Genomic DNA, 115,343 nt, shown 5'->3' on the forward strand with positions numbered 1-115,343 from the left:
TTTGAGATTTTCAGCATTATCCCCCTCCTTTTCCTTTTGACTCATGAGATAAATTGGCTGCAAGCCTTGCTGGGCAAGAGATTTAGCTTTTTCCTTATCCCGTACTGACGTTATTTTAGTCGGCAACAACTGAGAAATCGTGATTTTCGGGGTCCCGATTTCTTCTTGGTCAAACAGACCCAAAAATCTCCTCGCAATGCTTGGGTGGTGTGGGAAGAAGATGGCAAGTATCCCAATTTGATTATCGAGTTGCTATCAACTTCTACCGCCACGACAGACCGCAGTTTGAAGAAAGACTTGTATCAAGACCGCTTCCGCACGCCGGAGTATTTCTGGTTTTCCCCAGATACGCTGGAATTTCAAGGTTTTCGATTGATGGGAAATCAATATCAGGAAATTGCCCCAAATGAAAAGAGCTGGCGTTGGAGTGAGGAGCTAGGCTTGTATCTGGGCGTAGAACAGGGACAGCTACGCTACTTTACTCCAGAAGGCGATTGCGTACCGACCCCAGAAGAAGCCGCTCAACAGGCAGTAGAAGCCGCTCAACAGGCTCAAGTGCAAGCTCAGCAAGCTCAAGCGCAGGCTCAACAGGCTCAATCCCAACTAGAACAAGAACGACAACGCGCCGAACGATTGGCTGAACGACTGCGATCGCTCGGTATCGATCTAGAGTAAGCGATCGCTCTTACCCTATTTATCTACCTTTTGCTAGATGACGGCACAAAAACCGATAGAACTTGCGGAATCACCCGAAATCGGGCTGGCGTCTCCGTTGTTCTTTCCCCATCGGTATTAATTGGATAAGGTTTTCGAGTATATAACTCAATGTCTTTACCCTGGATGGTACGCACCCCCCTACCTATCGCAGATTTTCCCCGCAAAGCAGCAAATACCAACGGCAGGGTTTCCCACCAATGCTGAATTTCCAAACTATGCAGATCCAGCCTTTGGTCGTCAATGGTAGCATCATCCGCAATCACTAAGCCACTGCCGTAATAGCGGCCATTCCCCACCGTAATCTGCAAAGTTTTTACTTCGATAGACTGACCTTCCCAGTGGATATCAACCCAAAACGGTCGCACAGTCGAAATAACTTGCACTGCTGTAGCAATATAAGCAAAAACGCCCCAATGCCGCTTCAATCTTTTGGAGACTCTGCGGTTTACTTCTGCACTCAGTCCCAGACTGGCAATATTGAAAAAATACTGTCCGTTCACCCAGCCCAAGTCAATCCGTTGAATTTGACCATTGGCAATGATTTGACAAGCTTCTGGCAGCGACTGGGGAATATTTAGGGTTCTTGCCAGATTATTGGCGGTGCCTAAAGGCAAAATTGCCAAAGGTAAGTCAGTATCTAGCAATCCTTCGACTGCTGCATTGACACTGCCATCTCCACCCCCAATGATGACCAAATCAACCTGTTGGCAGTGTTTCCGAATAAGTTCAGAAAACTGCTTGGGATTTTCACTCTTTTCCTCTACTAGTTCAAAACCCAGTTGTTGCAATTGTTCAACTGCTTGCCGTCTGGCGTCTTGACCTCGTCGAGCATTCGGATTCACTAACAGCAGTGCCCGCTGACTCATTTGCATTGTTTTGAGGGAAATCGGTCATTGGTAGAAAGAAATTACCCCAATCCTCCCAGCCTCAAGTATATGCTTCCGATTGCAGCCTGCGATACTGTCTAGTTGTGTTGCAAAGGAGCTTCCAATCGCTCTTAGGGGATGCGACGGTAGTAATTTCCGTACAAAACTTGTCAAAACACTTGCCAGAATACCCTAATATACGCTACAAGGATAAAGGATTGCTTCCCTAGCGCATAGAATTCTACGCATTAAATCTCAGAAGCGGGAAGCTTTTTTACTTCGTAGTATTTACAAAACTGATTTCTAGACCCTATGACTCAGCAAGTAATTCACCCAATGGTGAAAATGCAGCGTCAAATGCATTCACTTGTAACATCGAATATTATCAAGCCCACAGATAAACTCTGGAAAATCGCTCTCCTCTATGGAGATGAGTGGTCTTACTGGAAAAAAGAACTGTTGGAATTTGGATTTACCATGCAAGATCCAGTCAGCGAACTGCTGGCGGTTGAAGCTTGGGAAGACGAGGATTAAAGGCAGGCGGTTAAAGCTTGGGAAAGTTCCCATGCTGATTGATAGCGATCGCTCGGTCGGGGTTCTGTCACTTTCTCTATCACTATCCGCAGTTGGGGTGTAATTGTCGGCATCCCTTCGACATTGAATCTGTAACCCATCCCCTTTCGTTTATAAAACTTTTGGGGGCTTTCACCACTTAATAGAAAAATTAGGGTCGGCCCGATTGCATATAAATCTGATTGTGTCACTGGCTGACCCCGATCTTGTTCTGGGGCGCTATAATCTGGGGCACCAATGCGTGTGCCTGGTGGCGTGCCAATTTCTTTGACTGCCCCGAAATCCAAAACAACCACCTGATTGTCCCGAAAGCGCACCATCAAATTTGCCGGTTTAATGTCCCGGTGAATGAGGGGCGGATCTTGACTGTGGATATAGCCCAAGATGTCGCAGGCTTGAATCATCCACTCAATCGCCTGTTTAAGATGTACTGGCCCCTTTAGATAGATGCGCTTTTCTAAATCCTCGCCTTGGATCAGCTCCATTGCCAGGTATTTCTTGCCAGCCTCTACAAAAAAGTCATAATACTGCGGAATCCCTGAATGATGCAGTGTCTTGAGGGTACGAGCTTCTCGTTCAAAGAGTTCTCTGGCTTTAGAATTTTGTGCCATATCGGCATTCATTTCCTTTAACACCACGAGAGCCTCCCCGCGCAAACGTTCAGGGTCCCAGGCAAGGTAAGTGGTGCCCATTCCTCCTTGTCCTAGCGTCCGCAACACCTGATACTGACGGATGTGGCGATGTATCTTTACTAGAGGTTGCCCGCAGTGGATGCAGAACAAATTCCCCGGCGGATTTCCGGCGTGAGAACAAGCTGCTTCAGAACTGACTGCTGGCTGTGGGATTGGAATACTGCGTGCCCTTTCTCCGGACTTCTGAGAGAGGGTTGCTGGCTCTTCTGTGCTACTGAGTTGAAATTTCAGTACCGGGCCTCCTCGCGCCAGTTGAATGAGGGAATCATCTGATACCATCCCCTGAGAAATCAGGATGCCATTGACAAAGGTGCCGTTCGTGCCTTGATTGACCAACAACCATTGGACGGATGGGGTGCCTCCGTTGCTACTAGATGAGTTGCCTACTCTCCGAAGTTCTAGATGGTGCCTGGAAACCATGCCATCATTCAGAACTACGTCATTATCAGGGGCGCGACCAATCCGAATCGTGGAGGCTCTTTGGAAGTTCCACTGCTGCGGAGAGGTAGACGATGGATCGAGAAGGGTCAGCGTAACCATAATAGTTTTGAGTTATTAGTTTTAAGTTTTGAGTTTTAAGTTTGAATTCAAAACTCAAAACTCAAAATTCAAAACTTTTAAAACATCTGATGTTGATCCAGGTTTGGTCGCACTTTCGCTCGGATAACCACCGCTGTGATGTTATCGTGACCGTTGTGCTGATTGGCGAGGTCAATGAGTTGCAAAAGACCCTGATCTAGGTTGGCTCTAGAACTTAAGAGAGGCAAAAGGTGAGTTTGCCAGTGAGTTTCTATGAGGTCGTTGTCTGATAAACCATCGGAACACAGAAGCAATAAAGTATCTTCATTGAGTTCCAAAAATTGGACATCAGGACGGACAAAATTTTCGTCTCGCGGTCCCAAAGCTTGGGTCAGCTGGTAAGCATCAGGTCGATCGTAGGCGATGGCAGGGTCTACCCCGCGCTGGATTTCCCGTTGACCCACTTCGTGGTCGATTGTAATTTGTTCTAAACCGCGTTTGCGGCTGAGACGATACAGGCGGCTATCCCCAACATGAGCGATCGCTACCTTCGTATCCTCAATCAAAACCATGACAAGGGTCGTCCCCATTCGTCCAGAGCCAGAGCGTTCTTGCTGTTGGTTAATATCAAAAATCGCTTTATTGGCTAAAAGCACTGCCTCTCGAATGCGGTCTTCTGTTGGTAAACGGTTTTGCCAATTGTCTTGGAAATAGCGCCTGACAGTGTCCACCGCCATCACACTTGCTACTTCGCCCCCAGCGTGTCCTCCCATTCCATCGCAGAGAATATACAGCCCCCGCGCTTGGACGGTTCGACCTAGTGGAGTTTCCTGCTTTTTAACTTCTGTGTTGATGCCGAAGTTGTCTTCATTGTGTTCGCGTTGCCGCCCGATATCCGTGGTACCCGCATCGTCGAGACTGAGCAACTGCATCGGTAGGATGATGGTAGGCATATCATCGCCCTCGCTGGTGTCAGGAACGCGATCTTCTGAGGTGAGGGGCGGCTGAATCCGAGTTTTTGAGGTTTGAGAATCTTCTTGTTCTTGAGCGATCGCTTGTAGCTGCGCTCTCAGCTCTAAGGGGGTTTGAATCTTACCGCTTTGTAGGTTAACCAATAGTTGATCCAGAGAATCTAATTGCGATCGCCCTGATAGTTCAAATAATTTTTGCCACACTTGCCCCAAATTTTCGAGTGACAGGGTTGCGTTGGCTGGCTCTTTATACAAGCGTTGCAGGCACAGTGTCTGATCTTCATCTACGCGCAGATTTGATAGCTCCAGCAGACTCTGACGCATTTGCCAGGGTTCTAGTGCTACCCACAATTTCGTCATTTCATCTAGCCAGTACAAAATCTGCAACAGCGGAATTTGAGCATCATTGTCCAAGTCATTAAGGAGAGGCCACTGGGAACGGTCTTCTAGCAGTACAACGGAAGTTCTGTCCTGCTGCCATGCATCGTGAATCGCTGGCAGGGTCGGGGACAACTTATTCTGTAAATCCAAATATGCTTGTGCAATATTGGGAATACTTTTGGCGGCTAAAGAATTTACATTCAGCGTCTGGTCAATAAAATTACGGTTTTTGACCGATTCCGCCGCAGAAGACATCGATTCTGAGTTACTTGCAGCATTCGCTGCTTCAGCACCTTGTAGCTGCTCCATAATGGCGGTCAGCGGAGCTTTTTGGAACGGCTGGCAATCCAAAACTCTCACCATCACCTCAGCGCTGTCCGAATTGGTCGGTAGGGAGTCTAGCAATTGATAACGCTGTTGAGGGTCTAAATATACAACCTGTGGCGTTAATTGAGTCTCCCCGCTACTGCTATTTTCAGGGGTTGTTTGTGTGGAAGTGTCCGCAGCCGAACTTGAGGCGGTTAATTCGTTCTCCGCCATTGGAGTCTGAGCATCTGTTGATGAAACAGATGCGGAGGGTGACATTGTAGAAGCTGAAGAATTTGCTGACAAAGTGTTTTCCTCTAGTGAAGAGGTTGCCTGCAACTCCCCGGCCCCTGAAGCGTTTGGCAAGGGTACAGTTGCCCCGTCCAGGTCAACTTCAACTGTAAGGTCTGCTGGCATTGTAGCTGCGTCTGAAGCCGCAGCCGGTGACGGCGGTGTTGTTTCAGCAGTCGGGGCGCTCTCTGCAACTTCCATATTTTCGCGAGAATCAGATGTTGCCGCTTCCTGCCCAGGCATGGGAGTGGCGGCTGCGGCGACTTGCGAGTTTAAATCTTTCGAGAGAATTGCCCACCACACCGTTCCCGTCGTGGCACCACATTTGGGACACTCTACGAGATTAAATGGCACTTGAGTTGTGCATTCAGGGCAAACTTTGTGGGTTAGGGAAGTTCCACATTTTTGACAAAACTTGTTGGTATTTGGATTTTCAAACTGACACTGGGGACAGACAAGCATGGCGGAACTTCCTCGATTCCCGTGTGGTGTTTTAACTTAAGGGAGACAAAGTAACTGCGATCTAGTTTGCCACGTCACAATCGAAGCTTCCAACTTCAACGGGTAGAAGTCTTAAGGTCAGCGTTAGCAGACGGGGATGCCATACGCACGTCTTGCACCCTCAATGATTCGTGCTACGTCTACATTACGCGATCGCTCAGTGGATAGCGATCGCAACTCATCACTACTGAATGCGGCTAGCATCAGTTTGACACAGGTTCTTTAATAGTTCTAACTCAATTGAAGTTAGATCGCGCCACTGTCCGGGTTCCAGTCCCACAAGAGACAAGTGAGCGATCGCAACTCGCACCAGCCGCAGCGTCGGAAACCCTACCGCCGCCGTCATCCGTCGTACTTGCCGGTTCCGTCCCTCCGTCAAAGTCATTTCCACCCATGCTGTCGGCACATTCTTGCGAAAGCGAATCGGTGGATCGCGAGGCGGTAGTTGTGGTTCATCGGGTAACAACTGCACCAATGCCTTTCGCGTCCGGTAATCTTGAATAACCACACCTTCGCGCAAATGTCTCAGCGCCTCTTCATCCGGAATACGTTCCACCTGCACCCAGTAAGTCCGGGGATGCCCAAATCGAGGATTGCTCAAGCGATGCTGCATTTGCCCGTCATTCGTCAACAGCAACAATCCTTCACTATCCCAATCCAAACGACCGACTGGATAAACCGAGGGAACGGGAATGTAATCTTTCAGCGTGCTGCGTTTCTGCTCAGTTGGAGTGTTGTCCGTAAACTGAGTTAAGACGCCATAAGGCTTGTAAAAAATCAGATATCGGTACACAAATCAAGGTGTTGGGAATTGGAAAATGGGTAATTGGTAATTGTTCATTCCGATGACCGATTACCCACAGCCCATTAATTGATTTTGACGCGGAAACGGACAAAACCAAAGTTACTACCAGCAACATTAGAAACATCACCCAAATTTACAACAACCGACCCGTCAGGATTAGTTTGGTTAGAGCAAGCGTTTCCCGTAGACAATGGAGCCAAAGGTGATAAGAATACCCCAGCATCTGTATCTGAGGCATTCGTTTGGTTAGTAACTGTTCCCGCGCGATTCAGCGAAATCCCGCTACCTGACCCAAAATTATTGCTAATAAACGTAGTCCCGGATGGAATCGCGTCGCAGAATCTAACGTTATTGACTGGGCTACCACCATCCGATAGGAAGTAGATGGTGTATTCAACTTCATCGCCGCTAGTCAAAGCATTCTCTGATGGTACTTTGACAACTCCTACTGGGGACAGTTGAGCAAAGCCCGGAACATCATCATTTTGGTCATTTGGATCATTTACAAAGCTGCTGAAATTAATTCCGCTAATCGGAACGCCATTTCTCGTTGCATTGGTAATTCGTTTCACCAAACGTAAATTTCCAGCACCGAGTGTAGCCTGCCGGAAGCCAAAATCGGCGTTAGTGACCGTCTGATTGGCGGTGACAGTAACGCGGAATGAGGCATTGTTAGTGGTTAGGGTCAAACCAGGGGGATTGCTGACTTCTACCGTATAAGTGCCTGCGGCAAGACCGCTGAAGACGTAGTTTCCATTGGCGTCCGTGATGGTGGTGGCAATGATGTTGCCGTTGGCATCTTTTAGCGTGAGAGTAACACCACCAATCCCGGTTTCACCAGCGTCTTGAGTGCCGTTGCCGTTAGTATCGTTAAAGACGCGATTGCCAAAAGAAGCACCCGGCTTGCGGAAGCCAAAGTCGATATTGGTGACGGCTTTACCAGGAGTGAAGGTTACAGGAACTGAGTCGTTGCTAGTCGTCAGCGTAAAGCCAGCCGGATCTGTGACATCGATAATGTAGTTGCCGACTGGTAGATTGGTGAAGCTGTAGTTGCCGTTAGCATCCGTGGTGGTGGTAGCAATGATGTTGCCGTTGGCATCTCTCAGCGTGACGGTAACGCCGCTGATTCCTGGTTCATCCGGGTCTTTAGTACCATTACCATCCAAGTCATTAAACACTAGGTCACCAATAGAACCATTGGCCTGGCGGAAGCCAAAGTCCACGTTATTGACAATTGGTGCTGCGGCTGTAAGGCTGACCGGGGAAGAGTCGTTGTTAGTCGTCAGCGTAAATCCAGCCGGATCGGCGACTTCGACGATGTAGTTGCCGAGTGGTAGACCGCTGAAATTGTAGTTGCCGTTAGCGTCCGTGGTGGTGGTGGCAATGACAGCACCGTTGGCATTTTTTAGTGTAACAGCGACACCGCTAATTCCTGGTTCACCCTCATCCTGAATGCCGTTGCCGTTAGTGTCGTTAAAGACGCGATCGCCAATCGTACCTCCCGCAAGGAAGCCAAAGTTGGCATTAGAGAAGTTTGGATTATTAGGTGAGATAGTAACGGAAAGTAAATCGTTGTTACTTGTTAGCTTAAAGCCGGTCGGGTCGGTGACATCGACAATGTAGGTGCCATTTGGCAGATTATTGAAGATGTAATTGCCGTTGGCATCTGTTGTAGTGGTGGCAATGACGTTACCGTTGGCATCTTTCAAAGTAACGGTGACACCACTAATGCCTTTCTCGCCAGCATCCTGAATGCCGTTGCCGTTCAAGTCGTTGTAGACAAGAGTACCGATAGAATTGTTCGGCTGGCGGAAGCCAAAGTCGGCGTTGTCAACATTTTGACCCGTTGCCAGAGTGATGGCAGAAGGAGTGGCAGTGGCAGTGAAGCCAGTCGGGGGGGTGTTGACGGCAACGGTATAGTTGCCTGCTGGCAGATTACTGAAATTGTAGTTACCATTGGCGTCCGTCGTCGTGGTGACGGTGCCATTTGGGCCTGTTAAAGTGACGGTAACGCCGCTGATGCCTGGTTCTCCAGCATCCTGAATGCCGTTACCGTTGGTGTCATTAAAGACGCGATCGCCAATCGTTCCCTGTGGTTGGCGGAAACCAAAATCGGCGTTGGTGACGTTTTGACCCGTTTCTAGATTGATGGCGGCAGGAGTGGCAGTTGGATTGAATCCAGGGGGAGGATTGTTGACGGCAACGGTATAGTTGCCTGCTGGCAGATTGCTGAAGATATAGTTCCCGTTAGGATCAGTCGTCGTGGTAACGGTGGTGCCGCCTGGGCCTGTTAAAGTAACGGTGACGCCGCCGATGCCTGGTTCGCCAGGGTCTTGAATGCCGTTATTGTTCAAGTCATTAAACACTGAGTTGCCGATGGAGGCGTTGGTCTGACGATAGCCGAAGTCCACGTTATTGACAGTTTGACCCGCTCCCAAGTTAACCGAGAATGGATCGTTGTTCGTGGTCAGGGTGAAGCCTGTCGGATCGGTCGCTTCCACCGTGTAGCTGCCTGCTGGCAGATTGGTAAACGTGTAGTTGCCATTAGCGTTCGTTGTTGTTGTGGCGATCGCCGTACCATTGGCATTTTTCAGGGTAACGGTAATATTTGCTAAACCGGGTTCGCCAGGGTCTTGAATGCCATTCCCGTTAGTATCATTGAAGACTAAGTCGCCAATTGAGCCTGTCTGGCGGAAGCCAAAATCCACGTTGCTGATGGTCTGACCTTGAGCGAGGTTAACGTTGAAGGGTTCGTTGCTAGTAGTCAGGGTGAAGCCAGTTGGATCGGTAACTGTGATGCTGTAGCTACCTGCTGGCAAATTGCTAAAGTTGTAGTTGCCATTGGCGTCCGTCGTCGTGGTTAAGGTGCCGCTTGGGCCTGTGAGAGTAACCGTGACACCGGCTAAACCGGGTTCTCCAGGGTCTTGAGTGCCATTCCCGTTAGTATCATTGAAGACTAAGTCACCAATCTTCCCCCCCGGCTGACGGTAGCCAAAGTCCACATTATTCACAGTTTGACCCGCTGCCAGATTAACAGAAAAGGGGTCGTTGCCCGTAGTCAGGGTAAATCCAGCCGGATCGGTCGCATCCACCGTGTAACTGCCAGCAGGGAGATTGGTAAAGCTGTAATTGCCGTTGGCGTCTGTTGTAGCGGTGGCAATGACGTTGCCGTTGGCATCTTTTAGTGTAACGGTGACGCCGCTAATTCCAGGTTCGTTAGCATCTTGAGTGCCATCGCCGTCTAGATCGTTGAAGACGCGATCGCCAATCGTACCCCCTGACGGCTGGCTATAGCCAAAATCCACATTGTTAACCGTCTGTCCCGCTGCCAGATTAACAGGGACTTGGTTGCTACCCGTAGTGATGTTCAAGCCTGCTGGGTTGGTGGCTGTAACCGTGTAGCTGCCTGCTGGCAGATTGGGAAAGCTGTAGTTGCCGTTGGCATCTGTTGTAGTAGTGCCAATGACGTTACCGTTGGCATCTCTTAGAGTAATAGTGACATTTGCTAAACCAGGTTCTCCAGAGTCTTGAGTTCCGTTTGCATTCAGGTCATTGAAAACTAAGTCGCCAATCGAGCCAGTGCTGCTTGGAGTAATGGTAGTAGTTTTATTAACAGATTGCGTAGTGTTATTAGCTGGATCGACCTTGTTATCCATAAAGGAAACAGCATTTATCTGCGTAGTGTCAGCAGTAGTTGCCCCAGCATTTGGAGTCACGCGCAAAATAAAGTTCCCAGTTTGCCCTGGAGTTAAAATTCCCGTGTCAAGAACTCCATTGCTATCAGTATCTAGTAAAGGATTACCCGAAGCATCCAGCAATTGCACCGTGTAATTCCCATTGGTTCCTGTAGTTGTCAGGTTGATAATGTCATTTGTAAAAAAGTTATTCTTGACAGTGAATGGATGATCGACAGGGGTACCAACTGTAGTCGAAAGCGTATCGCTTGGCGTAATCGTGAAGTTACCTGCTGTTGTAGGAGACTGGTCAAACAAAGGTAAGCGGCTGCCATCTGCGTTTGACTCAATAAGGCTTTGATTGTTAGGAGTGAAATTGTTGATTGTCAACTTCCATATTCCAGCATCACCACCTGTGGCTAACTTAGTATTCGTTGCAGTTACGTTGTCGCCTCCATTGTTGAGATTGTTGAGTCCACCGTTCCAAACATTATTATTTGATACTGTGCCTGGTATTGTAGTAGTGCTGTTGGGACGAATATAATCTATGGTTCCGCCATTATCTAAGTCAAAATTTCGCAAGAATAAATTACTCGTCCCATTACTCGTAGGACCGAGTAGAAAATAAAACGGGATTGTCAGGTTATCTCCAGTGTTTTGCTGAACAGTGCCTTGGAAGTTACCAACTAATCCATCACTCTGAGAAACAATTACTTTAAAACTATTGTCATCGTCATTGAGGTTAGTTGCATTATTACCAAAGATTGGCTCCGCTCCTGTCTCACTCGTGACTTGGTATGTACCGGGTTGCTTGACGGTAAAAACAACAGATGTATTATTGGTAGCATTTGTGCCCGTATTCGTCCCAATTACTTGACTCTGAAGAACGTTTGTTCCAGTTGCATCCCGTAATTGAAAGCGAGTCGGGTCGCAACTGGTAGCTCCAGTTGTTGGACAAGTAAAGGTTCCTATATTAGCACCATTAACCTCATCTAATGCTCCGTTACTCTCTGCATCCTCGACCGTAATAGTAACGCTTCCCCCTCCCGCAGCAATCATTGCTGGAGTAATGCTTACGCTGATGCGATGAATTTTATCGGTACTGGTGGTTGGAGTGATACTGGTAGGCGAACAGGGAGTTAAGCCATTTGTGGTATACCAGTCACCAACATTAGCGCAGCGTTGTCGCGCGCTTGTTTGGAAGTTTAGTCCCGGTACAGATGGAAAGGTAGTTTGAGCCGAAGTGACGCTGGGATTTCCAATTAAGGCTGCAATAGTTGCTGTGCCACCAACTAGCCAAAGCTTAAAATTCTGTAGAGGGCAATAAGAATTGGATGATAATTGCAAAGGCTGCCTGAATCGTAGTTGCATGAGTAATTTTTAAAGCTGTAACAAATAATGTTGTCGAAGGCAGCGGGCAATAAAATCTTGGTGTTGCAAAACCCTGGAATAATATAGCCCCTAAGAATTTTTAATTTTTAATTTTAGCTTTAAAGTCGATTTTTTTTGTTCCATGTACCCTCTCCAATCAGAAATATACACTTTGCTCAGTTTATTTTGGCGCGGAAGCGGACAAAACCATAGTTGCTACCTGTTGCATTAGAAATATTACCCAAATTCACAGTTACCGCTCCATCAGCATTATTTTGATTCGGACAACCATTCCCCGCAGGTAAAGGAGCAAGTGGCGAGAGAAATGTCCCTTCGTCTGCATCTAAAACATTAGTCCGGGGGGCAATTGTTCCAGCACGATTCACCGAAATTCCCGCACCCGAACCAAAACTATCGGCGATAAAGCTTGTCCCTGTTGGAATCGGATCGCAGAATCTGACATTGTTAGCTGGAGCCGTTCCATCAGAGAGAAAATAAATGGTGTATTCGACTTCGTCGCCGCTTCTCAAAGCTGTTTCAGCCGCTATGGTAGAAACTCCTACTGGCGACAATTGCGACCAGCCAGATGCATTGTCATTGTCGCTGTTTAGGTCATCTACAAAACTATTAAAGTTAATCCCACTCAGCGGCGCACCGTTTCTAGTCACAGATGTGATTCGTTTCACCAAACGCAGATTCGCGTTCCCAAATGAAGCGACCGTCAGCACAGTCGGGTCATCATCCCCAGTATTTGGAAGGTTTCCTTGATTAATTCCATCATCTACAATTTGAGGCAAGTCACCATTTCCTTGAATGGCATCTGTAACCGATGAGTTAACCGTGCCACCTGTTGATGTAGCAACAGCTTGGTTGCTAATCTGCACGCCAGCAGCCGCTGTAATAATTGCCTGAAACTTGATGACTACCCGACCACCATTTCCACTTAATGTGCCCAAAGCTGTCGGATTGGTAAGGTTCGGGTCAGTTGTACCGTTGTAGTTGGGATTTTGTGTCACTGTTGTCCCCGTACCGGAGGCTGTAAAGCTATAACTGCCAGCAACAAAACTCAACTTAGTGGCATCAAGGCTGTCGGTCGCTAGGAAGTTAGTGACAGGGGTCGCGGAGTTATTAACATAGGTAATCGTGAATTCAACCGTATCTCCAGTGGTGACCGAAGCGCTAGCATCTGCGTCTGTGACCAGACGAACTGATTTGATGCCAGTGGGCGTAACGGGGTTAGGTTGAATGGTAGTTGTAGAGCTTGATGTGTTGTTGTTGGGATTGGGGTCGGTCACATCTTTCGGTCGCGTGACCGTTGCCGTATTGCTCAATTGCTCAGATGGGGCGATCGGAGAGATGGCACCTGTGACGGTATAGGTAGCAACAGCTGCACTGTTGAGATTGACCGTGGTGTTGATAGCATTTCCCGTACCGCTAGCTTGTCCGCAACTACCAGTCCCAGTTGTAATGGCGCAAGTCCAAGTGACTCCAGTAATTTGAGCTGGGACGTTGTCTGTCACCGTTGCTCCAGTTACGTTAGAGGGGCCGTTGTTGGTAACGGTGAGGGTGTAGGTGACAGGGCTACCTGCAACCACTGGGTTGGTCACCAAGGTTTTTTGAATCTGCAAATCGGCTTGTGATATAGTGATGCCTTGCTTAAGATCGGTGATAGTAGACGGGTAGTATGTCCAGGTATCAATGCCTCTGTCATTACCAAAGAGGTTAGTAAACTCATGAGCGCCATTAATACTGGAAACCCCTCCCAGAGCGTTCACAGGAGTGGGCGCTCCTGCAACCTGTTGATTATTGGTTAAAGGAGCGTCGTTATAGTAGACCTCATAAGGATCGGGAGCCGGTAGTGTTGCCACCTTTGGCTCATTGAGCCGCTGGATAATCAGACCTTCTGGGTTGTTTTCTGGGTCTAGAAACGGAAAATGAATTTCACCTGCACTGAGTACGATTTGCGCTCCGTAAGGGATAGCGCTAGCAGAAACATTCACTCCATTGGCATCTAATCCATCCCAAGGTACTGTGTTGAACCCAGACTCTGCTATACCAACCAGTACGCGATCGTTAGCGTTGCCGAATTCCTTGTCTCCATTGAGATCGAGAACAATTCTGTAACTGCCCTGTGCGGGGGTGTCAAAGCTGAAAGTACCTCCTAAGGGGTCAGTAGTACCAGCTTGATTGTTAGTCCCCTCTGTGCCTGTAAATGTAAAATTCTCGGGCTGAGGGGGCTTAACGGCTTCTGTCAGTAGCCATGTCTTACCACCACTGGCTGGACTTATGGGTGCTTCCAGTGGCAGCTTAGAAAGGGGATTATCAGGTCGATTAAAGAAGATTTTATAGGTGACATCCGTCCCGACATCTGGCTGATCCGGGTTATATACGTTACTTCCTGCAAGTGGAACGGATTGGTAAATCGGACCGCCGTTTGGATTTGCTGTGAAACCTTTGTTATTCGCAAAAAAGATAAATCCAAAGGGGTCGATACCATTCAGGTCGATTCGGTACAGATAGCCTTCATCGGTGAGAATAATGGCTTCGGAACGCAACTCTGCTGGCTGATTGGCTCCCAAATTGAGAGACAAATAATTTGCATAAGCTCGACCGGTGATAGCGGTATTTCCATTGACGACGGTGACATCCCAAGCTGTCACCACACCCAGATTGGGCTGAGTCCAGTTAGCTTGGGCAAGAACCGGGGGCGGGTTGGTATTGATAGCAGCATTAGTAGGATTTGGGCTGACAAAATCAATTTCCCAAATTCCTGCTCCTGTTGCGGCAGTCTGAGCCGCTGTAATTGTACAGGGAGTGTAGCCTGCGGGATTGAGCGGCGCTGGACCTGCAACCTCTTGCGCTCGGTTGACGATCTTTCCGATACCTGCACCACAAGAAGTAAAAGTAGTGCTATTAGGCGGTCTATATCTGATCTCGCCAACTCCAACACCAACGGCACTGGAACCAAGATAGATCGTTTCCCCTGGATTAGCGAAAACTCTAATTCTGCTTCGACGCGGTATTGGAGTATCTAGAAATGTAGCCGTTTCATAATATTCCAAGTAAGGGCGGTAGCCTGAGTTCTCGGTCAGTTCCCGACTGCCTTCAGCAAATGCCGCTTGAGTCCAGCCGCTAATCGCGCAAATGGATAAGGCAAGGCTGCCGAAGCGACAACTCCAGCGGCTAACGGAGGCGCTAATTTTTTGCAAGTGTTGGGATTTTAACGGCGAACTCACTCTGCTTTCTCTCGCTAGGGGTGAAGACATCAAGATGGGAGGGAACAGATAACGGGTTAATGGCGGTTAGAAATCGATGGGTAACGATTCTTACTCCAACTGCAAATCTTCTTCTTGGACAAATAACTCGATGCCTCTGGCATCTTGGAAGATAAATTCGACCCGGCGATTCCGGGCATAATCTAGACGGTTTCTTCCGGTTACTCGTGGTTGAGATTCACCCAAGGCGCGAATTGTCATGCGTTCTGGGGCAATGCCTTGACGCAGTAAATAATTTCTCACTGCGATCGCTCGCCGATTTGACAAGTCAAGATTATAAGCATCGCTAGCACGAGGATCGGTGTGACCTCGAAGCTCAACCACAATCGGGGGATTTGCTTGTAAAACTTCGGCAATTCGATCCAGAACTCTGGCACTTTCTGGACTAATCGTCGCTTTGTCGAGGGCAAAGTGGACGTTGGTGGGTACCTGGATGCGGATGGGTTCTGGCGGTTGCGGTTCTTCCGGCGGCACTTGTACCACTGGTGGAGCGGGTGCGGTAGTACATTGAGGAATTGTCCGCAGTCTGCTTTGCAATATATTCCTGCTAGTGAAGTTGGTGGTGGAAGAGAGGTTTACCCGGTCGCCGACGGGTGAGACAATTTCAGCATTGGCAGCGGGTTCAGAGGTGCCGTATTTTGGGATGGTAGCGATCGCGCTGACTCTATCTCCTGGTTGCAAATTATCAACCGTGACACTAAATTTCCCCTCGTCATCTGCTGCTATCGTCGTCAACGGTTCGCTGAGAGGGGCATAGGGCGTCTCGGTATTCTCCTTCACTTGATAAACTGTCACCTGAGAACCCGGATCGGCAGTTCCAGACAGATTCGTTTTATTACCGAGTACAAAAAATTCGCGGCTAATGAACTGGGGAGCATTAATCGCTGAGTTAGCCGTATCCAAGCGACGATTGGGCGAATTCCGGAGTGGATTGGGGCCATCTCCCCGTTGATACTCTTGGACACCCGTGTTTTGTTGAGCAATTAAGTCGATGCTCAAACCGTCTAAATCGAAGTAACGATTGGATTGAATGAGATTGCGATCGCTCTTGGGATACGATGCAACCACTACACCTGGTCCGGTTTGATGACCGATTTGGTTTTCGATCACCTGATGATCGTTCCCCATTAAGTAAACGGCTGCCCGACGCAAGCGACGACCGTTATAAATAATTTGGTTATTGTTAATCTGCGCCGCACCTTGGGGTTTAAATAAAAAGACACCACTACCATCGTTGCCGCAAATCAAATTAGCGCTAACTTGCGTGTTATCAATCCTTCCTTCTAAGCGAATCGCATCGGGCATTCCCGCAATCCCGTTGCCAACAATAATGTTTTCTGTCACCTGCAAATTCTCAGCTTGGACAGAGGTAATAATCCCGCTACCATCGTGGTTGGCAATTCGGTTGCGTTGAATCGTTGTTCCTAAGCTGTTAAAGACAAATACCCCAAATGCCGAAGTTTGCTGCGGCACACTTTGATCGGGCAAAATCCCTAACCAGTTGTTTTCAATTACTACATTTTTGGGGGAATTGGAAATTGGTGATGGTTCGCCTTCCCGATTCTCCATTAACTTTTGACCGTTCGCAGCTCCTTTAATCGCAGCAGACTGAGGATTATCGATAAAAATATCTGCGGGTGGCAAGGTAGCCGTGGCGCGATGGCGAGAGGTGAAACCATAGAGGCTTAATCCTCGAATCGTCACCCCATCCGCAACAACTGTTAAGCCACGGAATACTTCTCGATTGGCAGCGGGAGCGATCGCGACTACCGGAATCGGAATTGCAATCTCGGCAGTTGCAGATCCTTCGGGGTCATACTCTGGTTGCGTTGTACCATCAACAATTAATCCCGGACGAGCTAATGGTGGCAACACCTCAACGAGGCGGATGGTGGTATCTGCTGACGGCAAATTAAAAGCAATCAGCGTCGTACCAACATTACTTGAAACCAGACTTTGTTCGGCACTACTAAGACGATCTAAAGGTAATGTCCCATTAACAATCTCAATCGCTTCCCTCAGCGTTAAGGCATCATCTGGATTAACGGCTCCATCCTGGTTGCTATTAACAACAACTTTTAAATTTTCTGTCTGAGCAGTTGCAGAAACAGGCAACAGTAAAAAAACAAAAGGTAAGAGAAACTTTTTAGCGTTCATTTGTAGTCATTCGTGATTAGCGATCAGCGATTGATAATTGGTTATTCTTTACCGATTACCCATTACCAATTACCCCTTTCTCATTCCCCATTACCTCTCTACCGCGACTGGTTGCACCTGGGACTCTTGCTGCTGTGGCGGTGATACTTTTTGTCGCCCGAAGCCGCCGAGTAATTCATTTACCTTCAGCGTTAAGCCAAAATAAACGCCACCCTCTGACCGATAGCCGCTAAAATCGCGGTCATCTACACTGCCAAAGCTATATCCCAGCGAAGCTCGCAAGTCTGGCGTCACATAATAACCCGCCTCTAAAGCGAAGCCAGTTTCATTAAAATTTGTGTCGGGTTGTCCAATCCAACGAGCTTCCCCCGCGACATCCCAGCGATATCCCAGCCGGTACATCGTCCGGAACTGTGCCAGAAACACAGTCGAAGAGTTGCTGAAGTTATTCGCTAAATCGGTAGTGCTGTTTCGCATGGCATATTTGCCATAAAATTCCCACCGCCAGGAAGGAGCATAAATCGCCTCAGCCGCGATGATGTGATCTCTGTAACCCGTGCCACTCCCGAGTAGCAACGTCTCTGGAATCGTGGAGGGGTTGCGGCGATATTCATAACTCAACAAACCATTCCACTTATCAGAATTGGGATTGCGGTAAGCCATGCCCAGCTTGACATTCATTGTGTCTCCCAAGGCATATAACAATTGGTTAGAAGCACTTGCCTGTTGATAGCGCACCAAAGCAGTCAAGGAGGGAGAGAGTTTACCGGCAGCAGCGCTAGAAATCACAGTGTTACTGCCGCCTGAGCCGGTACGATGCTCGAATCGGGCGGATGCTTGAAAGTTGGGATTGTCAGTATATTCCACCCCAACACTGTAAGCGTCGCCGCCGCTGAGTCCTAAGGAGGAAGCACTTTGTCCAGTAGCGTAGGGCTGTTCAAATCGCGGTCCGGCGGCGGTGCGGCTAAATAGGTCGCTGAAGATATGCTCGTAACCCAGATGGACTCGCAATCCGGGGGCAACAACCCAGCGATGGTTTAACCCGACCGCCCCCTGCCCGGTGATGGTGTTGAAGCCGCTAATAATCGAGTAGCGACCTGTAATCGAGGTGTTTTCGCCGAGTTTCTGTTCTACCAGTGTGTCCAGACTGGTGATGGAATTGCGACCAAAGACTCTAGTGTCTACAAATTGGTGGGCGAGTCGCAAAGCTACTCCTTCCATCACTGCCCAATCCAGCCCAAAGGTAGTACGGTCGGGATAAAGGGCATCGCTACCGTTTCCCAAGTTCAGTTCATTTTGTGCCCGAAAGGTGAGGGCATCATTTAAAGCAACGTTGAGGCGAGAGACAATTTGGCTGGCGTTGCTGTCGAAGGTGTCGCCGATACGGTCGTCGCGGGAGCGATTGACGTATTCTAGGCTGAGGTCTGAAGCCCCAAACTTTTGTAGAATTCCGGCGCGAATCGTGGTCAGAGAATTATCAACTTTTTCTCCGGGTGTGGGTTGGGGTTGAGGGTTAAAAATATCAAAAAATTCCACCCGTTCTAAGGGCGCAGTGCCAAAATTTACCTCGTGGTCGTAGCCAGCAGTAAGCGAAGTGGTTTGGCTAAGCTGGGCGGCAATATTTGTGCCGTATCTCGTTTGACCTGGGGTAAAACTGGTTGTTGCATTATTAGAGAAATTTTCCTCGACAGAACGGTAATAAGCGCGGGCGAGAATGCTTTTAGCGATCGCACCATACGCTTCTAGTCGATAAGCATTGCCGTTCACATCTCCGTTAAAGGGAGAATTATGGGCTGAGCGGGCATATTCCCCAACAATTTGACCGCTATTCCCTAAAGGGAACAGGAAATCCGCACCCAATAGCTCAAAATCCTGCAATCCCTCATCTTGCCGAAAATAGCTACCTCCCACCCAGGCTTGGCGATTCAAGTCCTGAGAGAAGTTATACTGCGCTCGTCCTGCATAAATATTTGTCTCTTCGCTATCAACCCCTTCATGCTGGTAAGTGACGACAATTCGCTGCACCTGAGTCACGCCAAACGGGTCAAATCGCGTGGCAAAGATGGGACGACGGAATAGCAGCGTCCCCCGGTCGTAGTCAATTTCGTAGTCAGGCCCACGAACCAGGGGTTTGCGCGATGTCACCGTTCCCGGACGATTAATTTCTTCGGTTTCTAGGAAAACACTTTCACTACCGGGGACAAGCAGACGACGGGACAGAAAGTAATAGCCGCTGGTACCATTGGGAGCAACAGTATCTCGCTGGAATCCTTCGACATCCGGGCTATAGAGGGCAGTGATTTGCAGATTGCCCAGGTTATAGTTGCCCTTGAACCCGTGTAGCTGGCGAGACGTAGCGCTAAATAGCTGGGAGGCGCGGGCGAATTCTGTGGTGTTGTAATCTCCCCACATTACATAGTCTGGTTCGGCACCAAAAACCGGGGAAGTACGTTCCAGACGGAAATACAGGCTATCTTTTGAAGGGGTTAGATAATCAACGGTGGAGCTATCGCCATAGACGGGATATTGTTGCTCGCAGAATTGCGGTCCCCGGAACAGGGTGGTGATGCCATCGCAAGTTTGGTTGAGCGGACGAGCGCTATTATATGCCCCCGTGAGCAGCCACTCCCCCACTTTACCCGTAGCGAAAACAGCAGCACTCAAATCGATATTGGTGCCCTCGTCGATCGTATCTGGATTCAGAAACTCCCGGCGCGGTCCCCAGAAGTTTGTTCCTTTAGGGCCAATTCGCAGATTCACCACGCCCGAAACCAAGGAAGGACGCAGATTGGTAATGAATTCTACCTGCGTATAAGTTTCTAGGGTGTTAGCGGAAAGGGTGTTAGCAGATATTTCATCTTGGGTATAAGCAACGGGGTTATCAGTCGGCGGTACTGGCGGGTATTGGGTATTCGAGGGGATGGGAGATTGCTGGAGATTGGGAGATAGGGGATTGGAGTTTGGGGATTGGTTAATTGGGGTAGGATGAGCGTCTTTCCCAACCCGAATCCCTTCTAACCGATTCCCCTCTGTAGCGGCTCGAATGCGGACTTTCTGCGCTTCCAAACCCGATTGCAGTTGGGCGGTAAATTGTCCTCCTCTGGCAATCACCTGAAATCCGGCTCGATCTTTATCCTCGTCAGCACCGACAAACTTACCGGCGCTAGTCGTTAAAGTTACAATTGTGTCTTCGCGGATTAATTCCCCATTCTCATTGGTGATTCTCCCTGCTAGGGGCAATAGCGATCGCCCATCAGCGGGAATCCGAGCATCGCTCACCGGAGCAATTTCTAAGGTTTGGGCAGTTGTCCTTTTTACAGTTAGCTTGACACTTGCCGAGGTGCCGTTATTCGCTTGCACTGTAATTGTGTTCTCTCCCTTCTCTAGAGGGACGTTGTACCAAACCTGAGTAATGATATTTTGGGCTTCGTCTCGCTCTATCTGGGTGGATGTTTTGGCATCCAGTGGTTTTCTATTGACGCTGACTTGTACCTGAGCTTGGGTGTGGTACTGGACGACGAGACTCGTAGAAGCCTCCCCCAATACTCCACTTCCAGGGGTCAAAATCCGAACTTCGGTAGGTGCCAAAATCCCATCGGAAGTTTGCTGAGAGGTTTGCTGGGCATTTGTTTGAGGGATCGACTGTTTCAGCTCGCTGGCGGTTGGTACGATCGTTGCCGAGTTCTCAGGCGCTGTCCCAACCTCTTCTCGAAGTTCGGGAAGGGGTGAAGCCGTCGGTGCGGTATTTTCAGGCGCTACGAGGCTGGGCGCTGCTGTTGCTGGTTTTGCCGATTCCTCTACCGTTACCGTCTCTACTGAAGGGAGGGGTGAATCCGTCGGTATAGTATTTTGAGCTAAATCTAGAATTTCTGCTGAATCTTGGACGGCGAATTCAGAATTTGTGCCCAAGACTTCTGAATTCTCTGGTGTCCTCTCTAGGGCAGCCGCCTGCTCGATTGCAGGGAGAGTGGTGGAATTTTTAATTGCAAACTCAGAATCTTCTGCGAGTCCACCTTGAGGTAGTGCAGACAGTTCATTTGCCTTCGCGGAGCGAGGAAGTAAGAAATAAAAAGTAAACAGTAAAAAGAACGAGAAATACGTCAAAATCCCATCTTTTGGCGGCTGCTTTTTGCCTTTTGCCTGGTTCATCACTGCTTGCCCTCCCGATAGGTGGGTGTCACCCCGAAATTCATCCGTACTAATCCTCCCGGTTCGAGTTGCACCAGGCGGGACTGACTATTGCGCTCAATAAATTTTTGGTTGGGAGCCAGAGTGTAGCCCGGTAGACTGGTTAAATCCAGCGTGCCGGTGCGGTAGCCAGAGATAACATTGGCAAGTGAGAATAAACCGTTGGCATCGGTCGTGATGCGATTGCCGTCATCCATAAAAATTACAGCATTAGGCACTCCTGGTTCTCCTGGCTGCTGTTCGCCATCAAAGTTTTTATCGACAAATACTCGCCCAATCAGGGTGCCACAGTCTGACAAAATGCCGGGTCGAATCCGCAACTGATGGCTGGCGATGTTGCTCCTCGTTTCTTGTGCCTGATTTCTCCCGTTACCGCGAATAGCGTCTGGCGTTACCACGGCGGCATAAACCACGTTCAGGGTTTGGTTCGGCTCAAGTTTAGGAAAATTAAAGGTAACTGTCCGGTTGGACGTAGTAGCGGGTTGTATAGTGATTTGGGCAGTACTGGAGCCAGTGGTCAGCGAGGCTTGCAAGGACTCCGGCACATACCGTAAGCCCACAGGTAGGGTGTCTGTAATGCTGATATTGCTGGCAGTGGCTGTGCCGGTATTTTTCAACGCCAAGCGATAAACAACCGTGTCGCCCGGTTCTGCTGCGGCGCGATCGCCTGTTTTGATCAGTTCTAGAGCCGCTTGACCTGCTGTGACTGAAGTTTCATTGGATTTCACGCCTTCTGGGGGGAGATTGTCACCCGCAGCAGAGGCGGTATTCAAGATGTCTATTGCGCTAACGGGCAACGACTGAAAAGCAAAAGCAAACGAACACGTTAGGATAGCTGTTAGACGCAGGTAGGTACGCCCCAACAGAGGTTGCAGGGATTTCATTCTTCAGAGATTAACTAAACAAAACACCCCATTGCTGGACTGTTAGAGAGATAAAGAAATTGTGGTGGTAGACTCCCTGATGCTCCCTGAGGGGTATAGACCCTGATTAGGTGAAACTTACACTACCAGGTTTCTACGATCTACGACAATACCTGTATCTGAGTCTCTTCCGCAAGAGAATTTTTGAAGGAATATTGCTATAGGAATATTTTCTATTTCTGCCTTAATAAAATTTTTATTGCTTTTGGCAGATGAAATTAACTAAAAATTATTAATATTTGTTTTTTGCCTTTGCATTAGCCGGTTCTTGAGCGCGAAATTGTCAATAAATCAGCCAATTTGACGCAAAATATTCAGCTTTCTAGATTTGGGGCAAATTTAATTGGCGTTGCCTCTCTAGACGCGATGTGATGTTGAAGAATCCGTCTGATTGATCGTAATAAAAGAACCCCACTCCTAACCCCTCCCCGCAAGCAGGGAGGGGTTAGGAGCTGTAGGGGATAGCGCAGGGCGGAGGGAAGGGCGTAGGCTCTTAGCCGAGGCGAAGCCATCGCTTTTTGTGAACTAAAATTTACCTTCTAAGGCGGGAATGCAACGTTCGCACAATAGGGGATGCTCGGCAGATTCGCCCACATGAATCGAGTAGTTCCAGCAGCGATCGCATTTTTCCCCGTCTGCTTTCACTACGCCAATCGATAAAGCTTCTGTCTGCGAACTGTATTTTAAGCCTTGCAATGCTTCCGAAGAATCTAGCAGCTCTACTTGGGAGGAGATAAACAAGTATCTCAGCTCATCTACTCGATTACCCAATCCTGAAGACGGAGAATGAGAATGGAAAGCTGAAGTCAAATTCAAGGCTTGCAGTAAAGAGCGGAACTCAGCATTTGGGACATAAAGTAATACCTTGGCTTCCAAAGAAGAGCCAATCATTTTTTCTGCCCTTGCTTGCTCCATCACCTTATTCACCTCAGTGCGGATTTGTCGCAATTGTTGCCAAAATCCTGCCAATTTTGGAGCTTTCCAATGCTCCTCTAACTTCACCCACCCCGATTCAAACACGGATTTGTAGGGTGTGGGATAGGGGAGATATTGCCAAATATCTTCTGCTGTATGAGAGAGAACTGGCGCGATCGCGCGCGCTAAATTTTCCAGAGCGATCGCCAAAACTGTCTGGCAACTACGGCGACGGAAGCTATCTGGAGCGCTAATATAAAGCCGATCTTTGGCAATATCTAGATAAAAATTGGACAAGTCAACAACGCAGAAATTCTGCACTGTTTGAAAAAAGCGGAAGAACTGGAAACTCTCAAATGCTTGCGTGACTTCCCCGAAGACTTCTGTCATCCGGTGCAACATATAGCGGTCGAGTTCTGGCAGTTGTTCGTAAGGTACTGCATCTTTAGTTGGGTCAAAATCGTGTAGATTTCCTAATAAGAACCGCGCCGTATTGCGAATCTTGTTTCTAACATCTCCCATCTGTTTGAGGATGTTCTTGCTGATGGGGACATCTGAAGAATAATCCACCGAAGAAACCCACAAGCGCAAAACGTCAGCACCGTAGGGTGGCTCTTCTTTTTGATTTTTGCCCCCATTGATGACAATCGAGGGGTCGATGACATTCCCCAGAGATTTACTCATCTTGCGTCCCTGCTCATCCAAGGTAAAGCCGTGGGTCAAGACAGTTTTGTAGGGCGCGATGTCGTTCGTTGCCACACTCGTGAGCAAACTCGATTGGAACCAACCCCGGTGCTGATCGGAGCCTTCTAAATAGATATCTGCTGGATATTCCAATTCTGGTCGCTGTTGCGCTACCGCCGCCCAAGAGGAGCCAGAGTCAAACCAGACATCCATCGTATCCGTGCCTTTGCGGTAGCTGCGACCGTTATGGCGATAACTTTCTGGCAAGAGTTCTTCTACCGACCTTTCCCACCAGACATCCGAACCCTTTTCAGCAATGATTGCCTGGACGTGGGCGATGGTTTCCTCGTTCAGTAGCGGTTCGTTGGTTTCTAGGTCGTAGAAAACGGGAATTGGCACGCCCCAGTTGCGTTGACGGGAGATACACCAATCGGAACGATCCGCGACCATTGCCGTGATCCGATTTTCACCTTGAGCGGGAATCCAGGTCACGGAAGCGATCGCTTTTAGCGCCTCTTCTCTAAATCCCTCCACCGATGCGAACCACTGTTCTGTGGCTCGATAAATGGTCGGCTTTTTCGTGCGCCAGTCGTAAGGATATTTGTGAACGTAGGGTTCCTCTTTCAGTAGCGATCGCGCTTGGCTGAGCGCATCAATCACTGCCTGATTTCCATCACCCAGGACGTTCAACCCCGCAAACTGCCCTGCTTCTTGCGTGAAGTTGCCATCGGCATCTACTGGCGACAGCAGCGGCAAACCGTAGCGTTGACCAACCTTGTAATCCTCATCCCCATGACCGGGAGCCGTGTGAACTAATCCGGTACCAGAATCGGTGGTGACATAATCGCCCCCAATCACAATCGGACTCTCGCGGTCGAAGAGTGGGTGCTGGTAAGTGCTGTGTTCCAAATCTTTACCCGGTACTGTCGCCTTTACCGTGAGATTCGTCGAGAGCGTCGTTGACAACCGTTCCACCAAATCCGCAGCCACTAACAGGTATTTGGTCGAAATCGGCAGAGAATCTGCCTCCACTTCCACCACTGCGTAAGTCAGTTCTGGATTCAGGCTTACCGCTAGGTTGGCGGGAATCGTCCAAGGCGTCGTCGTCCAAATTGCCACACCGAGATCGGGCAAGAATGGTTGCAATTGCGATCGCACGGCTGGCCCCAGATTCGTCATCTGGAAAGCTGCATAAAGGCTGCGCGAGGTATGAGCTGGGCGACCTTCAGAATCTTCGGGATACTCTAACTCTGCCTCAGCCAGCGCCGTTTTAGAACTTGGACTCCAGTGAACTGGCTTTAAACCGCGATAAATATATCCCTTCAGCACCATCTCACCGAAGACGCCAATTTGAGCGGCTTCGTACTCTGGTTTTAAAGTCAGATACGGATGCTCCCAGTCGCCCCAGACACCGTAACGTTGGAAGCTTTGGCGCTGCTCGTCTACTGTATGAAGCGCAAAATCTCTGGCTTTGTGGCGGAGATCCAGAGGTGTCAGATTTTGCCGCTCTGCTGGCTTCATTTGCTGAAGGACTTTCAACTCAATCGGCAAGCCGTGACAATCCCAACCCGGAACGTAGCGAACTTTGCGCTCTTGCAGGAGCTGGTAGCGGTTGATGATGTCTTTGAGGATTTTATTTAAAGCATGACCAATGTGGAGCGAACCATTGGCATAGGGCGGCCCATCATGCAAAACAAAAATTTCGCCGGGATTGTTCTGCGACAGTCGCTCGTAAATTTGCTGGTCTGCCCAAAATTTTTGCAGTTCCGGTTCCCGCTTAATAGCGTTCGCCCGCATATCAAATTGGGTTTTGGGCAGATTAACGGTGTCTTTGTAGTTCCCTGTTTCTGTCACAGTTTAATGCCGAGAAATGATTGAGTTGCTTTCAATCATTATCGGTTACAAATCGCAATCTCTTCAAGTTGCAGCGGAAAAATGAACCGCAAAGATGCACAGAACACAAAGCAAGAAAATGGAATAAGCAGCGATCGCAATCTAATTTTAGTTGAGAGATACCAGCCCTTGAGATCCCCAACTTCTGTCTGGAAGTCGGGGATCTCGCCTTCACAAAGCGTTAGGACTGCTATCCCTTCCGCTGCTTCCTTGGCACCATACAACGGCTTTGCGGCTCATTCTCCTCCTAACCTTTATTTTCAAGTTGGGTTGGGTGGATTTTCTAACGGCTGATTTGCCTGCTCTGTTCCACTCACCGAGTCACTTGTTTCTTCATGGGCTGGTTCTGGAGGTGAAGCTGGAATATGCTTTTCTTCAGCATCTTCTAGAGCAGCTTCCACCAGTTCGGGGTCGGGAGGGTTCGGACGAACGGGTTCGGGTACGTTTTCTGGGCTAGCCTCCAACTCTGAGGGTGATGATGGTGATGATGGGGAAGTCTCTGGGGCTGTTGTGGCTGTTTCCCCTGTCGTTGCTGCTTCTACAGATGCTGGGGGTTCCAAGTCATCCTCTGAGGGTGATGCTGGGGAAGTCTCTGGTGCAGTTATGGCTGTTTCCCCTGTCGTTGCTGCTTCTACAGATGCTGGGGGTTCCAAGTCATCCAAGTCTGTGTCTTGGACACTTTCTTCAAATGGGACGGATATTACTTCAATCTGAGATTCCGGCTGGGATTCCGGCTTTGAGGGTGCGGGTGGAACGGGTGGTTGATTGAGTAACACCGTTTCATCCTCATCTTCATCCGTCCGGTTATCCAGCACGGTAACACGAGGTTTTCCGGCGTCGGTGGAGGTAGGCGCAGGTGTCGTCTTGGATGCCCCTGTTTGGGTGGTTCCAGTGCCCGATTTGCCCTGAGTCACTTTACTTGCCGTCTGCTGAGCTTTGTCCTTAAAAGTTGCAAATAGACTGGTTATCCGCTGCGGTATGGATAAACTGGTCAGTTTTTCCTGCAATGCTTCGGGACTCGGAATCTCAGTTTGCTGCGCTGCGGGGGTGAGACTGCGTCGTAATGTCAGGGTTTCCCAACCTAACCAACCGACTAGCGCTACGCTAGCGATTTGACCTAGCAGCACACCGCCGGTGATGCGTCCAGCACACACCCATAAAACTAGGGCATAGAACAATCCCACCCCACTCCAGATAAAATCACTCTTTCGGTGTACTTCGGGGAAAAAGAAAGCCGCCATGTAAAGGGCGAAGCTACCGACTGCAACAGCGCTCGCTAGGATATATGCCAGCATTTCGTGGATGCTCCAAAACTTGTGTCTATGTTTCAATTCTGCTAGAGATTGTTGACTTAGATACAAATAAAAACTAAATCTGCTGTTTCAATTGTTGATTCTTCGCCGGAGGAGGCGGTACTACTTTTGCGACTCTTAATATCTTCTTTAGGGAAAACTCTCAGGATATCGGGCTACTCTGAAGGAAAAGCAACTGTTCAAAAGCATTGCAGAGTTGAACATTGAATCTTATGACACAGCAGAGCTTTGGTGTGATTGGTTTGGCGGTCATGGGCGAGAACTTGGCGCTGAATGTGGAGCGTAATGGGTTCCCCATTTCCGTCTATAATCGCACTCCAGAAAAAACGGATGCCTTTATGGCTGAGCGAGCGCAGGGCAAAAATGTCTATGCTGCTTATTCCATTGAAGATTTTGTCCAATCCTTAGAACGCCCTCGCAAAATCCTGATTATGGTGAAAGCGGGTGCGCCGGTAGATGCGGTGATTAACCAGCTCAAACCGTTACTGGATGAGGGTGACATCATTATTGATGGTGGCAACTCCTTATTTGACGATACCGCTCGTCGCACCCGCGAATTAGAGCCATCTGGGTTCAGATTTATCGGGATGGGCGTCAGTGGAGGTGAAGAAGGAGCGCTGAATGGCCCTAGTCTGATGCCGGGAGGTACGAAAAGCTCCTATGAGTATCTGGAACCAATTTTGACGAAAATTGCGGCTCAGGTGGATGATGGCCCCTGTGTCACCTACATCGGCCCTGCGGGTGCCGGTCACTACGTCAAAATGGTACACAATGGCATTGAGTACGGCGATATGCAGCTGATTGCAGAGGCATATGACTTGCTCAAGAATGCGTTGGGGCTAGACGCGAACCAACTACACGAAGTATTTGCCGAATGGAATACCACTGATGAACTCAATTCTTATTTGATTGAGATTACAGCTGATATTTTCAATTACCGAGACCCCGACACTCGTCAGCCTCAGGTCGATGTGATTCTCGATGCGGCTGGGCAGAAAGGGACGGGTCGCTGGACGGTGCAGAGTGCGCTGGAGCTGGGGATCGCTATTCCAACGATGACGGCGGCGGTGAATGCCCGGATCATGTCTGCCTTTAAGAAGGAACGGGTGGCTGCTTCGGAGATATTAACGGGTCCTAGTGGCAAGTATGAGGGAGACGCCAAAACCTTCATTAACCAAATCCGTGATGCTCTGTATTGCTCGAAGATTTGCTCTTACGCCCAAGGGATGGCGCTATTGAGTTCGGCGTCGAAGGCTTATTCCTATGACCTGAATTTGAGCGAAACTGCCCGGATTTGGAAGGGTGGTTGCATTATTCGAGCCGGATTCTTGAATAAGATTAAATCTGCTTTCAAGGACAATCCAGAGTTGCCTAATTTGCTCTTGGCTCCTGAGTTTAAGCAGACCATTTTGGATCGCCAGGATGCTTGGCGGGAGGTATTAGCGCAGTCGGCGAAGCTGGGGATTCCAGTTCCGGCATTCAGCGCGTCGCTAGATTACTTCGATAGTTACCGACGCGATCGCTTGCCGCAAAATCTTACCCAAGCTCAGCGCGACTACTTTGGTGCTCATACCTACGAGCGCATTGACAAAGCAGGCTTCTTCCATACCGAGTGGACTCAAGTCGATGAGGAAAGCGTTCAAACCTCTACGCCTGAGCCACTGCAAGCCCAAGACCCTGCGGAAGCTGTACGCACAACGATTACATAAATAGGAGTAGTCGGGCGGGCATTGCCCGCCCGACCGTCGTTGTCGCGATTTCAACAGCTTTTGGCTCCGGACGCCAAAAATTTAGGAAATTTCCAGATGGAGGGTCGTTATTCTTCTGGGTAGACGCTGCGCGATCGCGTCTTTCCCCATCGGTTTTGGGTGAAGATTTAAGGCAACTCCTCAGATCCTTTTTCTTTGCGATTCATGAGCCAGATTTTTCTAATAAAGAACTTTGCCTACACGAATTCATGCACAAACTGGATCTGGGGTATTTGCATCCAGCATCCAGGGAGCCGAGAAAAGGCGATCGCTATTCTGAGAAACAGTTAGGAATTTGAATTGATGCAAAATCCTTTACAAACGCCTCACAGTGGCTACCACTGGGACGGCACCAGTCAGCGTTTCTTTGAAGGTTGGTACTACCGCGTCACCTTACCAGATTGCGGACATACCTTTGCTTTCATGTACTCCCTCGAAGATCCCCTAGGCAATCAACCTCACAGCGGCGGTGCTGCCCAAATTCTGGGCCCAGAAGATAGTTACCTTTGCCGGACTTTCCCAGATGTCAACAAATTTTGGGCATCGCGGGACGTTTTAGCCTTGGGACACTGGGGCAAAACCGATTTATCCACCAAACCTGCCTCCCTCCCTCCAGAGGCTTTTGAGCGTCACGTTCAGGATGGCTATCAAGCCACCGCTACTTGGCATCAGGGAGCTTTACACGATCCGGGCACGGGTTCTCAAGCGCGTTGGCAGTATGAAATTAAACCTGTATATGGATGGGGAAATCTAAATCAGCCACAACAATCAACAGCCGGATGGTTGTCTTCTTTCCCGATTTTTGAACCGGGATGGCAAATTTTGATGGCTCACGGGCTGGCAACTGGCTGGATTGAGTGGAATGGAAAACGCTACGACTTCACCAACGCCCCTGCCTACGGTGAAAAAAACTGGGGGCGCTCTTTTCCTCAAAAATGGTTCTGGCTGAATTGCAATAGTTTTGATGAGTCTCCAGATATTGCCTTAACGGCTGGTGGAGGCAGACGCGGGGTGCTGTGGTGGATGGAATCGGTGGCGATGATTGGCTTGCACTATCAAGGCAAATTTTATGAATTTGTACCGTGGAACTCGAAAGTAAGTTGGAATATTGAGCCTTGGGGCAGCTGGCAAATGCAAGCCCATAACTCCGAATTTGAAGTTGAGTTAACCGCTACTACAAATCTACCGGGGACTCTCCTGCGTGCCCCCACGGAAAAGGGTTTAATCTTTTGTTGTCGCGACACGATGAACGGTCAAGTTGACCTGGAACTGCGCCAACGGGGTGACAAATCTAAAATCATCCTGAAAGCTGGCAGTTCTCTATGTGGATTGGAAACAGGCGGTGGCCCTTGGGAAGAAACCTGGCGGTCTACTTAAATTCAACTGGGTAATGCTGCCCTTAGGCTGCTATGATCGCCTTAGAATTGGGGCTGTAGCTCAGTTGGATAGAGCGAGCGCCTCCTAAGCGCTAGGTCGCCGGTTCGAGCCTGGCCAGTCCCGTTGTCTGCTACTCTCTAAAACAGTTAGTCGCCCAGTGGAGTGTATCTACGTGGACGCTAGCTAGGATAGGGAATTTTAACCAGTAAGCGATCGCGCTTCGTGCGTATCGCTTCCCATGTAAACACGGCTTTTTCAATTGATTGATGATCCTGAAAATTGGTGCTAGCCGACAAAAACACTTGTCTTCCAAGCCTTCGCGCTCTAAAAGTAGATATTCTCGGCTGCTAATGCTCGCTCTACCCGTGGCGCTGTGGTTTGGTTACAAGGAAGTTAAAAAAAGCCTGGTCAAACCCCAGGCAATGTTAGTTTTGGGTGGCTCTACCTCAGCCTTGGAGCGGGAGAAGCTGGCAGCAAGAATGGCTCGTCAGCATTCAGATTTGCCCATCTGGGTTTCTTCAGGTAGCACTAACAAAGCTTACGTTAAACGGGTTTTTGCCAAAGCTGGGGTTGCCCCTAGTCGCCTGCATTTGGACTATCAGGCGGTGGATACGGTTACGAACTTTACGACGCTGGTTGATGAGTTGCAGAGTCTTGGGATCACCAGCATCTATTTAATTACCTCGGACTATCATATGCGCCGCGCCAGAGTCATTGGAGAGATTGTTTTAGGCAGTCGGGGCATTACTCTAAAGCCCGTGATCGTGCCTTCGGACATACCGCAGGAGCCGATTGAGAAATCAATTCGGGATGGAGCCAGAGCCATTCTTTGGGTGACTACCGGCTATACGGGAGCCACCCTCGGTCAGTCATCAAATCAGATTAAGCAGGAATCGTTGCCGTTTCTTTCACCAAGACATAAGGCGACACAATCAGAGCGCTGAATCGCTTGTTTTTGTTGTCGTTCCAATCTTGTTTCTGAGCTTCGGAGGGCTTGTAAATCAATTGTTCGCTAATCCAGTGCTGCACAGAGGAAACATCATCATTAGCGATCGCTACCCCAACATCTAGCAAGTCCAGCTCTTGAGCTACGATAACCACAGCCTCCCGTTCCGCATGAGGCATCAGCCAGTTCCACTCAGCCTCATCTAGCAATTCTGCTAATTCTTCTCTTAAACCCTGCATTTTTAATTTTTTTGATTTCAGCAAATTTTATTTTAATCTATTTTATAGAAGCTGCTACTCCCCACGATATTTCTCTAAGATTCTGCTTTCATTTCGTCAATTTCAAATAAACTGACAATGACTCCAGTAATCGGAATTGCAATAAAAATTCCGAGTAATCCTGCTACTCTAGCACCTACTAGTAAGGCGAAAAATACGACGACTGGATTAATATTAAGCGAATTTTGCATAATCCGGGGCGTGATGAAATTGTCTTGTACTTGCTGGATTATGATACAAACAACAACTACTTGAACGGCTAACCAAACACTCTGAGACAATAAAATAAGAAAAACAATACCCACCCCTAAAGTAGCTCCAATCCCAGGGATTAAATCGAATAATCCAGCAATAATTGCCAAAAGTAAGGGAAATGGTACATTTAAAATTAAAAAAACCAAAAAAGTAGTCGTAGTCAGAAATAAACATAAAACCATCTGTCCTCGAAAAAATCCGAGAAACTTGCGTTGAATGACAATGGTAAATCTATTTTGTAAATGTGCGGGAACCAGCCTAAGAATAAGCTTCCAAAGCTTTTCTCCATCTAGCAACATAAAAAAAGAAATAACGGAAATTAATATCAAATTAAGAAAATTGGCAAAAAATACTTGTATAGTCGTTAAGCTATAACCGATTCCTAACCCCAGCGATGAGACGATTTGATTTTGAAATTGTTCTTGAATTATGCTCAAATTTACTTGAACATTGAATCTTAAAAGAAATTTTTCTATTTGATAAGCCAAAGGAATTAAAGAATTTAAAAAGGTTGTTAAGCTAGAAATTAATTGTTGCCCTTGCGATACAACTGTTAAACCAACTGTGACAGTAAGACTAGCAATCACGATCATGCCTAGAATAAAGACCACGGTAACAGCAACACCGTGAGGCACAAAACGAGTTAGCGATCGCACGGGATAACTCAGTAGAAAAGCGACAATAGCTGCAAATGTAAAAATGACAATAACTGTTTCAAAGTAAGCTAAAACTTTTACAAACGCCCAGCCAGAAGCAACGAAAAGCAAAAATCTAACCAATGCCAAATTGTTCAGTCGCTGCAAAAGATACTTGGCAGAAGGTTCGCTCATTTCTTTTTGGGATGGTGATTTAATCCAGAATCCCGGTGATTGACTCATTTCTTTATTGAATGAACCAATAGCCGGATATCCAGACAGATTTGGAATAACCTAATCCTACTGAAAGCGCAACTGTCAGGACATCATCCCAACGTTTTAATTTCGCCGAGAAAATCTTGTCTTTTGAAATTCTTTAACGGCCTAAATCGTGTAAAGCATGAATCGCTGTGGCGCATTTTTGCGTTACCGCCTGTAACTCATCCCGGTCTGTTGAATTAGGAGGCTCAATTACCTGACCAATCCGCACCGTTACTGGCACCGGACGCGGAACCAGCGAACCTTTCTTAAAAATCGCTTCCGTACCCCACAAACTAACGGGCAGCAACGGCACCTTCGCCTTGGCGGCAATCAGCGCAGCACCTAGCTTTGGGTCTGAAATTCTGGCGTCTGGCGTCCGCGTTCCTTGTAAAAAGACACCGACCGCCCACCCTTCCTCTAGGAGAGACAGCGCCGAACGAATCGCACTCCGGTCTGCGGAACCCCGCTTGACGGGGTAAGCACCATACAACTTAATTGCCTGCTTCAAAACAGGGACTCGAAACAGTTCTTCTTTTGCCATATACGCTACGGGTCGTCGCACGCAGCAGGACAAAATCGGCGGATCGAAATCACTGGCATGATTGCTAACCACTAGAAGTGGTCCAATCGGAGGAACGTGTTCGCACCCATAAATCCGACCTCGCAGGTAGGCATGAAGCACGGGGCTGACCACCGACCACTTAAACAGGTGGTATAGAACTAAACTCGAAACAGGCTCGCGGCTTCTGCCCAGATTAGATAATTCGCTATCCACCGTACTCTCGCTGTAAACCTTTAACCACCTTGTCTGATTTTTCTCGTTCCCTGGCTGATGAGGGAAGGAGGGAATTTTTCCATTCTCTCACTCGCACGCGCTGTTGCGGTCGCCGGACTTTATTCTGCATTCGGCAACTCTGCAACACTACCCACGTTTTCCAAAGTTAAATCGGGGCAAGTACGTTTAATTAAACCCGTAAGAACTTTCCCCGGGCCAATTTCCACAACCTGCGAAATTCCTTGTACAGGCAATTGTAGGGAAATTTCTCGCCACCGCACCGAGCCGGTCATCTGACGGATGAGGCGCTCTTTTAAGATATCAGCGTCCACAGATGGGACGGGTTCCACATTTGACAGCACTGGCACTTGAGCCGAATTAAATGGAACTGACTCCAAAACTACCTGGAACTCAGCGGCAGCTTCCGCCATTAAGGGAGAGTGAAAGGCTCCTGAAACATTCAAGCGGACAACACGCTTAACCTTTACTTGACTTAGCACTGCCTCCACCGCTTCTGGCGTTCCAGAGATGACGACTTGGGCGGAACTGTTGTCGTTGGCTAACACAACGTCGGGGGTCTGCTGAATTTGTTGTTCTAGCTGTTCGCGGTCGAAGCCAATCAGCGCTGCCATCATGCCATCGGACGCACTATCCATAAATTCTGCCCGACGTTTCACTAGGCGCAACCCCGCCTCAAAGTCAAAGACACCGGCGACGTAAAGAGCAACGTATTCTCCCAGACTGTGACCGGCAACGAGGTTAGGTTGATGTCTCCCAGCTTGCATTCGATCCGCTAAAATGCTTTCTACGACATACAGGCTGGGCTGGGTATAAAGAGTGCGGGATAATTTATCTTCCTGACTCTGACAGATTTCTGGTACAGACCAGCCTAAAATTTGCTCGGCTTGCTCAAATTTAGCCTTTGCCTCTGGCAAGTCTAATAAATCCACTCCCATTCCGATTGCCTGAGAACCTTGCCCAGGAAACACCCATGCGGTCTTTGTCATTGGTCATTGGTAATTGGTAATTCGTAATTGGCAATTAGCAATAGGTAATTGGAGAAAAGTTTTCAGTTTTAGAGGCGCAATTGATCGCGTCTGAGTTTTGGCTTAAAAAATTTCTTTCTTGCCTTAAAACTCAATCCTTAACACTCCTAACTTTCATTACCCCCTACCGATCCACCTATCGAAAATTATTGGAAGCGGAGATCCGACCTCCGCAAAATTAAAAATCTAAAATTGATTTATCTGCCCCATTGGAAAATCGCTGCGCCCCACGTTAAACCCGCGCCAAAGCCGGAAGTAGCAATCATATCTCCTGGTTTAATTTTGCCTTCTCGCACAGCTTCATCCAGCGCTAAGGGAATGGAAGCAGCAGAAGTATTGCCGTAGTTAGCAAGATTGCTAATGACTTTTTCGGCAGGAATCTTTAAGCGTTGGGCGACGGCATCAAGAATTCGCTGATTGGCTTGATGTAAAAGCAACCAGTCAATTTGTTCAATGCTGATATTTGCGCGAAACATTGCTTTTTCCAGCACTTCCGGCACTTTTTGCACGGCAAAGCGATAAACTTCCTTGCCGTTCATGGTGATGGGGTGGTAAGTGCCAGCTTGGACGTTGATCCCAGGAACCAGTTCTTTAGGCTGTGCCGTGTAGGCTAGGCTGAGGGATTTGTGCTGGGTTCCATCACTGCGGAGTTCAAATCCCAGCAGGCGATCGCGATCGCTCGCCTGCATGACAATGGCACCAGCACCATCCCCAAATAACACGCAGGTTCCCCGATCTGACCAATCTACCCAGCGCGACAGAATATCAGCCCCAATCAGCAAGACATTTTGATAAACGCCGGTGCGGATAAACTGCGATGCCGTAACTAAACCAAAGACAAATCCAGAGCAAGCGGCTGTTAAATCAAAAGCTACCGCCCTAGATGCTCCCAGTTGAAACTGAATTGCTGAGGCACTCCCGAACAAATCATCGGCAGTTGAGGTTGCCAGAATAATTAAATCCAGGTCTTCTGGGGCGATCCCAGCCATTGCGATCGCTCTTTGTGCCGCGAGTGTGGCGATCGAACTTAAGGACTCCTCACCCGCTAGCCGTCGCTGACAAATCCCGGTGCGGCTGGCGATCCAATCATCGGAAGTATCTACCAGCTGAGTGAGTCCATGATTATCCAGAGAACCTGAGGGGATCGCAGAGCCGCTTCCGGTAATGGCGACGCCGACGCCTGTTTGTTGCAACATTGCTCTCCATGCTTGCTGGGGTCTTTAGGTATCAGCTATCAGCATTTTAGCTTTTAGCTAAATCGATTAATTCTAAACGATCGACGCTGGAATGTCACATTTTACACTTCATCCTTCATACTTGTTGCTATTCGCCGATTGCCGATTGTTTAGCACTGATATCTTGAGACTGAATCCGCTCCAGTACCTGGTTATCAACAGCTTCTTTCGCGATGCGAATCGCGTTAAAAATTGACGGAGCCTGGGAGCTACCGTGGCTAATAATACAAATGCCTCCTACCCCTAACAACAAGCAACCGCCATGTTCCGCGTGGTCTACCCGCTGCTTTATTCGCCGCAGGTTTGGTTTCAACAGAGCCGTGCCGACTTGCCCGCGCAGTCCTTGAGGTAACTCTTCCTGGAGGATTTGCAATACTGCCTCGCCAACGGCTTCAGCAAATTTCAACAGAACATTCCCGGCAAAACCATCGCAAACGACCACATCAAAATTACCCGTCAGGACATCTCGCCCTTCGGCATTGCCAGTAAAGCAAATTTGCGAATTCTCTTGCAGCCTTTGGTAAGTGCGAACCGCTAGATCGTTCCCCTTACATTCTTCTTCACCAATGTTGAGTAAGCCGACTTTAGGAACGTCTACACCCAGCACATACTGGCTGTAAATCGATCCCATCAGTGCGAACTGCTCCAAAAATTTAGGACGACAATCGACATTTGCGCCGACATCGAGAATTAGCACTGATTTACTAGCTACCATCGTTGGCAAAACTGCTCCGATGGCGGGGCGGTCGATCCCCCGAAGGCGTCCCAGTCGCAGCAGAGCAGATGCCATAGCGGCTCCTGAATGACCCGCTGACACTACTGCTTGGGCTTGTTTTTGTTTTACCAAATCCATTGCTACGTTGATCGAAGCCTTGGGCTTGCGTTTTAAACCACTTAGAGGCTCCTCGTGCATTTCAATTGTGCCCTCAGAAGGCACAATTTGAGGAAGATGAGAACTGGTGTGTTGCCCTAGGGAAGCTTCAATCTGATGAGGATCGCCCACCAGCAAAACCTCTACGTCTAATTCTTCCTGTGCCCTAAGCGCTCCAGCAACGATTTCGGCGGGGGCGTGGTCGCCACCCATAGCGTCAATTGCGATCCGTGCGCGAGTCGATCCCATTGATCAAAGTGATATAAACCTTAAAAATTCTACCAGTACCCGATGACTCGTGGAGAAACCGGGGTCAATCCGGGAGGATGAAACAGGACGCAGGAAGGATAAATAAAAGAATGCTGAAAAAAATGGTACTCCTAAATAGGTAAAGATAGAGAACTAGTTGTCCCACGGGAGAGTTTATCCATTTTTGCTTGCTCACCGATTACTCATTCCTTGTCCCTGCTTGTGCTTTACCTATACGCGAACTCCCGAAAAAATATCTTCATTCTGGCGGAAGCAATTTCCGCCTTGGGCTTTTTTTATAGCTTGCACATCCGGCAGGCTCTTTGTTTAGTGAATAAAGGAAAGTGAGGAATGTTGCAATTATTTGGCTCTGGATTGGTAGCGCTGTGGATGAATATGGCTGGGGTAAAAACAACAGAGATAGATACTACCCAACTGGCTGCGTGGCGGGGAGTTCCTTTGTTTTCCCTATCGATGGCGACCGATCCGGTAGCTGAAAACACCATGCGGCAATATTTGAAGGGCTGGAGCGCTAAAGGCATGGGGGAGGCGGCTCAAGGGGTGTGGATTCAGTCGGGTTCTATGCCCTTGGCAACTCATCAGGGAAATATTCCCTTACCGGCAGCTTCTTTGACCAAGATTGCGACTTCTGCTGCTGCGTTGGAGACTTGGGGTCCAGGCCATCAGTTTGAAACCTCAATTGGCACGACCGGACCTGTGAGAAATGGAATTTTGCAGGGAGATTTGGTGATTAATGGCAGTGGCGATCCCTTTTTCGTGTGGGAAGAAGCGATCGCTCTGGGGAATGCTTTAAATAAACGGGGCATCCGCCGCATCAACGGCAATTTGGTGATTGTGGGCGATTTTTACATGAATTACCAATCCCACCCTTATATGGCGGGTCAGATGCTCAAACAAGCATTTAACCCCACCTCGTGGCCCAGAGATGCCCAATATCTATACAACTTAATGCCCCCAGGAACGCCAAAACCACAAATTGCGATCGCGGGTTCGGTCAAAGTTTCGTCAATTGCAATTCCCAAGCAGATTTTGTTGTTGCGTCATCGCTCAATGTCCTTGGCACAAATCCTCAAGGAAATGAACATTTACAGTAACAACGACATGGCAGAGATGCTGGCAAAAGCCCTTGGGGGGGCACCTGCCGTCGCTCAGTTGGGGGCTACGTCTGCCGGTGTCCCCCAACAAGAAGTTCAACTGGTAAATGGCTCTGGGTTAGGGGTAGAAAATCGCATCTCGCCCCGCGCTGTTTGCGGCATGCTAACGGCGATCGAAAGTTCTTTACAACCCCATCAGCTAACGGTAGCTGACCTCTTCCCGATATCGGGACGCGATCGCCGGGGAACGATGGTATCTCGCCACATCCCCACAGGCACGATTATCAAAACTGGCACCCTGCGCGATGTCAGCGCCCTTGCTGGGGTAATGCCGACACGCGATCGCGGTCTGGTTTGCTTTGCGATCATCAACCGGGGTGGTGATGTCGATGGTTTTAGAAAACAGCAAGACCAAATACTTCAAAAACTGGTGCAACGATGGGGCGTTCCCCCCACTCTACCAGCAGCGATTCTTCCTAGCACTGGGCGAGCTGATATTGCTGGATTTCTCGGTGACGCCAGTCGCAATGAAATTCTCTCAGATTTTCAAGCGCGACGATAATATCGCACAGCACTCCTAATGATTCGTGAAGGCAAGATCCCCGACTTTCCAAGAAGGCGGGGATCTCAACCACTGGCATCTCACAACTCAAATAGGATTGCTATACCATTTTGGTTATTATGACCCTCGCTTACCGATTCAAGGAATAATTTCCGTCACCACCCGGCTACTACCACCGCTAGCACCACCGCCACCCGTGACAACAACCGTTTGACCTTGAAACTTACCGACTGCTCTGGAACCCGTCAAGTGCAGCGGCGGGTCAACTTGTTGATGATAAATTACATTGCCTTGAGCATCAAATTCTTCAGTCGGAATATTCCAAGTCACCTGATTGGCGTAAAGTTGGGATTTATTCCGACTGCCAACGCCTTGGACGCCACCAACCAGACGAGCCACTTTTCCCTTCAGATCTACCTGACCCCGGTTCCCCGTCAGCGTCACTTGCTGCTGCTGATGCACCACTTTCACGGGTTGGTCTGACGTAACCATTTGTGTGTCTAAGTTCCAGGTGACAGAATTTCCAGCGATTTGCACCGGCGGCTCTAAAGAAGTCATCTGAACATTCTTTGTCAGCGTTGCCATCTTCGTTTTCAGGTTTACCTGACCAGAATCTCCTGCTGCTTGCTCTGTCACGCGATTGCCTGTGTAGCGGTCAATCTGGATGCGGCGATCGCCAACTACCATCTGCTGGGGAATTTGCCACACTAAATGCTCGGTTCTCATTTGTACCGCTGGGTCTTTCGATGTTGCGACAATTTGACCCAATAATTCCATATGCTGCGACCGACTAAAATATCGTCCTTCCTTCGCTGTTGCCACCATCTTTTGATGGGTGCCGACGAGATTTTGACGCACGATCACAACGTCTTCCTTTGGTCGCCACTCTAATTCATTCCCTTTTAAAACTGCCCCATTCCGAGGGTCTGTGGCAACAATCTGACCCTTCAGAAAGATTTTTTTACCATCCTCTTGAACTTCGCCACTATCTGCGGTGATTTGCATAATCATTTTTCCATCTTGGAACAAATCCCCGCTAGGATTTTGGATGCGAGCAGCTTTCTTATCTTTGGTATAAACTGCCTGCTTTGCCTTCACTTTCCACAAAGGTTGTCCCTTCTCATCTGCCTGATCCAGAGTCACATTTTGGAATACTAAACTCCCCTCAAAATCTGTCACGGAAGCAGTATCTTTCTGCAATTTTTTTTCCGTGCGTTTTTCAGTATTACAAGCACTAACTAAAAAAGTGAATAATAAAAAATAAATAGGCAAAAGAAATAATTTTTTGCGAGGAGCTACTTTTTTCATTTCTATTGCCTATTTATGTCTTTATTTCTTAGGTTGCGTTATCTATCTTCTTGGTCATCCATAAAGCCAATGCCCGACAGTGGACGGTAAGTATAATTTTGTCTGGGCGTCTTTTGGATATCTTCTTTGATGCTATCCAGGTCAATGTATCGATCTGATACATTGATTAAACTATCGCTGGTCATGGAGCGCAAACTGACCACTTCCACTCGGACACCCCGATAGCTAACGGCATCCACAGCGTAAGCTAAATCCCCATCCCCGCTGACGAGAACAGCGGTATCGTAAGACCCCACTAAAGCCATCATATCGACAGCAATTTCCACATCCAAGTTGGCTTTTTTCGAGCCATCCGGCAGCTGTACCAAGTCTTTGGCAATGACTCGGTATCCATTGCGACGCATCCACAACAGAAAACCCTGTTGTTTTTCATTCGTGCGATCGACGCCGGTGTAAAAGAAAGAGCGTAACAAGCGAGATCCAGCGGTTAAGCGGCACAGCAACTTGGTGTAATCAATTTCTATACCGAGCTGTAGTGCTGCATAAAATAGATTTGATCCATCGATAAAAATGGCTACACGACCGCGATTTTCTAAAACCTGTTCTGGAGTAAATACAGAGTCGTTACTGCTGAAATTATTCAACATGATTGTTATGCCTCGATTTTTTTATGAAAAAAGCAATTAGCGATTTTGATGAACTTTTAGCTTTTGAGAGAGCGGTCTGTACCAGAGTTTTTACTTTTGTATGTATCAGCACCCGATGGTCAATCCGCCAACAGCCAACAGCTATTAGCTACTAAGACGAAACTCTTCAGGGGAGTTCCAGCCTTGGAAAAACAGGTCTGGCTTCACCTAAAGCTTGTCTTGCAGTTAGTGTTCCCCAAGTGGCATGAGCGGAAAACGCAGCCGAAACATCTATTAACGTTTTGTTATTAAAGTCAATTGAAAAACCTAGCTGTTGGTAAATGTCACTACTGATGGTAGGAATAATCGGTGATAGCAGATAAGCTGCTAGTCTAACAGATTCTAGAACCGCATACAGGACTTGTTCGACGGCCTGTTGTTGCCCTTGCTTATATAAAGTCCAAGGAGCTTGATCGTCAATAAATTTGTTGCTGGCTCGAATTAGAGTGAAAATATCTGCGATCGCATCACTAAACGCCAGAGATTCATAAGCTTGAGCAACGCGATCGCCTAAACTAAGGCCAATTGCTTTAATTGTGTTATCTGCGGGGATGTTTTCAGCTGAGCAGTCAGGCACGATGCCATTGCAATATTTCTTTGCCATGTTCATCGTCCGATTGAGTAAATTGCCCAGATCGTTTGCTAAGTCAGCATTGAGGATATTGATAAACCGAGTTTCGTTGAAATCTCCGTCTTGCCCAAATTCAATCTCCTTGAGAAAATAGTAACGAATAGCCTCAGCTCCGTAACGTTCGACTAAAGCGATGGGATCGATCGTATTACCAACCGTTTTACTGATCTTTCGCCCGTCTTTTGTCAGGAAGCCATGTCCAAATATTCGAGCGGGTAGCGGCAGATCCGCTGACATTAACATGGCAGGCCAATAGACCGCGTGAAACCGCAGAATGTCTTTACCAATCAGGTGCATATTAATCGGCCACCACTTGGATAAAGCATTCTCTAGCGTCGGTTCGCTATCTGGTTCGAGCAACGCCGTGACATAGCCCAGCAAGGCATCAAACCAGACATAGATGGTGTGGCTGGGATCGACGGGTATAGGGAAGCCCCAGTCTAAATTCACTCGCGAAATGGAGAAATCTTGAAGCCCCTGACTGACAAAGCTCAAAACTTCATTGCGGCGAATTTCTGGCTGGATAAAATCTGGTTGCTGGCGATATAAGTCTTCCAGCTGGCTTTGGTACTTAGAGAGGCGAAAAAAGTAGTTTTGTTCATCCCGCCACTCGACTTCTTTGTTGGGGTGGAGGGGGCAGTGGTGTCCTTCTAGAAGGTCGCGTTCCTCTTTGAATTCCTCGCAGGAGACGCAATACCAGCCCTTTTGTTGCCCCAAATAAATGTCGTTTTTTTCCCAGACGCGCAGGAAAAACTCTTTAACAATAGCTTGATGGCGAGAGTTCGTCGTGCGGATAAACCGATCGTACTGGATATTGAGTTTTTGCCAAAGGACATCGAATCCAGCCGCAATTTCATCCGAGTGAGCTTGCGGTGAAAGCCCTTTGGTTTCTGCTGTGCGCTGAATTTTCTGCCCATGCTCATCCGTGCCGGTAATCAACAGCACAGACTTTCCCCGGAGCCGTTCAAACCGAGCCACCACATCCGCCGCCATTGTTGTATAAGCGCTGCCAATGTGGGGTACGTCGTTCACATAATACAGTGGTGTAGTAATTGCAAATGAATTTTTACTTGTATGATTAGCACTCATAAATATAAAAAACAACCCCTTTCTTGCTTTTGATCATATACTTCGGGCTGCAATTTTGTATCTTTTCGTTATCTTGTCTTGAGAGTTCCACTTAGCTCCGGGAAATATAAGTATAAAATGTTACTTTTTCTTGACAAAATTAAAATCGTAAAAAATCTTTACCAGCGATTTCTACCCTGAGAGATTCGTATAGGTGAGGAAGTTACGTTAATAATTGTATTAAGAAAAGTTAAGTTATGGGGCGATCGATCGCATCTGCTCAACGAATAAAGTCCAGGCTTGGTAAAAAGTGGAGAATGAACTCAAGAGTCAAGATTCAGTCTACCTCTAGACTCTAGCCATTTATAATCAAGCCGATTGCCTGTTGACTGTAGCGATCGCGCTTCCTGCAAGAAAGCCTATAGAAAGCATGTCTTCAGATAACCCATTACAGATTTCTCGCTTGCTGATGAAGGCATTGGGAACGCAGATGTATATATACCATCAGGATCGCGTTCCTCAAGAAGGTGGCGTTTTAGTGGTGAGCAATCATCGCAGCGTCATGGATGCGCCAATCCTGATGGCAGCTTTAAATCGTCCGATTCGCTTTGCCTGTCATCACTACATGGGACAAGTGCCCGTGATGCGGGAGATTGTCAATCAGCTGGGTTGTTTCCCTTTGGAGACGCCAGAACACCGTCAGCAAGATTTCTTTAACAAAGCAATTAGCCTGTTGCAGTCCCAGCAGGTGGTTGGGATATTTCCAGAAGGTGCCCAACCGATGGTAAGCCTAACCCAGCCGAATGAAATGAAAACCTTTCATCGGGGATTTGCTCATTTAGCTTTGCGAGCGCCGGTGCAAAATTTGGCAATTTTACCCGTGGCGATCGCATCCCAGGAAGAAACAAATAACTCGGCAATCCCTCTGCGATTATTAAGTTTATTTGACCCTTCCGAACCCCTATTTAAACAGGCAGGCTGGCATCCGATGGTCGTTTACCGTCGATCTAGCATCCTAATTGGGCGTCCCTGTTGGATTACGTCTCAAGTGCGGGAACAATATCAAGGAAAACAAGCCAAAACTGCTGTTGCCAGTCTTATCAATTACTGTCAGGAAGAAATTGCTGGTTTACTTCGTCAAGTTTGGTATTAGTTCGCAAGGATGGGAGTCTGCCATAGAATAAGAATTAATACCTACGTCTACAGGTAGATGGCTTAAGGGTAGGCAAATGGGCAAAGTCCGCTCTCAGTAACCTTCGCCTTCAAGAATTTAGACTTGCCTAGTTTTTCACCGAAGTGTCTTGAGTCCTCGAATCGTTCGCATCCGCCCCAAAGAAAGCAATAAATTTTTGACCTGTTGTTTTTAAATGGACATTACGAAATGCCAGACGTAAAAAGCCATCCTTGTTTTCTCACCCCCAGGCTGTTTAATCCAGACTGCCCGCTGTTCGTGTTCCTTCCAGGCATGGATGGCACGGGTCAATTGTTGCGAGCGCAGACCGAGGGGTTAGAAGCAGCCTTTGATATCCGTTGTTTGGTCATCCCAGCCGATGACTTAACCAGCTGGGACGATCTAACCGATCAAGTGGTAGCGCTGATTGAAGCAGAAGTAGAAAAACAACCTAATCGGTCAGTTTATCTGTGCGGCGAGTCATTTGGGGGCTGTTTGGCGATGAAAGTAGCGCTGCGATCGCCCGAACTATTTGACCGAATTATTTTGATCAACCCCGCTTCTTCCTTTAATCAGCGACCTCTGCTAGCTTGGGGATCGCTGGTGAGCGGCTGGATACCGGAAGTCCTCTACCGAGTGGGATCGGTGTGGTTATTGCCGTTTTTAGCTCATTTAGAACGGGTTGCACCGCGCGATCGCCGCGCCCTTCTAGACGCTATCCACTCCGTACCCCCAAAAACTGTCCTTTGGCGACTGTCCCTCATCAGAGATTTTGATGTTGATGCTTCTCAATTACGTCGCATCACCCAACCTACCCTGGTGATTGCCGGAGGTACAGACCGACTACTGCCCTCTGTAAGTGAAGCTCAGCGCTTAGCTTCTTGCCTACCCGACGCGGAAATGGTCATACTGCCGAAGAGCGGTCATGCTTGTCTTTTAGAAGCTGATGTCAACCTCTACGCAATTATGAAAGCTGAAAATTTTTTAGAAAGTCGGGATAAAGTTTCCCTATTGGCGGTTTCTTAGCGATCCGTCATTCAGCAGGAGATATGAATTGAATAAAAGCTTGTCATTTTGTACGCTGGGAACCGACCTCGTGTCTATTTGTTCTGCACATTAAGAGCCTGCTGTTTGAAGTCCAAAACTGAATACTCAAACGGGTTTGATGGGTAGAGCGGCAGGAAAACTTATCCTAAAAACAATTCAGTTCGTCTACTTTGTGATGAGTCATTTGCTTTTACCAAGGATTGCCAATTATTGTAAAAGCAGACCAGTAATAAGGATGGGAGAGGACTTGATTTCCGATTCCTAGCAATTGGGGTGGCAAAGAGATATCCCCATTGCGAGTCCGTAACTTTCCTCCTTCCAGTCGCACTTGCCCCCTGAGCATCGCTAACTGAGATTGACGTAGCGCCTCTGCCTTAATCGGAGCTGTTTTTAGTTCCTCGTAGAATTCTGCCATTAGTCCTAGAGTTCCCTCATCGCTGACGTACCACAAACTTGCCAACGCCGATTTCACCCCTGCTTGCACCGCTAATCCCGCAAAGCCCAACTCTGCCTGCTCATTCCCCACTGCTGTGCGACAAGCACTCAGCACTAATAGCTCTACTGGTGGGTTGTCCCAACCCAGTTCCCGCCACTGATCGAGTCGCAATTTGGTGTCCCATAACTGAATGTAGGAGTTGCTGGGAGAACCTGAATTAAACTCTCCGTGAGTTGCCAGGTGTACAATCTCAAACGGCTGTTGTTGACGCTGCGCCTTCAGATTCTTTAGCGTAAAATCCTCATTGAGAAAGGACTTGCCTTTCCACAGATAGGGGACGATTGCTGATAATTCCCTTGGTACTGCTGGTAAAGGATTTTTATCCGTAAATTTTGAGATGCCCATTGCCAAAACTTGAGCATTTTTCAAACTCTGGTAGTGAGTATCGGTGAGGCTAAGGCTGGGCATCAAACCAACGCTGTAGCGCTCAAGGATAAACCCTTTACCATCGTGGAGAGCAGCGATGGGGATCGTGCGTAGACCCTCGTCCATGAGGAAGACAAGATTTTGAATATCGAGTCTTTGCAGATCTTTCTCTAGCGGTGCTAGCAGCCATTGATACATCTGCTGAGAGGATGCTAGGTAGCCACGAGCGCTTTTAAGGTTGGTCACTTGCGTCTGGAATTGGTTAGCAAGTTTGAGAACTTTTTGGCGGGTTGCGCCTGTGACTCTTTTCCGAATCGGTTGTCCATCTGCCGTCACTAGTACGAGTTCCAGCTGATCTTGATAATTTTCCGTTTTTTGCGGTTCTAGGCTGTCAGGATTAATGGAATGATCAATTGAGGAAGATGGGCTTTTTGCCTCATTTGCTACCGCAGTTGTGGGAGTAAAAACAGCGTAAATGAGTGCCGCTTTGATACCGCTAGATGCTTCAATGCTTCGCAGGGTACTACGGGCATCGGAAAGGCTCCTTGTGGGGGTATCGCTTACGCCTAGATATTGTTCATATTCCTGGGTGAAGGGTTCGTCAATTTGAGCCAACGCAGAATCAACTTCAACCAAGGACTGACTGGTATTGGCTGGAGGGGAAAGCGAAGTAGTCTCCTGCGGTTGTGATGCTTCTTGCTGTGGGATTTCGACGGGCAGTGAGGGGGTTTGAGCAGGGATAAAATCGGGAGTAGGGCTGAAGGTGATGATTTTAATGTTGCCCTGGATGTAAGTGTCCGGCGGTACGGGTACTGAAAAGATTGTGGCAATCGTATTCGTTGCCCCACTGGTTATCGATCCAGCTGTCCCATTGATGGTGGCATCCCCAACGACGAAGGGAGTTGTCGTGCTGCCACTGTGACGGATGGTGATGTCACCGCCGTTGGTTCCACCAGCGGTCGAAATACTGGAATTTAGGCTATTGCGGTCTGTAAACGTGCCTGTAGCCCGAAAGAATTTACCAGCAGTAATATTAACAGTTCCGCCAGTGCCACTTCCCAGACTTTGGGCATTGATGGTACGGGTAGTAATGTTGCCGTTGTTAGCACTTAAGCCGATCGCTGCCCCATTCCCACTCTGCGAGTAAGAAGACAACTTTTCAGTATCGATCGATCCCGTAGTGCTGTTGAGCGCGATCGCTCCCCCATTCCCACTCTGCGAGTAAGATTCTAGATTGCCGGTGGTGATGTCCCCGGTGGCAGAAAAGGTTATGGCACCCCCCGTAAAGGTTGTCGAGGCGTTAATGACCGATCCAGTGCTGATGCCTCCCGTTCCTGATATCAGCGTGATGTCGCCGCCTTTGCCAAAACCACTATAAGATCTTGCATTCAAATTGCTGGTGGTAATGTCGCCCTTGGCAGAAAAGTTGAGCGCCCCTGCATCGCCATACTGAGAGTCAGAATACACCTCTAAAAGTGAAATTTTTCCAGTATTACTCGTGAGGGTGATGCCACCCCCCGTGCCGAAACCATAAGTGCCAGAATCTAAAGTGCCAGTCGTGATGTCACCGCTGGTAGAAACAGCGATCGCTCCTCCATCGTTATCAACTGACCAAGATTCCACGTTACCTGTCGTAATATTGCCATTGGCTTCGAGGGTGACAAATCCCCCGTAGGCTTCAGAGGAGGTTGTATCTAAAAACCCGGTATTAATGGCTCCCTGGTCACTGTAGATAGAGACATCACCCCCATCGTTATCAACTGACCAAGATTCCACGTTACCTGTCGTAATATTGCCACTGGCTTCAAGGGTGACAAATCCCCCGTAGCCTTCAGAGGAAGTTGTATCTAACAACCCGGTACTAATGGCTCCCTGGTTACTGTAGATAGAGATATCACCTCCATCGTTATCAACTGACCAAGATTCCACCTTACTGGTGGTAATGTTGCCATTGGCTTCAAGCTCGATCGCGCCCCCAAAACCTTCCAAGGAAGTTGCATCTAATGCCCCAGTTTGGATAGTTCCCTGGTCACTGTAAAGATAAATCTCACCAGCATCCCCACTGTTTGAGAAAGCGTTCAAGTCAGCGGTAGTAATGTTGCCTTTTGCATCAAATGCGATCGTGCCCCCATCACCACCCTTTGAATTTGATCGTACTTGTTGGGTGTCGATCGTTCCTGTATAGCTTGTCAGAGAAATTTTTCCCCCATTGCCATACCCATTTGAAAAAGCATGAATGTAGCTGGTGTTAATGTTGCTACCAGCGGTAAGGGTGATGTTTCCCGTAATGCCTGCACTCAGACCATAAGAGCCTGTGTTGAGGATACCAGTGGTAATGTTGCCCTGAGGGGCAAATAAGTTAATCGAACCCGCATCATTAGTCTGGGAGTAGGAGAATAAGTCTCCACTTGTGATGCTTCCCCCACTGCTAATAACGGTGATGTCACCCCCAATCCCAGAATCATAGGAGCGAGAATCTAGACTGCCCGTGGTAATGTTTCCATTGGCAAACAGGGCAATCTCTCCAGAAAAACCATAATCTGACCAAGATTGCAAGGTTTTTGTTGTAATTTCTCCAAAAGCCATCAGCGCGATCGCACCGCCATTGCCGTCAAAAGTGGTTGCGTCTAAGATGCCAGTATTAATGCTTCCTGCTTTGCTAGAGAGGACAATATCCCCGCCATCGTCTTCAACTGACCAAGATTTCAAATCACCAGTGGTAATATTGCCGAAAGCATTCAAGGCGATCGCGCCGCCGTTATCGCTATAAGCGCTAGTATCAAGCTTGCCTGAACTAGTATTGATACTGCCGAGGAAGCTGGTTAGCGTAATCTGACGACCGGAATTGATGATATTGCCAGTCGTGATATTTTGGTTGGCTAACAGGGTAAGCGTCGCGTTATCATCTCCGGCGAGAGTATAACCTGTCGTAGTTATAGAACCGGAACCTACAGGCGATCGCACGGTGACTGGATCGAAGATGGTGGTGTTGCCAGCCAAAGTAATTGCACCGCTGCTATCTGCCCGTCCGATGATGATTTGAGAAAACCCATTTTCTAAGAAATTGAGTTCGCTGGTGTTGAGATTTAAGCGGTTGTCGTTGACAGTCCCGCCAATGGTAATACCCAAACTGGAAGTCAGAGGCTGCAATTGAAGCGTACCGCTGCCCTTGATTTGTGGGGTGCCAGGATTCGTGGAGTCAATAAAATTAATTTCATTCGCGGAAAGAGCGATATTACCGCTACCCCCAATTCCAGTAGGATTAATGCCGCTGTCTTGTAAGAGAATCCCTGCTGCATCACTCGCACCAGTGCCATTTAGGGTAATCGCCCCTGTCCCAACAGATTCCACGACGCTTTCAGAGACAATAATAATCCCGTAGCTATCGCTACCCGTTCCCTTGACAGTGCCGGTCAGATTAATATTTCCAGCTTGCGATCGCACTCTGCCACTTGCATAAACAGCCATTCCATCCTGACTCCCCGCCCCAGTGCCGCTGGTGCCTGTCAGGGTAAGATTCCCGCTGTTGGATTGCACGATGCTGCCAATCGTGCCAATCGAAATACCGTCATTGTTGAAACCCGTTCCGTTACTGGTACCGATTAGGGTAACGTTCCCCGTCCCATTCGATGCTACATTGCTACCTGTGGATACCTGAATTCCATGATTGGCAGCGCCAGTTCCGTTACCAGTACCCTGCATATTAATATTTCCATTCGCCGAACTCACTTTAGAGTTTTGGATGATTTCTATGCCGTCATTTGCATTTGTTCCACTTCCCGCCGAACCCGTTAGGGTAATCGTTCCGGTTCCGGTTGATTGCACCACACTGTTGTTTTGAATTGAAATCCCGTTGCTGGTAGTACCAGTACCGCTGAAAAATCCTGTACCCGTCAGGTTAGTATTGCCGCCTTGGACATTAATAATGCTGTTGTTGAGCAGAATGCCATTCGTGTAGGTAGCATTTCCTCGCCCAACTCCTATAAGATTGCCGCCGTTTGTACTAATTGTGGCATTGGTGAGGGCGATCGCACCGCTACCGTTGGTGTCATTATCAGCAAATAGATTGACATTCAGCTTGCCGCTACTGGAAGCGATCGCTCCATTCAGAATAATGTTGTTGTTAGCTTGTAAAGTAAGCGCGGCATCTCCCCCAGATGTCTTGCTAATAAAAGCATTGCTATTTTGAGTAATATTCCCGGCACCTGGAGAACCAGAAGCAGTTGCCGTGTCGAGGATGACGCTAGTGCCTGTATTCAGGGCAGCATTAATATTGACAACATCCACCGTATTCGTGCCAATCGCACCACCGCCACTATTCACAATCGTGATATCGGTCGGGTCAATCAGCCAAGTACCACCGAGTCCCTGAGGCGCACTTGCATCCGGCGTACTGGTGAGATTGAGAAACTGTTTGCTAGAAGTTTCAATCAACCCACCATTTCCAGAATAAATGCCTCCCCTTGCCGTTAGTGTCCCGTAAATGCTAGCTGTATCATCTGCAAAAACAATGACTTTTCCACCATTCCCGTTGTGCAGTGCGTCGGCAGAAATCACCGAGTCGCTGCTAACCAATGTTTGTAAGGCATTTGGCACTTTGCCTTGACCCTGATAATCACCGCCAATCAGTACCGCACCGCCGCCATTGGTGCCCGAAGCGTTAATATTGCCACTAATGACACTCGCTTGGTTGCCCAAGACATAGACAGTGCCGCCGATTTGACCCGATACATTCAGGGTGCCAGAAGCAATCGCAGTACCCGGTTGTGTGCCAATTTCAGCACTAGAAGCAGTCAATCGTACCGTGCCATCGCTATTGACGGTTAATCCTGTGGCATTCGCGAGATTTCCGCCCGTTAGCAGCGAAGGCAGGGAAAGGGGAGTAAAGGGTAGCGCGGCTGTATTTGAGCTAGGTAGCGGTTGAATTTCTAAACTTAGAGGGCTGCCGGGTAGACTCAGCCGCACTAATTTCTCACCCGGTACACCGACTACAGCAATTTGCCCCCCAGTCGCCCTCATCTGCCCCGTAGTGACCGCCGTGCCACCTAACAGGGTTAAATTTCCCGATACTGCTAAATTCCCCGCATTGATAATGCTTCCTGGTTGAAGAGTGTTAAAAATAAACTGGCTGGGCGTTCCGACCAATGTAGCGTAGTCATTCGCACCAATTGCATTAAACCAATTACTGCCAAAACCGATACCTGTGGCAGTGGTGGCGGTAAATGAAGCCGGTACATTCAGGCTGGCATGGGAACCAAAGATAATTCCCGCTGGATTCATCAAGAACAGATTGGAGTTTCCTCCCGTGACTTGGATTAATCCATCGATATAAGAAGCATTCCCACCTGTAACACGCCCTAAGATATTTTGAATATTAGGGTTAGAAAGAAAGTTCGCAATTTCCCCAGAATTTAATCCTAGCTGCTCAAAGCTATGAAAAAGATTTGCTTGATCTTTTGAAAGCGTGCCGCCGCTAATGTTAAGACGATTCCCATCTGGAGTAACAATTGTGCCAGTGCCGTCAGCCGCTGGGGTAATCGGCTGTGCTTGTACTGGTTGAAGCGAGTTAGCGATCGCTGTTAGTGAAAACACTACCAGTAACAGCCTTATATTTCTAACGGCTGACATAGTTATGCACTTACCCTGTTGTCAATATCCCTAAAGTAACATTGACAGATTCAACGTGTTAGGAATGCTTTTATTTGTTTTAGCTCCTAAGAGCGATCGCCATCTATAAATAAATAAAATTGTCTGGCTTCCAGACGGCTCAATGTTGGGAAGCCAAACAATTTTGTATCTTCTCTATTCTATTGATTGTGCTGATTATGCGATCGCGGGTTTGAATCCCCGCTCGCCTATCAACAATTTTTAACGGAAGTTGCCTGGATTCAGTCGAGGATTGGCTCGATTCGAGCGCATAGGCACTCCGCCTTTCAACTGGGTGCCGGTGCCACCATCAGCTCGATCTAAGAAAGGTCGCAAGTTAACGCTTTGTGACCTACGGCTGGAGCGATTTGTGCTGCCGCCGAGGGAAGATAAGCCCAAGTTTAATAGATCGTTGAGCATTTGAGCATCCCGACCCCCAACAAAGGTATTGACGCCCTCTGTCACCTGTCCGCTGTCAGCAATGCTGATATTTTGGAAAACGCGATCGCGGATCAACTGCGGATTTTCACCGGGAGGTACAGTCAGGACAATCCGACAGTCTGGATTTTTCTGAGTCGTGATGCAAACAACGTTGTAGTTATTTTCCACCGATGCCCGCATTTCCTGAAGACCATCGGGTCGATAAGATTCTAATCTGCGACTAATTTCGTTACAGCGTCTCTCCGCAGTCCAACCACCGCCTAAAGGAGTGGGAGTTGCCCAAGCATAAGCTTGATCGGGTTGACTTTTCGGGTGATACATCACCATATACTGACTGTTCGTTAGCTGGCAGGTAAACCGTGGCTTGTTAGCAGTTGTACTATTCTCTGATTCCGTTCCTGAGCTAGTGGTGCTATCTGGACTCCCATCGGTGTCTACCACAACATCCCCGTCCGAGGTCTGAGTATTCTCATCTTCTACACCCGGCAGTTGCGCTTGCTGAACAGAACCGGCAAAGGCAATACCGCTATTCAGTAGAATTGCTACACCGGCAGATAAAGCCACACTTTTGACCACTAAGGACTTTGCTTCAAACGCGAACCTAGCCAGATGTGGTGACATATCAACAATCCTCCTGTATATTTTTTGACTATCGTTAGCATCATTTGAATTAAATGAGCTAATTTCATAAATCTTTATAAATCGGTCTTCGTAGCGTATACTACGAAAGCACGACTAGAATCCCCCGCTTCCCTGGTAGGAATAAGGGTAAGAAGGCAGGAAAATAGAGCGTGTTTTTTGAAAATTGTCAATCAGTGGGTACTGTTTATCGTGTATCCAATGTTGCACAACGTACCCCCCTAGATGCCATAGTGACGGGAAAACCGAAGCAAAGTTCCCGTAGAACCCTTAAATCATTCAAAAGGAGAAAACAATGTTGTTGGAGGCACAAAAGCCGCTGACAGTTCCCAGACATTTCCTGGAACCGCCTGCGTCCCTAAGCCCAACGCTACTCATGTTTCTAGCCGCCGTAGCGATGGTTGTGCTATCAAACTTTGGTTATTGGCTCTGGGAGTGGCCTCACTGGTGTTGCTTTATCACAAACACGATCGCCTTGCACATTTGTGGAACGGTGATTCATGATGCTTGTCATAATTCTGCCCATCGTAACCGAGTCATCAATGCCATCCTGGGACATGGCAGTGCGCTGATGTTAGTCTTTGCCTTCCCAGTATTTACTAGAGTTCATTTGCAGCATCATGCCCATGTAAATGACCCGGAAAACGATCCAGATCATTACGTTTCTACTGGCGGACCCCTGTGGTTAATTCCGGTGCGGTTTTTATACCACGAAGTATTTTTCTTTAAACGGCAGCTGTGGCGAAAATCTGAACTTTTAGAATGGTTCTTAAGCCGCTTGTTTGTCGGGACGATTTTCTATATCTCAATTCAATACCAATTCTTAGGCTACATTCTCAATTTTTGGTTTATCCCTTCTGCCCTGGTAGGATTGGCGCTGGGATTGTTTTTTGATTATTTGCCGCATCGCCCTCATCAAGAACGCGATCGCTGGAAAAATGCCAGAGTTTACCCCAACCCCATCCTCAATTTGCTGATCATGGGGCAAAATTACCACCTCATTCATCATTTGTGGCCTTCCATCCCCTGGTATCACTACCAAAATGCTTATTACGCCACCAAGCCCCTTTTAGATGAAAAAGGCTGTTATCAAACTCTGGGAATCTGGCAAGGAAAAAATTTCTGGAGCTTTTTATATGACGTTTTTTTAGGCATCCATTTTCACAACAAATCACCTAAAAACCTAGAAAATAGCTAATAAATGTCATTAGTGATTCGTCAATGACTGGGGACGAATCACTAATGACAAAAAACCTCAGCGATGAAACGACTGAATCGTTGACTGCGAGGATAAGCTAACCTGAGACAAACTCCAATCCGGTCTTAGGCTTTTAGCTCCCCGCAGATAAGGATGGTAAATCGGTGGATGGGAAGCTGGCAAATTGACGTGAATTAAGAAGCGGATGCAACGCTCCAGCCCTCCCTCCACATGCATTTGCTGGACATCGAGCAGAGGGACATTGTCCCAGTGGGGACGAGAGCGAGCGATCGCAGCGGGAAAGATCGCATCCAGATCCCGCGTTACCGAGAACGTGGCACTAATAATTAGATCGGGATGTAGTTGATTGTGTACTTCTAATTCATCGAGTAGTTCCGCTACCACTTCTCGAATTGCCTCAGCCGTGTTTTGTGAGGCAGTTGTTGCCCCGCGAATCGCTCGAACTCGCCACTCCACGCAAGCATCCTCCATTTTATAATTGAGATTTTGAATTTTAGATTTTGGATTTCAGAATCATCTAAATCATCTATAATCTAAAATCTAAACTTCAGACTAGGGTCGGTAAAGCCACAACGGCTGACCACTGGTAGAAAGTTCAAATTCTAACCAGTCTATCCCAGCTGATAGACTAGATGCCCCTTGAACTCTGCTCGATACCACACGATTCCAGAAAGGTTTGCGTTCTTCCAGGGTGTAACACTTCGTTTTTTCGGGATCGAGACCGACCAGTTCCGCAGCCCAACGGCGGGCATCTTCCTCAGTGCCAAGCCGGTCAACAATTCCCAGTTCTAACGCTTGTTGACCTGTGAAAATGCGACCATCGGCAAAACTTTTAACGGTTTCGGTTGTCAGCTTCCGAGCCTCAGCAACCGTTTGCACAAATTGCTGATAACTGACGTCAATCAGGTCTTGGAGAATATTCTTTTCCGGCTCGGTGAGTTCCCGGTCAAAAGCCAGAATATCTTTATAAGGACCCGATTTGATCACCTTGAAAGAAACGCCAATCTTTTCTAGCAAGCGCTCCAGGTTGTTTCCCCGGAGAATTACACCGATACTGCCGGTAATTGTGCCTGGGTTGGAAACAATGTGTTCGGCTCCCATCCCGATATAGACTCCTCCAGATGCGGAGATATTGCCAAAGCTGGCAACAATTTTCACCTTTTTTTGCAGGCGAGTCAGGGCTTCATAGATTTCTTGCGAATCCCCGACCGTACCACCAGGACTATCAATGCGTAGCAGTAATGCTGGAAACTTTCGTTCTTCAACCGTTTTCAGGCTTTCTAGAACTTGTTTTCGGGTAGTACTGCCAATCGCACCAGTCACTTCAATCCGAGCAATTTGTTTACGAAACTTAGGCTGAAAAGGCCAGATCATGAGCAGGCAAGCGATGAATCGTGAATGAATGAGCGAATTAGAGAAGGAAGCAAATCCTGCAAAACAGTAAATGTTTCCCTAGTAATGCTGGCTCTTTCTCTAGTTTGCACGATCTGCATCGGTTTCGTTGGCTTGCGGGTGAAGCCTGAAAGCTTATCAGAAAAAAGGTTTTCCCTAGCTCCCCGAATTTAACAGGTACTTACAAGTAAAAACTTACCCTTTTGTCGGCATCCCAACAATTTGCCAAAGCGCCTTAACAGAACTACATATTAAGTACAATTAAGTAAATAAACGCGCAACCAGCCAGAAAAAGAGCAAGAAACTGGAAAAATTTTTGATAAATCCGGTTGCGACTTCTGGAAGGACAGCTCGTGATGACCTGCTTCAAGAGTGCTGGCTTGGCTCTATCATGTACGCCCACAAAAAACTTTTATGCAGCTAAAACTCACAGAATCCAAAATTCCGTTGGCACCCTTGCTGCTGATTGCCCCCTTTTTCTTGTGGGGAACGGCGATGGTGGCAATGAAGGGTGTTATCCCAAACACGACACCCCTGTTTATGGCTGGTGTCCGGTTGGTGCCTGCTGGGGTATTGGTATTAGTTGCGGCCTTTTTGATGGGGAAACCTCAACCGAAAGGCATTCGGGCGTGGCTGTGGATTAGTTTGTTTGCTTTGATTGATGGCGCTTTGTTTCAAGGCTTTTTAGCCTTTGGATTAGTGCGAACGGGTGCCGGGTTGGGTTCGGTGATGATTGACTCTCAACCCCTGGCAGTGGCTTTGCTGTCCTGTTGGTTGTTTGGAGAAACCATCGGGCTGTGGGGCTGGCTGGGGTTGGCATTGGGAGTGCTGGGGATTAGTTTGATTGGCTTGCCGGATGATTGGATTATCAATCTTTTCCACGGCAACGCGATCGCTGGCTCGTTTAGCTTCACGCACTTGTTTGAGAGCGGGGAATGGCTGATGCTGCTGGCGGCGCTGTCGATGGCTGTCGGAACAGTGCTGATTCGTTTCGTTTGCCAGTATGCCGATCCGGTGGTGGCGACTGGCTGGCACATGATTTTGGGCGGATTGCCTTTGTTTGCACTCTCCCAAGTGTGGGAATCTGACCAGTGGGTGCATCTAAATACGTCTGGCTGGATAGCATTGAGCTACGCAGCCGTATTTGGGAGCGCGATCGCCTATGGTTTATTCTTCTACTTTGCCTCTAGCGGCAATCTTACCAGTCTTAGTTCCCTCACCTTTTTGACACCCGTGTTTGCTCTCGTGTTTGGCCATCTGCTTTTAGCTGAAGTTCTCAGCCCGCTTCAATGGCTGGGAGTAAGTCTAACCCTTGTCAGTATCTATCTAATTAATCAGCGCGACAAGATAGCCGAACAGGTACGATTGCAAAGCCTGCGTTTCGGGCGCTCCTCTACATCTGTTGAAACCAGGGTGACACAAGAAGAAAGCAAAACCGAGCAAATTTCTCTCTTAGAGCCATCCGAGCCATTACCCTATCAATCACTGCCAATACAAGCGAAAGAATCCGAAACCGAGATTTGGCAAAATCGGTAGAAATGAATAGGATGACAGACAAGTTAGCCGCTAAGATTTGAGAGCGAGTTGAAACTTTCTGTTATGATCAGCCCAATATTCACACTTGCTCCCAGAGCCGCTCGCCCAAAACATAGGGATGAATTGCTCGCTAACTATTTAGAACGAATAACTTCATGCTGGTACTAGAAGCTAAGCAGAAAATTATCAGCAAAGGATCTTGTCTGGTTGTATTCACTTAGACAGGTTTCCCAAAACTATGTTCTACCGCTCCACATGGCTTCTAGTTACCTGGATTATATGTCTGGGCTTTATCCCCAGGTCGGGTGAGAATTCCATAGGATTGCCGTCAGCGATCGCCACTTCTTCCCCCAGTTTACCCGTCTCCCTAGAACTGGCTCAGGCGAGTTCCCCAAACCCTAAAAACGATTTGCCTATCCTCCAAGTAGGCTCTCAAGGCTTTGAAGTTGCAGAACTGCAAAAGTCACTAAAGCGTTTGGGGCACTACAACGGGCCAGTAGATGGCGTTTATGGGCGAACGACAGCAGTTGCCGTCTCTAAATTTCAAACATCTGTCGGGTTAACGCCTGACGGAGTTGCTGGTTCCACGACTCAAGAGCGTCTTCAGGCAGCCGAAGCCGCAAAATCTTCACCGGCTCCCACCCCAAAACCCAAGGCGGCTAAACCGAGTTCTGAAGGGAATCGCCTCTGGTGGTTATTAGGTTTAGCAGCAGCATCAGCTGGGGTCGGATTAGGAGTTTACTTCTTGCTGAAATGGTTAGGCAACCTCAACAGAGAGGAAGAGCCGGAGTCTGGAGCTGAGGAATCGGATGAAAGCCGCTACGAAGACCCTAAAGATGCCAATCATCCCGCAGATATCCATTCTCACCCGATAGAAAATGACAATGGCAATAACGGCTATCATGCCTCTGCTTTGACCCTTTCAGAAACAAGCAATTTAGAAAAAAGCAATTTAGACGGGAGAACAACCGCACAAAAGCCAACAGAAGCGGTTAGCGAAGCGAAGCCGTTAGCACGGCTGCGAAGCAACGAGGCAAAAGCGATAGGAGAAACCACTCGCCTCCCCAAAATTGATATTGTTAATGAATTAATTAAAGATTTACAGGGAGCCGATCCGACAAAACGACGCAAGGCGATCTGGGAACTGGCACAATGCGGCGACTCCAGAGCAATTCAGCCCTTGGTGGATTTGATGATCGACTCGGATTCTCAGCAGCGCGGCTTAATCTTAGAGGCGCTGTCGCAAATTGGCACCCGCACCCTCAAACCGATGAACCGGGCACTCGCGATCTCGTTGCAAGATGAAAACCCTGATGTCCGCAAAAATGCAATTCGGGATTTGACGAGAATTTATGACACGATCGGTCAAGTCAGCAATTTATTGCGTCACGCTGCTGAAGATCGGGATTCGGAGGTTCAGGAAACAGCGCGGTGGGCGATAGGGCAGTTAAATCGGCTTCGCTTGAATCCTGGCACGGATAATAATTTGCCCGCTTTGCCAAATTCCCAAAATTCTTCTAATCATCCGTCAGAGGAATCTGAAAACCGCTAAATCAGCGTCTTTACAAGAGTTTGAATTTATTGTTTATCGTTGTAGAGTCCAAAAGTTGTCCATCTTGCATCGTCCATTGAAACTGTTGTTGCTCTCAACCTCGGTGGGCGCTCTCGGCACGGGGTTGGGGGGTGGCGTAGAACTAACCCTGCTCAACGTTGCCCAAGAGATGCTCCGGCGCGGACATACCCTCAAAATTGTGGCTCCCCAAGGCTCTGTGCTGGGAGATATTCCAATTGTCGAAATTGCTGGAGAACTCCAGACAACGGCTCAGACGCAAGGACGGAGTGCCCCGATTGTCATGCCGGAGAATTCTGTGCTGGGCAATATGTGGGATTATGCGCGGCAAGTCCAAGCTGACTACGATCTGATTTTCAACATTGCCTATGATTGGCTACCGTTCTATCTAACGCCATTTTTTAATCGAGCGATCGCCCATTTCGTGAGTATGGGTTCTCTCTCGACCGCGATGGATCGCATCGTGGAACAGATCTCCGTCCAGTTTCCTGGTACGGTTGGCGTCTACACATTGACACAAGCAGAAACTTTTCCTAGTCCGTCGCAGTATCGGATTCTGGGAAGCGGTCTGGATTTATCGCTTTATCAATTTTGCCCAGAAGCCTCATCCTGCTTGGCTTGGGTGGGTCGAATTGCTCCAGAAAAAGGTCTAGAGGATGCCGTTGCCGCTGCCAAAATCACCGGCATTCCCCTAAAAATTCTTGGCAAAATGCAAGACGATGCATATTGGAAGCAGATTTGTCAAGATTATCCCGATGCTCCTGTAGAATATGCAGGATTTTTCTCCACATCCGAACTGCAACAGCATTTAGGCAATTGTCGGGCGTTGTTGATGACACCTCGCTGGGTGGAAGCGTTTGGCAATGTGGTGATTGAGGCGCTTGCTTGTGGAGTCCCCGTCATTTCTTATTCCAGAGGTGGCCCGACTGAAATTATTCAGGATGGGAAGACGGGCTTTTTAGTGGAGCCGGATAGCGTGGCGGGGTTGGTTGAGGCAATTGGACGCATCGATCAACTTGACCGCTATACTTGCCGCCAACAAGCCGAAGCGGAATATTCCCTGGAAGCACTGGGCGATCGCATGGAAGAATGGTTTCGGGATATCTTGCAAAATTAAAACTTAAACCAGAAGAATTTTGGATTTTTCCGCGTACCAACTACCCCCGCCTTTACAAACTGGCGACTTGCTGCGAGTCATTGCTCCCAGCGGTGCCTTGCGAGAACAGGAAGCGTTCCACAAAGGTGTGGAAATATGGCGATCGCGCGGCTACCGAGTCGAAATTAGCAGCGGCGTAGAGGAACGGTGGGGCTACCTTGCTGGTCGCGATGACAGCCGCCGCCAACACCTCGCAGACGCTTGGAAAAACCCTAAATGTAAAGGCATTCTCTGTGCCAGAGGCGGTTATGGTAGCGCCCGCTTACTAGAAGATTGGTCTTGGCAGGGTGGAGAACAGAAAAAGAAAATCGGAGATTTTTTACGCAGCACTCCCAAATGGCTGATCGGCTTTTCTGATGCCACTGGCTTGCTGTGGAGCCTCGGTAAAGTTGGCATTGCAGGGGTTCATGGCCCGTTGCTAACTACCCTTGCCGCAGAGCCAGAGTGGTCGATTCAGCGGCTGTTCGATTGCGTAGAAGGTCGCCCTCTAGAACCCTTAAAAGGAGTCGGCTGGGGCGGCAGTAAGGTCAGCGGCATCTTAATCCCCGGCAATCTGACTGTAGCCACGCATTTTCTGAACACGCCCGTACAGCCCCAGCTAGCGGGCGTCATTCTCGCCTTGGAAGATGTGACTGAGGCTCCCTACCGCATTGACCGAATGTTAACGCAGTGGCGGATGACAGGGGCTTTTCGGGAAGTCAAAGGGATTGCCTTGGGGCGCTTCAGCCGCTGCGAAGCTCCGCCGAACATTTCTAGCTTGACGGTGGAAGAAGTATTGCGCGATCGCTTGGGGAATCTTGGCATTCCCATTGTCTCCGATCTCCCCTTTGGTCACGATGGTCCTAATGCAGCTTTACCCTTGGGAATCCCCGCTCAGTTAGATGCAGATCGCGGCAGTTTGAGTTTTTCCTCTACCGAGCAATAATACTTAGGTGCTTCTAGATTGCATCAGTTGAACAGGCATTTCAAACCGGCTTTACAAGTTTGAGGTGCCTGGACTCTGGGAACTATGGATGGATATCATCTGTCCAAACAGAAGGAAGCAGTTCTTGTTTATAGGAAAACGGGTCTACCATGATGGGTCGTAAGTTTATTAATAGGGTTGCGGCAAGTGTCGCGATCGCCGGGATGATGTTTACGGGGATCTCCGATATCGCTGGAGCAGCAACCGCACTAAAAAATGGTGAAAACGTTAACGGGTTCATCCGTACTAACTCTCCCACCTTCACCTTTAAAAACCAATCTCTAAGGGGTACCCCTGTCCAGAAAGCCTATGGTGAGGAATTCCTGATTAATGCTAAGCAAGGTGATGCAATCGTTGCCGCTGTTGATGTAGAAGACGGTAGTACTCTTTTGCCTATTCTAGTTCTAGTTTCCTCACAGAGTGGGGCACAGGTTGCCTACGATGACCGATCGGGTTTGGTGAGGTATCGAGTGCCAACGACTGGAGAATATAAACTTCGCGTGTTGGGTAAGAACAACACTAGGGGGAGATACACGCTTTCAATTTCTGGGATTAGCCAGACAACAACTTCCCAAAATCCACCGGCTCAAACTCCCGCGGGTCAAAAAGATGCGCGACAAAAATTTCTAGAAGATGAATATGGATTGAGAGTCCTAGAAAATTGTCCGGCGGTAAGGAGTAATGTTGTTGTTGTCACCTTCCCCGAATACGGTCAAAACTATACCTACTGCGCTAATCCTAACCGCAATATCAAGGCAGGCGAATATCGTTACGACGTTAGCAGCAATGATATCAAGCCAGGGGGTGCTGTTGCCCAAAATCCACCGGCTCAAACCCCAGCTCAAAATGACCCCCGGAAACAAGCTCTGCTCAATGAGTATGGGTTGAGGGTTCTGGATACCTGTCCAGAAGTAAAAACTTCTTTGGTTGTTGTCACGTTTACCGAATACGGTCAAACGTACAATTACTGCGCCAATCCTAACCGCCTTGTCAAAGCAGGAGCGTACACCTTTGATATTAGCAGTGGTGACTTAAAGCCGAAAACAACGACTTCCCAAAATCCGACTCAACCTACAGCTAACGATCAAAGAAGCCAACTGCTGCGAAATGAGTATGGCTTGACGGTTTTGGATAGTTGTCCTCCGGCAAAGAATTCTTTGGTGGTCGTGAACTTTACCGAAGCGGGTCAAACCTACACTTACTGCGCCAATCCCAACCGCGTTTTCAAGGCGGGGGAATACACCTATAACCCCACCACCCGCAACTTAGATACGGCTAAGAAACCGACGCGATGCACCGTTGAAATTAGTGGCATCTGCATTGTCAAATAACGTCAATAGGTAGTTAAAAAAGCACGCAACAGAAAAACCCGGTTGATTCAAGAAGCCGGGTTTTTCGCGTGTCGGAGAGTCACTCAGGCTCGCTGACTACTACTAGGGAAATGCACATTCCATGTCTCTAGGAGTTGATACCCTATCTAGAAGGGTTTAGCGTGGATTGCCTCTCTCATGGCGGGCAAACTCAAGAGAAGCGATCGCAAAACTAAACTTGGGGAATCCGACAATGATAAGCTAAACAAATGCCTTTAAATAAGTCTTTAGGTGAAGTGTAAATGACCGTTGCAACCCAAGTTCCGTATCTGCTGAGGGCAGCCCGTGGTGAAGTTTTAGACCGTCCGCCAGTGTGGATGATGCGGCAAGCGGGTAGATATATGAAAGCTTATCGAGATTTAAGAGATAAGTATCCTGCGTTTCGCGATCGCTCGGAAAAAGTAGAACTGGCAATCGAAATCTCCCTACAGCCGTTTCGCGCCTTTGAGCCAGATGGGGTAATTTTATTTTCTGATATTTTAACTCCGTTGCCGGGACTTGGCATTCCCTTTGATATCATCGAAAGCCGAGGACCAGTCATCGATCCGCCCATCCGCAGCCAAGAGCAAATTGATAAACTGCATCCTCTAGAACCTGGGGAATCGCTGCCTTTTATCGGTGAAATTTTGCAAACATTACGCCAAGAAGTCGGCAACAAAGCAACTGTCTTGGGTTTTGTGGGTGCCCCTTGGACGCTGGCAGCGTATGCGATTGAGGGCAAAAGCTCGAAAGACTACGCAATTATTAAAAGTATGGCTTTTTCAGAGCCAACGATGCTGCATCAATTTTTGGGTAAATTGGCGGATGCGATCGCAACTTACGTCCGCTACCAAATTGATAGCGGTGCCCAAGTCATTCAAATGTTCGATTCTTGGGCAGGACAACTGAGTCCGCAAGATTACGAGACATTTGCTCTACCGTATCAGCAGCGAGTTTTCAACCAGGTAAAACAGACGCATCCGGATACTCCCCTGATTCTCTACATCAATGGTAGTGCTGGCATTCTGGAGAGGATGGCACAATCCGGCGCGGATATCGTCAGCGTAGATTGGACGGTAGACATGGCAGAGGCAAGGACAAGACTTGGCTCAAACATCGGTGTACAGGGAAATATGGACCCCTGTGCCTTATTTGGCTCAAAAGAGTTCATCCGCGATCGCATTTATGACACGATCCGCAAAGCCGGAAACAAAGGTCATATCATGAATCTCGGTCATGGTGTTTTACCCAGTACCCCCGAAGAAAACGTAGCTTTCTTCTTTGAAACTGCCAAATCAGTCAAAAATCATTAGTCATTAGTCATTGAACTAAAGACAAATCATTCTTGACTAAGGACGAATGACCAACCCTTATGAACCCCAAGCGGATTTTGGTAACTGGTGCGAGTGGCTGCATTGGTCACTACATTAGCGAAAGCCTGATTCAAGAAACCGAACACGAGCTGTATCTGTTAGTCAGAAATCCAGACAAACTGCAAATTGACTACCAATCTCGACCGGGAATCACCGTTGTAAGAGCTGATTTGCGAGACATTGAACGAGTGGGAAATCTACTCAAGACAATCGATGTCGCGATCTTAGCTGCAACCGCTTGGGGCGGCTCCCAAGCGGTATTTGACGTGAATGTGATTAAAACCATCCGGTTGCTAAACTTGCTCGACCCCGCAGTGTGCGAACAAGTCATTTACTTTTCTACCGCTAGCATCCTCGGACGCGACAACGCATTATTGAAAGAAGCGGGAGAACTAGGGACAGACTACATCCGTTCTAAGTATGACTGTTTGCAGCGCTTATCGAAATTAGCGATCGCACCCCGCATCACTACCCTCTTTCCGACCTTGGTTCTCGGAGGAGATGCCAACAAACCCTACTCCCATCTTTCTTCAGGATTGCCAGGGGTGGCAAAGTTGATTGACCTGATTCGCTTTTTTAAAGCTGACGGCAGTTTCCACTATATGCACGGGCGAGATATTGCCCAAGTGGTACGATTCCTGATCGAACATCCTCCTGGCCCCTCGGAACCTCGACAGCTGGTTTTGGGTCAAGCACCCATAACGGTCAACGAAGCCGTAGAAGAAGTTTGTGCTTATTTAGACAAGAAAATTTATTTTCGCGTGCCCCTGTCTCCCTGGCTAGCTGATTTCTTCATCCTCTTGTTCCGAATTCAGATGGCACCTTGGGATCGGTTCTGCTTGCGCTACCGTCATTTTACCTACCAAGATCCCGTCAACCCGGCTACCCTGGGTCTGGCGAATTACTGTGCCACATTCAGCGATGTGCTGAAAATAAGCGGAGTTCAAAAAAAGCAGCTGACAGCTAAGAACGAGTAGAAATTAGATTTAAAAGGTTGTTTTAACGCAAAGGTACGCAGAGGTTAGTGCAAAGGTACGCCAAGGAGGTTAGAGGCTGTCTTCAGAAGAGTTTCTTAGACATATCAAGACCTCTTACTGATTTTCTACGTACCTTTACGTCACCCTTGGCGTACCTTTGCGTTAAAAAAGCTATCAGACTTAACCTAAGCTTGCCAGATTCAGCTAGGCTCGTGTGCTATGTATTAGCTAATAGCTGAAATTTAAAAAGGTGTGAGGTTTTAAATTCAATGAAAGTTTTATTAGTTTATCCCCTGTTTCCTAAAACTTTTTGGTCTTACGAAAAAATTCTGGAATTAGTCAATCGCAAGGTTTTATTGCCGCCGCTGGGTTTAGTCACCGTGGCGGCAATTTTGCCTCAAGAGTGGGAATTCAAGCTGGTCGATCGAAATATCCGCACCGTTACAGAACAAGAGTGGGAATGGGCAGATGTTGTCATTCTCTCGGCAATGATTGTTCAGAAAGAGGATTTACTTGATCAAATCAAGGAAGCCAAGCGGCGCGGCAAACTGGTAGCGTGTGGTGGCCCTTACCCAACTTCTGTCCCGGAGGAAGCTCAAAAAGCGGGTGTAGATTATCTGATTTTAGATGAAGGGGAAATCACCCTGCCGATGTTTGTTGAGGCAGTTCAGCGGGGCGAAAAACAGGGGATTTTCCGTTCTAATGGGGAAAAACCCGATGTGACGACAACCCCGGTTCCTCGTTTTGATTTGCTGGAGTTTGATGCTTACGATTCAATGTCGGTGCAGTTTTCGCGGGGCTGTCCCTTCCAGTGCGAATTTTGCGACATTATTGTTTTGTATGGTCGCAAACCCCGGACGAAAACACCAGAACAGCTATTAGCAGAGTTAGAGTATCTCTACCAATTAGGGTGGCGTCGTAGCGTTTTCATGGTGGATGATAACTTCATCGGCAATAAGCGCAACGTTAAGTTATTTCTCAAAGAGTTAAAAACCTGGCAAGCAGAACACCAATATCCCTTCCGGTTTAATACAGAAGCTTCGATTGATTTGGCGCAAGACCAAGAACTGATGGATCTGATGGTGGAGTGTTATTTTGATGCCGTGTTTTTGGGGATTGAAACGCCCGATGAAGAGAGTTTGTCGCTGACGAAAAAGTTCCAAAATACGCGCAGTTCTCTGGGTGAAGCGGTAGAGGCAATTACGCGAACCGGATTGCGCCCAATGGCTGGATTTATTATTGGCTTTGATGGGGAGAAAGCTGGCGCAGGCGATCGCATTGTCCGATTTGCCGAGCAAACTGCCATTCCCACCACTACCTTTGCCATGCTGCAAGCCTTACCCAATACAGCGCTGTGGCATCGATTAGACAAGGAGGGCCGCCTACGGGGTAAAGATGGCAATATCAATCAAACTACCTTGATGAACTTTGTCCCCACACGACCCCTGCAAGATATTGCCAGAGAATACGTTGAGGCTTTCTGGACACTATACGATGCCGAAAAGTTTTTGGATCGGACTTATCGCTGTTTCTTGATGCTGGGTGCGCCCAAATGCAAGGCTCCTGCTAAATTACCAAATTTAGTGGATCTGCGAGCGCTGCTGATTGTGATGTGGCGTCAGGGTGTCAAACGCACTACTCGCTGGAAGTTCTGGCACCACTTATTGAGCATCCTCAAACGCAATCCTGGTGTTTTTGAGCATTACATCGCAGTCTGCGCTCATAATGAGCATTTTCTAGAGTACCGCCAGATTGTGCGGGACGAAATAGATGCCCAGTTAGCTGAGTTTCAGGCAGAAGAAGCAAAACTGCAACAGATAGAAGATATCTCATCGGCATCTGTAAAAGAAAAAAATCCCGTCGGTGTATAAGACAGGGTTGTTTCGGGATGGCTAACAGAACAGGGGCTTTTGCGATCGCTCTGAAATGAAAATGCTCGTTAACCGGCAGGAATCAAAATTACTGCTAGTGTCTGGGAGTAGGGAGGCAGAAAGTCCAGAGTCAGTAGGTGGATATCAGGTTCCCACTCCCCCCTAACCAACGGTTAACTACATTCGGCTACTGAGTTAGTTAGCATGGAATATCCATTCATCATTAGCGAAAACCTAGCGGCATATTGTATTCAGTCAATTTAATGACTCCTTCATGAGCGATCGCACGTCGAGAGTGATAGAACAATTTGCCCCTGCTACGAATCACTAAAATTAGTCCGAGGTTGCCAATTCAATGCGAGTTTTACTGCTTTATCCTTTATTTCCTAAAACTTTTTGGTCTTTTGAGAAAGTCCTAGAATTAGTAAATCGCAAGGTTTTATTGCCGCCGCTAGGTTTAGTGACGGTTGCCGCAATTTTGCCTCAAGAATGGGAATTCAAGCTGGTCGATCGAAACGTTCGCAGCGTCACAGAAGACGAGTGGGAGTGGGCAGATTTGGTCATTCTCTCGGCGATGATTGTCCAGAAAGAGGATTTACTCGATCAAATTCGAGAAGCCAAGCGGCGCGGTAAAGCGGTTGCGGTAGGTGGCCCTTATCCGACTTCTGTGCCTGATGAAGCCACTAATGCGGGTGCAGATTATCTAATTTTGGATGAAGGGGAAATCACCCTGCCGATGTTCATAGAAGCGATCGCGCGAGGTGACAAGGGTGGGCTTTTCCGATCCAATGGGGAAAAACCCGATGTGACGACAACCCCGGTTCCTCGTTTCGATTTGCTAGAGTTCGATGCTTACGATACGATGTCGGTACAGTTTTCGCGGGGTTGTCCCTTCCAGTGCGAATTTTGCGACATTATTGTTTTGTATGGTCGCAAACCTCGGACGAAGGCACCAGAACAGCTATTAGCAGAGTTGGAATGTCTCTACCAACTGGGGTGGCGTCGCAGCGTTTTCATGGTGGATGATAACTTCATCGGCAATAAGCGCAACGTCAAGTTATTTCTCCAAGAATTAAAAACTTGGCAAGCGGAACACCAGTATCCCTTCAGCTTTAATACAGAAGCCTCGGTTGACTTGGCGCAAGACCAAGAACTGATGGATTTAATGGTGGAGTGCAATTTTAATGCGGTGTTCCTGGGAATTGAAACGCCGGATGAAGCCAGTTTGCAGATGACGAAGAAGTTTCAAAATAACCGAACTTCGCTTGCTGACTCGGTAGAAACCATCACGCGGGCGGGGTTGCGGGTGATGGCTGGTTTTATCATTGGCTTTGATGGAGAAAAATCAGGCGCAGGCGATCGCATTGTCCGCTTTGCCGAACAAACGGCGATTCCGACGACTATTTTCGGAATGCTACAAGCTTTACCCCACACTGCCCTCTGGTTCCGCCTAGAAAAAGAGGGGCGATTGCTGGATAGCGCATCGGGCAACCAGTTCAATGTGATGAATTTTATCCCGACCCGACCCGTAGAAGAGATTACCAGGGAATACATCAACGCCTTCTGGGATTTATACGATGCTGAAAAGTTTTTAGATCGGGCTTATCGCCATTTTCTGATGCTGGGCGCACCCAAAGTAAAAGTTCCTTTTAAAATGCCGGGTCTGATGGAGTTAAGGGCTTTGGCAATTGTGGCGTGGAGACAAGGCCTTAAGCGTCACACTCGCTGGAAGTTCTGGCACCATCTGTTTAGTATCATCAAACACAACCCTGGTGTTTGGGATCATTACCTCACCGTCTGTGCCCACAACGAACATTTTCTCGAATATCGCCAGATTGTCCGCGACCAAATTGAGGTGCAGTTAGCTGAGTATCTAGCACAACAATCGAAACAGGAAGCTAAAGTTTCCCCTGTGAAAAACAGCGTCGGTGCGAGTGCGTGATATCAAGTGAAAAATGGGGAATTGGAAATTTTTTACCCATTTTTCATTCCTTCTCATCAATGACCAATTAAGCGTGAGGATTGTCAATTAATGCGAGTTTTACTTTTATATCCACTATTTCCGAAAAGTTTTTGGTCCTTTGAAAAAACTTTAGCCTTGCTAAATCGTAAGGCAATGTTGCCGCCTTTAGGTTTAGTGACCGTTGCCGCAATTTTGCCCCAAGAGTGGGAGTTTAAGTTAGTAGATCGAAATGTTACCCAAATAACTGAAGCTGAATGGGCATGGGCAGATTTAGTAATTCTGTCGGCAATGATTGTCCAAAAAGAAGATTTGCTAGATCAAATCAAAGAAGCAAAGCAAAGGGGTAAGTTAGTCGCAGTCGGCGGCCCTTATCCCACCGCTTTACCTCAAGAAGTAGAATCGGTAGGCGCAGATTATTTGATTTTGGATGAAGGGGAAATCACCCTGCCGATGTTTGTGGAGGCAGTGCAACGTGGCGAAACTTCAGGAACTTTTCGGGCGGGAGGAGAGAAGCCGGATGTCAGTTCCACACCCGTTCCCCGCTTTGATCTACTAGATTTTGACGCTTATTCAGAAATGTCTGTGCAGTTTTCGCGGGGATGCCCATTTCAATGCGAATTCTGCGACATTATTGTCCTTTACGGACGCAAACCGCGTACAAAAACGCCATCTCAATTATTAGCAGAATTAGAACGCCTTTATGAGTTGGGTTGGCGACGTAGCATCTTTATGGTGGATGACAATTTTATCGGGAATAAGCGGAATGTCAAGTTATTCCTGAAAGAGTTGCAACCGTGGATGGTGGAACATCAGTACCCTTTCTCTTTTGCGACGGAAGCATCGGTGGATTTGGCAAAAGATCAAGAATTGATGGATATGATGGTTCAGTGTAATTTTGGGGCGGTGTTTTTAGGAATTGAAACACCCGATGAGGAGAGTTTAGCACTGACTCAGAAGTTCCAAAATACGCGAGATTCATTAAGTGATTCCGTTCAAGCGATCGCGCGATCGGGATTGCGGGTGATGGCTGGGTTTATCGTAGGCTTTGATGGAGAAAAACCCGGTGCAGGCGATCGCATTGTCAACTTTGTCGAGAAAACGGCAATTCCCACCGCTTTATTTAGTATGTTGCAAGCTTTACCCGATACCGCCCTTTGGCATCGGTTAAAGAAAGAAGGGCGGCTGCGAGGCGAATCTGCCAACATCAATCAAACGACATTGATGAACTTTGTGCCCACACGTCCTCTAGAAGACATTGCCCGCGAATACATCGATGCATTTTGGACATTGTACGATCCGGAGCGTTTTCTAGACCGCACTTATCGTCACTTTCGCATATTAGGAGAAGCGACGTATCCGAATAAGGGCAAACGTGCGAAGAAGAAAATAGATTGGGTTGTAATTCGAGCCTTATTAATCATTTGTTGGCGACAAGGCGTACTTCGTAAAACTCGTTGGCAGTTCTGGCGCAACTTGTTTAGTATGTATCGACACAATCGAGGTGGAATCAGCAGTTATTTAGCAGTTTGCGCTCAAATTGAGCATTTCGTAGAGTATCGCCAGATTGTCAAAGAGCAAATTGAGGCGCAGTTGGCAGAGTTTATGGCAGAAGACGCGGTTCAACAGCCGCAAGAGGTGAAAACCCCAGTGAATGCGTAGGGTAGACGACACCTCAGATCCTCCAAACCCCTATTATTTAAGAGACTGACTTAATAATGGGGTTTGGAGAATCGCAGAATAGCGCCCATAAAGTGACTGAGGATGAGCAATTCCTTTATTTAAAACTGGTATATAGCAATCCTGTTTTAGTTGCGAGATGCCAGTGGTTTAAATCCCCAACTTATCCAAGAAGTCGGGAATCTTGCTTTCAGAAATCATTTAGGACTGGTATAGGTAGACAAACGTTTTTGCCGTCTGCGTCTTGTCCAAAAGTTGTTGGCAAAGTTGAGTATGTTTTTGTCGCGATGATCTCCTGAACCTGCAACAGTCCGCCTGTTGGCAAGCCAGCGATCGATGGAGTAAATATTGAAGCTGCTACCAGCTAGCAATATAAATAGCACAATCCCGTAGATAAGCATCGTTTGTGCTGCACCCCAGTTTTGTATGGATGTGACACCCATCATCAAGATGATCATCAGGATAAATGTTGCGATTAGGGCGCTGCGCGTTGCTAATCCAATGGAGATCAATACTCCCACGATTAATTCAACCGGGGGTACTAAGTAAGAATTGATCCTCACCAAAAATCCCGGAAAATAAGAATTTGCAAGTTGGTTGACAGTATTTTCAGCAAAACCGGGAATATTGCCGATGCGAGTAAAGCCGTGATTAAAGTAATTCACGCCGATCAGAATTCGCAGCAACAAATAGGCGATCGCAATATCCCTAGTTTTTAGACCAATATAGGGTCTATTTTCAGTCATTGCTATAACTCCAACTGTGTTACTTAAACTTTAATTGATTTTAACTGTAGAGATTTGAATTAATTAAAGTTTAATGAGAAATGAATTAGCCAAGCTAAACCTACCAACCCAAATAAGTCTGCTTTTTCTCTTTTTGAATAGCAGCCAACAAGCGCTATTCTCCGAGTGTTGAAGTTATAAGGTAAAATCCTGAGTTTTGTTATTTGTCAAGAGTAAGAATCGGCTTTATTCAATACAAGGCTCATCTATAATCGGGGCGGGTAGTGGAAATTCTTCTCCTCGTAGGTAGGCATCAAATTGTTCGTCAAAACGGCTCCAACTGGTAGCAATCGAACGCTGAATTCTACAGGTTGGAGCTTCGCGGAATAAAGGCAGCCGATGTTCGATTTGTTCTTTAATGGCTACAGGGATATCTTCAAATACATCAGTTTTATTGCCAGTGTAATTTAAGACTAAAAAGCCGGGTTTCCCCTTCATTTTCATCCACGGTTCCCACGGCCCCATGCGGTAATAAGAAAGTGTAACAGCGCGATTGTCGCTAGCACTGATGGGTTCGTCAGATAGTATTTTTGTCGGAAAAATAAATTTGTAGGAATCCGACGATTGGACATACTTCTCTGGCGAATAATCTGCAAACTTGGGGTTCGTTGATAACGGGTTAGGCAGTTTCATATTGAAATCTAATGAAACTGAGGATATTTCTGAAGTTATGTGAGCATCTATCTGTTGTGGAATCTGGAACTCCTGGTAGTCATAAGAACGGTGCATAATATTCAGTGTTTCACCTGACCAGGGGTTTTTCCAACTTTTTAGAATTTCTCCAGTTTTGGGATCGAGATAAAGTGTAATTTTACGACTTACAAGCGTCCAGCGGGATGTTGAATTATCTTGAATACAGCGCGAGATATCAACGCCTAAGAAATCAAACAGATGAACAGGTTGATCGTTATCTATCGGATGGGCATACATAGCACCTGTAGCCGGGAAATAGTGAGTTTTACTGTCACTGCTACAGCGTAGTTTGACAAACTGCTCATCGGTAATTGTTGATTTCGTTAAGGTCATAGTTTGCGCTTCCCCAAAGTATAGATTGAGCTAAGGATGAATACTTAACTAGTAATTTCTCGCCCTCCTGCTGATATCTTGATTCGGTCTTGCTGACGCTGCTGAATCTGTTCTAGACTGCCGGTAGGAATGGCGGCAATTAACTGGCGCGTGTATTCTTGCTTCGGTTCGCGGTAGAGATTTTCAGCGGAGCCAATTTCTTCGATTTTGCCTCGATTCATGACCATGATGCGATCGCTCATAAATTTCACCACGCTCAAGTCATGGGAAATAAAGATGTAAGTTAAGCCAAATTCACTTTGGACTTCTTTGAGCAAATTCAGCACTTGCGCTTGTACGGAAACATCTAGCGCCGAGACGGATTCGTCGCAGATGATGAATTTGGGATTGAGTGCCAAAGCACGAGCAATACAAACCCGCTGGCGCTGTCCGCCAGAAAACTCGTGGGGATAGCGATTCATCCAGGCAGGATTTAAGCCTACACGCTCTAAGAGATAGGCTGCGCGATCGCGTCTTTCCTTAGAATTCTTCCCATAGTGATGGATTTGTAGCGGTTCCATCACCGCATCTCCAATTTTTAGACGCGGATCGAGAGAACTAAAGGGATTTTGGAAGACAATTTGCATCTCGCGTCGCAATTGCCGCAGCCGCCGATTACTGACTTTTGTAATATCTTCCCCTTCAAACTCGATCTGCCCGCTTGTTGGTTCGATCAAGCGCAGGATGGTACGCGCTAAGGTACTTTTGCCACAGCCGGATTCTCCCACCAATCCCAGCGTTTCACCGGGATAAACATCAAATGAGATGCCATTCACTGCCATCAAATAGCGTTTGGTTTGACCAAACATCCCCTGGATTGGAAAGCCAACTTGGAGGTCTCGGACAGAGAGTAGAGCTTTTTCAGTGGTAGAGATGCGATCTATCGCTTCTGGGTTTTGAGTGGAACCCAGAATTTCTTCTGACTCCTGACTCTTAACGCCTATTTTTTCTCGAATCTCGATTTCGCCGCTAGGTGTCTTCACCACTTCCATAAAGTCAGCGACGGTCGGCAGGTATTTCAACCGGCGGTTAAGGCTGGGGCGACAGGCTAACAAACCTTTGGTATAAGGATGTTGAGGGTTAGAAAAGATTTGCTCAACTGAGCCGTATTCAACTATTTTGCCTTGATACATCACGGCGACAACGTCGGCAATTTCAGCAATTACCCCCAAGTCGTGACCGATAAACATCATCGACATCCCACGGGCGTCGCGTAACTCTCGCAACAGATCCAGAATCGTCGCTTGTACGGTTACATCCAAGGCGGTTGTCGGTTCGTCAGCAATCAATACCGCTGGATTGCAGGAAATAGCCATTGCAATCATCATCCGCTGCAATTGCCCGCCGGAGAGTTCGTGGGGGTAGCGATCCAGCATTGCCAATTTTTGCTGATTGACCTGCTGATTAATTTCCGCTTCGCTTTCTCTTCTGGCTTCTGGTCTTTCTTCTAGATAGCGTTGCCGCATCTCTTCATCGCTAGCGAGGAGTTTGACTTCTTGGAGACGCGCGATCGCTTGCCGCCTCGCCTCGGCAGGGGTTACATTTTGATGCTGACGGATTGCCTCGACTAACTGAAACCCACACGTAAAAACTGGGTTTAAGGAACTCATCGGTTCCTGAAAAATCATCGAAATCTGACCACCTCGATATTTCCGCAACTCCTCTGCACTCAGATCCCGCAGATTCACTACAGATCCGCCTCGTTCCTGTGAGTTTTGAAACCAAATTTCACCGCCGCTAATCTTGCCCGGAGTTGGCACCAGACCCATGACGGCGAGGGAAGTCACCGATTTACCCGATCCCGACTCTCCCACAATGCCCAAAGTCTGCCCGCGACTCAGTTTGAAGGAAATACCATCAACTGCCAGAATTTGCTTTTCATCAGTTAAAAATTGAACTTGCAGATTGCGGATGTCTAAAACGGTGTCACTCATGGCAGTCAAGGCGAAAAATTTAACTGGATTTTAACAATCTATGCGATCGCGAGAGAATCAATCGGGTTGTTGATAGCGACGGCAGCCGATTACTGTAACAGACGCGAACCCGATGGACATTGAACTGCTGATGAGCCACTCTGCGGCGGTTTCGGCATCGCTGGAGCCGAGGTTGAGGGGCGCTGGGTTTCGCAAACCGCTACGAGGGTGGTGGCTTCACCGTTCTTTTTGGTGGCAAATACCGCACCTGTGTAGCTATGAATTTCAGCATTCTTGGCTTGGGCGGCGATCATCACGCTTTGGGCGTCCTTTCCGGGTGATACCAACCGATAGTTGTAATACACGCTGGCTGGCTCGCCGCCTAAACCTAAATCTTCAGTGTTTGTGGCAAATTTGCCTTTTTGCTGATAATAAGCCTGCTGCGCTTTGTTTACCATCGCGATATACAATTTGGCTTCCGTTTGCGGTTTTGGGAGCTGCGAATCTTCGGACACTTGACTCTGTGCATTTTCCAGCTCAATTACTTTGGCGTCTTTGGGTAATGTCGCGCTGTCGGAAATTTTCTCAAATATCGTTGCCTTGGGAGTAAAAGCATTGGGTCTGGGTTGTCCAGCTTGCCGTCCCTCTAATTCCAGACGTAGTTTACCGCGATCGATAAATTCAAAAATGCTCAGGATGCTCTCTTTTTTGCTAAAAACCAAGTCAAGTTGTCCCGGTTTAGCCTGGGAATTAACCTTGTACTTAATTCCGACGGCAACCGGAGGTCCATCAGACGTTGGAAATACAATGAATAATTTTCCCTCTGGCGCAAATATAAATGTGACCAACTCCCCGGTTTGCGGATCTTCGGCTTGCCATTGCCCTACAAATTGCTGGGTGGCGGTCGTTGCTGGTGTGGTTTTGGTTGGAGTCGCTGCGGGTGCGGGTTTGGCTGGGGTATTTGCCGATGTCCCTAGGATACCTGTCACCAGGATGCCGTTGATTGCGATTAATAAGCTAGATACAATCAACTTGTTGTTAACTGGGAGTTTCACTAGTTTGGCAAAGTTGATGATAAAGTGATTCATTACTTTTTGGTGTTTGCTTGATATTTTTTATCCAAATTTTGATGATTTTCCTGTGAAATGTCGGAGATTAAATTAGTAAGACATGAAATTGCAAATATAGTTTCCTTCAAGTTATAACATAGCCAAGCTATAGCAATTCTATTTGAGTGATGAGCTGGCTCTTCAGATCCCGATTTTTAGAGAAGTCGGTTTTTTTTCTTCATAAATCATTTAGAGCCGCTTTATAGCCTTTTGCAGGCTTCGATGTCACAGAAAAAACAGCGATCGCGTTCTTTTGGTGCAGTGTTGATGGGAAATCTAGCGCAGGGGCTTTAAAAGACAAAAGTATGGTTAAGTTCTTAATTAACCATACTTTTGTAATAAGGCAACCTTATGTACTAATCATTTTTACATTAGTTGCCCAACTTTGGGGTATTCAATCATTTCAACCGGAGAATCTAAATATCTAGATCGTTGAGATTGAGACGAGGGCCATAGGTTTCGATAAATTCGCGGCGGGGTGCAACGCGATCGCCCATTAGAACGGTAAAAATGCGATCGGCTTCCGCCGCATCTTCAATTTCCACCCGTTTGAGAGTGCGAGTTTCCGGGTTCATGGTAGTATCCCACAACTGTTGCGGCATCATTTCACCCAAACCTTTGAATCGCTGGATGGTGTAGTTGGCATTAGCGGGAAACTCATGCTGAATCAGGTTTGCCATTTCGCGATCGCTGTAGCAATAATAATGATTGCGTCCGCGTTCTACCTTATAGAGTGGAGGACAAGCGATATAGATGTAACCCTGCTCGATTAGCGCCCGTTGATAGCGATAGAAGAACGTTAATAACAGCGTCCGAATGTGCGCCCCATCTACATCGGCGTCAGTCATAATCACGATGCAGTGATAGCGCAGCTGAGAAGCATCGAACTCCTCACCCTTAACACCCAATCCCAGTGCGGTGATTAGCGCCTGGATCTCCGTGTTTTTATAGATTTTGGCATCGTCGGTTTTCTCAATGTTGAGAATTTTACCGCGCAATGGGAGGATAGCTTGGTTGCGTCTGTCCCGTCCTTGTTTGGCACTTCCTCCGGCTGAGTCCCCTTCTACGATATAAATCTCAGATTCCGAGGGATCTCGCGTACTGCAATCGGCTAATTTACCCGGTAAAGGAGAAGATTCCAAAACCGATTTGCGGCGCACTAACTCTCGTGCGTGACGCGCTGCTTCGGCGGCTTTGAAAGCTTGAATTGCTTTTTCCAGAATCGCATCGCCAACGTTTGGGCGAAACTCTAAATACTCTGTGAGAACTTCGCCAACTAGGGAATCAACAATTCCCCGGACTTCGGTGTTACCGAGTTTGGTTTTAGTTTGTCCTTCAAATTCCGGATCGGGGACTTTGACGGAGATAACCCCCGTTAAACCCTCGCGGACATTCTCCCCACCGAGGTTCGGTTCATTTTCTTTGATTTTATTGCGCTTGCGAGCGATCGTATTCAGCGTCCGCGTCAGCACCGCCTTCAACCCTTCCAGGTGAGTACCGCCGTCAACTGTACGAATATTATTTGCAAACCCCAGCAGAGTATCTGTATAGGCATCGACGCACCACTGCAACGCCACCTCTACTTGTACATTGTTGCGTTCGCCGGATACATAGATAATTTCTTCGTGGAGAGCCTGTTTATCGCTATTCATATAGGCGATATACTCTTTAATACCTCCTTCATAACAGTAGGTTTCTACTCTTGGCTCTCCACCCTTAATTAATTCCAGGCGGTTGTCAGTAAACGTAATTTTGACACCTGCATTTAAGTAAGCCAGTTCCCGTAGACGACTCGCCAAGGTGGTGTAATCAAACTCAATGCCAGTCGTCACAAAAATCTGTAAATCTGGCTTGAAACTAATCGAGGTGCCTGTCCTCGCTTCTTTAATTGGCGTTGCCTTGAGTTCGGTGACAGGAATACCCCGCTCAAAGCGCATGATATGCTCCCGCTTCTCCCGCCAAACGGTTACTTCTACCCACTCAGACAAGGCATTGACTACGGAGATCCCGACACCGTGCAAACCACCAGAAACCTTGTAACCGCCGCCGCCAAACTTCCCTCCGGCGTGCAGCACCGTCATTACCGTTTCCAAAGCTGATTTGCCTGTAGTGGGATGAGTATCTGTGGGAATCCCTCGCCCATCGTCTGTCACCGTCACCGAACCATCGGCGTTTATGTCTATCTCCACATGGGTGCAATAGCCAGCCAGAGCCTCATCAATAGAGTTGTCCACCACCTCGTAAACTAGATGGTGGAGTCCCCTAGGGCCAGTCGAACCGATGTACATCCCCGGTCTTTTCCGGACTGGTTCAAGACCTTCTAGAACTTGAATCTGATCGGCACTGTAACTGCTCGTCATGAATAAGGATTCTCCAATAATGGCTTGGAAGCCCACCGGGACTTCAAAAATGTAAAAACACTCCAAAATTATAACACAAAAGGTTTCGGGGCGACCGTAGGGCAATTTCAAGAGATATTTGTTTAGGGGATGTACCCAGTGAAAGGTAACAAAGTAGGAAAGCACGGTGGCACAAGGGAACGGGAGGCGAGAGAAACAGACACAGGGAGCAGCGGAAAATTACCTGTTCGCTCAGCCCTCTTCACTCAGTCCTCAGTCCTCAGCCCTCAGTCCTTAGCTAACCCTCAGTCCTCTTCACTCAGTCCTCAACCCTCAGCGCTGATTGTTATTTGTGGTGCTACTGCGACGGGAAAATCAGGGCTGGCATTAGCATTGGCGCAGCGGCTGGGTTCTGTAATTCTTAGTGCTGATTCGCGTCAAGTGTACCGCGAATTTGATATCGGCACAGCTAAGCCAACAGATGCTGAGCGCAAGTTGGTACCGCACTACTTAATTGATATCTGCGATCCCACAGAAACTTTGACGGTGGCAGATTACCAGCAGCAGACGCAAGCTTTAATTGCTGCTTTGGGCAAGGAAACTCCGCCTCTTTTGGTGGGAGGGACGGGTTTATACATCCGTTCTATTGTGCAGGGGTTAAAAATTCCTAGAGTAGCGCCCCAAGAAGAATTGCGATCGCAACTGCAATCTCTCGGTCAAATCCAACTTTACGCTTTTCTACAACAAGTTGATCCCGTTGCCGCTCAGAAAATTCATCCTAACGATCCCGTGCGGACATTGCGAGCATTAGAAGTATTTTATGTGACGGGTCGCCCGATTTCAGAGCAGCAAGGAGAGAATCCACCCGATTATCCCATTCTCCAAATTGGCTTAGATTGCCCGGACTCTAGCTACCTTACTCACCGAATTGAACAGCGAACCGAACAGATGTTAGCCGCAGGGTGGGAAGCCGAGGTAAAAACCCTTTGTGAGAAATACGGTTGCAATCTGCCGCTGCTGGATACGCTAGGTTATAGGGAAATGAAGCAATATTTAGCTGGAGAGATTTCTCTATCGGACGCCAAAGAGTTAACCGTTTTGCACACTCGTCAATTTGCCAAGCGACAACGCACTTGGTTTCGTGCTTATCCCCAAATTGAGTGGTTTGAGGCAAATCAACCCGATTTATTGGAGCGCGTGTGGCAACGAGTGCTAGAGTTCATTGCTGCAAGTTGTCAGGATGTGCCTCCTCAAGCTAGATGCTAACTTCCTGTCCAATTTTATACTCTTGTAACTAAACTTAACTTCGTACATTTTCGAGTTGTATGGAAGTGATTTCTTTGCTTTCTTCTACAAGGAGTTGAAGGATTCGTGTATAGCAGATTACCCAGGAAATGCAATGATAAACTTTTCTGCTATATTAAACCGCCATCAACCTTTAGAGAGATTTTATAGAATTTATATATGAATAGGAAAACCATTTAATAGACTATGAAAACAGCAAAACCGCCTTTTTTAATTCCTACGGGTACAAATAACCCTTAGCAGTTGCGATCGCATTTCCGGCACTGCGGTAAAAGGCTGGAGACCTTTAGTTTGAGCGAGAATGTGTAGAATTTAGCGATTTTTATGTAGATTTTCCTGGAACTGTTAGTCAATTGGAGCGCCAGGGAACAATCTAGCTAGGGTTATCGGACGGAAAAGTTGATCGCTGAGACTTTCTCCTGCTTTTTCAGCATTGAGACATTTAGCGCGACAAGGCAGAACAAGCATTTTCAGATGATGGCTACCGAAATCCGGTCCAAGTAGGAATAAGTACTGATGAAAATTTTAGAGTCTAGTAAGGAAGCGGCGAGGCTAGAAGCTCTGCGCCGATATCGGATTCTTGATACAGAACCCGAAGAGGCATTCGACGATCTTGCCCATTTAGCGGCGCACGTTTGTGGAACCCCGATTGCGTTAATAAATTTTTTGGATAAAAACCGTCAGTGGTTTAAGTCAAAGGTGGGTTTAGAAGTATCAGAATTCCCCCGTGATATCGGGTTCTGCCCCCTACTTGAGCAACACGAAATTTTAATGATTCCTGATACATTGGCTGATAAGAAGTTTGCCACTAATCCGGTCGTCATTGCTTGCCCCAGCGTCCGATTTTATGCGGGCGCACCGCTGATAACGCCTGAGGGACAGATAATCGGGACGATCTGTGTTGTTGATTATGTACCGCGAAACCTCAGTCCAGAACAAGTAGAGGCACTTAAAGCTTTAAGCCGCCAGGTAATTAGCCAACTAGAGCTACGGCGCAATTTAGCTGAAAAGGAACGCAGCATCGCTGCACGCGAACGAGCCGAGGAGGCGCTACAGCGAGCTGCTACCGAGAACCGGCACCTGGCACGGGCGATTACTTCAGCTTCTGAGGGAGTGATTATTACCGATCCGAACCAGCCAGACAACCCGATCGTTTACGCAAACCCAGCTTTTTCGCGGATCTCTGGGTATAAGCCAGAAGAAATTATGGGTCGCAACTGCCGTTTTCTGAAAGGTTCTGGCACAGATCCGCAAGCGATCGCTCAAATTCGCCAAGCGATCGCCGAACAAAAAGAGATTCAAACGACGCTGCTGAACTATCGAAAAGATGGTCAGCCATTCTGGAATGAATTAAGAATTTCGCCAGTATTTTCAGATGAGGGGAACTTACTCTACTTCGTAGGCTTGCAAACGGACATCTCCGCTCGTAAGCGGGCAGAGGAAGAGCGCGATCGCTTATTCACCCTCTCGTTGGATATGCTGTGTATTGCTAGTTTGGATGGCTATTTTAAGCGCGTAAACCCAGCTTTTGAGAAAACACTTGGGCTTTCTCAAGAAGAACTTTGCTGTACGCTACTGTTTAACTTTGTTCATCCTGAAGACCAAGGAAAAACCCGTGACGAATTCCAGAAACTTGCCACGGGCGAACCAACCATCGACTTTGAGAACCGCTACATCTGTCAGGATGGTTCGTATAAATGGCTATCCTGGACAGCCTCTCCAGTCGTTGAAGAAGGCTTGATGTATGCGATCGCCCGCGACATTACCGAGCGCAAAGCTAACGAGGAGGCATGGCGTCAAAGCGAAGAGCGGTTTCGCAATTTAGTCGAAACCACTAGCGATTGGGTCTGGGAGGTGGATGAAAACGTTGTTTACACGTATGTCAGTCCGAAGCTCCGCGACATTTTGGGTTATGAACCAGAAGAAGTTCTGGGCAAAACTCCCTTCGATCTCATGCCTCCGGAAGAAGCTTTTCGAGTTGCTAATATTTTTGGGCAAATGGCTGCCCTTGCACAACCCATTACGTGTCTTGAGAATACGACTGTTCACAAAGACGGTCATCTGGTTGTCCTAGAAACTAGTGCAGTTCCAGTTTGGAATTGTGATGGAAAATTCCAAGGTTATCGCGGCATGGATCGGGACATCACCGAGCGAAAGGAGGCAGAACAAAAAATCCGCAGACAAGCTGCCTTGCTAGATGTAACAACAGATGCAATTCTTGTGCGAAATCTAAAAGACAAAATCGTACTTTGGAGTAAAGGAGCTGAGTTACTGTACGGTTGGAAGGCGGAGGAAGTTCTGGGGAAAAATGTCTCGGAGATTTTGTACAACGATCCTTCGCCTCAACTCCTAGAAGCGCACAAGACTGTTAACAACAAAGGTGAATGGCAAGGTGAATTGTATAAAGTCACCAAAGAAGGCAAACAAATTGTCGTTGCCAGTCGTTGGAGTTTGGTGCGCGATGATGAAAACAACCCCAAATCAATCCTCTCTGTAGACACTGATATTACAGAGAAAAAACAACTTGAAGCACAGTTCCGCCGCGCCCAACGGATGGAGAGTATCGGTACTCTGGCTGGCGGCATTGCCCACGATCTAAACAATGTACTGACGCCAATTCTTGCCGCCATTCAAATCTTACAAATGGTAATTCCCGATCCGCGCAGTCAGCGGCTTTTGGATTTACTAGAAACAAATACTAAACGCGGTGCTGAGCTAATTAAGCAAGTCTTGTCATTTGCTCGAGGAGTTGAAGGTGAGCGAATGACCCTTCAAGTAGGGCACTTAATTGGGGAAATTCAGAAAATTGCCAAAGAGACCTTTCCTAAATCAATCGAAATCTATACAGATGTACGAATGATGGAACTTTGGCCTGTCTCTGGAGATGCCACTCAAGTACATCAGGTGTTGATGAATCTCTGCGTTAATGCCCGCGATGCGATGCCAGATGGTGGAGTCTTGAGTATCTCTGCCGAAAATCTTATCATCGATGAAAACTATGCCCGGATGAATATTGAGGCCAAAATGGGGCCTTATATCGTTATTACTATCTCGGATACTGGAAGTGGTATTCCTCCAGAAAGTTTAGAAAGAATTTTTGAACCATTTTTCACAACAAAAGAACTCGGTAAAGGCACAGGGCTAGGTCTGTCCACTGTGTTGGCAATCATTAAAGGTCATGACGGTTTTATCAATGTCTATAGCGAAGTAGGAAGAGGAACCCAATTTAAAGTTTATTTTCCAGCAACTAACACAACTACAACAGATCCAGAAGCTACGGAGCGTTATGAACTGCCCAGAGGTCACGGAGAATGGATTCTTGTGGTTGATGATGAACCAGCCATTCGAGAAGTAACCAAAACATCCCTAGAAGCCTATGACTATCGGGTACTCACTGCCAACGATGGAATTGAAGCGATCGCACTCTATGCCCAGCATCGCGCGGAAATCAATGTCGTGTTAATTGATATGATGATGCCTACGATGGATGGTCCAACCACCATCCGCGCCCTACAAAAAATGAACCCGCAGGTCAAAGTTGTTGCTGTGAGCGGCTTGGTTTCCAACCATAAGCTCCCAGCGATCGCAGGTGGCGTAGTTAAAAGATTTTTGTCGAAGCCCTACACCGCAGAAGATTTGTTGAAATCTATTCACGAGCTTCTAAGTTAGCGCTGTGATTCCAGCAGTCGATGCAATACGCGCTACGAGGTCAAGTATGCACGATTGGCACTCCCTCCCCTTTCTAGCACTAACTTTTGCCCTGTTTATCATCTTCCTCAAGATTTTAACGAACCAAAGCTTTGTGCCTAATTTTTTCTTTAGATAAACTAAAAGTAAGCATACAAGGTGTTAGCGATGGATTACCAAAAGTTTGTTGAGCAACTGCCCAGCCTTTATGAAAATTGGGGACGCGAATCGGTTGTACCTAAATCAAAGCGGTTTCAGCAGGCACTTGACCAAGTTCAAGGAATGACTACTGCCAACGTAATGCAGTTGCTCAATTTTGCTGTGGAGTGCATGGAACCAGATGAAATATATTGCGAGATTGGCTGTTATCAAGGTTCTACTTTAATTGGCGCACTGCTCGATCATCCAGAACGAATGGCATACGCTGTAGATAACTTTTCTGAATTCGACCAATCCGGTGAGAATCTGGATAAATTAATTAATAATTTATCAAGTTTTGATATTCAAGATCGAGTTTATTTTTGCAATCAAGACTTTGAAGAATTTTTATTAGAGCTTCGAGAAATTAATCCAGATGACAAAATCGGGGTTTATTTATATGATGGTGCTCACGACTATCGGTCGCAATTATTAGGATTACTCCTAATCAAACCGTTTCTAGCAGAGAAGGCATTGATTATTATCGATGATAGCAATTGGGAAGCGGTGCGCCAAGCTAATTGGGATTTTATGGCTGCTAACCCAGAGTGCGAATTATTGCTGGAGTTGCTGACGCCAGGAGATGGCTATCACACTTTTTGGAATGGGATTCAGGTACTCAGTTGGGATGCAAATAAAAAATCTAACTACCCCTGGTCTGCTTTCAGCCAAGTGCGGCAAACATCAGTTGTTCAGGCTATCTATCAATTACAATTTATTGAACAAAAAGAAGAAGGATTAGATAAACTTTATCAAGAAGCATTATCTTTCCACCATCAACGGGATTTTGCAGCAGCAGAAAAAAAGTATCGCGAGTTTCTTTTGTGGCGAAATAACAAGACTGAAGCGTGGCTAAACTTAGGAATACTATATTATGAAACAGAAAAATATCAAAACTGCATCGAATCTATTCTAACTTTAATAAAAATAGATACCTCTTCAGCTCAAGCATATTATATTCTTGGTTTAGCTTTAGAGAAATTCAATCAAAATATTCAAGCAATTTCAGCTTATAAAGAAGCGCTCGCGCTTGAACCCAAACTAATTGAAGCTTACAACAATTTGGGCAATCTTCTCACTCAGGTAGGTGAAAGTAAGGAGGCGGAAGCAGTCTACCGTCAAGCGATCGCAGCTAACTCCAGCCACTTTGGTAGCTACCTCAATTTAGGAAACCTTCTGATGGAGCAGAACCTTCTAACTCAAGCGATTGAAGCCTATGAAACAGCTCTATCTCTCAACCCAAACGATACCACTATATTGAGTAACTTGCAAATCGCATTAACAGCTCAAGCTAATCCAGTTCAGCTTCTTTTAAACTTGGGAAATAAATTTTATAGCTTAGGGAAATATGAGGAGGCGATTAAGCAATATCAAAGTGTTTTGGAAGTTTCAGTAGCAGCTTCAGAAATTTATTTTAATTTGAGCGAATCTTTTAGGCATTTAAATCGGATAGAAAAAGCGATATCTACACTTCAAGAAGGCATTCGCTTTCACTCGAAAGCTGGGAAACTGCACTTTTACTTGATTAAATTATTGCAGCAGGACGGACGGATTAAAGAAGCAATATCAAGTGCAGAAAAGGCATCTCAAATCCTGCCTAATGAATACGTATTCAAACTTTTCAAAAATTTGATCTTACCATCTGTTTACGATACATCAAATGAAATTGACTTTTATTGTCAAAGATTTATACAAGGTCTACAAAAATTAATTCAAGAGACAGAAATTCAAACGCCAGAAGAAAAAACCAATGCTTTAATTGGTATAAGTTGTTTCACTAACTTTTACTTAGCTTATCAGGCTCACAATGTTGTAGGGTTGCAATGTCAGTATGGAAATTTAGTCCATCAAATTATGGCAGCAAACTATCCACAATGGGTGCAGCCTATATCCATGCCTCCGCTTAAGGAGAACAACAAAATTCGTGTTGGTTATGTTTCGGCTTATCTGCATTCTTACAGCGGAACCTTGTGGTTAACAGGCTGGTTGCGTTACTGTGAAAAGCAAAACTTTGAAATTTACTGTTATTACACAGGAAATGAACCAGACCATATAACACAACAATTTCGGGATTACAGTGATGTATTTCACCATATTCCTTATAATCTTGAAGCTGTATGTCAACAGATTTTGTCTGACAAACTACATATACTTGTATTTCCAGAAGTTGGGATGGATGCTCCAACGATACAAATAGCTGGATTGCGTCTTGCTCCTGTACAATGCGTAGCGTGGGGACATCCAGTTACAACTGGTTTACCAACTTTGAATTACTTTTTATCTAGTCAGTTGATGGAGCCGGAAGATGCACAAGAACATTATTCGGAGAAACTGATTCGTCTACAAAATATTGGTGTGGCTTATCCAAAGCCACAAGATATTCCTGTGTTGGCAAAAACCCGCTCAGATTTTCAGTTACGGGATGATTCAGTTATTTATTTGTGTTGCCAAGCACCTTTCAAATATTTGCCACAATATGATTTTATTTTTGCGGAAATAGCACAGCGTATTCCTGAAGCTCAATTTGTATTTCTTCGAGGTGATTTACTGCGGAAACGTCTCTCACGTGCTTTTGAATTAGTTGGTTTGCATAGCGAAGACCATTGTGTATTTCTTAAGGTTCCTAGTCGCCCAGATTATCTAACGCTCAATTTACTTTCAGATATTTTTCTGGATACGATAAGCTGGTCTGGTGGCAATACAGCGCTAGAAGCGATCGCTTGCAATTTACCCGTCGTCACCTGTCCTGGGAAATTTATGCGAGGTCTTCACTCTTATAGCTTCCTCAGAATGATCGGGGTGACAGACACAATTGCTCAGACTGAAGCAGAATATATTGATATTGCTGTAAAGTTAGGTTTAGACCCAGTTTGGCGGCGCGACGTTTCAGAAAGAATCAAGGCTCGCCATGACTATCTTTATGATGACAAAAGTTGTGTAGCAGCTCTTGAAGATTTTTATAAACAGGTTGTCCAAAAGGGACTTACGCAGACATAGAGTTACCGATGATTACCCAAGACAAACAACAACGAAACTGGCAACCGATCATTAAGCAATTTGAGGCAGTTATCGGGAAAAACGGCGTCGTGCAGCGTCGTGAGGAGTTAATAACCTACGAGTGCGATGGTTTAACTAGCTACCGACAAAAACCTGCCCTTGTTGTGCTGCCGCGCACCACAGAAGAAGTCGCAGCGGCAGTAAGGATATGCGACCAAAATCAAATTCCCTGGGTTGCACGCGGTGCTGGCACTGGACTTTCTGGTGGAGCCTTGCCTGTAGAAGATTGCGTGCTAATTGTTACTGCATTGATGCGAAAAATCTTGAGCATTGACTTAGAAAATCAGCGGGTTGTGGTGCAACCAGGAGTAATTAATAACTGGGTAACACAAGCCGTTAGCGGTGCCGGATTTTACTATGCGCCTGACCCTTCCAGCCAGATTGTCTGCTCGATTGGTGGTAACGTTGCAGAAAATTCTGGAGGCGTCCACTGTCTCAAATATGGTGTTACCACTAACCACGTTTTAGGTTTAAAACTAGTTCTCCCCGATGGCTCTATTGTAGACGTGGGAGGACAAATTCCCGAAATGCCTGGTTACGATTTAACAGGTTTATTTGTTGGTTCTGAAGGCACACTAGGTATCGCTACAGAAATTACTCTGAGAATCCTTAAAACGCCGGAATCAATTTGCGTTCTTTTAGCAGATTTTACCAGTGTCGAAGATGCTGGAGCCGCTGTATCAGATATTATCAGCGCTGGGATAATTCCAGGCGGTATGGAAATTATGGATAATATCAGCATCAACGCTGTCGAAGATGTTGTAGCCACAGGTTGTTATCCCAGAGATGCTGCCGCTATCTTATTAGTCGAAATAGATGGCTTAGAAGTGGAAGTGGCGGCAAATAAACAGCGTATTTCGGAAATTTGCACCACCAATGGAGCGCGTAGCATCACCACGGCAAACGAAGCGGAAAAGCGTCTAAAACTATGGAAAGGACGGAAAGCAGCCTTCGCAGCAGCAGGCAAACTCAGCCCTGATTATTATGTCCAAGATGGGGTAATTCCCCGGACTCAAATGCGATTTGTACTGCAAGAAATTGAAGCATTGAGCCAAAAATACGGCTATCGTATTGCTAACGTCTTTCATGCTGGAGACGGGAATCTTCACCCACTCATTCTTTATGATAATTCGATTCCTGGGGCATTGGAACAGGTGGAAGAATTAGGGGGAGAAATTCTTAAACTTTGCGTAGAAGTAGGCGGAAGCCTTTCTGGGGAACACGGGATTGGAGCAGATAAAAAATGCTATATGCCGCAAATGTTTACCGAAACGGATTTAGAAACAATGCAATGGGTACGCCAAGTATTTAATCCCAAGGGTTTGGCTAATCCAGGTAAAATATTTCCTACTCCCCGCACCTGTGGCGAAGCTGCACACGCTCAGTCTCAAAAGCACTTTGAGTCAGTTGATATATTTTAATTCATTAACCAAGAGCAAATGATTCGCTAAGAAATTTGGGGAAGTATGCGATCGCGCTACAATCTAGACACAGAAAAATGCTCTAATTTGCAATCTAGATGGGAGTCTTTACTACAACCGTTTCAGGTTGAGCAAAAGATTGCTCAGAAAGTGTTGCTTGACTTATTCAAGGCTTACTCCAGTGATGGTAGATATTATCATACTTTGGAGCATATAGAACAAGTTTTAGCAACGCTTAACGATTTGCGATCGCTATCCCAAAACTATGCAGCAATTGAATTTGCAGCTTGGTTTCACGATGCAGTTTATAACCCAAAAGCTAACGATAATGAGGAAAAAAGTGCAGAATATGCAGCGATGATTTTGAAAGGGTTAGACATTCCCTCATCAACTATAGAGGTTGTATATTCTTTAATTAGAAAAACCAAATACAATCAAAATATAGACGGTATTGATAGCAAAATTTTTCTAGATGCAGACCTTTCTATATTAGGAGCATCGGCTACTAAATACAGAATATATGCTCAAGCAATTAGAAAAGAGTATTTATGGGTCTCTTCCACAAAATACAGAACAGGTAGGAAACAAGTATTGCAGAGCTTTTTAAACCGAGAACGAATATATTTTACTGAAAAAATGTTTGTTGCTCTAGAACAACAAGCTAGGCAAAATATTAAAGAGGAAATGGAATTGTTATGAAAAACTGTAAGAGCGATCGCTTAATCCGGTGAAGTCCTTCTAGAGGCAACGATGCTTGTGCTATTCAGAAAAATAGATAGGTAAAGAAAAAACTAAAAATAGATTTCAGGCAAAATGCGAATTTGCTTTATTGGTGACTCCTTTGTAAACGGAACTGGCGATCCAGAGTGTCTTGGTTGGACGGGAAGAATTTGTGCAGCAGCACGAAAGCAAGGTTATGACATTACTTATTACAATCTTGGGGTACGGCGGGAAACCAGCGCGGATATTAGATCCCGTTGGCTAGGTGAGGTTGCTTGTCGCTTGCCTAAAGAATATGATGGCAGGATTGTTTTCTCGTTTGGTGTCAATGACACCACCCTGGAAAATGGGAAGACTCGTGTGGAGTTAGCGGATTCCCTAGAAAATTGCTGTGCAATTCTTGAAGTTGCAAGGCAAACATTTCCAGTCTTGATGGTGGGAGCGCCACCCGTTGCAGAGATTGAGCAAAATTTTAGGATCGCTGGTTTGTCTGAGCAGTTAGCTCGTTTATGTAGCGATCGCAATGTGCCTTATTTAGATGTTTTTACTCCTTTACAGGCGTCATCGGTGTGGATCGGTGAGGCAACAGCGAATGACGGCGCTCACCCTGGTGCTGCCGGTTATGCGGAATTTGCTCACTTAGTGCAAAGTTGGTCTGCGTGGTTATCGTGGTTAAAATAGCTCAACTCACATCTTGCGCCAAGCTCTCCGAATGGAAAGGCGATCTCATTCTAGCTAGGAAAGCGCGAACCAACTGAAAATAAAGGGTTTTGTAACCTGCTCCCAGCAGGTTTTGTTTGTGTAACTGTGTTTCAACAGCCTAGAGCAAGATGTAACTTTACGGCGAAAAGTTCAATATCCCTTAGAAAACCCAGAAATAGAGATAACTGAGCCAATAAATCAAGTTCACTGCAATGAGTAGTCCTTTGCCGATGTAGGAGTGAACCATCCCGAAGACGTAAACGGTCGCTACCAGCACCAGCAACCGCTCAACAAAAGAAACAATCGTGCCGTATTTGTTAGTATCCCAATAAGAGATAGGACTGATAAAACGATAGTCGCTGAAGGGCAAAAAATGCCTGTGCGCGTCGTCGCTGTGGACGGGTAAATCTCCGAGGGAATGTAGCACCATGCTCAAAAAGATAATTTCAATAGGTTTCCACCCGTAGTAGCGAGCGATCGCGACCCCAATTAAAGCCAATGGAATTGAATGAAACAGGTGGATAATATTTTGCCAAAAGGGTTGGTAATAAGCGGTTGACCAGATTTGGCGTTCTGGTAGGCGTTGAATATATCTCGCCACAAGGTAGAAAACAAAAATTGGAATATCGGGTAATATAGCGCCGAACACGATTAGGAGATTGAAGTGCGATTGTTGCGGTTTAGCGAGAATGCCGAGATTGAGAATGGCATGGCTGGGCGTATTCACGATTATTGTTGGAATTGGTTTGATTGGTTTTGTCTTTGGTATCCTCCAGGCTGGCTGATTTTATTCAACCGCCACTGGCAACACTATCACGCCGATCCCGATGGTTGGAATTGGCTGGAGTATGGATTGTTTCTCATTCCTGGGGGATTTTATTTGGCGTTGCTGATTCGTTGGATACGTCTCGGCTTTCGTTCACCCCGCCGGGGAGAAGGGGAGTTCGACCCAAATTATCAGCAGGCTTTCCGAGATGAAGTGCTGGCTCCGATTGTGAAATATTATTTCCAAGGAGAGCTACAACAACTCGAAAATTTGCCTCAAACTGGGCCATTGATTGTATCAATGAACCATGCGGGAATGTGTTTTCCTTGGGATATTTTGGGATTAGCAACGCTCTTAAGCCAGACACGGGAATGGGTTGTGCAACCGCTGGCGGGTGTTTCGTTGTTTGAACATCCCTGGGTGATTTGGTGGCTACCTCCAGGATGGTCGCAAGTTCTAGGTGGCGTTAGGGCAGAAGCTGATGAATTTGAAGCGGCGGTGGCTCAAAAAACCATCTTACTATACGCTCCGGAGGGCATACGCGGGCCGGGAAAAGGGTGGAAAAGGCGTTATCAGTTAGACACTTTTCATCCAAGTTTTATCCAGTTAAGCGATCGCTATCGCATTCCGATTCTGCCCGTTGCTTGCATCGGCAATGAATCTTTGCATCCTTGGGCAATCAATCTCAAAAAATTTGCAAGAGCCATCTACTTGCCTTTTTTGCCTGTCTCTTTTTTGATGTTTTTCTTCATTCTCTTCCCATCAATGGGTGTTTGGGCGATGCGAAGTCGGCTGCGTTATTTTATTCAGCCTCTCTATCAAACTTGGTCAACCGAAGTTGTTGAAGACGAGCAACTTCCAGAACCAAAAACTTCTACTCGGCAAGACCGAAACGCTGCTTACCGACACGCACAACTATTACAAGAAAAGCTGCAAAGTCAAATTAACCAACTTCTGAGGAAGAAGTAATCTAGGTTTGATTTGCATTCAATCAGTTTTTATAAGAAGTTAGTTAACATTCAACTTCTTGGCTTGTAAAATAATTGGAGATAAGACCGCTTTATCTTGTTCCGCAGGCACGGCTTTCCGCCATGCAGTAATACCGCCTGATAAGACTGCCATCTTCAACCCCGTTCCCTCTAACATCCAGTAGGCTTTAGTTGAACGGGTTCCTTTGGTGCAATATAGCACTACCGTTGGTTCGGGTTGATTGGGTTGAACACTCTTTTTCACCAATGCCTTAATACGCTCAATCCCTATACCCGTTTCAATCTGAGTCAGAGGTACCAGTAGAGTTTGGGCAATATGATCTTCAGCGTACTCCTCTGGCGATCGCACATCAATAAGAAACACTGGCTTTAGTTTTCCCTGCTGCAACTGCACTACTGTCACTTTGTTTGCATATTTGCCAGTTGCGATCGCTTGGATGTCGATGTCTGCGAACGCGATCGCCGCACCTATTGCACCAACACTAACAGCGACAACCCCTAAAATTACAGGTAAAGGACGTAAACGACTGGTTATTTTAGTCAGTATTTTCATAAAATTTTCCGATGAATCGCACCTCAACCTCACTACCATAGCAACCGTAATACCGAGATGTCATTAGGCACAATTAGAAATAAAAATCCTGAAGCATAATTTTTTTTATTATATATTTTCTATTTTTCTAGCTTGGCTCATAAACTTTTTTCGTTTAAAAAACGGGTAGAGTATTTGTCCAAAATACCCAGAAGGTACAGGATCGGATATCCCATACTTCTCCGGCATTTTACCCGCAGGCATATAGAGGGTGCCAAAGACTAAATCTAAAATTGGAAGCTGTGCCGCAAAATTTTTATCATATAACTTTCGATCGGCCGTGTGATGCCAGTGATGAAATTCTGGAGTAGCAATTATCCACCGAAGCCATCCATATCTAATTTTGATATTGGCATGTATAAAGAAGGCTTCAAAAGCACCAAAAAGAAAAAATACAGTAAATGTTTCTTTAGTGAAGCCTAATATGTATAGCGGAACTATCTGAAAAATTTTTGTAAATATTTGGTCAATGGGATGCAGACGAACCGTTGCCAACCAGTCCATATGTTCTACGCTATGGTGAATCGCATGGAATTTCCACAACCAAGGAATCTTGTGAGTAAGTTTATGAGCAATGTAATATCCAGTATCGGCGATTAAAATTGCTTCTATGAACTGCAACCATACAGGCTGAGAGGCAACTTTTATTTGTAATTCTGAGTTAATTAAGCTTTTGAGGAGATATCCGATTAATATTCCACTAATTGCGATTTCTGCGGTTCTACCAACAAAGTAACCAATAAAATAATGAATGGCATCTGTTACCCATCCTTTACGAAATATTTTCTGTTTATGTAAAAAAAATATTTTTTCTATGGGGACTAATATAAACAGCAGTATAAAAAAGCCTTTAACAACATCAGGAAGCATAATTTTTAGGCATTATTTATCAATTATGGTAGGCATTGCCCACCATATACCTTTTTAGGAGTTAGGGAGCCTGGGTAGTTTCTTCTGATTGCATCGCTCCACAAGTATCCGAAGTAGTAAACATATCAGAAAAGACAAAGATACCGAGAGTGAACAAGGCTCCAAGAGCCAGCGTACCAAAAACTCCCATTAAGACGAAGAGTGGCCTTATTTCGTTACTAAGATGATTTCGCGATAACTTCTCTTTAGAAGCCGCATTCGTTGCTGTATTTTCAGTTGTTTCTTCAGCTTTAATGGGTAGATTTAATTGTGAGGATATGTTGGCTGACTTTTGTTCTTCTTCATCCTTAAGCTGCATGATTACCTCCGGTGAATCACTTGATTTGGAAGATTGCCGTTTCAGGCGATCGCTATAATTTTTAGATGTGCTACTAGCGTAACGGATGAGTATTAGAACCGCAAGTGACAACACCCTTTTGGTAAGTTGGCTCGGCAGGGAATTGGCTAGTAGGAGTATCTGTCTCGCATAATATTGTTAACGATTCCTTATTATTTTTAGCCGCCTTTTTGCCTACCTTAGATACAGGTACTATGAAGACAGCCCCAACATAGCTCTTCAGCGGTTTTGAGGCAGTTTTCTGAGCGATCGCGTAGTTGAAGACTGCCGTTTTTGTGGCTCGAACGGAATATTCGTAATTTTTTGTTTTAGATTGAACACCTAACCCTAGTTTCGGAATTGAAGCCACAAAAGCACCATTTTCTAGATAGTAGGCTTGCTGTGCTCTATTCATTGAGCCGATATATTGTTTCCCTTCTGATTGACCAGCTTTGCCTCCACAGCTCACAGCGCTAGGAAGTGCTATAGCTACCAAAATACCAACAATGCTAATGACAACGACAACCAAAAGCGCAATCAAGACATTACCTTGGTTCTCATTTCTATTTGACAAATATTGTAACCACTTAGCTCTAAAATAGATATTCATATTCCATCTTTTTAAGTAAACAAACCCCGGATATTTTTTTGTGTTTTGCGTAGGTGCAAAGTCCAAAATGCTTGAATAAGTATTCACTGGCAAGATGAGAAATTCCTGAAAAGTTTAGATTTTAGCCGGCTTAGATACCAATCCATAATCTAACCTTTCTTCCGAGTTAGCCTTAAGACTAATAACGGGAGATTTTTGTGGTGTTAGAACCGCAAGCGACTTCGCCATTTTGATAAGCTGGCTCTACAGGCTTGATTGCACCGGGAGCATTCGCTTGACACAGAATCCTTACTGTAGTTAAGTCTCGGGAATGATTGTCCGGTACGATGAATACAGCCCCAACATAGCTCTTCAGGGGTTTTGAAGCAGTTTCTTGAGCGATCGCGTAGTTAAATACCGCTGTTTTTGTTGCACGAATAGAATATTCATAATCTTTTGTTTTACTTGGAATACTTAGACCGAGTTTCGGCAGAGAAGCAACAAAAGTATTATTTTCTAAATAGTAAGCTTCTTGTCCTCTGTTTATAGAGACGATATAGATTTCTCCTTGCGATCTCTTGTTATTGGCAGTATTGGCACAATTCAAAAAAATAGGCAAAGCCATAACTGCCAAAACACCAAAAATTATTATAAGAATCAGAATTCCAATGTAGAAGGCTATACCTTCATTTTTATGTTTTTTAAATAAAAAGTGTAACCACTTAGCTCGGAAATAGATGCTCATCATCTTCACTTTTGTCAAGTAAATAAACCCAATATACTTTTTTGTGTTTTGCATACACGCAAAGCACAAAAAGCTTTAATAAGTATTCACTGGGAAAATGAGAAATTCCTGAAAAGGTTAGATTTGGGATTGCTTAAGTGTCAATTCCCAATCTAACCTTTCTTCCGAGTTAGCCTGAAGGCGAATAACGGTAGATTTCTGTGGTGTTGGAGCCGCAAGCAACTGCGCCATTTTGATAAGCTGGCTCTACAGGTTTGATTGCGCCAGGGGAATCCGCTTGGCACAAAATTGTTACTGTTGTCTCACGGTTAGCAACTTTAGATTTGGCCTCAGTAGCTGGTATTACAAACACAGCCCCAACGTAACTGTTACTTCCTTTACTTTGGGATATCCCATAACTAAAGGCAGCCGAAGAAGTGGCACGGGTTGAATATTCATAGTCGTCTCCCTGCTTTTGAAGGCGGATTCCTAACTTATTAAAGTCATTAGCAAAGGACTTTTTTTCAGAAAAATGGGCTTCTTGAGCTAAGTTAATTGACTCAATATTTTCTTCCACTGCTGATTGCTTAACTGGGCCACATTTCAACATAGGGGGAAACCCGAGTGCGAAAGCAATGGGATTACCTACCAATACCAAACTCCCTATCGTTATTACACCCGTTGCGAAAAAGAGTATGTTTCTTCGCTGTTTGAGGGAATCTTGCCAATTGTAAAGAGACGATGAATCTGTTTGTGTAGACGCCGCAAATTTACGGATTGGTTCGTTTTTCAAAAGATGATGTTTGGTTTCGGCTGTAGTCTTTCCCAAGGTTCGTTCCTTTTTATTTTTCTTGTATTCTTGCGCCCTTCTAAACCAATTGTTTGGTCTGAAACTGTTTTAACTCACTGGGTGCGATCGCGCCATACTCGGTAATCACTGCTGAAATTAATTCAGCGGGAGTGACATCAAATGCTGGATTGTAAAACTCTACGCCAGCAGGAGTAAGAAGCGTATCGCCAACTTGGTAGATTTCCGAAGCGTGGCGCTCTTCAATCGGAATTTTGTTGCCAGAAGACAACTCAAAATCAATCGTAGAGAGGGGTGCGGCAACGAAGAAAGGAACATTGTGAGCCTTTGCAACCAGTGCCAGACTGTAAGTGCCAATTTTATTAGCAGTGTCACCATTCGCGGCAATCCTGTCAGCACCGACAACGACTGCATCAATTAAACCCTGTTTCATACAGTGAGCTGCCATACTATCGGTAATTACCGTAACTGGAATGCCTTCTTGGACGCATTCCCAAGAAGTCAGCTTTGCACCTTGCAAGCGGGGACGAGTTTCATCGGCATAGACTCGCTCCAGACGCCCATCTCGCCACGCAGAACGAACAACGCCCAAGGCAGTTCCATAGCCAGCAGTTGCCAAGGCTCCAGCGTTGCAGTGAGTCAAAATAACCAGTTTATGAGGCTTGGAGGGTAAAGCTTTTAAACCGTGATCGCCGATTGCCTGACAAGTTTGCAAGTCTTCTGCATTAATCGCCTTAGCAGTTGTCAGTAAAATAGATTTGATTTCTTCTACCGTTCCGAGCGACTCATAGGCAGTTCGCAACATCCGCGCGATCGCCCAAAATAAATTAACCGCAGTTGGACGAGTTTGCCGTAACATCTCGGCAATTTGCTCCAACTTGCTCAAAAATTCCTCACGCTTGTCTGACTGAATCTCCCTTGCCCCTAGGTACATCCCGTAGGCAGCCGCAACACCAATCGCCGGTGCCCCCCGGACAATCATCGTTTTAATCGCCTGCGCCATATCTTCGCAGCAGCTGATTTCGACAAACGTGTACTCGGTAGGCAGGCGGTTTTGGTCGATGAGCAAAACGCGGTCTTGATTCCAAATAACCGGAAAAACTTGAGTTTTGGTAGACATATTGGCGGTGAGTTGCTAGTTATCAATATGATAGTTTCTAACAACTTAGCCGATATTTACCCGACTAACTGCTTTTTTACCTCGTGCTTTCTCCCGAAAACACTTAGGGTAATTTTGCCTTAACGCAAAAGAACGCCGAAAGCGCAACTGATATCTTTGCGTAACTCTGCGTTAGCGAAGCCGCAGGACAGCGCTTACCTGTGCGTACCTTTGCGTTAAAAAAACCTACCTTTAACCCATCACTGCTGACAGCTGAGGACTAAAACATTTCCTCACTCGCTCGGCAATTTGAGCTGGTGTCAGACCCAGTTCCGCCATCGACTGTTCTGGCGTAGCATGATCCACTAATACATCAGGCACGCCAATCCGCGTTATCGGCACCATCAGATTATTATCCAGCAAGCTTTCTGCCACAGCCGAACCAAAGCCGCCGATGATGCAGCCTTCTTCTAGCGTCACCACCCGACCAATCTGCTGAGCCAAAGGCAAAATTAAATCAGTATCCAGCGGCTTCGCAAAACGAGCATTCACAACAGTCGCCTCAATCCCATGCTCACTCAAAATCTCCGCTGCCTGCATGGCGGGATAGACCATCGAGCCATAACCCAGGATCAAAACATCATCGCCTTGGCGCAAAATTTCGGCTTTGCCGATGGGCAGTTCTTCCCAGCCTTCTTCCATCAGGGGCACCCCGTAGCCATTGCCGCGAGGATAGCGCATGGCAATCGGGCCATCGGTGTAGTTAACACCCGTCACGATCATCTGCTGCAATTCAGCTTCATCTTTGGGTGCCATCAACACCATATTCGGGAGACAGCGCAGATAGGCGATATCGTACATCCCTTGGTGCGTGGGACCGTCAGCACCGACAATTCCGGCGCGGTCAAGACAGAAGAAGACGGGTAATTTTTGAATGCAGACATCGTGAACGATTTGGTCGTAGCCACGTTGCAAAAAAGTAGAGTAAATCGCGACAACGGGTCGCATTTCTTCACAAGCTAAACCGGCGGCTAAAGTAACCGCATGTTGTTCGGCAATGCCGACATCAATGTATTGCTTAGGCAGTTTGCTGGCGAGTTTGTCTAAACCCGTGCCCGTCGCCATTGCTGCTGTGATGCCGATAATTTTGGGATTATTCTCAGCGAGTTTGACCAGCGTGTGGGAAAACACCTTGGCATAAGAAGGAGGTTTGGGTTTGCTGGAAGGAACCGCTTTCCCAGTTGCGAGGTTAAAGGGGGATTGTGCGTGGTAGCCGACTTGGTCTTTCTCCGCTATTTCGTAGCCTTTCCCTTTCACTGTTGCGACGTGAACCAAGACTGGCCCCTGCATCTTGTGCGCTTGCTTGAAGGTGGCAATCAGTTCCTCTAAATTATGACCATCCACCGGCCCCATATAAGTAAAGCCGAGTTCTTCAAATACCGCCCCTACCTTCGGAACTGCCAGACGCTTCATCCCTTCTTTCACCCGTTCCAGTTCTGGGGTTAGGGATTCACCGACAAAGGGAATATGCTTAAATTGCTCCTCTAGATTATCTGTAATAAACTGCATCGGCGGACTAAGACGCATTTTGTTCAGATAGCGAGGAATCGCACCGACGTTGGGCGAAATTGACATTTCGTTATCGTTCAGCACCACCAGCAGGTTAGTTTTGGGCAAGTGTCCGGCATGGTTAATCGCTTCCAACGCCATACCGCCTGTGAGCGCCCCATCGCCAATTACCGCCACGACTTTGAAGTTATCGCCTTTGAGGTCTCGCGCCATCGCCATGCCCAAAGCAGATGAAATACTGGTGGAAGCATGACCAGCACCAAAGTGATCGAATTTACTTTCACACCGCTTGAGATAACCGGCGATGCCATCTTTTTGGCGCAGCGTGTGGAAGCGGTTATACCGCCCGGTGAGCAGCTTGTGCGGATAGGCTTGGTGCCCGACATCCCAGGTTACTTTATCGCGGTCTAAGTCTAGCGTTTGATACAAAGCGATTGTCAGTTCTACGACCCCCAATCCCGGTCCCAAATGACCGCCGCTGGTGGCTACAGTTTGGAGATGCTTTTCCCGAATTTGACGGGCAATTTGCTGAAGTTGACGAATTGATAGACCGTGCAACTGGTTGGGATGAGTAATTTCACTCAAATGCATTCCAGATTTCCCTATAAGCTTAAGGATCGGATTTTAGTTATCTCTTTAAACTGTAATGGATTTGGGGGAACGAACCGAATGATTACGGTAGACAAGGCGGGTTTAGTCTGCGTAACCGTTAGGGACACGGAAGCCCCCTCGCTGTTACCCGGATTGTTAGCGGGATGCACAATATCCGATGAAATCCGTTAATTACAAAAATTCTGGATGTAGAGACCAATGCTTAACTTTTATCAATTAGAACAGCAAATTGAAGAACAGATGAAAGCCTCCGCTATCCCAGGTGTGGCGCTTTCGGTTGTCCAAAATCGGGAAGTCATCTATGCCAGGGGTTTTGGTGTCACCAGCGTGGAAGATGGCTCAATCCCCGTGACTCCGCAAACTCTGTTTCGGATTGGTTCCGTCACCAAGCCGCTGACTGGGACTGCGGTGATGCGGCTGGTTGAAACTGGTAAGCTTGACCTCGATCGACCCATTACAGATTACATTGATTGGTTCGCCTTCAGCGAGGAGGGAGCTGCTGAACGCATCACCCTACGGATGCTGATGACGCATACATCTGGACTCCCTACGGATGCCCAAAACTATGGTCGGCGCGATCCAGAGGGACTTGAGGCTTACGTCCGAGACCAGATCCCGAAGTACCCGATTATTGCACCTCCCGGCAAGCTGTATTCCTATAGCAATCCCGGCATTATGGTGGTTGGTTATATTGCTGAGGCTGTCAGCGGTAAGCCCTTTACACAACTGATGCAAGAGTTAGTTTTCGACCCTTTGGAGATGCAACGCACGACATTCGATCCGACGGTGGCGATGACTTATCCGATTGCTCAATCGCACGACCAAAATGAGGATGGGACGTTAAGGGTGGATCGCCGTTTTGCTGATAATACAGCTGGCTATCCGGCGGGATTTATCATTTCCACGGTGCTGGATTTGGCAAACTTTGCGATGATGCACATGAACGAGGGTTGTTTTCGCGATCGCCAGATCCTCTCACCCCAGTCGGTTGCCCAAATGCAAACACTTCATGCAGACTGGTATACGGCGGAAGGGGCGGGATATGGACTGACTTTCATGGTTGATCCCTACAAGGGGATACGTCGAATCGGACACAATGGTGCAATTAGCAGCTTTGGTAGCTGGTTCCTCATGGTTCCGGAGGCTGATGTTGCAGTTTCGCTGGTGTTCAACCGTCGTGCCCCTGACTTTGCTGCTTACAAAATCGTCAACCGAATCTTTGACGAACTCCTGAATCTGCCAAAGCAGGCACCGAAGCCGCAAGCGATCGCGCCCGATACCGAGTTATGGTCGCAATATACAGGATTATATTTGGGACCTCAGACGGGTTTGCTCGAGATTCAGGTGGTGGATGGTCAGCTGATGCTTGAATTAAACGAGCAGGTGATGCCTTTACAGGCAATCAAAAAAGACCTTTATTTTGCACAAAAGCCAGAGAGCCAAGAAAAAATTCCTGTCGGTTTTATCCTCGAAGCAACAGAACCGACACGGTATATTATGGTCAACTCTTCACCCTGCGAACGCATCGAACTCGATGCTTCGTTTGTGCCGGATTTCTCGGCTTGGGCATCTTATGCGGGCAGCTACACGTCATATCTAGATACGCTGACTATCCATGTTGAGGCAGATCGCGTGTTCCTTCACACCAAAATGTTCAACCAAGATGTGCCCTGCATCCTGATAGATAACACCCACTTTGCTTGTAAATTCGGTCTAATTGAAGTGCAAGTTGCGGAGGATGGCGTTGCGCGATCGCTTAACTTAGGAAATTATTTCATCTTTACCCGCTGTTAGCTCATCCCAATTGCTCTGTTGATTTCAGCCAAAACAATAGTTGCGTCATCTGGCAATTCTCTAGTTCAATCCACACTTCTGTAAAGATAACGACCGAATCTGCTATAAGATTTGGTCAGTAGCAAAGAGTTGAGAACCAATCCGAGTGACTCATGCAATCGGGGAAAACCTAGGCGGGTAGCTGCGTTTGAGATGGCGGAAATTTTTCAAGTTGGCAGCCAGGTAATTCAGGCACATGAGATTCCGTCTTTGTTGAGCCGTTATCAGTTGCTGCCCCAGTTTTTGCAAGGGATTATTATTGACGAAGCGATCGCGCTCTATTCTTGCACAGATATAGAGCGTCAATTGGCTGTAGAGCAGTTTGCCGCGCAGCACCAACTCACCTCCCCGGAAGCGCGAAAAGCTTGGGCGGTATCCCAAGGCATGACCTTAGAACAACTGGAAGACTTAGCTGTACGACCCTTGCTGCTAGAGAAGTTTAAGATGGCTACTTGGAGTTCAAAGGTCGAGTCTTATTTTATCGCTCGCAAAGCGAGTCTCGACCAGGTAGTGTGTTCCTTAATTCGTACCAAAGATATGGGAATTGCCCAGGAAGTCTACTTTAGAATTCAGGAAGGAGAGCAATCTTTCGCAGAGTTAGCTAGAGAATATTCCCAAGGAACAGAAGCTCACACTGGGGGAGTCATTGGCCCGGTAAGTTTGAGTGCTTTGCATCCAGCGATCGCAAAAATGCTAGCCATTAGTCAGCCGGGACAGTTATGGCCTCCTACTCGTCTGGAAGAGTGGTATGCAATCGTTCGACTTGAAAAGTTCTTGCCAGCACAGCTAGATGAACAAATGCGCCGTCGATTGATTGACGAAATGTTTAATAACTGGCTCAAAGAGCGGATGCAACAAGTCAGTTTATTACAGTTTATCGAGTCTTCAGTCTCGGATTCAGTGTGACTTTAAAGGCAAAGTTGATGTAAATTGATTGCCCCCCAATTTAGCGGGGGTTGGGGGATCAAAACGGGACTTGCAAGTTCAAGAAGACTTGTATATACACGGTAGCTGTGGACGGGGAGCGGTAGCAGGGTGGTTTCATTTATTAAAAGAAAATTCTGTAACGTTGATTTTGGTTGGCGGTAGGGGCTTTTTGATTGCCATATCCCTACAAAATGTCGCAATGCCTCGAAATTTTCTAAGGATTGTATGAAACCACCGTGCAGTAGACGGGGCGGGGTCTCCCTGTCCGACTTTAAGGTAGCCCCGCAGCAGGGTTCGCCCTCCCAAGATAGAGGGTAGTTGCCGACAAGTATTAGCCCACTTTTTGCCGCTCTCAGTATATCTACAGAGATAGCGATTTCTTAGTACCAAGATGGTTTATGAAGATTGCGTGAATTTACGGCAACTTCATCCCAGCTTAATTTATACTTAGAATTAATTATCAGGGTTTGTTAACATCAACTGAATATCTTTAGGGGGGCGCTATTTAGGCTAAGGAAAGTTTGAAATCCTGCCCTTGGCACTGAGATAAGTGCTGATGATGTTGGCTACAAACAACCAATTTTCTGGAGAGATAGATTTTGCCAAAGTATCTGTTTTACCACAAGTAGGTTGGCTCAATTTGACCTGCCGAGGGAAAGAGTAATCTCTGTGAAGAAACAGTAGTATGGCGATCGCTCCTGAAAATTGGAATTTAGCGATCGCCATACTACTCCCACTTGGCTTCACAGTTCTAGACAACCATTGAAAATGAAAAGAGACTTATATGGCTCCGACAACGCTTGCTGCTGGTGACATTGCCATTATCGGTTTCAACTTTGACGATCCCGATCAACTTGCCTTTGTTTTACTAAAAGATATTGCTTCTGGAACTGCAATTCACTTTACAAATAAAGGTTGGCAAAGCAGCAACGAATTTAGAAAGGGTGAAGGAACCCTGACTTGGACAGCAAATAGAAACTACTCGGTTGGCGAAATTGTCAATCCGGGCGTTGGTTCAATGAAACTTTCAAGTGATGGGGATCAAATCCTTGCCTACCAGGGTTTGTCAACCGACCCCACCTTTATTTATGCAATTAATAGTAACGATTCGGCATGGGCAGAGAATGCGACCAGTAACAATAACTCTGCATTACCGCCAGGATTAACAAACGGATTAACAGCGGTATCTATCCCAGAAATTGATAACGCAACTTATAACATTACTAACGGCACTTCCGGAACTAAAGCAGAGTTACTTACAAAAATCAGCAACCCAGCGAATTGGACAGGCAATAATAACCAACGGTTGACGATGCCCAGTAGTACATTTACAGTGACAAATACTGGCAGTGGAATAACAGAATCCCTTAGTTTGACTGTTGACTCCGCCACCTTCTCAGAAGCCGCAGGTGCAGGTGCTGCCACTGGAACTGTTAGCCGAACCGGAGACTTATCAAAGTCAGTCACGATTAACTTACTCAGCAGTGACACTAGCGAAGCTACCGTTGAGACAACTGTAACCATTCCAGCAAATCAGGCATCAGCAACCTTCGCAATTGATGCGGTGAACGATCCGTTTGTAGAGGGTTCTCAGACAGTGACATTAACAGCTTCTGCAACCCAATATATTAGCGGCACAATTACCGTAACCGTAACTGACGACGAACTAGAAGCTGGTAATATTCGCATCCATGACATTCAAGGTGCTAGCCATACATCGCCATTGGTGGGTCAGTTGGTTTCCAAAGTCCCTGGTATCGTCACCGCAGTAAAGTCAAATGGATTTTATCTGCAAGATCCTAATCCGGACACGAATGATGCTACCTCCGAGGGGATTTTCGTCCTCACTTGGATAACCCCCAAAGTCAGTGTTGGGGACTCTATTCTGGTTAGCGGGATTGTTGATGAATTCATTCCTAGCGGTTCTGATAGCAGCAGTCTCTCCACAACTCAAATTATTGTGGGGAATGCAGGGATTGCAACAATTTCCAAGGGTAATCCTTTACCTAGTAGCACTATTTTGGGTGAGGGCGGACGCACGATTCCAACTCAAGTGATTGATGATGATGGATTAGGTATATTTAACCCGACGCAAGACGGCATTGACTTCTACGAAAGCCTAGAAGGAATGCGGGTGCAGGTGAATAATGCGGTAGCGGTAGGGCCTACCAATGATTTTGGTGAAATTCCCGTCCTGGCTGACAATGGTGTGAATGCTAGCACCCGAACGGACAGGGGCGGTATTGTAGTTCAGCCGGGGGATTTTAACCCGGAACGGATTATTATCGACGATGCCATTATTAACGGTGAACCTCAAGTAAATGTGGGCGACACCTTCACTGGTTCCATCACTGGCGTCATCGACTACAGCTTTGGCAATTATAAGCTTCTCAACACTGCACCTTTACCTAACGTCATTTCGGGAAATTTAGCACGGGAAACAACTGCATTAACAGGAAGTGCTGACCAGTTGACGGTTGCTAGTTTTAACGTCGAGAATCTCAATCCTGCTGATGATAACGCTAAATTTAGCAGCCTTGCGAATATTGTTATCAACAACCTCAAATTACCAGACATTATTAGCTTGGAGGAAATCCAAGACAACAATGGTGCCACAAATGATAGTGTCGTTGATGCTAACCAAACTTACCAAACCCTAATAGATGCGATCGCATCTTTGGGTGGAGCAACTTACCAGTACCGTCAAATTAATCCGGTAGACGACCAAGATGGCGGTCAACCGGGGGGAAATATCCGCGTCGGCTTCCTCTTCAACCCGAATCGCGTTGAGTTTGTAGACCGTCCCGGCGGCACCTCCACGACTAACACCACCGTAAATAGCGGAACAGATGGCGCAGAACTTTCCGCTAGTCCGGGTCGCATTCTTGACACTAACCTTTCCAATGGTGACGCCTTTGCCAACAGTCGCAAGCCTTTGGTTGGGGAGTTTCTCTTCAAGGGCAATCAAGTATTTGTCATCGGCAACCACTTCAACTCCAAAGGTGGCGATCAACCTCTTTTCGGAAGTTCTCAACCGCCAACACTCACTTCAGAAGCACAACGTCTACAACAAGCCGCTACCGTTAATAACTTTGTCGATAGCCTGCTAGCAATTGACCCCAATGCCAATGTCATAGTCCTGGGGGATTTTAATGATTTTCAGTTCTCAAAGCCGTTAGAAGTATTGAAAGGAAACGACCTCACGAACCTGATTGATACTTTGCCGAAAAACGAACAATATTCCTACATTTTTGAAGGGAATTCTCAAGCACTTGACCACATTTTAGTCAGTAAAAATCTCAACTCGACGGCAGAAATTGATGTTGTGCATCTCAATGCCGAGTTTGCTACTCAAGATAGCGACCACGATCCGCTAGTCGCCCGTTTTACCTTACCAATCAATGGCAACGCAAGTTCTAATACCTTGGTTGGCAGTAATAGTAATAATCGTATTGATGGGAAAGCGGGGAACGATACCCTGATCGGACTGCAAGGAAATGATATCCTCACCGGCGGTGGAGACCAAGATATTTTTGTAATTCGCAGCGGCGATGGCATCGACACAATTACAGATTTCGGTGGCGTAGGAACGGGAAATCATCCATCCGCAGAGATAATTTTTGAAGTCGATACCCTCAAATTTGAAGGGGCTGGTTTAACTGCCAACAATCTACTTTTAACTCAAACGGGTAACGATTTAGCGATCGCATTCGATGGCGTTGATAACACGAAGGTTATCTTGAAAAATTTTACCCTCCAAGATTTCAATAACCTCCAACAATCTACAGGTGCGTCGGTAGACATCGGCAATATTCTCTTTAACGGACAAACGCAGATTCAGAAAAGCTTTGAAATTGCTAACGCTAACGAGGATCTCAAACAGATTTTCAACAAAAATACCGTCGCTTTCCTTAACGATTTGGATAACAACACCCAAGGTTTTGATGCTTCTAACGATGTTATTAACGGTCAAGGTGGCAATGACACGCTAGAGGGATTGGGTGGCGATGACTTGCTGCGTGGCGGGATTGGCAACGACACTCTATTAGGTGGAGAAGGAAACGATTACCTCGCCGGTGGCGACGGTGATGACTGGCTTAATGGTGGGATTGGTCAAAATACACTCTTCGGCGGTAATGGTAGCGATCGCTTTGTTGTATCGAATAACAGCGGCACAAACACGATTCTTGACTTCACCGATACTCAAGACCTCATCGTATTATCCGATGGTTTGAAGTTGGAGTATCTAACGATTACCCAAGGGACGGGTGCGAATGCAAACAATGCTTTAATCGGTCTTGCGAACACAGGGGAACTATTAGCAACACTTACTGGAGTGCAAGCAAACACCCTGACCAGCGATGATTTCACCACGATCTAGTTAAGTGAAAATCAATTGGTAATCGTCTGTTGACCGTAATCGGACATCGTTCTGGTTAGGGTTTACGGACCTAAACCCCTATAAGAAAAAGTTATATAAAGCAGAGATAAAGTGACAATGAATTTTTTATAAAGTTTTTGTCAAAATTTTTTCATCTTCCTAAAGTAGTAAACAATTAAAGTGTCAAATAAGTACAGAAAGAATTGAAATGTGCTAAAGACTACACTATAACTTTTCCAAGCAATGCAATTTTGAGATTGTTTGCATTTGTCCTTGGTCGATACACCTTTATCAACAAAATGTCCTCTCTAGCCAGATATTTGCAGGAATTTCGATAATTGAGGCTAAAAACGCTAGTTTATCAAAATTCCTGGAAACTATATGACAGCATCTACTGAGATTAATTCAGTTCACCAGCTATTGGCGACCTGAATATCTACAAACTGACGACTTTCTCTACGTTATTGAGCGACACGCTGGCGATCGCTCTGGTGTCTCTACTTATCTCAACCATTGATATTTACACCCAAACCTCATCATGCAAGACTTTTGGAATCATTCCTCCTCAAATCAAAAACCAAACCAAGCTGGTCAGGGCATTGCTGGTGAAAACTCTTCAGTGGTAGAGACTTCTCCTACCCAGCGAGTACAAAAGATAGTCTTCATTGACTCTACAGTTGAGAATTACCCGAGTCTCGCTGCTGGTGTGGAACCGGGGACGGAAGTATTTATCCTGAACCCAATGCAGGATGGAGTAGGGCAAATTGCACAAGTGCTGGCAGAACGCACCAACGTCACCAGCGTTCACATAGTTTCCCACGGGACACAAGGCAGTTTGCAACTGGGGTCAACCCAACTGAAGTCAAGCAACCTAGAAGCATACACTAGCCAGTTACAGCAGTGGGCAAATGCTTTAACCCCTGATGCTGACATCCTTCTCTACGGTTGCGATGTGGCAGCAGGGGAAGTCGGTGCAGCTTTTGTGCAACAACTCAGTCAGCTAACAGGTGCTGACATTGCCGCTTCGGTTGACTTGACAGGCAGCGCAGCTTTGGGCGGTGACTGGGATTTGGAAGTCGCTACAGGCAACATTGAAGCTAACCTAGCATTTCTGCCTGGAGTGATGCAGACTTACAACCACATTCTGCCAGCAATTAGTCTTACTTCAGGGGGTACCTACTCTCAAAATTTCAATACTTTAAGTACAACAATAAATACCAATATTGCATGGACGGATGACAGCACAATTCCTGGCTGGTATTCCAATAGAACATTGTACATCGCAAGTAGTGGAGTGGAAAATACAGGCGCACTCTACAGTTTTGGTAGCAATGGAAATAACGATCGCGCTTTAGGAGCGATCGCTTCAGGAACTACAGGTTCAGTCTTTTGGGGTGTGCGCCTAGTCAACAACACAGGCAGTACTCTTACTTCGCTCAATATTGCCTATACGATGGAGCAATGGCGGGCTAACAATGTTACACCTCAAACCACCAACTTTCAATATAAAGTTGGTGCTGCAAGTATTTCAGAGGCAGGGTACACAAGTTTTTCTGCCTTAAATCTTGTCAGTGTTAATAATACAACTGGGGGTTCTGGTTCTGTAGACGGAAACAATGCCAGTAATAGCACCGCTCTTACTCAAACCCTGACTAGCTTTTCAGTCAACAATGGTGAAGAGATATGGCTGCGTTGGAACGACCCAAATGACACTGGCTTCGACCACGGCTTAGCAATTGATGATTTTTCTATTTCTGTTCCTAATACTGCGCCCAGTCTTATTTTGACTGCTGCTGCGCTACCTTACACCGAAAATGCAGCTGCTACCGTCATTAATAGCACCGCCACTGTCACAGATAGCGACTCCCTCAACTTTGACACCGGGAAGCTGACAGTAGATTTTACGGCAGGTGGCACGGCATCCGACCGTTTAGCAATTCGCAACCAAGGTAACGGTGCAGGGCAAATTGGGCTAGATGGCACAATTGTCAAATACGGCGGAGTGCAAATCGGCACCTTCACAGGCGGGACTGGCACCACTCCTCTAGTCGTCACTTTCAACGCCAACGCCATACCCGCCGCCGCTACTGCACTGCTGCAAAACATCACCTATCAGAACGCCTCAGAGAACCCCAGCACCACTCCTCGCACCGTCCGCTTTGTCGTTACCGATGGCGATGGTGGCACCAGCACCGCTGTTACTGAAACCATCAACGTTACATCTGTCAACGATGCGCCGATTATTGGTGCTTCAGTAATTAAATACGATGGTTCGTTAAATACCACGCCCGACGATCAAGAATTTACCTACATCCCCTTTGGTATTGCAACGCAAAGTGCCTCCGGTGGCGCGACTACCTTGGATACCACTACCACTCCAGACAGTTATGCTGGCTATTCCCCTAAAAGCGTACCTACCTTAGACCGCGCTACTGGTTACACCGTCAATTTCACCGCCCAAGTTCTCTCAGAAAATCATACGACGAGCACAGCTGATAAAAATGGCGATGGCATTGCCGATAGAGCTGGTTTCAGCATCATAGTTCTCAGCAGCGACAAAAAAGGCATCGAATTAGGATTCTGGAATAATGAAATCTGGGCGCAGGAAGATGGCACAACTCAGGCAAACCCCAGCGCAAATCCTTCTGCCAGCAACAACCAACTTCTGTTCACTCATGCGGAAGGTGCTACCTTCGACACCACTACAGGTTTAATTCCTTACCAGCTGACAGTTCTTGGCGATACTTACACTCTCTCAACAGGCGGCACCACCATCCTTAGCGGTAAGCTGCGGGATTACACTGCTTGGGTGGGGGTGGGGCCTATCGATCCCTATGAAACCCCTAACTTCATTTTCTTCGGGGATGGTACTACCTCTGCCAGCGCCAAAGTAAAGTTATCAGATGTCTCAATTACAACTAACAGCAGCTTTGCACCCCAAACAGTTGCTGAAGATACCGATTTATCGATCGCAGGAGTTAGCGTATTTGACGTGGATGCGGGAAATACTGCTATCACCGTCACTCTAGAAGTCAACAATGGTGCTTTGACAGTCAACTCTACTGGGTTAACAGTCAATGGCAACGGCACGGGAACTGTCACCCTGACAGGAACCCAAAGCCAGATTAACGCTAACTTAGCTGCCACTAACGGACTGCTATACAAAGGCAAGCAAGACTTTAATGGTAGCGACACGCTCAAGATTACAGCTAACGATGGTGCAGCTACTAGCAATATCAAGACGATACCAATTACCGTCACCCCAGCCAACGATGCCCCGGTGTTAAATAATACCGGGAGTCCGGCACTAACAGCAATTAACGAAGATGTTGCCCTTGCCAGTAACAATGGGACTCTGGTTTCTGAGATTATTGCTAGCGGTGCTGGTGGCAACCCCATCACCGATGCAGATGCAGGTGCAGTAGAAGGAATTGCTGTAATTGGGGTAGATAATACCAACGGCAGTTGGCAGTATTCTACTGATGGCGGAAGTAGCTGGAATAACTTTGTGGTGTCTGCTGCGGCTGCTACCGTACTAAAAGATACAACAAGCGATCGCATCCGTTTTCTCCCTAATGCCGATTTTAACGGTACTGTCACTTCAGGCATTACCTTCCGCGCTTGGGATGCTTCTGACGGACTCACTAGCGGTAAAACTGGAGTAAATCCTGGGGCGGGTGGCGGCGCATCTTCCTTCAGCATCGATGCTGAAACAGTCAGTATTATTATTAACCCAGTAAACGATGCCCCCAGTTTCACACTTGGTGGCAATCAAAGTATCGCAGCCGGGGCAGGGGCGCAAACTGTCACTGGCTGGGCGAGTGGGTTTAATCCGGGTGCTGCTAACGAATCAAGTCAAAGCATCGACAACTACATCGTCAACGTCACTAGTAACCCTGGTATCTTCGCCTCTGCACCAAAAATTGACCCGCTGACAGGTAATCTTACTTATACTCCTGCTGCAACAATTGCGACAGCTACTACAGCCACAGTTGCAGTCCAAGTTAAGGACAATGGCGGCACTGCTAACGGTGGTGTCGATACCTCAGTAGTGCAAACTTTTCAAATTACCGTCAATTCTGGAACGCCGACAGTTAGCATCCAGGCGATAGATGCTGATGCAGCAGAAGCGGGCGCAAATACTGGAACTTACCAGATTACCCGGACTGGCAACACAACGGGCGATTTGACAGTAAATCTTGCTGTTGATGGTAGCAGCACTGCGATCGCAAGCGACTACAATCTCAGTAGCGGCGGTTTGTCCGTGGTGATTCCAAATGGGCAGGGTTTTGTCAATGTTACTCTTACTGCTGTTGATGATACTTTGCCAGAGTTAGCGGAAACGCTGCGGCTAAACTTGGCGACGGGTGCAGGTTACACCATTGATGCTGCTAAGAACAATGCTACGGTAGCGATCGCATCTAACGACACGATTCAATACGCGATTACTACTGCTTCCCTAGCTTTAAAGGAAGGTGACACTGGTAAGCAAACCGTTACCTTTACTGTCACGCGCAGCGGCGGAATTGGTGTAGCCAGTACCGTTGATTATGGAATTGGTGGAACCGCAACCAATGGCATTGACTACAACAACATACTGGTTACAGGTGGGACAACTGCCCTTTCCGGCACGCTTAGCTTTGGAGTTGGCGAGACAACCAAAACAATCAACCTAGATGTTTTGGGTGACACAATATTTGAGCAAGATGAAACCATCAATGTCACCCTGAGTAAACCGAACCTAACACTTGCCCCCGCAAGTTCGACGATTACTACAGGTACAGCACAGGTAACGGTTATTAACGACGATGCCAAACCCACCGTCTCCATCACACCAGCCACTGTTACTCAAAGCGAAGGCACCACAGGAACCAGCGCCTACACCTTCACCGTGTCCCTCTCCAACCCCAGTGACCAGCCAATTACGGTCAACTACAGTACCAACGACGGCACCGCCACCACCACAGACGGCGACTACATCGACAACGACGGCATCCTTACCTTCAATCCGGGCGACCCCTTAACTAAAACCATCACGGTTAACGTCAAGGGTGACAACAAGTTTGAGAAAGATGAAACCTTCAGCGTCAAACTCAACAATGCTACCAACGCCACCGTTAACCCAGAGGCGAACGCCAGTACCGCCATCATCACCAACGACGATTCTCAACCCATCGTCTCTATCGCACCAGGCACCGTTACTCAAAGCGAAGGCAATACTGGCACCACCGCCTACACCTTCACCGTGTCCCTTTCCAACCCCAGCGACCAGCCAATTACGGTCAACTACAGTACCAACGACGGCACCGCCGCCACAACCGACGGCGACTACACCGACAACGACGGCATCCTTACCTTTAATCCGGGCGACCCCTTAACCAAAACCATCACGGTTAACGCCACGGGTGACAACAAGTTTGAGAAAGATGAAACCTTCAGCGTCAAACTCAACAGTGCTACCAACGCCAATCTAGGCAACACTACTGCCACAGGCATCATCAAAAACGATGACACCCCTGGATTCACTATTTCCCCGATCAGCGGCAACACCACCGAAGCTGGAGGTACTACCACATTTACAGTTAAACTCAACAGCCAACCCACCGCTAATGTCACCCTTGGCTTAACCAGTTCCGACACCACCGAAGGTACCGTCTCTAGCCCCAGCCTCACATTCACAGCCAATAACTGGAATATTGCTCAAACCGTTACGGTCAAAGGAGTTGATGATGCACTGGTTGATGGCAATATCGCCTACAACATCATCACCGCCCCAGGCGTCAGTACCGACCTTAACTACAACAAACTCAATCCTGTTGATGTCGCTGTCACTAACATCGACAACGACGCCGCCGGATTTACCATCACCCCAATTAGCGGCAACACCACCGAAGCCGGAGGCGCTGCCAACTTTACCGTCAAACTCAATAGTCAACCTACAGCTAACGTCACCCTTGGTTTAGGAAGTTCCGATCCGACAGAAGGCAGCGTTTCCAGCCCATCGCTGACCTTTACTTCAAATAATTGGAATATTGCTCAAACCATTATGGTGAAAGGAGTTGACGATGTACTTGTCGATGGAAATATCGCCTACAACATCGTCACTGCCCCTGCTATTAGCACCGACGCCAAATATAACGGACTGAACCCGCAAGATGTTGCTGTTGTCAACATTGACAACGACACTGCACCCCTCAATGTCATTAACGGCACTTGGCTTTCTGAAACCTTGGTGGGAACCTCTTTAGACGACCGGATCAATGGTTTTGGCGGTCATGACACGATTGTAGGGGGACTGGGAAAAGACCGGATTTACGGCGATGACGGCAACGATACCCTGATTGGCGACCTCAACAATAATCTCTTGACTGGGGGTTCGATAGGTATGGATGACATCATCTACGGCGGTACAGGTAGCGATCGCATCAACGGTTGTGGTGGCAATGATTATCTGTACGGTGAGTCCGGACATGACCAAATCTGGGGAGATGGGGGCGATGACCGACTTTACGGAGGCTTGGGGAATGACATCCTCACCGGAGGTTTGGGGCGCGATATTTTCGCAGTTTCCAAAGGTGAAGGAACTGACACCATCCGCGACTTCCAAATTGGTCAAGACTACATTGGGTTAGTTGGTGGTTTGGCACTGAATCAGTTGTCGATTATTCAGCAAGGTAGCAATACCAGCATTATTGACAATTCCAACAACCAGACTCTGGCAATATTGGCTGGGGTGAATGCTGCTACGTTTATGAGTAATGCAGCTTCTACTTTTGTAAGTATCTAGTATGAGGAAGCAGCTTTAATTAATATTTAAAGCTGCTGATTTGGCAACTATTGACAATGAGTTGCTGTGGATATGAGCCTGAAGCCAGAACAGAATCTAATAGAGAAAATGCTTCTAAGAACATCAACACCGTACATCTACACAATTTTGCTGCTGTTAGGAACGCTAACTTCAACTGCTACCGCCCAAACACCTAATTTAAAACCCAATCCATCAAGCTCGACAACAGACTTTACAGGCGTTACAATCCTCCAGCTACCTGATGGCATTCCTGAATTAAATAACGATACTGTAGACTCATCCTTTGGCGATACCCTTGATGTAGCAAAACACCCACCAGGCGCGTTGGAACCCGCAGCCTTAAGCTTCGAGGACCAGAATTCTTTAGCCAAACCGTCTTTTTACACGCTAAAACAAGGGCGTTTTCTTGCCCAAATATCTAATGTAAAAACTGCACTCCCCACACCAGAATCTAGTTCCAAAGCCGTACCTTCCCCAGAGACATTGGAGGTTGAGATTTCTCAACCTTTAGCAGAAGTAAAAACACCTCCTCGGACTTTGCGCGAAGCAGGGTTACTCCAAGAAATACTAACCCCAGAAAACGCCGCTCCTACAGAAGAGATTAGCGCTGCCACTAAACAAACAGCACCATCAGATCGAGTTCGTTCTCAACGATTTCTGCCCCGGATCGGCGCTGAATTTACCACTGGTTCTGGTGTGGGTTATGAAAGTTCTTTTGGTAGCATTGGAGGCTTTGTTCCCCTATGGCAAAACTCAGACAAACTCACCTTCTTAGAAGGTCGATTGCTGTTGTCAACGGAAGATTCTCATATAAGCAGCAATATTGTTTTAGGACATCGCTTTTATAGTGCCAAAGATAACCGGATCTTGGGTGGCTATGTCGCCTTCGATACCCGCGACACGGGTAATAGCAACTTTAATCAACTGGGTGCTGGGTTTGAAAGCTTAGGAGAAAACTGGGATATTCGCGCGAATGCTTACATTGCGGTTGGAGATACCCGCCAACTGACCCAAGAGAGGGTTTTTTCTACAGGTTTATCGTTTTCAGACCCTTTCTTTCAGGGTAATTTCTTGGGTCAAACTAGAAATCAACAACTTCAACGCGATCGCAATTTTGAAGCAGCGATGGCAGGATTTGATGTTGAAGCTGGCGTGAAAATCGCCCAGCTAGGTCGAACCGGCGACCTCCGAGGCTATGCTGGAGTTTATTATTATGATGCCCCAGGCAGTGCAGAGATTTTGGGCTGGCGGACTCGGTTAGAAGCCCGTCCTACTGACACTTTCAGCCTGGGACTATTGCTCTCAAATGATGCCACTTTTGGCACGAATTTGGTGCTGAGTGTGGGGGCGAATTTTCCCGGAACTCGTCCGAGAGGGATACGAACAGAAGATCGGGTTCTGGCGCGTCTGGGGGAATCTGTTACCCGAAACGCGAATATTGTAGTCGATGAACAATCCGAATCTGAGTCTTTCAGCGTACAAGATACGGTATTTGTCACAAATCCCGCGACGGGTCAACCGTGGAGATTTCGGCACGTCAATTTGGGAATTGGAACCGGGAACGGCACGTTTGAGAATCCGACTGGAACGGTTGCGGAAGCTTTGGTTGTGGCTCAACCCAATGATATTGTCTACGTGCAACCAGGGACAAATCCTGGGGTTCCTGCTTTCAAGATTCCTGACCAAGTGCAAGTGCTTTCAACTGGCCCTGTGCAGCGTATAGATACCGTGGAACTCGGCAATTTACAATTACCCTTGTCTAATGCGGGGATACTGGCAGACGTGACAGGAACGGTCACGATGGGGAACACGACAACCCTTTCGGGTTTTGCCATTAGCACAACTACTGGTTCTGGCATCGCTGGAAGCAACATCAGCAATGCAATTATTCGAGACAACGCGATCGCGAATTCTGCCAGTGAGGGCATCTTACTGGAGAACGTGACCGGGCAGATACTGATTCAAGACAATGCGATCGCAAATTCTGCTTTGGAAGGCTTTTCCCTCAACAATAATCAGGGGCAAGTTAACCTAATTCTTGTCAAAAACACGATCGCCAACAATGGTGCTTTAGCTAACGAAGGGGACGGCATCAATCTTGAACTTCGCAATACTGCAACTGGAACCTTTAATATCTCAGAGAATACGATTACTGGCAGTAACAGCTTCGGGAGCATCGCCGACGGAGTCGAGGTAAAACTGTTCGAGAGTGCTTCCGGAACCTTTACTCTGACTAATAACCAAATAACCGCAAATCAATTTAGTGGCATTAATATTGAACTTGAATCCAATACTTTGGGGACATTTGAGATTGCCAACAGCACAATCTCAGGCAATCAATTTGATGGAATTTCTATCAAGCTAAACGATAGCGCGACTGGAACGTTTAATATCACTAATACTCAAATTTCTAAAAACGGGTTTTATGGGATTGGGATACCTCTCTCAAATAACACCTCTGGAACCTTCAACATTACCAATAGCACCATTGCTGAAAATCAAGATAATGGAGTGAATATCGCACTTTCCGATGCAGCGATAGGAACAGTCAATATTTCTAACAATCAGCAAATTTCTAAAAATGGATTTTACGGAATTTTTACCAGCATCAATGGAAACGCCCAACTTCAATTCCTCAGTGAATCAAATCAAATTATAGATAATGCTTTTACCGGGCTTTCCCTCAACAGCTACGATACTGCTAAAATCTTTGCCGGAGTCCGGCTTAACACCATAACAGGCAGCGCAATCGGCGATCTCGAAGCAATAACCAGCGGTTCTGGCGATACAATTTGTCTCCAACCCCGCAATAATACGATTGGAAACTTTTTCTTAAATGACAGTTTTGGAGGAGCGATCCAGATAGAAACGGGAACGCTGTCTACAAATAATATCTCTGTCAGCGATCTTAGCAATTGGTCTGGAACCACTGTATCGGCTGGAACTTGTGGTTTCCCTTAATCGGTAAACGATACCAGTTCACTTTTGTCGGATCTCACGTGTAATCCCCCAGATCCCCATTTTCAGGTGGGATTCGAGAATTGAAGTGCCTGTAGAGACGCGATTAATCGCGTCTCTACAGGAGTTCGCGAATTATTTAGGCGTAGCAATCCTACATGATTCGTGAAGGAGAGATCCCCAACTTCGAGAAAGAAGCCGGAGATCTGAACCACTGTATTCGCCAGTAGATGATTTGTAGGGAGAAGTTGTGTAACAAGATACAGAATGACTTTACATAAGATAATGCCTCAGATAGGTATATCGAGAAGCCATAACTACATCCTAGGACGAGGAATTTGTACCTCTGGCTTTCTAAGATTGATCTCAAGCAAAAATAATAGGAGTAGTTTATGACCGAACAACCAGATCAACAAGTTAATAACTTACCTTCAGAAGTCCAAGAACTGCCTGAGGCTGCTCAGCAGATTTTCCAGGCTGCATTTAAGAGTGCCCATGAAGACGGGATGGACGAAGAAGCTGCCCGCAAGGTTGCGTGGAACACCATCAACAGCGAATACCGTCAAGGTGAAGATGGCAACTGGGAGCGGACTCCTGAAATGATAAACGAAGACAATTCAAATCCCGTAACCCGCGCTGCGGTTCAGTCTGGTGGCAATTAAACGCTTTTAAGTAGCAATCGTTTAGATTGATTGACAATAGAAGGCGGTCTGTGCAAGTCACAGACCGCCTTTTGCCTATAGGTCTACGTTTAGCTTAATTTGCAGTAAAATGAACCGTTTTAAGTGCAGCGAACGATATATAGATAAATACCCTCAGATAGAACCTCACCCCTAGCCCCTCTCCCTCTGGGTTCATAAGGTAGGGTTACACTAGAGTGCATTCAATAAAGAATTTCCATCGTGGCGTCTGAAAGCAAATTGTTCGCGTCGCCAGTTGACTAAAGCAACTGCGCCCAAAAGATAAATTTGAATAAATTATGATAATTTATGGTTGTAGCTAGCTCAACCTTGCTAATTGTCTCAACTCAATGGTTGATCAATTAACCAGGTAAAAAAATAAAAGGAGGTAGAACATAATGAAAAAAACATTCAATAACCTATTATTAACAGGCCTTGTAGTGTTTTCAATGGCGCTGGTCAGTGGTTGTGGTGGAGGCGAAAACTCTACTACTTCTCAGGCTTCTCCTTCCCCAAAATCTACTGCATCTCAGACTTCAACTACCTCTACACCGACTTCTTCTCAACTGACTTTTGAAAAATCCTTCCTTGTCAGAAAAACTCCCGATAAAAAAGTTGTGCCGGTCAATGATGGAGTTTATAAAAGAGGGGAAGATGTTCAGCTAGTCTTGCTTAATGTTGGCAAATTTAAGAAAGGTCAGGATGGGAAAAACTGGCTAGATATGGATATGGAAGTTAAAAATGCCAAGGGCGAAGTTATTTTGGTGAAAAAGAGCTTAATTGGAGAAAAAGGACATACAGCTTTAAAAGATGATGTAGCAGCCTCTCCCAATGGCACTGTTAATACAACTCCTAAAATTCAACCGGGAACTTACCAAATTCAGCTAACGATTTATGACAAGGTGGGTGGTGGTAGGGTAACAGAAACTAAAGCTTTTACTTTGAAATAAGGGCGGCGCAAACAAAAATCATCTACTGGATACGATACGGTAGATGATTTGTAATTCCCTTTAACACATTGCACCCCTCCCCGCAGGCAGGGAGGGGTGCCGGAGCCTCAGAAAATGGCAGGGAGGGGTTGGGAACGGTAGAAAATCAGACAAATTTTATCCCTAATTAAAGTTTGCACTTATACAAGCAAATTCATCTAAAGGATAACGCTAGTTATTTTTGAAATAGCCGAGTTTCCAAATTGGAGATTAAACCCAAAAATTCAAGCTTCGATGTTTTATCCCTGCTTGATAAACGCGCCCTCATTTTCGGATGAATAGCGGATATTGGCTTCTTTGAAACGCCGCAAAGCTTCAGCTAAGCGATCGCATTCAGCAATCAAACTCACCCGCACATACCCCTCACCACCCGATCCAAAGGCATTTCCGGGAGTTACGACTACGCCCGTCTGTTGCAAGACAGAGAGGGCAAAATCTGTTGAGGTCATTCCTACCGGACACGGAACCCACAGGTACATGGTGGCTTTTGGTTTGGGAACCGTCCAACCCAACTCAGCAAATCCCTCGATCAGAAAATCGCGGCGACGGCGATAGCGA

General features: G+C 46.9%; 74 protein-coding genes, 1 tRNA gene and 1 pseudogene (1 of these 76 running past the window's edge). 34 read left to right on the forward strand and 42 right to left on the reverse strand.

The features are described from left to right. On the reverse strand, positions 1-183 hold a 183-nt coding region (locus NDA03_RS18065), incomplete at its 3' end, for a hypothetical protein (RefSeq protein WP_348238764.1). On the opposite strand from NDA03_RS18065, the pseudogene NDA03_RS18070 reads away from it, so the two are divergent. Next, positions 112-675: pseudogene (locus tag NDA03_RS18070) on the forward strand (Uma2 family endonuclease); the annotation flags it as partial. The gene NDA03_RS18065 and the pseudogene NDA03_RS18070 sit on opposite strands and share 72 nt — an antisense overlap. 23 nt (positions 676-698) lie before the next feature. On the opposite strand, the gene NDA03_RS18075 reads toward NDA03_RS18070, so the two are convergent. Continuing rightward, on the reverse strand, positions 699-1,583 hold the full coding sequence (locus tag NDA03_RS18075) for a lipid kinase (RefSeq protein WP_190429421.1): 885 nt from the start codon (positions 1,581-1,583) through the stop codon (positions 699-701). A 312-nt stretch (positions 1,584-1,895) separates the two neighbouring features. On the opposite strand from NDA03_RS18075, the gene NDA03_RS18080 reads away from it, so the two are divergent. Further along, on the forward strand, positions 1,896-2,117 hold the full coding sequence (locus tag NDA03_RS18080) for a DUF4327 family protein (RefSeq protein WP_190415607.1): 222 nt from the start codon (positions 1,896-1,898) through the stop codon (positions 2,115-2,117). On the opposite strand, the gene NDA03_RS18085 is transcribed toward NDA03_RS18080, so the two are convergent. The 10 genes from NDA03_RS18085 to NDA03_RS18130 all read right to left on the reverse strand — a co-directional run bounded on the left by NDA03_RS18085 (position 2,114) and on the right by NDA03_RS18130 (position 26,997). Continuing rightward, positions 2,114-3,388, reverse strand: coding sequence for a protein kinase (locus NDA03_RS18085; RefSeq protein ID WP_190684582.1), 1,275 nt, complete (start codon positions 3,386-3,388; stop codon positions 2,114-2,116). The genes NDA03_RS18080 and NDA03_RS18085 overlap by 4 nt on opposite strands. 77 nt (positions 3,389-3,465) lie before the next feature. After that, positions 3,466-5,778, reverse strand: a complete 2,313-nt coding sequence (locus tag NDA03_RS18090; protein WP_348238765.1) for a serine/threonine phosphatase — start codon at positions 5,776-5,778, stop codon at positions 3,466-3,468. Between the two features lie 223 nt (positions 5,779-6,001). Continuing rightward, the gene (locus tag NDA03_RS18095) at positions 6,002-6,610 is read right to left on the reverse strand and encodes a pseudouridine synthase (protein WP_348238766.1); all 609 of its coding nucleotides are present in this window, start codon (positions 6,608-6,610) and stop codon (positions 6,002-6,004) included. A 74-nt stretch (positions 6,611-6,684) separates the two neighbouring features. After that, entirely contained in the window at positions 6,685-11,667 is a 4,983-nt protein-coding gene (locus tag NDA03_RS18100) for an SdrD B-like domain-containing protein (protein WP_348238767.1), read from the reverse strand. A 176-nt stretch (positions 11,668-11,843) separates the two neighbouring features. Beyond that, the gene (locus NDA03_RS18105; protein WP_190415619.1) at positions 11,844-14,903 is read right to left on the reverse strand and encodes a DUF11 domain-containing protein; all 3,060 of its coding nucleotides are present in this window, start codon (positions 14,901-14,903) and stop codon (positions 11,844-11,846) included. A gap of 90 nt (positions 14,904-14,993) precedes the next feature. Further along, positions 14,994-17,099, reverse strand: coding sequence for an OmpA family protein (locus NDA03_RS18110; protein ID WP_348238768.1), 2,106 nt, complete (start codon positions 17,097-17,099; stop codon positions 14,994-14,996). A 90-nt stretch (positions 17,100-17,189) separates the two neighbouring features. After that, entirely contained in the window at positions 17,190-21,248 is a 4,059-nt protein-coding gene (locus NDA03_RS18115) for a hypothetical protein (RefSeq protein ID WP_348238769.1), read from the reverse strand. After that, entirely contained in the window at positions 21,248-22,171 is a 924-nt protein-coding gene (locus NDA03_RS18120) for an isopeptide-forming domain-containing fimbrial protein (RefSeq protein WP_190524680.1), read from the reverse strand. Before NDA03_RS18120 ends, NDA03_RS18115 begins: the two co-directional genes overlap by 1 nt. Positions 22,172-22,735: 564 nt before the next feature. After that, positions 22,736-25,663: an isoleucine--tRNA ligase gene (gene ileS, locus NDA03_RS18125; RefSeq protein ID WP_348238770.1), complete on the reverse strand. Its 2,928-nt coding sequence runs from the start codon at positions 25,661-25,663 to the stop codon at positions 22,736-22,738. Between the two features lie 299 nt (positions 25,664-25,962). After that, on the reverse strand, positions 25,963-26,997 hold the full coding sequence (locus tag NDA03_RS18130; protein WP_348238771.1) for a Ycf66 family protein: 1,035 nt from the start codon (positions 26,995-26,997) through the stop codon (positions 25,963-25,965). A gap of 230 nt (positions 26,998-27,227) precedes the next feature. Between NDA03_RS18130 and gndA the strand changes: the two genes are divergently transcribed. The 4 genes from gndA (at position 27,228) to NDA03_RS18150 (ending at position 31,084) form a co-directional block, all read left to right on the forward strand. Next, positions 27,228-28,724 carry an NADP-dependent phosphogluconate dehydrogenase gene (gene gndA, locus NDA03_RS18135; protein WP_348238772.1) on the forward strand — a complete coding sequence of 499 codons (1,497 nt, stop codon included), beginning with the start codon at positions 27,228-27,230 and terminating at the stop codon, positions 28,722-28,724. A 342-nt stretch (positions 28,725-29,066) separates the two neighbouring features. Then, on the forward strand, positions 29,067-30,140 hold the full coding sequence (locus NDA03_RS18140; protein ID WP_190524672.1) for a tocopherol cyclase family protein: 1,074 nt from the start codon (positions 29,067-29,069) through the stop codon (positions 30,138-30,140). Between the two features lie 49 nt (positions 30,141-30,189). Next, positions 30,190-30,263 (forward strand) — tRNA-Arg (locus NDA03_RS18145). 143 nt (positions 30,264-30,406) lie between these two features. Next, a complete protein-coding gene (locus NDA03_RS18150) occupies positions 30,407-31,084 on the forward strand; it encodes a YdcF family protein (protein ID WP_190428839.1) in 678 nt (225 codons plus the stop codon). On the opposite strand, the gene NDA03_RS18155 is transcribed toward NDA03_RS18150, so the two are convergent. The 7 genes from NDA03_RS18155 to plsX all read right to left on the reverse strand — a co-directional run bounded on the left by NDA03_RS18155 (position 31,023) and on the right by plsX (position 36,691). Then, positions 31,023-31,325, reverse strand: a complete 303-nt coding sequence (locus tag NDA03_RS18155; protein WP_190415638.1) for a DUF2288 domain-containing protein — start codon at positions 31,323-31,325, stop codon at positions 31,023-31,025. The genes NDA03_RS18150 and NDA03_RS18155 overlap by 62 nt on opposite strands. Before the next feature lie 74 nt (positions 31,326-31,399). Further along, entirely contained in the window at positions 31,400-32,449 is a 1,050-nt protein-coding gene (locus NDA03_RS18160) for an AI-2E family transporter (protein WP_348238804.1), read from the reverse strand. Positions 32,450-32,630: 181 nt separating this feature from the next. Beyond that, positions 32,631-33,269 (reverse strand): lysophospholipid acyltransferase family protein, encoded by a 639-nt coding sequence (locus NDA03_RS18165; protein ID WP_190415746.1) that lies wholly within the window; start codon positions 33,267-33,269, stop codon positions 32,631-32,633. A 13-nt stretch (positions 33,270-33,282) separates the two neighbouring features. Further along, positions 33,283-33,420 (reverse strand): hypothetical protein, encoded by a 138-nt coding sequence (locus NDA03_RS18170; RefSeq protein WP_190428837.1) that lies wholly within the window; start codon positions 33,418-33,420, stop codon positions 33,283-33,285. Beyond that, positions 33,410-34,297: an ACP S-malonyltransferase gene (fabD, locus tag NDA03_RS18175; RefSeq protein WP_190415641.1), complete on the reverse strand. Its 888-nt coding sequence runs from the start codon at positions 34,295-34,297 to the stop codon at positions 33,410-33,412. The genes NDA03_RS18170 and fabD overlap by 11 nt, the downstream gene beginning before the upstream one ends. Before the next feature lie 236 nt (positions 34,298-34,533). Further along, entirely contained in the window at positions 34,534-35,532 is a 999-nt protein-coding gene (locus tag NDA03_RS18180; RefSeq protein ID WP_190440781.1) for a beta-ketoacyl-ACP synthase 3, read from the reverse strand. Between the two features lie 127 nt (positions 35,533-35,659). Next, positions 35,660-36,691 (reverse strand): phosphate acyltransferase PlsX, encoded by a 1,032-nt coding sequence (plsX, locus tag NDA03_RS18185; protein WP_190415645.1) that lies wholly within the window; start codon positions 36,689-36,691, stop codon positions 35,660-35,662. Between the two features lie 351 nt (positions 36,692-37,042). On the opposite strand from plsX, the gene NDA03_RS18190 reads away from it, so the two are divergent. Then, complete coding sequence (locus NDA03_RS18190; protein ID WP_348238773.1) at positions 37,043-38,368, forward strand: D-alanyl-D-alanine carboxypeptidase; 1,326 nt, start codon at positions 37,043-37,045, stop codon at positions 38,366-38,368. Positions 38,369-38,506: 138 nt separating this feature from the next. Here the strand turns inward: NDA03_RS18190 and lptC are convergent, their stop codons facing one another. The 3 genes from lptC to metG form a co-directional block, all read right to left on the reverse strand. Next, positions 38,507-39,676: an LPS export ABC transporter periplasmic protein LptC gene (gene lptC / locus NDA03_RS18195; protein ID WP_190532500.1), complete on the reverse strand. Its 1,170-nt coding sequence runs from the start codon at positions 39,674-39,676 to the stop codon at positions 38,507-38,509. A 38-nt stretch (positions 39,677-39,714) separates the two neighbouring features. Then, on the reverse strand, positions 39,715-40,323 hold the full coding sequence (locus NDA03_RS18200; protein WP_190415651.1) for an NYN domain-containing protein: 609 nt from the start codon (positions 40,321-40,323) through the stop codon (positions 39,715-39,717). A 166-nt stretch (positions 40,324-40,489) separates the two neighbouring features. After that, the gene (metG, locus tag NDA03_RS18205; RefSeq protein ID WP_348238774.1) at positions 40,490-42,082 is read right to left on the reverse strand and encodes a methionine--tRNA ligase; all 1,593 of its coding nucleotides are present in this window, start codon (positions 42,080-42,082) and stop codon (positions 40,490-40,492) included. 409 nt (positions 42,083-42,491) lie between these two features. On the opposite strand from metG, the gene NDA03_RS18210 reads away from it, so the two are divergent. Beyond that, on the forward strand, positions 42,492-43,214 hold the full coding sequence (locus NDA03_RS18210; protein ID WP_190415654.1) for a lysophospholipid acyltransferase family protein: 723 nt from the start codon (positions 42,492-42,494) through the stop codon (positions 43,212-43,214). A gap of 228 nt (positions 43,215-43,442) precedes the next feature. After that, a complete protein-coding gene (locus NDA03_RS18215) occupies positions 43,443-44,258 on the forward strand; it encodes an alpha/beta hydrolase (protein ID WP_190440765.1) in 816 nt (271 codons plus the stop codon). Between the two features lie 211 nt (positions 44,259-44,469). Here the strand turns inward: NDA03_RS18215 and NDA03_RS18220 are convergent, their stop codons facing one another. Both NDA03_RS18220 and NDA03_RS18225 read right to left on the reverse strand, forming a co-directional pair. Then, positions 44,470-50,769 (reverse strand): CHAT domain-containing protein, encoded by a 6,300-nt coding sequence (locus NDA03_RS18220; RefSeq protein WP_348238775.1) that lies wholly within the window; start codon positions 50,767-50,769, stop codon positions 44,470-44,472. Between the two features lie 240 nt (positions 50,770-51,009). Then, positions 51,010-51,849, reverse strand: a complete 840-nt coding sequence (locus tag NDA03_RS18225; RefSeq protein WP_348238776.1) for a COP23 domain-containing protein — start codon at positions 51,847-51,849, stop codon at positions 51,010-51,012. Positions 51,850-52,162: 313 nt separating this feature from the next. Here NDA03_RS18225 and crtR point away from each other — a divergent pair, with 313 nt between their 5' ends. Further along, complete coding sequence (crtR, locus tag NDA03_RS18230) at positions 52,163-53,065, forward strand: beta-carotene hydroxylase (protein WP_348238777.1); 903 nt, start codon at positions 52,163-52,165, stop codon at positions 53,063-53,065. A gap of 57 nt (positions 53,066-53,122) precedes the next feature. Here crtR and aroH read toward each other — a convergent pair whose 3' ends face one another. Then, a complete protein-coding gene (gene aroH / locus NDA03_RS18235; protein WP_199291973.1) occupies positions 53,123-53,557 on the reverse strand; it encodes a chorismate mutase in 435 nt (144 codons plus the stop codon). A gap of 81 nt (positions 53,558-53,638) precedes the next feature. After that, entirely contained in the window at positions 53,639-54,460 is an 822-nt protein-coding gene (sppA, locus tag NDA03_RS18240) for a signal peptide peptidase SppA (protein ID WP_190440760.1), read from the reverse strand. Positions 54,461-54,892: 432 nt separating this feature from the next. Between sppA and NDA03_RS18245 the strand changes: the two genes are divergently transcribed. The 10 genes from NDA03_RS18245 (at position 54,893) to NDA03_RS18290 (ending at position 68,896) form a co-directional block, all read left to right on the forward strand. Beyond that, on the forward strand, positions 54,893-56,014 hold the full coding sequence (locus NDA03_RS18245; RefSeq protein WP_348238778.1) for a DMT family transporter: 1,122 nt from the start codon (positions 54,893-54,895) through the stop codon (positions 56,012-56,014). Between the two features lie 238 nt (positions 56,015-56,252). Continuing rightward, positions 56,253-57,566: a HEAT repeat domain-containing protein gene (locus NDA03_RS18250; protein ID WP_348238779.1), complete on the forward strand. Its 1,314-nt coding sequence runs from the start codon at positions 56,253-56,255 to the stop codon at positions 57,564-57,566. Between the two features lie 61 nt (positions 57,567-57,627). Continuing rightward, positions 57,628-58,701 carry a glycosyltransferase family 4 protein gene (locus NDA03_RS18255; protein WP_348238805.1) on the forward strand — a complete coding sequence of 358 codons (1,074 nt, stop codon included), beginning with the start codon at positions 57,628-57,630 and terminating at the stop codon, positions 58,699-58,701. 16 nt (positions 58,702-58,717) lie between these two features. Further along, positions 58,718-59,665, forward strand: coding sequence for an LD-carboxypeptidase (locus NDA03_RS18260; RefSeq protein WP_190415756.1), 948 nt, complete (start codon positions 58,718-58,720; stop codon positions 59,663-59,665). A gap of 149 nt (positions 59,666-59,814) precedes the next feature. After that, a complete protein-coding gene (locus NDA03_RS18265) occupies positions 59,815-61,035 on the forward strand; it encodes a hypothetical protein (protein WP_190415666.1) in 1,221 nt (406 codons plus the stop codon). 281 nt (positions 61,036-61,316) lie between these two features. Next, entirely contained in the window at positions 61,317-62,366 is a 1,050-nt protein-coding gene (gene hemE, locus NDA03_RS18270; RefSeq protein ID WP_190411105.1) for a uroporphyrinogen decarboxylase, read from the forward strand. A 59-nt stretch (positions 62,367-62,425) separates the two neighbouring features. After that, positions 62,426-63,403: an NAD(P)-dependent oxidoreductase gene (locus NDA03_RS18275; protein ID WP_348238780.1), complete on the forward strand. Its 978-nt coding sequence runs from the start codon at positions 62,426-62,428 to the stop codon at positions 63,401-63,403. A gap of 269 nt (positions 63,404-63,672) precedes the next feature. Continuing rightward, positions 63,673-65,274 (forward strand): B12-binding domain-containing radical SAM protein, encoded by a 1,602-nt coding sequence (locus NDA03_RS18280; RefSeq protein WP_348238781.1) that lies wholly within the window; start codon positions 63,673-63,675, stop codon positions 65,272-65,274. Between the two features lie 355 nt (positions 65,275-65,629). Beyond that, positions 65,630-67,216 carry a B12-binding domain-containing radical SAM protein gene (locus NDA03_RS18285; protein ID WP_348238782.1) on the forward strand — a complete coding sequence of 529 codons (1,587 nt, stop codon included), beginning with the start codon at positions 65,630-65,632 and terminating at the stop codon, positions 67,214-67,216. A gap of 90 nt (positions 67,217-67,306) precedes the next feature. Then, positions 67,307-68,896 (forward strand): B12-binding domain-containing radical SAM protein, encoded by a 1,590-nt coding sequence (locus NDA03_RS18290; protein WP_190411109.1) that lies wholly within the window; start codon positions 67,307-67,309, stop codon positions 68,894-68,896. A 215-nt stretch (positions 68,897-69,111) separates the two neighbouring features. Here the strand turns inward: NDA03_RS18290 and NDA03_RS18295 are convergent, their stop codons facing one another. From NDA03_RS18295 to gyrB, 5 genes are all read right to left on the reverse strand, one after another. Beyond that, positions 69,112-69,660 carry a DoxX family protein gene (locus NDA03_RS18295; RefSeq protein ID WP_190524650.1) on the reverse strand — a complete coding sequence of 183 codons (549 nt, stop codon included), beginning with the start codon at positions 69,658-69,660 and terminating at the stop codon, positions 69,112-69,114. A gap of 225 nt (positions 69,661-69,885) precedes the next feature. Further along, positions 69,886-70,725 (reverse strand): DUF1838 family protein, encoded by an 840-nt coding sequence (locus tag NDA03_RS18300; RefSeq protein WP_190411111.1) that lies wholly within the window; start codon positions 70,723-70,725, stop codon positions 69,886-69,888. Positions 70,726-70,769: 44 nt separating this feature from the next. After that, positions 70,770-72,698: an ABC transporter ATP-binding protein gene (locus NDA03_RS18305; protein WP_348238783.1), complete on the reverse strand. Its 1,929-nt coding sequence runs from the start codon at positions 72,696-72,698 to the stop codon at positions 70,770-70,772. 89 nt (positions 72,699-72,787) lie between these two features. Continuing rightward, entirely contained in the window at positions 72,788-73,765 is a 978-nt protein-coding gene (locus NDA03_RS18310) for a type IV pilin-like G/H family protein (protein WP_190411113.1), read from the reverse strand. A 437-nt stretch (positions 73,766-74,202) separates the two neighbouring features. Further along, entirely contained in the window at positions 74,203-76,146 is a 1,944-nt protein-coding gene (gyrB, locus tag NDA03_RS18315) for a DNA topoisomerase (ATP-hydrolyzing) subunit B (RefSeq protein WP_190440731.1), read from the reverse strand. Between the two features lie 318 nt (positions 76,147-76,464). On the opposite strand from gyrB, the gene miaA reads away from it, so the two are divergent. From miaA to NDA03_RS18345, 6 genes are all read left to right on the forward strand, one after another. Then, positions 76,465-77,391 (forward strand): tRNA (adenosine(37)-N6)-dimethylallyltransferase MiaA, encoded by a 927-nt coding sequence (miaA, locus tag NDA03_RS18320; protein ID WP_190429379.1) that lies wholly within the window; start codon positions 76,465-76,467, stop codon positions 77,389-77,391. Positions 77,392-77,946: 555 nt separating this feature from the next. After that, positions 77,947-81,099, forward strand: a complete 3,153-nt coding sequence (locus NDA03_RS18325) for a PAS domain S-box protein (protein WP_348238784.1) — start codon at positions 77,947-77,949, stop codon at positions 81,097-81,099. A 186-nt stretch (positions 81,100-81,285) separates the two neighbouring features. Further along, positions 81,286-84,312 carry a tetratricopeptide repeat protein gene (locus NDA03_RS18330; RefSeq protein ID WP_348238785.1) on the forward strand — a complete coding sequence of 1,009 codons (3,027 nt, stop codon included), beginning with the start codon at positions 81,286-81,288 and terminating at the stop codon, positions 84,310-84,312. An 8-nt stretch (positions 84,313-84,320) separates the two neighbouring features. Then, positions 84,321-85,793, forward strand: a complete 1,473-nt coding sequence (gene glcD, locus NDA03_RS18335) for a glycolate oxidase subunit GlcD (protein WP_190411117.1) — start codon at positions 84,321-84,323, stop codon at positions 85,791-85,793. Positions 85,794-85,838: 45 nt separating this feature from the next. Continuing rightward, the gene (locus tag NDA03_RS18340) at positions 85,839-86,492 is read left to right on the forward strand and encodes a hypothetical protein (protein ID WP_348238786.1); all 654 of its coding nucleotides are present in this window, start codon (positions 85,839-85,841) and stop codon (positions 86,490-86,492) included. Positions 86,493-86,606: 114 nt separating this feature from the next. Then, complete coding sequence (locus NDA03_RS18345; protein WP_348238787.1) at positions 86,607-87,194, forward strand: GDSL-type esterase/lipase family protein; 588 nt, start codon at positions 86,607-86,609, stop codon at positions 87,192-87,194. A 181-nt stretch (positions 87,195-87,375) separates the two neighbouring features. Here NDA03_RS18345 and NDA03_RS18350 read toward each other — a convergent pair whose 3' ends face one another. Continuing rightward, positions 87,376-87,942 carry a hypothetical protein gene (locus NDA03_RS18350; RefSeq protein ID WP_190430894.1) on the reverse strand — a complete coding sequence of 189 codons (567 nt, stop codon included), beginning with the start codon at positions 87,940-87,942 and terminating at the stop codon, positions 87,376-87,378. On the opposite strand from NDA03_RS18350, the gene NDA03_RS18355 reads away from it, so the two are divergent. Beyond that, positions 87,925-88,950 (forward strand): 1-acyl-sn-glycerol-3-phosphate acyltransferase, encoded by a 1,026-nt coding sequence (locus tag NDA03_RS18355; protein WP_348238788.1) that lies wholly within the window; start codon positions 87,925-87,927, stop codon positions 88,948-88,950. The genes NDA03_RS18350 and NDA03_RS18355 overlap by 18 nt on opposite strands. A 39-nt stretch (positions 88,951-88,989) precedes the next feature. Here NDA03_RS18355 and NDA03_RS18360 read toward each other — a convergent pair whose 3' ends face one another. The 8 genes from NDA03_RS18360 to dxs all read right to left on the reverse strand — a co-directional run bounded on the left by NDA03_RS18360 (position 88,990) and on the right by dxs (position 96,188). Beyond that, complete coding sequence (locus NDA03_RS18360; RefSeq protein WP_348238789.1) at positions 88,990-89,523, reverse strand: rhodanese-like domain-containing protein; 534 nt, start codon at positions 89,521-89,523, stop codon at positions 88,990-88,992. Between the two features lie 108 nt (positions 89,524-89,631). Further along, positions 89,632-90,432 (reverse strand): sterol desaturase family protein, encoded by an 801-nt coding sequence (locus NDA03_RS18365; protein WP_348238790.1) that lies wholly within the window; start codon positions 90,430-90,432, stop codon positions 89,632-89,634. A gap of 61 nt (positions 90,433-90,493) precedes the next feature. Next, complete coding sequence (locus tag NDA03_RS18370; RefSeq protein WP_348238791.1) at positions 90,494-90,790, reverse strand: hypothetical protein; 297 nt, start codon at positions 90,788-90,790, stop codon at positions 90,494-90,496. A 73-nt stretch (positions 90,791-90,863) separates the two neighbouring features. After that, positions 90,864-91,505 carry a type IV pilin-like G/H family protein gene (locus NDA03_RS18375; RefSeq protein WP_348238806.1) on the reverse strand — a complete coding sequence of 214 codons (642 nt, stop codon included), beginning with the start codon at positions 91,503-91,505 and terminating at the stop codon, positions 90,864-90,866. A gap of 91 nt (positions 91,506-91,596) precedes the next feature. Beyond that, entirely contained in the window at positions 91,597-92,196 is a 600-nt protein-coding gene (locus NDA03_RS18380; protein WP_190430203.1) for a type IV pilin-like G/H family protein, read from the reverse strand. 115 nt (positions 92,197-92,311) lie between these two features. Then, complete coding sequence (locus NDA03_RS18385) at positions 92,312-92,950, reverse strand: type IV pilin-like G/H family protein (RefSeq protein WP_348238792.1); 639 nt, start codon at positions 92,948-92,950, stop codon at positions 92,312-92,314. A 40-nt stretch (positions 92,951-92,990) separates the two neighbouring features. Beyond that, a complete protein-coding gene (mtnA, locus tag NDA03_RS18390) occupies positions 92,991-94,049 on the reverse strand; it encodes an S-methyl-5-thioribose-1-phosphate isomerase (RefSeq protein WP_348238793.1) in 1,059 nt (352 codons plus the stop codon). Between the two features lie 231 nt (positions 94,050-94,280). Then, the gene (gene dxs, locus NDA03_RS18395; protein WP_190440698.1) at positions 94,281-96,188 is read right to left on the reverse strand and encodes a 1-deoxy-D-xylulose-5-phosphate synthase; all 1,908 of its coding nucleotides are present in this window, start codon (positions 96,186-96,188) and stop codon (positions 94,281-94,283) included. 219 nt (positions 96,189-96,407) lie between these two features. Here dxs and NDA03_RS18400 point away from each other — a divergent pair, with 219 nt between their 5' ends. Then, positions 96,408-98,003 carry a serine hydrolase domain-containing protein gene (locus NDA03_RS18400; protein ID WP_348238794.1) on the forward strand — a complete coding sequence of 532 codons (1,596 nt, stop codon included), beginning with the start codon at positions 96,408-96,410 and terminating at the stop codon, positions 98,001-98,003. Between the two features lie 192 nt (positions 98,004-98,195). Beyond that, positions 98,196-98,948 (forward strand): peptidylprolyl isomerase, encoded by a 753-nt coding sequence (locus NDA03_RS18405; protein WP_348238795.1) that lies wholly within the window; start codon positions 98,196-98,198, stop codon positions 98,946-98,948. 531 nt (positions 98,949-99,479) lie between these two features. Here the strand turns inward: NDA03_RS18405 and NDA03_RS18410 are convergent. Then, the gene (locus tag NDA03_RS18410; protein ID WP_348238796.1) at positions 99,480-99,716 is read right to left on the reverse strand and encodes a hypothetical protein; all 237 of its coding nucleotides are present in this window, start codon (positions 99,714-99,716) and stop codon (positions 99,480-99,482) included. A gap of 37 nt (positions 99,717-99,753) precedes the next feature. Between NDA03_RS18410 and NDA03_RS18415 the strand changes: the two genes are divergently transcribed. The 5 genes from NDA03_RS18415 (at position 99,754) to NDA03_RS18435 (ending at position 114,746) form a co-directional block, all read left to right on the forward strand. Next, positions 99,754-103,350 (forward strand): endonuclease/exonuclease/phosphatase family protein, encoded by a 3,597-nt coding sequence (locus tag NDA03_RS18415; RefSeq protein WP_348238797.1) that lies wholly within the window; start codon positions 99,754-99,756, stop codon positions 103,348-103,350. A gap of 538 nt (positions 103,351-103,888) precedes the next feature. Next, positions 103,889-110,137 carry a DUF4347 domain-containing protein gene (locus NDA03_RS18420; RefSeq protein ID WP_348238798.1) on the forward strand — a complete coding sequence of 2,083 codons (6,249 nt, stop codon included), beginning with the start codon at positions 103,889-103,891 and terminating at the stop codon, positions 110,135-110,137. 72 nt (positions 110,138-110,209) lie between these two features. Continuing rightward, positions 110,210-113,119, forward strand: coding sequence for a right-handed parallel beta-helix repeat-containing protein (locus NDA03_RS18425; RefSeq protein ID WP_348238799.1), 2,910 nt, complete (start codon positions 110,210-110,212; stop codon positions 113,117-113,119). 389 nt (positions 113,120-113,508) lie between these two features. Further along, positions 113,509-113,778 carry a ChaB family protein gene (locus NDA03_RS18430; protein WP_190428293.1) on the forward strand — a complete coding sequence of 90 codons (270 nt, stop codon included), beginning with the start codon at positions 113,509-113,511 and terminating at the stop codon, positions 113,776-113,778. A 416-nt stretch (positions 113,779-114,194) separates the two neighbouring features. Beyond that, entirely contained in the window at positions 114,195-114,746 is a 552-nt protein-coding gene (locus NDA03_RS18435) for a hypothetical protein (protein WP_348238800.1), read from the forward strand. A 278-nt stretch (positions 114,747-115,024) separates the two neighbouring features. Here NDA03_RS18435 and NDA03_RS18440 read toward each other — a convergent pair whose 3' ends face one another. Next, positions 115,025-115,343, reverse strand: the 3' end of a protein-coding gene (locus NDA03_RS18440; protein ID WP_348238801.1) for an aspartate aminotransferase. The gene runs 899 nt beyond the window's last position; 319 of the gene's 1,218 nt are visible here — the last part of the coding sequence; its start codon lies off the right edge, out of view; the stop codon is at positions 115,025-115,027.

It is taken from the genome of Trichocoleus sp. Lan, from assembly GCF_039961855.1.
GTDB lineage: Bacteria > Cyanobacteriota > Cyanobacteriia > Cyanobacteriales > FACHB-T130 > FACHB-T130.

Coding starts and splice junctions, on each gene's coding strand:
- fabD (WP_190415641.1), bottom strand. CDS start 34,297: ATGACAAAGACCGCATGGGTGTTTCCTGGGCAAGGTTCTCAGGCAATC.
- NDA03_RS18435 (WP_348238800.1), top strand. CDS start 114,195: ATGAAAAAAACATTCAATAACCTATTATTAACAGGCCTTGTAGTGTTT.
- NDA03_RS18190 (WP_348238773.1), top strand. CDS start 37,043: ATGTTGCAATTATTTGGCTCTGGATTGGTAGCGCTGTGGATGAATATG.
- NDA03_RS18360 (WP_348238789.1), bottom strand. CDS start 89,523: ATGAAAATACTGACTAAAATAACCAGTCGTTTACGTCCTTTACCTGTA.
- NDA03_RS18405 (WP_348238795.1), top strand. CDS start 98,196: ATGGCGGAAATTTTTCAAGTTGGCAGCCAGGTAATTCAGGCACATGAG.
- NDA03_RS18215 (WP_190440765.1), top strand. CDS start 43,443: ATGCCAGACGTAAAAAGCCATCCTTGTTTTCTCACCCCCAGGCTGTTT.
- NDA03_RS18310 (WP_190411113.1), bottom strand. CDS start 73,765: ATGAATCACTTTATCATCAACTTTGCCAAACTAGTGAAACTCCCAGTT.
- NDA03_RS18330 (WP_348238785.1), top strand. CDS start 81,286: ATGGATTACCAAAAGTTTGTTGAGCAACTGCCCAGCCTTTATGAAAAT.
- NDA03_RS18075 (WP_190429421.1), bottom strand. CDS start 1,583: ATGAGTCAGCGGGCACTGCTGTTAGTGAATCCGAATGCTCGACGAGGT.
- metG (WP_348238774.1), bottom strand. CDS start 42,082: ATGAGTGCTAATCATACAAGTAAAAATTCATTTGCAATTACTACACCA.
- NDA03_RS18140 (WP_190524672.1), top strand. CDS start 29,067: ATGCAAAATCCTTTACAAACGCCTCACAGTGGCTACCACTGGGACGGC.
- NDA03_RS18160 (WP_348238804.1), bottom strand. CDS start 32,449: ATGAGCGAACCTTCTGCCAAGTATCTTTTGCAGCGACTGAACAATTTG.
- aroH (WP_199291973.1), bottom strand. CDS start 53,557: ATGGAGGATGCTTGCGTGGAGTGGCGAGTTCGAGCGATTCGCGGGGCA.
- NDA03_RS18370 (WP_348238791.1), bottom strand. CDS start 90,790: ATGCAGCTTAAGGATGAAGAAGAACAAAAGTCAGCCAACATATCCTCA.
- mtnA (WP_348238793.1), bottom strand. CDS start 94,049: ATGTCTACCAAAACTCAAGTTTTTCCGGTTATTTGGAATCAAGACCGC.
- NDA03_RS18430 (WP_190428293.1), top strand. CDS start 113,509: ATGACCGAACAACCAGATCAACAAGTTAATAACTTACCTTCAGAAGTC.
- NDA03_RS18180 (WP_190440781.1), bottom strand. CDS start 35,532: ATGTTGCAACAAACAGGCGTCGGCGTCGCCATTACCGGAAGCGGCTCT.
- NDA03_RS18090 (WP_348238765.1), bottom strand. CDS start 5,778: ATGCTTGTCTGTCCCCAGTGTCAGTTTGAAAATCCAAATACCAACAAG.
- NDA03_RS18340 (WP_348238786.1), top strand. CDS start 85,839: ATGCGATCGCGCTACAATCTAGACACAGAAAAATGCTCTAATTTGCAA.
- NDA03_RS18400 (WP_348238794.1), top strand. CDS start 96,408: ATGCTTAACTTTTATCAATTAGAACAGCAAATTGAAGAACAGATGAAA.
- NDA03_RS18305 (WP_348238783.1), bottom strand. CDS start 72,698: ATGAGTGACACCGTTTTAGACATCCGCAATCTGCAAGTTCAATTTTTA.
- NDA03_RS18250 (WP_348238779.1), top strand. CDS start 56,253: ATGTTCTACCGCTCCACATGGCTTCTAGTTACCTGGATTATATGTCTG.
- dxs (WP_190440698.1), bottom strand. CDS start 96,188: ATGCATTTGAGTGAAATTACTCATCCCAACCAGTTGCACGGTCTATCA.
- NDA03_RS18115 (WP_348238769.1), bottom strand. CDS start 21,248: ATGAACCAGGCAAAAGGCAAAAAGCAGCCGCCAAAAGATGGGATTTTG.
- NDA03_RS18355 (WP_348238788.1), top strand. CDS start 87,925: ATGGCTGGGCGTATTCACGATTATTGTTGGAATTGGTTTGATTGGTTT.
- NDA03_RS18225 (WP_348238776.1), bottom strand. CDS start 51,849: ATGTCACCACATCTGGCTAGGTTCGCGTTTGAAGCAAAGTCCTTAGTG.
- NDA03_RS18120 (WP_190524680.1), bottom strand. CDS start 22,171: ATGAAATCCCTGCAACCTCTGTTGGGGCGTACCTACCTGCGTCTAACA.
- NDA03_RS18365 (WP_348238790.1), bottom strand. CDS start 90,432: ATGCTTCCTGATGTTGTTAAAGGCTTTTTTATACTGCTGTTTATATTA.
- NDA03_RS18425 (WP_348238799.1), top strand. CDS start 110,210: ATGAGCCTGAAGCCAGAACAGAATCTAATAGAGAAAATGCTTCTAAGA.
- sppA (WP_190440760.1), bottom strand. CDS start 54,460: ATGATCTGGCCTTTTCAGCCTAAGTTTCGTAAACAAATTGCTCGGATT.
- NDA03_RS18265 (WP_190415666.1), top strand. CDS start 59,815: ATGATGGGTCGTAAGTTTATTAATAGGGTTGCGGCAAGTGTCGCGATC.
- NDA03_RS18275 (WP_348238780.1), top strand. CDS start 62,426: ATGAACCCCAAGCGGATTTTGGTAACTGGTGCGAGTGGCTGCATTGGT.
- gndA (WP_348238772.1), top strand. CDS start 27,228: ATGACACAGCAGAGCTTTGGTGTGATTGGTTTGGCGGTCATGGGCGAG.
- NDA03_RS18155 (WP_190415638.1), bottom strand. CDS start 31,325: ATGCAGGGTTTAAGAGAAGAATTAGCAGAATTGCTAGATGAGGCTGAG.
- NDA03_RS18080 (WP_190415607.1), top strand. CDS start 1,896: ATGACTCAGCAAGTAATTCACCCAATGGTGAAAATGCAGCGTCAAATG.
- NDA03_RS18325 (WP_348238784.1), top strand. CDS start 77,947: ATGAAAATTTTAGAGTCTAGTAAGGAAGCGGCGAGGCTAGAAGCTCTG.
- NDA03_RS18295 (WP_190524650.1), bottom strand. CDS start 69,660: ATGACTGAAAATAGACCCTATATTGGTCTAAAAACTAGGGATATTGCG.
- glcD (WP_190411117.1), top strand. CDS start 84,321: ATGATTACCCAAGACAAACAACAACGAAACTGGCAACCGATCATTAAG.
- NDA03_RS18200 (WP_190415651.1), bottom strand. CDS start 40,323: ATGTTGAATAATTTCAGCAGTAACGACTCTGTATTTACTCCAGAACAG.
- NDA03_RS18130 (WP_348238771.1), bottom strand. CDS start 26,997: ATGCTGGCATATATCCTAGCGAGCGCTGTTGCAGTCGGTAGCTTCGCC.
- NDA03_RS18085 (WP_190684582.1), bottom strand. CDS start 3,388: ATGGTTACGCTGACCCTTCTCGATCCATCGTCTACCTCTCCGCAGCAG.
- NDA03_RS18415 (WP_348238797.1), top strand. CDS start 99,754: ATGGCTCCGACAACGCTTGCTGCTGGTGACATTGCCATTATCGGTTTC.
- plsX (WP_190415645.1), bottom strand. CDS start 36,691: ATGGGATCGACTCGCGCACGGATCGCAATTGACGCTATGGGTGGCGAC.
- NDA03_RS18300 (WP_190411111.1), bottom strand. CDS start 70,725: ATGACCTTAACGAAATCAACAATTACCGATGAGCAGTTTGTCAAACTA.
- NDA03_RS18420 (WP_348238798.1), top strand. CDS start 103,889: ATGCAAGACTTTTGGAATCATTCCTCCTCAAATCAAAAACCAAACCAA.
- NDA03_RS18170 (WP_190428837.1), bottom strand. CDS start 33,420: ATGCAGAATAAAGTCCGGCGACCGCAACAGCGCGTGCGAGTGAGAGAA.
- NDA03_RS18285 (WP_348238782.1), top strand. CDS start 65,630: ATGCGAGTTTTACTGCTTTATCCTTTATTTCCTAAAACTTTTTGGTCT.
- NDA03_RS18220 (WP_348238775.1), bottom strand. CDS start 50,769: ATGTCAGCCGTTAGAAATATAAGGCTGTTACTGGTAGTGTTTTCACTA.
- NDA03_RS18380 (WP_190430203.1), bottom strand. CDS start 92,196: ATGCAAAACACAAAAAAGTATATTGGGTTTATTTACTTGACAAAAGTG.
- NDA03_RS18345 (WP_348238787.1), top strand. CDS start 86,607: ATGCGAATTTGCTTTATTGGTGACTCCTTTGTAAACGGAACTGGCGAT.
- NDA03_RS18245 (WP_348238778.1), top strand. CDS start 54,893: ATGCAGCTAAAACTCACAGAATCCAAAATTCCGTTGGCACCCTTGCTG.
- NDA03_RS18150 (WP_190428839.1), top strand. CDS start 30,407: ATGATCCTGAAAATTGGTGCTAGCCGACAAAAACACTTGTCTTCCAAG.
- NDA03_RS18110 (WP_348238768.1), bottom strand. CDS start 17,099: ATGAACGCTAAAAAGTTTCTCTTACCTTTTGTTTTTTTACTGTTGCCT.
- gyrB (WP_190440731.1), bottom strand. CDS start 76,146: ATGACGAGCAGTTACAGTGCCGATCAGATTCAAGTTCTAGAAGGTCTT.
- hemE (WP_190411105.1), top strand. CDS start 61,317: ATGACCGTTGCAACCCAAGTTCCGTATCTGCTGAGGGCAGCCCGTGGT.
- NDA03_RS18290 (WP_190411109.1), top strand. CDS start 67,307: ATGCGAGTTTTACTTTTATATCCACTATTTCCGAAAAGTTTTTGGTCC.
- crtR (WP_348238777.1), top strand. CDS start 52,163: ATGTTGTTGGAGGCACAAAAGCCGCTGACAGTTCCCAGACATTTCCTG.
- NDA03_RS18210 (WP_190415654.1), top strand. CDS start 42,492: ATGTCTTCAGATAACCCATTACAGATTTCTCGCTTGCTGATGAAGGCA.
- NDA03_RS18280 (WP_348238781.1), top strand. CDS start 63,673: ATGAAAGTTTTATTAGTTTATCCCCTGTTTCCTAAAACTTTTTGGTCT.
- lptC (WP_190532500.1), bottom strand. CDS start 39,676: ATGAAAAAAGTAGCTCCTCGCAAAAAATTATTTCTTTTGCCTATTTAT.
- NDA03_RS18100 (WP_348238767.1), bottom strand. CDS start 11,667: ATGCAACTACGATTCAGGCAGCCTTTGCAATTATCATCCAATTCTTAT.